General features: G+C 60.8%; 108 protein-coding genes, 3 tRNA genes, 3 rRNA genes and 6 pseudogenes (2 of these 120 only partly in view). 68 read left to right on the top strand and 52 right to left on the bottom strand.

Translation table 11 applies throughout. The annotated features are described in order from the left end of the window. A protein-coding gene (locus IPP03_10285; protein MBL0353017.1) for a tRNA (cytidine(34)-2'-O)-methyltransferase crosses the window boundary here: on the bottom strand, positions 1–383 show its 5' portion. Its footprint begins 82 nt before the window's first position; 383 of the gene's 465 nt are visible here — the first part of the coding sequence; it begins with the start codon at positions 381–383; the stop codon falls past the left edge of the window. Positions 384–413: 30 nt separating this feature from the next. Beyond that, positions 414–1,124: a ComF family protein gene (locus IPP03_10280; GenBank protein MBL0353016.1), complete on the bottom strand. Its 711-nt coding sequence runs from the start codon at positions 1,122–1,124 to the stop codon at positions 414–416. A gap of 73 nt (positions 1,125–1,197) precedes the next feature. On the opposite strand from IPP03_10280, the gene bioB reads away from it, so the two are divergent. After that, positions 1,198–2,181 (top strand): biotin synthase BioB, encoded by a 984-nt coding sequence (gene bioB / locus IPP03_10275; GenBank protein MBL0353015.1) that lies wholly within the window; start codon positions 1,198–1,200, stop codon positions 2,179–2,181. Then, on the top strand, positions 2,178–3,056 hold the full coding sequence (locus tag IPP03_10270; protein ID MBL0353014.1) for a methyltransferase domain-containing protein: 879 nt from the start codon (positions 2,178–2,180) through the stop codon (positions 3,054–3,056). The genes bioB and IPP03_10270 overlap by 4 nt, the downstream gene beginning before the upstream one ends. 2 nt (positions 3,057–3,058) lie before the next feature. Here IPP03_10270 and IPP03_10265 read toward each other — a convergent pair whose 3' ends face one another. The 4 genes from IPP03_10265 to IPP03_10250 all read right to left on the bottom strand — a co-directional run bounded on the left by IPP03_10265 (position 3,059) and on the right by IPP03_10250 (position 5,908). Next, positions 3,059–3,724 (bottom strand): sulfoxide reductase heme-binding subunit YedZ, encoded by a 666-nt coding sequence (locus IPP03_10265; protein MBL0353013.1) that lies wholly within the window; start codon positions 3,722–3,724, stop codon positions 3,059–3,061. Positions 3,725–3,727: 3 nt separating this feature from the next. Continuing rightward, positions 3,728–4,588, bottom strand: a complete 861-nt coding sequence (msrP, locus tag IPP03_10260) for a protein-methionine-sulfoxide reductase catalytic subunit MsrP (GenBank protein ID MBL0353012.1) — start codon at positions 4,586–4,588, stop codon at positions 3,728–3,730. A gap of 122 nt (positions 4,589–4,710) precedes the next feature. Then, positions 4,711–5,127 carry a CBS domain-containing protein gene (locus IPP03_10255; protein MBL0353011.1) on the bottom strand — a complete coding sequence of 139 codons (417 nt, stop codon included), beginning with the start codon at positions 5,125–5,127 and terminating at the stop codon, positions 4,711–4,713. Between the two features lie 145 nt (positions 5,128–5,272). Next, complete coding sequence (locus IPP03_10250; protein ID MBL0353010.1) at positions 5,273–5,908, bottom strand: cytochrome c4; 636 nt, start codon at positions 5,906–5,908, stop codon at positions 5,273–5,275. Between the two features lie 108 nt (positions 5,909–6,016). On the opposite strand from IPP03_10250, the gene IPP03_10245 reads away from it, so the two are divergent. Together IPP03_10245 and hemB are read left to right on the top strand one after the other, a co-directional pair. After that, on the top strand, positions 6,017–6,679 hold the full coding sequence (locus IPP03_10245) for a YihA family ribosome biogenesis GTP-binding protein (GenBank protein MBL0353009.1): 663 nt from the start codon (positions 6,017–6,019) through the stop codon (positions 6,677–6,679). 132 nt (positions 6,680–6,811) lie between these two features. Further along, entirely contained in the window at positions 6,812–7,813 is a 1,002-nt protein-coding gene (gene hemB / locus IPP03_10240) for a porphobilinogen synthase (protein ID MBL0353008.1), read from the top strand. 12 nt (positions 7,814–7,825) lie between these two features. Here the strand turns inward: hemB and slmA are convergent, their stop codons facing one another. The 15 genes from slmA to ccsA all read right to left on the bottom strand — a co-directional run bounded on the left by slmA (position 7,826) and on the right by ccsA (position 19,499). Continuing rightward, positions 7,826–8,437 (bottom strand): nucleoid occlusion factor SlmA, encoded by a 612-nt coding sequence (slmA, locus tag IPP03_10235; protein ID MBL0353007.1) that lies wholly within the window; start codon positions 8,435–8,437, stop codon positions 7,826–7,828. 44 nt (positions 8,438–8,481) lie between these two features. Further along, positions 8,482–9,126, bottom strand: coding sequence for a pyrimidine 5'-nucleotidase (locus IPP03_10230; protein ID MBL0353006.1), 645 nt, complete (start codon positions 9,124–9,126; stop codon positions 8,482–8,484). Next, positions 9,126–10,013, bottom strand: a complete 888-nt coding sequence (gene argB, locus IPP03_10225; protein MBL0353005.1) for an acetylglutamate kinase — start codon at positions 10,011–10,013, stop codon at positions 9,126–9,128. Before argB ends, IPP03_10230 begins: the two co-directional genes overlap by 1 nt. 85 nt (positions 10,014–10,098) lie before the next feature. After that, complete coding sequence (locus IPP03_10220; protein ID MBL0353004.1) at positions 10,099–10,515, bottom strand: Hsp20/alpha crystallin family protein; 417 nt, start codon at positions 10,513–10,515, stop codon at positions 10,099–10,101. A gap of 61 nt (positions 10,516–10,576) precedes the next feature. Continuing rightward, positions 10,577–11,029, bottom strand: coding sequence for a dihydroneopterin triphosphate diphosphatase (gene nudB / locus IPP03_10215; GenBank protein MBL0353003.1), 453 nt, complete (start codon positions 11,027–11,029; stop codon positions 10,577–10,579). Next, on the bottom strand, positions 11,026–11,454 hold the full coding sequence (locus tag IPP03_10210; GenBank protein MBL0353002.1) for a barstar family protein: 429 nt from the start codon (positions 11,452–11,454) through the stop codon (positions 11,026–11,028). Before IPP03_10210 ends, nudB begins: the two co-directional genes overlap by 4 nt. A gap of 3 nt (positions 11,455–11,457) precedes the next feature. Continuing rightward, on the bottom strand, positions 11,458–11,814 hold the full coding sequence (locus IPP03_10205) for a ribonuclease (GenBank protein MBL0353001.1): 357 nt from the start codon (positions 11,812–11,814) through the stop codon (positions 11,458–11,460). A 5-nt stretch (positions 11,815–11,819) separates the two neighbouring features. After that, positions 11,820–13,622 carry an aspartate--tRNA ligase gene (aspS, locus tag IPP03_10200; protein ID MBL0353000.1) on the bottom strand — a complete coding sequence of 601 codons (1,803 nt, stop codon included), beginning with the start codon at positions 13,620–13,622 and terminating at the stop codon, positions 11,820–11,822. A 17-nt stretch (positions 13,623–13,639) separates the two neighbouring features. Beyond that, positions 13,640–14,254, bottom strand: a complete 615-nt coding sequence (locus IPP03_10195) for a DUF502 domain-containing protein (GenBank protein MBL0352999.1) — start codon at positions 14,252–14,254, stop codon at positions 13,640–13,642. Continuing rightward, positions 14,254–14,517 carry a zinc ribbon domain-containing protein gene (locus tag IPP03_10190; protein MBL0352998.1) on the bottom strand — a complete coding sequence of 88 codons (264 nt, stop codon included), beginning with the start codon at positions 14,515–14,517 and terminating at the stop codon, positions 14,254–14,256. Before IPP03_10190 ends, IPP03_10195 begins: the two co-directional genes overlap by 1 nt. Positions 14,518–14,589: 72 nt before the next feature. Then, positions 14,590–15,438: a prepilin peptidase gene (locus IPP03_10185; GenBank protein MBL0352997.1), complete on the bottom strand. Its 849-nt coding sequence runs from the start codon at positions 15,436–15,438 to the stop codon at positions 14,590–14,592. Continuing rightward, positions 15,438–16,664, bottom strand: a complete 1,227-nt coding sequence (locus tag IPP03_10180; protein ID MBL0352996.1) for a type II secretion system F family protein — start codon at positions 16,662–16,664, stop codon at positions 15,438–15,440. The genes IPP03_10185 and IPP03_10180 overlap by 1 nt, the downstream gene beginning before the upstream one ends. A gap of 16 nt (positions 16,665–16,680) precedes the next feature. Next, a complete protein-coding gene (gene pilB / locus IPP03_10175) occupies positions 16,681–18,396 on the bottom strand; it encodes a type IV-A pilus assembly ATPase PilB (protein ID MBL0352995.1) in 1,716 nt (571 codons plus the stop codon). A 69-nt stretch (positions 18,397–18,465) separates the two neighbouring features. Continuing rightward, the gene (locus IPP03_10170; GenBank protein MBL0352994.1) at positions 18,466–18,627 is read right to left on the bottom strand and encodes a hypothetical protein; all 162 of its coding nucleotides are present in this window, start codon (positions 18,625–18,627) and stop codon (positions 18,466–18,468) included. A 32-nt stretch (positions 18,628–18,659) separates the two neighbouring features. Then, positions 18,660–19,499 carry a cytochrome c biogenesis protein CcsA gene (ccsA, locus tag IPP03_10165; GenBank protein ID MBL0352993.1) on the bottom strand — a complete coding sequence of 280 codons (840 nt, stop codon included), beginning with the start codon at positions 19,497–19,499 and terminating at the stop codon, positions 18,660–18,662. A 29-nt stretch (positions 19,500–19,528) separates the two neighbouring features. Between ccsA and ffh the strand changes: the two genes are divergently transcribed. Next, on the top strand, positions 19,529–20,887 hold the full coding sequence (gene ffh / locus IPP03_10160; protein ID MBL0352992.1) for a signal recognition particle protein: 1,359 nt from the start codon (positions 19,529–19,531) through the stop codon (positions 20,885–20,887). Here ffh and IPP03_10155 read toward each other — a convergent pair whose 3' ends face one another. Further along, positions 20,888–21,499: a lytic transglycosylase domain-containing protein gene (locus IPP03_10155; protein MBL0352991.1), complete on the bottom strand. Its 612-nt coding sequence runs from the start codon at positions 21,497–21,499 to the stop codon at positions 20,888–20,890. Next, complete coding sequence (locus tag IPP03_10150) at positions 21,487–23,217, bottom strand: proline--tRNA ligase (protein MBL0352990.1); 1,731 nt, start codon at positions 23,215–23,217, stop codon at positions 21,487–21,489. The genes IPP03_10155 and IPP03_10150 overlap by 13 nt, the downstream gene beginning before the upstream one ends. A 111-nt stretch (positions 23,218–23,328) precedes the next feature. On the opposite strand from IPP03_10150, the gene IPP03_10145 reads away from it, so the two are divergent. The 3 genes from IPP03_10145 to coq7 are packed head-to-tail and all read left to right on the top strand — an operon-like array spanning position 23,329 to position 25,048. Further along, positions 23,329–23,868: an RNA pyrophosphohydrolase gene (locus IPP03_10145; GenBank protein MBL0352989.1), complete on the top strand. Its 540-nt coding sequence runs from the start codon at positions 23,329–23,331 to the stop codon at positions 23,866–23,868. A gap of 38 nt (positions 23,869–23,906) precedes the next feature. Next, the gene (locus tag IPP03_10140; GenBank protein ID MBL0352988.1) at positions 23,907–24,422 is read left to right on the top strand and encodes a CNP1-like family protein; all 516 of its coding nucleotides are present in this window, start codon (positions 23,907–23,909) and stop codon (positions 24,420–24,422) included. A 2-nt stretch (positions 24,423–24,424) separates the two neighbouring features. Continuing rightward, a complete protein-coding gene (coq7, locus tag IPP03_10135) occupies positions 24,425–25,048 on the top strand; it encodes a 2-polyprenyl-3-methyl-6-methoxy-1,4-benzoquinone monooxygenase (protein MBL0352987.1) in 624 nt (207 codons plus the stop codon). Between the two features lie 25 nt (positions 25,049–25,073). On the opposite strand, the gene IPP03_10130 is transcribed toward coq7, so the two are convergent. Continuing rightward, positions 25,074–25,502, bottom strand: a complete 429-nt coding sequence (locus IPP03_10130; GenBank protein MBL0352986.1) for an OsmC family protein — start codon at positions 25,500–25,502, stop codon at positions 25,074–25,076. Between the two features lie 495 nt (positions 25,503–25,997). Here IPP03_10130 and rplM point away from each other — a divergent pair, with 495 nt between their 5' ends. The 12 genes from rplM to msrA all read left to right on the top strand — a co-directional run bounded on the left by rplM (position 25,998) and on the right by msrA (position 36,118). Next, the gene (gene rplM, locus IPP03_10125; GenBank protein ID MBL0352985.1) at positions 25,998–26,426 is read left to right on the top strand and encodes a 50S ribosomal protein L13; all 429 of its coding nucleotides are present in this window, start codon (positions 25,998–26,000) and stop codon (positions 26,424–26,426) included. 9 nt (positions 26,427–26,435) lie between these two features. Then, entirely contained in the window at positions 26,436–26,828 is a 393-nt protein-coding gene (gene rpsI / locus IPP03_10120; protein ID MBL0352984.1) for a 30S ribosomal protein S9, read from the top strand. Between the two features lie 381 nt (positions 26,829–27,209). Beyond that, the gene (locus tag IPP03_10115; GenBank protein MBL0352983.1) at positions 27,210–27,803 is read left to right on the top strand and encodes a hypothetical protein; all 594 of its coding nucleotides are present in this window, start codon (positions 27,210–27,212) and stop codon (positions 27,801–27,803) included. A gap of 9 nt (positions 27,804–27,812) precedes the next feature. Beyond that, positions 27,813–28,214 (top strand): polymer-forming cytoskeletal protein, encoded by a 402-nt coding sequence (locus IPP03_10110; GenBank protein ID MBL0352982.1) that lies wholly within the window; start codon positions 27,813–27,815, stop codon positions 28,212–28,214. Positions 28,215–28,276: 62 nt separating this feature from the next. Continuing rightward, positions 28,277–28,627, top strand: a complete 351-nt coding sequence (erpA, locus tag IPP03_10105; protein MBL0352981.1) for an iron-sulfur cluster insertion protein ErpA — start codon at positions 28,277–28,279, stop codon at positions 28,625–28,627. A gap of 118 nt (positions 28,628–28,745) precedes the next feature. Further along, positions 28,746–29,945, top strand: coding sequence for a tyrosine--tRNA ligase (locus tag IPP03_10100; protein ID MBL0352980.1), 1,200 nt, complete (start codon positions 28,746–28,748; stop codon positions 29,943–29,945). A 367-nt stretch (positions 29,946–30,312) separates the two neighbouring features. After that, a 16S ribosomal RNA gene (locus IPP03_10095) occupies positions 30,313–31,847 on the top strand. 59 nt (positions 31,848–31,906) lie between these two features. After that, a tRNA-Ile gene (locus IPP03_10090) sits at positions 31,907–31,983 on the top strand. A 97-nt stretch (positions 31,984–32,080) separates the two neighbouring features. After that, positions 32,081–32,156: transfer RNA gene (locus tag IPP03_10085), tRNA-Ala, on the top strand. Positions 32,157–32,371: 215 nt separating this feature from the next. Continuing rightward, a 23S ribosomal RNA gene (locus IPP03_10080) occupies positions 32,372–35,251 on the top strand. Positions 35,252–35,352: 101 nt separating this feature from the next. Beyond that, positions 35,353–35,465 (top strand): 5S ribosomal RNA (gene rrf, locus IPP03_10075). Together the 16S, 23S and 5S rRNA genes with 2 tRNA genes alongside form the textbook arrangement of a ribosomal RNA operon. A gap of 116 nt (positions 35,466–35,581) precedes the next feature. Further along, positions 35,582–36,118, top strand: coding sequence for a peptide-methionine (S)-S-oxide reductase MsrA (gene msrA / locus IPP03_10070; protein MBL0352979.1), 537 nt, complete (start codon positions 35,582–35,584; stop codon positions 36,116–36,118). Positions 36,119–36,179: 61 nt separating this feature from the next. Here the strand turns inward: msrA and IPP03_10065 are convergent. Next, a tRNA-Met gene (locus IPP03_10065) sits at positions 36,180–36,256 on the bottom strand. Positions 36,257–36,397: 141 nt separating this feature from the next. On the opposite strand from IPP03_10065, the gene miaB reads away from it, so the two are divergent. The 4 genes from miaB to lnt all read left to right on the top strand — a co-directional run bounded on the left by miaB (position 36,398) and on the right by lnt (position 40,677). Continuing rightward, positions 36,398–37,744, top strand: coding sequence for a tRNA (N6-isopentenyl adenosine(37)-C2)-methylthiotransferase MiaB (miaB, locus tag IPP03_10060; protein MBL0352978.1), 1,347 nt, complete (start codon positions 36,398–36,400; stop codon positions 37,742–37,744). Beyond that, positions 37,737–38,723: a PhoH family protein gene (locus tag IPP03_10055; GenBank protein ID MBL0352977.1), complete on the top strand. Its 987-nt coding sequence runs from the start codon at positions 37,737–37,739 to the stop codon at positions 38,721–38,723. Before miaB ends, IPP03_10055 begins: the two co-directional genes overlap by 8 nt. Then, positions 38,695–39,144 (top strand): rRNA maturation RNase YbeY, encoded by a 450-nt coding sequence (ybeY, locus tag IPP03_10050; GenBank protein MBL0352976.1) that lies wholly within the window; start codon positions 38,695–38,697, stop codon positions 39,142–39,144. The genes IPP03_10055 and ybeY overlap by 29 nt, the downstream gene beginning before the upstream one ends. A gap of 66 nt (positions 39,145–39,210) precedes the next feature. After that, positions 39,211–40,677, top strand: a complete 1,467-nt coding sequence (gene lnt, locus IPP03_10045) for an apolipoprotein N-acyltransferase (protein ID MBL0352975.1) — start codon at positions 39,211–39,213, stop codon at positions 40,675–40,677. A gap of 9 nt (positions 40,678–40,686) precedes the next feature. Here lnt and IPP03_10040 read toward each other — a convergent pair whose 3' ends face one another. Beyond that, a complete protein-coding gene (locus IPP03_10040) occupies positions 40,687–41,382 on the bottom strand; it encodes a lytic transglycosylase domain-containing protein (GenBank protein MBL0352974.1) in 696 nt (231 codons plus the stop codon). 370 nt (positions 41,383–41,752) lie between these two features. On the opposite strand from IPP03_10040, the gene glyQ reads away from it, so the two are divergent. The 10 genes from glyQ to ampD all read left to right on the top strand — a co-directional run bounded on the left by glyQ (position 41,753) and on the right by ampD (position 51,405). Next, positions 41,753–42,685, top strand: coding sequence for a glycine--tRNA ligase subunit alpha (glyQ, locus tag IPP03_10035; protein MBL0352973.1), 933 nt, complete (start codon positions 41,753–41,755; stop codon positions 42,683–42,685). Positions 42,686–42,687: 2 nt separating this feature from the next. Continuing rightward, positions 42,688–44,892 carry a glycine--tRNA ligase subunit beta gene (locus IPP03_10030; protein ID MBL0352972.1) on the top strand — a complete coding sequence of 735 codons (2,205 nt, stop codon included), beginning with the start codon at positions 42,688–42,690 and terminating at the stop codon, positions 44,890–44,892. Positions 44,893–44,909: 17 nt separating this feature from the next. Then, positions 44,910–45,455: a D-glycero-beta-D-manno-heptose 1,7-bisphosphate 7-phosphatase gene (gene gmhB / locus IPP03_10025; protein ID MBL0352971.1), complete on the top strand. Its 546-nt coding sequence runs from the start codon at positions 44,910–44,912 to the stop codon at positions 45,453–45,455. Continuing rightward, positions 45,452–46,204 (top strand): 1-acyl-sn-glycerol-3-phosphate acyltransferase, encoded by a 753-nt coding sequence (locus IPP03_10020; GenBank protein MBL0352970.1) that lies wholly within the window; start codon positions 45,452–45,454, stop codon positions 46,202–46,204. Before gmhB ends, IPP03_10020 begins: the two co-directional genes overlap by 4 nt. Next, positions 46,182–46,901, top strand: coding sequence for a M48 family metallopeptidase (locus tag IPP03_10015; GenBank protein ID MBL0352969.1), 720 nt, complete (start codon positions 46,182–46,184; stop codon positions 46,899–46,901). Before IPP03_10020 ends, IPP03_10015 begins: the two co-directional genes overlap by 23 nt. A 5-nt stretch (positions 46,902–46,906) precedes the next feature. Continuing rightward, positions 46,907–47,314, top strand: coding sequence for a lactoylglutathione lyase (gene gloA / locus IPP03_10010; GenBank protein MBL0352968.1), 408 nt, complete (start codon positions 46,907–46,909; stop codon positions 47,312–47,314). 384 nt (positions 47,315–47,698) lie between these two features. Continuing rightward, the gene (locus IPP03_10005) at positions 47,699–47,935 is read left to right on the top strand and encodes a hypothetical protein (GenBank protein ID MBL0352967.1); all 237 of its coding nucleotides are present in this window, start codon (positions 47,699–47,701) and stop codon (positions 47,933–47,935) included. Beyond that, entirely contained in the window at positions 47,928–49,532 is a 1,605-nt protein-coding gene (locus IPP03_10000; protein ID MBL0352966.1) for a histidine kinase, read from the top strand. The genes IPP03_10005 and IPP03_10000 overlap by 8 nt, the downstream gene beginning before the upstream one ends. Further along, positions 49,490–50,839: a sigma-54-dependent Fis family transcriptional regulator gene (locus IPP03_09995; GenBank protein ID MBL0352965.1), complete on the top strand. Its 1,350-nt coding sequence runs from the start codon at positions 49,490–49,492 to the stop codon at positions 50,837–50,839. The genes IPP03_10000 and IPP03_09995 overlap by 43 nt, the downstream gene beginning before the upstream one ends. Then, positions 50,836–51,405, top strand: coding sequence for a 1,6-anhydro-N-acetylmuramyl-L-alanine amidase AmpD (ampD, locus tag IPP03_09990; protein MBL0352964.1), 570 nt, complete (start codon positions 50,836–50,838; stop codon positions 51,403–51,405). Before IPP03_09995 ends, ampD begins: the two co-directional genes overlap by 4 nt. Here ampD and IPP03_09985 read toward each other — a convergent pair. Both IPP03_09985 and IPP03_09980 read right to left on the bottom strand, forming a co-directional pair. Further along, positions 51,382–52,542: a pyridoxal phosphate-dependent aminotransferase gene (locus IPP03_09985; GenBank protein MBL0352963.1), complete on the bottom strand. Its 1,161-nt coding sequence runs from the start codon at positions 52,540–52,542 to the stop codon at positions 51,382–51,384. The two genes, ampD and IPP03_09985, sit on opposite strands and share 24 nt — an antisense overlap. A gap of 63 nt (positions 52,543–52,605) precedes the next feature. Next, complete coding sequence (locus tag IPP03_09980; GenBank protein ID MBL0352962.1) at positions 52,606–54,450, bottom strand: phosphoenolpyruvate carboxykinase (GTP); 1,845 nt, start codon at positions 54,448–54,450, stop codon at positions 52,606–52,608. Between the two features lie 242 nt (positions 54,451–54,692). Between IPP03_09980 and IPP03_09975 the strand changes: the two genes are divergently transcribed. Next, positions 54,693–56,972 carry an NADP-dependent malic enzyme gene (locus IPP03_09975; GenBank protein ID MBL0352961.1) on the top strand — a complete coding sequence of 760 codons (2,280 nt, stop codon included), beginning with the start codon at positions 54,693–54,695 and terminating at the stop codon, positions 56,970–56,972. A 104-nt stretch (positions 56,973–57,076) separates the two neighbouring features. Beyond that, the gene (gene pbpG / locus IPP03_09970) at positions 57,077–58,231 is read left to right on the top strand and encodes a D-alanyl-D-alanine endopeptidase (GenBank protein MBL0352960.1); all 1,155 of its coding nucleotides are present in this window, start codon (positions 57,077–57,079) and stop codon (positions 58,229–58,231) included. A gap of 41 nt (positions 58,232–58,272) precedes the next feature. Here pbpG and IPP03_09965 read toward each other — a convergent pair whose 3' ends face one another. Continuing rightward, positions 58,273–59,001, bottom strand: a complete 729-nt coding sequence (locus IPP03_09965) for an IclR family transcriptional regulator (protein MBL0352959.1) — start codon at positions 58,999–59,001, stop codon at positions 58,273–58,275. Positions 59,002–59,286: 285 nt separating this feature from the next. On the opposite strand from IPP03_09965, the gene IPP03_09960 reads away from it, so the two are divergent. From IPP03_09960 to IPP03_09925, 8 genes are read left to right on the top strand one after another with little or no spacing between them, the layout of a single operon-like run. Continuing rightward, positions 59,287–59,985, top strand: coding sequence for an aldehyde dehydrogenase family protein (locus IPP03_09960; protein ID MBL0352958.1), 699 nt, complete (start codon positions 59,287–59,289; stop codon positions 59,983–59,985). Further along, the gene (locus IPP03_09955; protein ID MBL0352957.1) at positions 59,985–60,941 is read left to right on the top strand and encodes a D-2-hydroxyacid dehydrogenase; all 957 of its coding nucleotides are present in this window, start codon (positions 59,985–59,987) and stop codon (positions 60,939–60,941) included. Before IPP03_09960 ends, IPP03_09955 begins: the two co-directional genes overlap by 1 nt. Next, complete coding sequence (locus IPP03_09950; protein MBL0352956.1) at positions 60,938–61,612, top strand: lactate utilization protein C; 675 nt, start codon at positions 60,938–60,940, stop codon at positions 61,610–61,612. The genes IPP03_09955 and IPP03_09950 overlap by 4 nt, the downstream gene beginning before the upstream one ends. Before the next feature lie 23 nt (positions 61,613–61,635). Next, on the top strand, positions 61,636–63,090 hold the full coding sequence (locus IPP03_09945) for an N-6 DNA methylase (GenBank protein ID MBL0352955.1): 1,455 nt from the start codon (positions 61,636–61,638) through the stop codon (positions 63,088–63,090). Further along, on the top strand, positions 63,087–64,292 hold the full coding sequence (locus tag IPP03_09940) for a restriction endonuclease subunit S (protein MBL0352954.1): 1,206 nt from the start codon (positions 63,087–63,089) through the stop codon (positions 64,290–64,292). The genes IPP03_09945 and IPP03_09940 overlap by 4 nt, the downstream gene beginning before the upstream one ends. Before the next feature lie 53 nt (positions 64,293–64,345). Further along, a complete protein-coding gene (locus IPP03_09935; protein MBL0352953.1) occupies positions 64,346–65,353 on the top strand; it encodes a Fic family protein in 1,008 nt (335 codons plus the stop codon). Beyond that, on the top strand, positions 65,350–67,761 hold the full coding sequence (locus IPP03_09930; protein MBL0352952.1) for a DEAD/DEAH box helicase family protein: 2,412 nt from the start codon (positions 65,350–65,352) through the stop codon (positions 67,759–67,761). Before IPP03_09935 ends, IPP03_09930 begins: the two co-directional genes overlap by 4 nt. A gap of 34 nt (positions 67,762–67,795) precedes the next feature. Continuing rightward, positions 67,796–68,035, top strand: coding sequence for an RNA-binding S4 domain-containing protein (locus tag IPP03_09925; protein MBL0352951.1), 240 nt, complete (start codon positions 67,796–67,798; stop codon positions 68,033–68,035). Positions 68,036–68,041: 6 nt separating this feature from the next. Here IPP03_09925 and IPP03_09920 read toward each other — a convergent pair whose 3' ends face one another. The 3 genes and pseudogenes from IPP03_09920 to IPP03_09910 form a co-directional block, all read right to left on the bottom strand. Beyond that, on the bottom strand, positions 68,042–68,695 hold the full coding sequence (locus IPP03_09920; protein MBL0352950.1) for a DUF47 family protein: 654 nt from the start codon (positions 68,693–68,695) through the stop codon (positions 68,042–68,044). An 11-nt stretch (positions 68,696–68,706) separates the two neighbouring features. Further along, a pseudogene (locus tag IPP03_09915) lies at positions 68,707–69,300 on the bottom strand (inorganic phosphate transporter). Between the two features lie 255 nt (positions 69,301–69,555). Then, a complete protein-coding gene (locus IPP03_09910; protein ID MBL0352949.1) occupies positions 69,556–70,398 on the bottom strand; it encodes a hypothetical protein in 843 nt (280 codons plus the stop codon). Between the two features lie 314 nt (positions 70,399–70,712). On the opposite strand from IPP03_09910, the gene IPP03_09905 reads away from it, so the two are divergent. Genes IPP03_09905 through sigZ form a run of 4 tightly spaced genes read left to right on the top strand, consistent with a single transcriptional unit; the run spans position 70,713 to position 73,238 of the window. Further along, positions 70,713–71,213, top strand: coding sequence for an arsenate reductase ArsC (locus tag IPP03_09905; GenBank protein MBL0352948.1), 501 nt, complete (start codon positions 70,713–70,715; stop codon positions 71,211–71,213). Then, positions 71,210–72,265, top strand: a complete 1,056-nt coding sequence (arsB, locus tag IPP03_09900; protein MBL0352947.1) for an ACR3 family arsenite efflux transporter — start codon at positions 71,210–71,212, stop codon at positions 72,263–72,265. Before IPP03_09905 ends, arsB begins: the two co-directional genes overlap by 4 nt. 14 nt (positions 72,266–72,279) lie before the next feature. Beyond that, positions 72,280–72,696 carry an OsmC family protein gene (locus tag IPP03_09895; protein MBL0352946.1) on the top strand — a complete coding sequence of 139 codons (417 nt, stop codon included), beginning with the start codon at positions 72,280–72,282 and terminating at the stop codon, positions 72,694–72,696. Beyond that, positions 72,693–73,238 (top strand): RNA polymerase sigma factor SigZ, encoded by a 546-nt coding sequence (gene sigZ, locus IPP03_09890; GenBank protein MBL0352945.1) that lies wholly within the window; start codon positions 72,693–72,695, stop codon positions 73,236–73,238. Before IPP03_09895 ends, sigZ begins: the two co-directional genes overlap by 4 nt. Positions 73,239–73,249: 11 nt before the next feature. Here the strand turns inward: sigZ and IPP03_09885 are convergent, their stop codons facing one another. Further along, entirely contained in the window at positions 73,250–73,423 is a 174-nt protein-coding gene (locus IPP03_09885; GenBank protein ID MBL0352944.1) for a hypothetical protein, read from the bottom strand. Between IPP03_09885 and IPP03_09880 the strand changes: the two genes are divergently transcribed. The 11 genes from IPP03_09880 to IPP03_09830 all read left to right on the top strand — a co-directional run bounded on the left by IPP03_09880 (position 73,422) and on the right by IPP03_09830 (position 81,482). Next, positions 73,422–74,162, top strand: coding sequence for a sulfite exporter TauE/SafE family protein (locus tag IPP03_09880; protein MBL0352943.1), 741 nt, complete (start codon positions 73,422–73,424; stop codon positions 74,160–74,162). The genes IPP03_09885 and IPP03_09880 overlap by 2 nt on opposite strands. Positions 74,163–74,199: 37 nt before the next feature. Further along, positions 74,200–75,132, top strand: coding sequence for a cation transporter (locus IPP03_09875; protein ID MBL0352942.1), 933 nt, complete (start codon positions 74,200–74,202; stop codon positions 75,130–75,132). A 67-nt stretch (positions 75,133–75,199) separates the two neighbouring features. Then, on the top strand, positions 75,200–75,796 hold the full coding sequence (locus IPP03_09870) for a formylmethanofuran dehydrogenase (protein ID MBL0352941.1): 597 nt from the start codon (positions 75,200–75,202) through the stop codon (positions 75,794–75,796). 42 nt (positions 75,797–75,838) lie between these two features. Continuing rightward, a complete protein-coding gene (locus IPP03_09865; protein ID MBL0352940.1) occupies positions 75,839–76,237 on the top strand; it encodes a hypothetical protein in 399 nt (132 codons plus the stop codon). Between the two features lie 377 nt (positions 76,238–76,614). Further along, a complete protein-coding gene (locus IPP03_09860; GenBank protein MBL0352939.1) occupies positions 76,615–77,670 on the top strand; it encodes a permease in 1,056 nt (351 codons plus the stop codon). A gap of 12 nt (positions 77,671–77,682) precedes the next feature. Next, on the top strand, positions 77,683–78,093 hold the full coding sequence (locus tag IPP03_09855; protein ID MBL0352938.1) for a thioredoxin family protein: 411 nt from the start codon (positions 77,683–77,685) through the stop codon (positions 78,091–78,093). A gap of 1 nt (position 78,094) precedes the next feature. Next, positions 78,095–78,787 (top strand): cytochrome c biogenesis protein CcdA, encoded by a 693-nt coding sequence (locus IPP03_09850; protein ID MBL0352937.1) that lies wholly within the window; start codon positions 78,095–78,097, stop codon positions 78,785–78,787. A gap of 11 nt (positions 78,788–78,798) precedes the next feature. After that, positions 78,799–79,314: a disulfide bond formation protein B gene (locus tag IPP03_09845; GenBank protein MBL0352936.1), complete on the top strand. Its 516-nt coding sequence runs from the start codon at positions 78,799–78,801 to the stop codon at positions 79,312–79,314. After that, positions 79,311–79,541, top strand: coding sequence for a thioredoxin family protein (locus IPP03_09840; protein ID MBL0352935.1), 231 nt, complete (start codon positions 79,311–79,313; stop codon positions 79,539–79,541). Before IPP03_09845 ends, IPP03_09840 begins: the two co-directional genes overlap by 4 nt. Positions 79,542–79,674: 133 nt before the next feature. Further along, a complete protein-coding gene (locus tag IPP03_09835; protein MBL0352934.1) occupies positions 79,675–80,619 on the top strand; it encodes a C4-dicarboxylate ABC transporter in 945 nt (314 codons plus the stop codon). Next, positions 80,619–81,482, top strand: coding sequence for an alpha/beta fold hydrolase (locus IPP03_09830; GenBank protein ID MBL0352933.1), 864 nt, complete (start codon positions 80,619–80,621; stop codon positions 81,480–81,482). The genes IPP03_09835 and IPP03_09830 overlap by 1 nt, the downstream gene beginning before the upstream one ends. Here IPP03_09830 and ccoG read toward each other — a convergent pair. Continuing rightward, positions 81,447–82,969 (bottom strand): annotated as a pseudogene (gene ccoG, locus IPP03_09825) (cytochrome c oxidase accessory protein CcoG). The gene IPP03_09830 and the pseudogene ccoG sit on opposite strands and share 36 nt — an antisense overlap. Here ccoG and IPP03_09820 point away from each other — a divergent pair. Then, positions 82,968–84,054, top strand: a pseudogene (locus IPP03_09820) (sigma 54-interacting transcriptional regulator). The pseudogenes ccoG and IPP03_09820 overlap by 2 nt on opposite strands. A 61-nt stretch (positions 84,055–84,115) precedes the next feature. Here the strand turns inward: IPP03_09820 and IPP03_09815 are convergent. From IPP03_09815 to IPP03_09805, 3 genes are all read right to left on the bottom strand, one after another. Next, a complete protein-coding gene (locus IPP03_09815; protein MBL0352932.1) occupies positions 84,116–84,529 on the bottom strand; it encodes a hypothetical protein in 414 nt (137 codons plus the stop codon). A gap of 89 nt (positions 84,530–84,618) precedes the next feature. Beyond that, on the bottom strand, positions 84,619–86,151 hold the full coding sequence (locus IPP03_09810; protein ID MBL0352931.1) for a MarR family transcriptional regulator: 1,533 nt from the start codon (positions 86,149–86,151) through the stop codon (positions 84,619–84,621). Positions 86,152–86,218: 67 nt separating this feature from the next. After that, positions 86,219–86,695: a PaaI family thioesterase gene (locus IPP03_09805; protein ID MBL0352930.1), complete on the bottom strand. Its 477-nt coding sequence runs from the start codon at positions 86,693–86,695 to the stop codon at positions 86,219–86,221. A 173-nt stretch (positions 86,696–86,868) separates the two neighbouring features. On the opposite strand from IPP03_09805, the gene IPP03_09800 reads away from it, so the two are divergent. Further along, positions 86,869–87,195 carry a hypothetical protein gene (locus IPP03_09800; GenBank protein ID MBL0352929.1) on the top strand — a complete coding sequence of 109 codons (327 nt, stop codon included), beginning with the start codon at positions 86,869–86,871 and terminating at the stop codon, positions 87,193–87,195. Positions 87,196–87,213: 18 nt separating this feature from the next. Here IPP03_09800 and IPP03_09795 read toward each other — a convergent pair whose 3' ends face one another. Further along, positions 87,214–88,068 (bottom strand): NAD(P)-dependent oxidoreductase, encoded by an 855-nt coding sequence (locus tag IPP03_09795; GenBank protein ID MBL0352928.1) that lies wholly within the window; start codon positions 88,066–88,068, stop codon positions 87,214–87,216. Next, a complete protein-coding gene (locus IPP03_09790) occupies positions 88,065–88,931 on the bottom strand; it encodes an NAD-binding protein (GenBank protein ID MBL0352927.1) in 867 nt (288 codons plus the stop codon). The genes IPP03_09795 and IPP03_09790 overlap by 4 nt, the downstream gene beginning before the upstream one ends. A 230-nt stretch (positions 88,932–89,161) precedes the next feature. Here IPP03_09790 and IPP03_09785 point away from each other — a divergent pair, with 230 nt between their 5' ends. Beyond that, positions 89,162–89,503 (top strand): hypothetical protein, encoded by a 342-nt coding sequence (locus IPP03_09785; protein MBL0352926.1) that lies wholly within the window; start codon positions 89,162–89,164, stop codon positions 89,501–89,503. Between the two features lie 65 nt (positions 89,504–89,568). Beyond that, a complete protein-coding gene (locus tag IPP03_09780) occupies positions 89,569–91,143 on the top strand; it encodes a transposase (protein MBL0352925.1) in 1,575 nt (524 codons plus the stop codon). Between the two features lie 31 nt (positions 91,144–91,174). Here the strand turns inward: IPP03_09780 and IPP03_09775 are convergent, their stop codons facing one another. Further along, on the bottom strand, positions 91,175–91,768 hold the full coding sequence (locus tag IPP03_09775; GenBank protein ID MBL0352924.1) for a HupE/UreJ family protein: 594 nt from the start codon (positions 91,766–91,768) through the stop codon (positions 91,175–91,177). Between the two features lie 219 nt (positions 91,769–91,987). Between IPP03_09775 and IPP03_09770 the strand changes: the two are divergent. The 3 genes and pseudogenes from IPP03_09770 to IPP03_09760 all read left to right on the top strand — a co-directional run bounded on the left by IPP03_09770 (position 91,988) and on the right by IPP03_09760 (position 95,578). Beyond that, positions 91,988–92,596 (top strand): annotated as a pseudogene (locus IPP03_09770) (transposase). A gap of 68 nt (positions 92,597–92,664) precedes the next feature. Then, entirely contained in the window at positions 92,665–93,039 is a 375-nt protein-coding gene (locus tag IPP03_09765) for a hypothetical protein (GenBank protein ID MBL0352923.1), read from the top strand. Between the two features lie 274 nt (positions 93,040–93,313). Beyond that, positions 93,314–95,578 (top strand): ankyrin repeat domain-containing protein, encoded by a 2,265-nt coding sequence (locus IPP03_09760; GenBank protein MBL0352922.1) that lies wholly within the window; start codon positions 93,314–93,316, stop codon positions 95,576–95,578. An 87-nt stretch (positions 95,579–95,665) separates the two neighbouring features. Here IPP03_09760 and IPP03_09755 read toward each other — a convergent pair whose 3' ends face one another. From IPP03_09755 to IPP03_09740, 4 genes are all read right to left on the bottom strand, one after another. Beyond that, positions 95,666–95,893, bottom strand: coding sequence for a DUF2892 domain-containing protein (locus tag IPP03_09755; GenBank protein ID MBL0352921.1), 228 nt, complete (start codon positions 95,891–95,893; stop codon positions 95,666–95,668). Next, complete coding sequence (locus tag IPP03_09750; GenBank protein MBL0352920.1) at positions 95,890–99,099, bottom strand: efflux RND transporter permease subunit; 3,210 nt, start codon at positions 99,097–99,099, stop codon at positions 95,890–95,892. Before IPP03_09750 ends, IPP03_09755 begins: the two co-directional genes overlap by 4 nt. 7 nt (positions 99,100–99,106) lie before the next feature. Then, positions 99,107–100,381 carry an NAD(P)/FAD-dependent oxidoreductase gene (locus tag IPP03_09745; GenBank protein ID MBL0352919.1) on the bottom strand — a complete coding sequence of 425 codons (1,275 nt, stop codon included), beginning with the start codon at positions 100,379–100,381 and terminating at the stop codon, positions 99,107–99,109. A gap of 71 nt (positions 100,382–100,452) precedes the next feature. Then, positions 100,453–101,451, bottom strand: a complete 999-nt coding sequence (locus IPP03_09740; GenBank protein ID MBL0352918.1) for an efflux RND transporter periplasmic adaptor subunit — start codon at positions 101,449–101,451, stop codon at positions 100,453–100,455. A 250-nt stretch (positions 101,452–101,701) separates the two neighbouring features. Between IPP03_09740 and IPP03_09735 the strand changes: the two genes are divergently transcribed. Continuing rightward, positions 101,702–102,481, top strand: coding sequence for a ferredoxin--NADP reductase (locus tag IPP03_09735; protein MBL0352917.1), 780 nt, complete (start codon positions 101,702–101,704; stop codon positions 102,479–102,481). Between the two features lie 13 nt (positions 102,482–102,494). Here the strand turns inward: IPP03_09735 and IPP03_09730 are convergent, their stop codons facing one another. From IPP03_09730 to IPP03_09720, 3 genes and pseudogenes are all read right to left on the bottom strand, one after another. Continuing rightward, positions 102,495–103,772, bottom strand: a complete 1,278-nt coding sequence (locus tag IPP03_09730) for an MFS transporter (GenBank protein ID MBL0352916.1) — start codon at positions 103,770–103,772, stop codon at positions 102,495–102,497. A gap of 4 nt (positions 103,773–103,776) precedes the next feature. Further along, a complete protein-coding gene (locus IPP03_09725) occupies positions 103,777–105,135 on the bottom strand; it encodes a cation:proton antiporter (GenBank protein ID MBL0352915.1) in 1,359 nt (452 codons plus the stop codon). Between the two features lie 78 nt (positions 105,136–105,213). Then, positions 105,214–106,449, bottom strand: a pseudogene (locus IPP03_09720) (citrate transporter). A gap of 234 nt (positions 106,450–106,683) precedes the next feature. Here IPP03_09720 and IPP03_09715 point away from each other — a divergent pair. Beyond that, complete coding sequence (locus tag IPP03_09715) at positions 106,684–107,106, top strand: universal stress protein (GenBank protein ID MBL0352914.1); 423 nt, start codon at positions 106,684–106,686, stop codon at positions 107,104–107,106. A gap of 65 nt (positions 107,107–107,171) precedes the next feature. Here IPP03_09715 and IPP03_09710 read toward each other — a convergent pair whose 3' ends face one another. The 5 genes and pseudogenes from IPP03_09710 to IPP03_09690 all read right to left on the bottom strand — a co-directional run. Then, positions 107,172–108,203 carry an NAD-binding protein gene (locus IPP03_09710; protein MBL0352913.1) on the bottom strand — a complete coding sequence of 344 codons (1,032 nt, stop codon included), beginning with the start codon at positions 108,201–108,203 and terminating at the stop codon, positions 107,172–107,174. Continuing rightward, positions 108,200–108,718, bottom strand: a complete 519-nt coding sequence (locus IPP03_09705; protein MBL0352912.1) for a DUF3124 domain-containing protein — start codon at positions 108,716–108,718, stop codon at positions 108,200–108,202. The genes IPP03_09710 and IPP03_09705 overlap by 4 nt, the downstream gene beginning before the upstream one ends. A gap of 136 nt (positions 108,719–108,854) precedes the next feature. Continuing rightward, positions 108,855–109,484, bottom strand: coding sequence for a class II aldolase/adducin family protein (locus IPP03_09700; protein MBL0352911.1), 630 nt, complete (start codon positions 109,482–109,484; stop codon positions 108,855–108,857). Beyond that, a complete protein-coding gene (gene mtnA / locus IPP03_09695; protein MBL0352910.1) occupies positions 109,477–110,565 on the bottom strand; it encodes an S-methyl-5-thioribose-1-phosphate isomerase in 1,089 nt (362 codons plus the stop codon). Before mtnA ends, IPP03_09700 begins: the two co-directional genes overlap by 8 nt. 180 nt (positions 110,566–110,745) lie before the next feature. Further along, positions 110,746–112,370 (bottom strand): annotated as a pseudogene (locus IPP03_09690) (Na/Pi cotransporter family protein) (it continues 174 nt past the right edge of the window).

The following is a 112,370-nucleotide window of genomic DNA, read 5'->3' as shown; positions in this document are numbered from 1 at the left end:
TGGCCGGGGCGCATCGGCAGGCGCAGGCGGCGGTCGGGTGGGAATTCGTCGACGATGGCGGCGGGGAGGCCGGCGGTTTCGGAGCCGAAGACGAAGGCGTCGTCATCTGCAAGCTCGCTGGCGAAGGGGCTGGCGCTTCCCCGCGTGGTCATCGCCCACAGCCGGCGCGCGCCGAGTGCAGCCCGGCAGGCCTGCCAGTCGGCGTGGCGGACGACGCGGGCGCATTCGTGATAGTCGAGGCCGGCGCGGCGCAGGGCCTTGTCTGTGAACTCGAAGCCGAGCGGTTCGACGAGGTGCAGTTCGGCGCCGGTGTTGGCGCACAGGCGGATGATGTTGCCGGTGTTGGGCGGGATTTCGGGCTGGTGGAGGACGACGGCGATCATTTACTCGGTTCCTGGCGGGTTGGCCGGGGATCAGCGGCGCAGGGCACGGGCGGCGATGGCCACGGTGATGTCGCCGGCGCCGTGGAGCTTGAGTGTGCGGGCTGCTTCGCGCAGTGTCGCCCCGGTGGTCATCACGTCGTCAACAAGAAGGATGCGCTGGCTGGCAAGGTCGCCGGCGCAGGCGAAGGCGCCGCGCACGTTCCTGGCGCGCTCCTTGAGCGGCAGATCGGCCTGCGGCGGCGTCGCGCGGGTGCGGGAAAGGAGGGTGGGGTCGAGCGGAACGCCGAGCGCCCTGGCGATGATGCGGGCAATTTCGAGCGACTGGGTGAAGCCGCGCGTCCGCAGCCGTGACGGGTGGAGCGGGAGCGGCAGGATGAGATCGTGGCCGGCGGCGCTCAACTCTTGCGCGAGACCGGCTCCGAACCAGCCCGCCAGCGGCAACTGGTGGCCATACTTGAACGCCTGGATCAGACGGTCGACCGGGAATTCGTAGCGAAAAAGCGCGACCGTCCGCACGAAGGCCGGCGGATCCTTGAGGCAGGCGCCGCAACGCTCGCCGAGCGCCGTTTCGTCGCCGCACTGCGGACACAGCGCGGCAGGCACTCGCGGCAGGTCGGCCACGCACGCCGGGCACAACAGGCCGGCGGCGCTGTTGGCGGCGCACAGCAGGCAACTGCCGGGCAGCAGGTGGGCGGTAACGCGGTTCAGGGCAGGTCGCACCGGCTGAGGTAAAATTGACATGTTTACAGGCGTCCCCGACAATTCAGCAACATCGCCACCGGCTTCTTCCGATCTTTCTCAAGCAAGGCCTCTCATGCAAGCAAGCGCACACGCCACCGTTTCCTCCGTTGCCCTGTCGGTTCCCGCCCATCGCTGGGCGGTTGATGAAGTGCTCGCCCTTTACGAACTGCCGCTGATGGATCTGATCTGGCGCGCGCAGGGCGTGCATCGCGAACATTTCGACCCCAACGCCATTCAACGCTCGACGCTGCTGTCGGTCAAGACCGGTGGCTGTTCGGAAGATTGTAGCTACTGTTCGCAATCGGCGCGCTACGAGACTGACACCGGGCGCGAACGCCTGATGCCGCTCGATGAAGTCATTGCCGCCGCCAAGCTGGCCAAGGACAAGGGCGCCTCGCGCTTTTGCATGGGCGCCGCGTGGAAGGGCCCGAAGGACAACGATCTCGACCGCGTGCTTGACATGGTGCGTGAAGTCAAGGCGCTCGGCATGCAGACCTGTGTGACGCTCGGCATGTTGAAAGAAGGGCAGGCCGGGAAGCTCAAGGAGGCCGGGCTCGATTATTACAACCACAATCTGGATACCGACAAGGAATTTTACGGTCAGGTCATCAAGACCCACACGCACGACGACCGTCTCGATACGCTGGAACAGGTGCGCGAGGCGGGAATCAATGTCTGCTCGGGCGGCATCATCGGCATGGGCGAGTCGCGCAAGAACCGCGCCGGGCTGATCGTGCAGCTGGCGAACCTGCCAGCGCCGCCGGAATCGGTGCCGATCAACAATCTGGTGCCGATTCCCGGCACGCCGCTGGCCGACAACCCGCGCCTCGACCCGTTCGAGTTCGTGCGCACCATCGCCGCCGCGCGCATCACCATGCCGAAGTCGTGGGTGCGCCTGTCGGCCGGACGTCAGGAAATGAGCGACGAACTGCAGGCGCTGTGCTTCCTCGCCGGCGCCAATTCGATGTTCTATGGTGACCGCCTGCTAACCACCGGCAATCCGGATGTCGACCGCGATGACCGCTTGTTCGCGCGTCTGGGCGTGAAGGCGGTTTGAGCGCTTCGTTCGTCGACCGCTTGCAGGTCGGGCGGCGTTTTTCGCGGGCGGCTGCGAACTACGACCAGGCGGATTTCCTGGTTCGTGAAATCGACCGCCGCATGCAGGAGCGACTTGATTACGTAAACATCCAGCCGGCGCGCATCGTCGATCTCGGCTGCAGCCGCGGCGGCAGCTTTGCCGGGCTCGCGGCGCGTTACCCGCAGGCGCAACTGGTCGGCCTCGATATTTCGCCCGCCATGTTGCAGGCTGGCCAGGTGCCGCGCCCCGGCTGGCAGCGCTGGCTCGGTCGCGGGCGGCAGAACGAGGCGCAGCGGCTGGCGGCCGATGCCGTGAAGTTGCCCCTGAAATCGCAGTCGACCGCAATCGTCTGGTCCAACCTGCTGCTGCACTGGCTCGACGACCCGCTGCCGGCGCTGGCCGAGGCGCACCGTGTCCTCGAAGTTGGTGGCCTGATCATGTTCTCGACCCTGGGGCCGGATTCGCTGAAGGAACTGCGGTCGGCATTTGCTGACGGCTATGCGCACACCCAGCGTTTCATCGACATGCACGATTTCGGCGACATGCTGGTTGGCTGCGGCTTTGCCGACCCGGTGATGGACATGGAGGTGCTGACGCTGACCTACGACAAGTTCGACGACCTGCTTGGCGACCTGCGCGCCGCCGGGTCGGGCTGCGCGATGAAGGCACGCCGTCATGGCCTGACCGGGCGCCAGTCCTGGGCGCGGGCGCGCGCCGCCTACGAGCGCCTGCGCCGCGCCGGAAAGCTGCCGGCGACCTTCGAGGTCGTCTATGGCCATGCCTGGAAAGTAGCGCCGAAGCAGGCCGCCGATGGCCGCGCCATCATTCGCTTCGAGGCGTCGCGCGGGAAATAGCTTTATTCCGGCTTCTGTCTGAAGAACTTGAGCGGCTTGGTGTTCTCGAACTGCGGTACCGGAATTGCCTTGCGCCGCCGTTCGCGCACCCGCCAGCCAAGCAGGAAGGCCAGCGCTACCGAATAGGCCAGCGGCCACAACAGCGCCGTCACCTTGGCCAGCCAGAAATAGTGCACACAGGCGAGAATGCCGATCAGGTAGACGTTGCGATGCAGTTCCTGCCACTTGCGCCCGCCCAGCTTGCGGATCGCCCACTGGTTCGAGGTCGCGGCGAGCGGAATCAGCAGCACGAAGGCGGCGAAGCCGACGGTGACGAAGGGGCGCTTGAAAATGTCCCGGGCAATGGCGTCAAGCTGGAAAGAATGGTCGAAGCCGATGAAGGACAGGAAGTGCAGCGTCGCGTAGAAGAAGGTGAACAGCCCGAGCATGCGCCGCAGGCGGAGTAGCCAGTGCCACTGCGTCCACACACGCAGCGGCGTGATGCACAGTGTCAGCAGCAGGAAATTGAAGGTCCAGGTGCCGGTCCAGCGCTGGACGAATTCGACCGGGTTGGGGCCGAAATCCCCGGTCCACGCGGCCCATAGCAGACGCCCAAGCGGCAGCAGCGCCAAGAGGAAGAGGGCAGCCTTGAATTGGGTGATCGGCGGCGAGGCGTCTTGTATGGTCATCGTTCAGAAGTTCCTGCGCAGATCCATGCCAGCGTAGAGCCCGGCGACCTGTTCGGCGTAGCCGTTGAAGGGCAGGGTCTTGCGCTTGAAGAATTCGCCCAGCCGGCGTTCGTGGCTCTGGCTCCAGCGCTTGTGCGGCACGTCGGGGTTGACGTTGGAATAGAAGCCATATTCGTCGGGTGCCGCCTTGGTCCACACGGTGGGCGGCTGTTTTTCGACAAAGCGCAGCTTGACGATTGACTTGGCGCCCTTGAAGCCGTATTTCCACGGAACGACGACGCGTAGCGGCGCGCCGTTCTGTTTGGGCATGTGCTCGCCGTACATGCCGAGGCCGAGCAGGGCGAGCGGATGCATCGCCTCGTCGAGCCGGAGCGCCTCGACATAGGGCCAGTCGAGAAAGGGGAGGCGGACGTAGGGCATCTGTTCGGGGTCGGCCAGCGACCAGAATTCGACAAACTTCGCGTTACCGGTGACGTCGCAGCGCCTGATCAGTTCATTGAGCGGAAAGCCGACCCAGGAAATGACGGCGCTCCAGCCTTCGACGCTGACCGTCCATGGCCGGGTGCGCAGGCGGTAAGCATTGCGGCCCGGGCTGTCCTTGTCGGGACCGAACTCGTAGAAGTTGCCGTATTCGGTGACCGAGGCATAGGCCGTCGGTTTCTCGTCAGTCACCGAGAAGGAGCCGGGAATGACCGACTCGAAGCACGTGCGCTCGCCGGTTGCGGCATGGCTCGCTCCGAACAGTCCGCAACCGGCAGCGCCGGCGCCAAGAGCTACGGCGCGCAAGAAGCCGCGGCGCCCGCCATAGACATCGGGCGGAGTGATTGCGGAGGGGGGAATTTCCGGGCGCTGCCCGATCAGCATGGTGCAACCTCACTCTGTACGTTCGTCGAGTAGTCGTGTTGGACCCTCGAAAACCTACAGTGTCCCGCCGATTTCACCCGTGGACCGAAGAAAGAGCCTGCCTGCACAAGCGCAGGCGGCCATCAGCCGCGGATGTAGTGCTCCAGTGCGGAGATGAGAAACTGCTGGTTGCTGATGGTTGCCTTGACCAGGTCGCCGATCGAGACGATCCCAATCACCTTGCCGTCCGCGTCGGAGAGAACGGGCAGGTGGCGGAAATGCTTCTCCGTCATCAACGCCATGCATTCGTCGACGGTTGCGCTCAGGGTGACATAGGCGACCTTGTCGCTCATGATTTCGCTGACCAGCGTTTCCTTCGAGCTCTTGCCGTGAAGGATGAGCTTGCGCGCGTAATCGCGCTCGGTAAAGATGCCGACGAGATCTTCGCCATCGAGAACGAGAAGCCCGCCGACGTCGTGCATGGCCATCAGGCTCAGCGCATGGAAGATGGAATCGGTTGGCGTCACGACGGCGAGCGGCCGGTTCTTGCCAGCCAGCATTTGCTTGAGTGTTATCACGTTGGGTCTCCTCGACGGATTGATCGGTCTTGTCAGCGCAGTCTATCCGTGAGCGGAACGAATGCCAAGATCACGGGACTGCCAAGAAAAGGAGAGGCAGCTCGGGCTGCCTCTCCCGGTTGCCAGCCTAGCGCAGGCCGGCGGCGTATTCAGCGACGGCCTTGATCTCGGGATCGGACATCTTGGCCGCGACCATACGCATCATCTTTTCCGGATCGTTGTTGCGCTCTTCCGTGCGGAAAGTCTTCAGTTGTGCCTCGGTGTACTCGGCGTACTGGCCAGCCAGGCGCGGATACTGGGCAGGCAGGCCGGCGCCAGCCGGGCCGTGGCAACCGGCACAGGCCGGAATACCCTTCTTGAAATCACCCTGACGCCAGATTTTCTGGCCAAGGGCAATCTTCGATTCATCGCTGGCGACGGCTGGCGTCAACTTCTGGCTGGCAAACCAGGCGGCGAGATTCCTCATGTCTTCGTCGGAGAGCGCCGCGACCATGCCGCCCATGATGGCGTTGTTGCGAACGGCAGGCTTGCCGTCTACCGCCTTGAAGTTGTTCATCTGCTTGTACAGGTATTCGGCACCCTGACCGGCGAGATTCGGGTTGGCGGCGGCGGGGCTATTGCCGTCGACGCCATGACAGGCGACACAGACGGTCTCGGCGATGGCCTTGCCCTTGGCAGGATCGGCCTTGCCTTTGGCTTCCTCAGCCGCGTGGGACGTAAAAGTGGTAGCAAGAAGGATTGCCATTGCCGCTGAACGGATCATTTTCGAACTCCTAGTACGCGTCTTGGGGTGCTTTGGCCAGAACGGAAGTTACAAACCTGCTATTCTATAGCACTTCCACACCGCCTTGGCGGCTCCCGAGAGTTTTTTATGCCCTTGTTCCAGCAGGCGGTTTTTTTCACTACCGTCGCCCATCTTCGCGATCTGCCGCAGGATGCGGTCCGCGAGGTTGCCTTTGCCGGCCGCTCCAACGCCGGCAAGTCATCGGCAATCAATACACTGGCGGGACGGACGCGACTGGCCTATGTCAGCAAGACGCCGGGCCGCACGCAGCACCTCAATTATTTCACGCTCGCCGAGGGCCGGTATTTTGTCGATCTGCCCGGCTATGGCTATGCCAAGGCGCCCGAGGGGATCCGTTCGCAATGGGAGGGACTGGTCGGACCCTATCTCGCCAAGCGCGAGCAACTGGTCGGACTGGTTGTCATCATGGATATCCGGCGCCCGCTGACCGATCTCGATCTGCGCCTGATCGACTGGTTCCGGCCGACCGGGCGGCCGATCCACATCCTGCTCTCTAAGGCGGACAAGCTGAGCCGGCAGGAGCAGATCACGGTACTGCGCGCGGTGAAGGCCGATCTGGCGACCTGGGGCGATGCCGGCCTGTACTCGGTGCAACTCTTCTCCAGTCTGAAGCGGACGGGTGTCGACGAGGCCGAAGCCCTGCTTGGCGCCTGGCTGGGCATCGAGGGAAAGGTGCAGGAAAACAAAAGGCCTCCGGAAAAGGGGAATCCGGAGGCCGAAACGCCTTGAACTGGTCAAGACACCCGCTCAGGGAGGGGGAGCGAGAGACAGCGCGTGCCATCTGTTCCATCGGACGCCGGTCGATGCGAAAAGTTCCGCCACAAACGAAAATCCGCGATTTGAATGGCTTGAGGTTCTGACATGACTGCTACCGGGCGTTATCCCGAAACCCGCATGCGCCGGATGCGGCGCGATGATTTCTCGCGCCGCCTGATGCGCGAGACGACCCTTGCGGTCGACGACCTTATTTACCCGGTTTTCGTTCTCGATGGTGATGGGCGCGTCGAGCCTGTGGCCTCGATGCCCGGTGTCGAGCGCCAGTCACTCGATCTCCTGCTGAAAACTGCCGAGCGTGCCGTCAATCTGGGCGTTCCGGCGCTGGCGCTGTTTCCGGTGATCGATGTCTCGCTGAAGTCGCTGGGCGCCGAAGAGGCATTCAACGAAAATGGCTTGGTTCCGCGCACGGTCAAGGCGCTGAAGCGTGAATTCCCGGATCTCGGGGTAATCACCGACGTCGCGCTCGATCCGTACACCAGTCACGGTCAGGATGGCCTGATCGACGAAACAGGCTACGTGCTGAACGACGAGACGCTGGAAGTGCTGGCGAAGCAGGCGCTCTGCCATGCCGAGGCCGGCGCCGACGTGGTGGCGCCATCGGACATGATGGATGGGCGCATCGGTCGCATCCGCGCTGAACTCAACGCGGCTGGGCAGATTCATACGCGGATTCTGGCCTACTCGGCCAAGTACGCATCCAGCTTCTACGGTCCGTTCCGCGATGCGGTCGGTTCGGCCGGCAATCTCGGCAAGGGCAACAAGTACCCCTATCAGATGGACCCGGCGAATTCCGACGAGGCCTTGAGGGAAGTCGCGCTCGACCTCGAGGAGGGCGCCGACATGGTCATGGTCAAGCCGGGGATGCCGTATCTGGACATCGTTCGCCGCGTCAAGGATCGCTTCGGGGTGCCGACCTTCGCCTACCAGGTCAGCGGCGAGTACGCAATGCTGAAGGCGGCGGGGCAGAACGGCTGGCTCGACGAGGAGGCGTGTGTCCTCGAGAGCCTGCTGGCGTTCAGGCGGGCCGGGGCCGATGGCATCCTCACCTACTTCGCACTCGATGCGGCGGAGCATCTGGAGCGTTGACCCGGGCGCCAGTCAGGCGACAACCGGCGCGCCGGACTGCGACAGGCAGGCGAAGTACAGCATTGGCCACTGTTGCGGCCACTGGGCAAGCGGCTCGCGGTTGAAGCCGTTGCGCGCATACTGTTCCCAGCGGCCGACGACATAACAGCGCAGCAGGTTGGCCAGTGAACCGAAGTCGGCATCCGTCTTCAGGGTTTCCTGAGTTGCTGCGATACGCAGAGCCTGTTTCAGGGCCACTTCGATCTTGTCGAGCAGGGCGTTGATGCGTCCCTGCAGGCGCTCGTTTTCATTGACCAGGGCGTCGCCGATCAGGACACGCGTCATCCCGCGGTTCTTCTGGGCGAAGCTCAGCAGCAGTCCGATGATGGACTCGACCTGCTTCAGGCCGTGGGCTTCTTCGGACGTGATCTGGTTGATCACTCCGAACAGGCTCTGTTCGATGAATTCGATCAGGCCCTCGAACATCTGTGCCTTGCTCGCGAAATGCCGATAAAGCGCGGCTTCCGAGCATTCCAGCCGGGCGGCGAGAGCGGCGGTGGTGATCTTTTCCCCCTTCGGGGTTTCCAGCATCCGGGCCAGGGCTTGCAGGATCTGCAGGCGGCGCTCGCCGGGCTTGATGGCCATGGTCATCCTTTTGTCGGTTCCGGTATTTGAATTTTGGCCGGGAATTAAAGTCGACCGCAACGATCCGGGAGATCGCGGACCGAGGTGATTTTTGCATCGACACTGGGTGAGCGGTGGGAGCCAGCGCTGACCCACACGGTCTTCATGCCGAGTTTCTTGGCGGCGACGAGGTTGGCCAGGCTGTCCTCGACCATGATGCAGCGGCGCGGGTCGAGGCGCTCCGCCTGGAGCAGGGCGCGGAAGCCGGAAAGCATTGGCTTCGGCCGGTAGCGGACGCTTTCGACCGAGTAGACCGCATCGAAACAGCAACCAAGCCCAGTGATGGCGAGGATGGCTGCGGCATAGTGACGTGGCGCGTTGGAAAAGATGATCTTGCGTCCCGGCAGGCGACGCAGCGCGTGGATGACCGGGCGCTCGAAGACGACCATGCGCTTGAGGTCGGGAAACTCGTGCGTGGCGCGGAGAAAGTGATCGGGGTCGGTGCCGTGGTGTCGGATCAGTCCGAGCAGCGTTGCTCCGTAGCGAATCCAGTAATCCTGACGGATGGCGGTTGCCTGGTGATGGTCGACACCGAGATGGCGCTCGATGTATTCGGTCATCAAGCGGTTGATGTGGGGAAAGATGTGCGGCGTTGCCTGGTGCAGAGTGTTGTCGAGGTCGAACAACCAGGTTTTCCGCGGGCAGCGCATCAGTGCGACTTGATCATCGTGCCGACGCCGTGGTCGGTCAGGATTTCCAGCAGCAGCGCGTGTTCGACGCGACCGTCAATGATGTGCACGCCCTTGACCCCGTTGCGCGCCGCATCGAGTGCCGCGCCAATTTTCGGCAGCATGCCGCCGGACAGGGTGCCGTCCTCGACCATTTCGTCGATCTGTTTCGGTGTGATGCCGCTGACCAGGTTGCCGGCCTTGTCGAGGACCCCCGGCGTGTTGGTCAGCAGCACCAGCTTTTCGGCCTTGAGCACTTCGGCAATCTTGCCGGCGACGACATCGGCGTTGATGTTGTAGGTTTCGCCGGCCTTGCCGACGCCGATCGGCGCAATGACCGGAATGAAGGCGCCGGTATCGAGCAGGGCGATCAGCGACGGGTCGATCTGCGAGATGTCGCCGACCTGGCCAATGTCGATCAGGTCGCCCGGGATCGCCTTGCTTGCCAGCATCAGCTTCTTGGCGCGGATGAAATTGCCGTCCTTGCCGGTCAGGCCGACGGCCTTGCCGCCGTGCTGGTTGATCATGTTGACGATTTCCTTGTTTACCTGGCCACCGAGCACCATTTCAACCAGGTCCATGGTTTCCGCGTCGGTGACGCGCATGCCCTGGATAAATTCGCCCTTCTTGCCGACGCGGGCGAGCAGGGTTTCGATCTGCGGACCGCCGCCATGGACGACGACGATGTTGAAGCCGACCAGCTTGAGCAATACGACATCGCGCGCGAAGCATTGCTTGAGATGCTCGTCGGTCATCGCGTTGCCGCCGTACTTGACGACGATGGTCTTGCCGTGGAAGCGCTTGATATAGGGCAGTGCTTCGGTGAGAACGGCGGCCTTGATGCCGGGGGCGAGATTGTCGAGACTCATTGTGGGCTCCCTGTGAACTGGCGCGGATTTTACAAAGAAAAAGGCCGGAACGGGGTCCGGCCTTTACCTGGCGCTGACGGGCGGATTACTCGACGGTCAGGCGCTTGTTCTGGCTGGCCGCACGTTTCGGCAGCGTCAACTCGAGCACGCCGTCATTGAACCTGGCAGCGGCCTTGGCATCGTCGATTTCCTGACCCAACTGGAACGATCGGGTCACCTTGCCGAAGTAGCGCTCGGAGCGCAGGACGCGTTCGCCTTCCTTGACTTCCTTTTCCTGCTTGACCTCGGCGCTGACCGATACCTGGTTGCCGTCGACGACGACGTGGATATCCTCCTTCTTGACACCTGGCAACTCGGCGTGCACCAGGTAGTCGTCACCCTGCTCCTTGACGTCCATCCTGATCGTTGGGGGTTGCTGCGTGTTTGTGTTCAAATCGACCGGGCGCACGAAAAAGCCGCGGAAGAGATCCTCGAGCGGATCGAGGCGAGTGATGTTTGCCATGATGTATCTCCTTTACGAATCAAGTTGTCCTGATTTCAATATAGGGGTTCTTTCCGGCGTTTCAAGGCATCCGCTCGATCATGTCGGGCAGCATCAGGATGGCGTCGCGGTTGCTCCACGAAAAGCAGCGTTCTGCCGCCTCCTGCCAGGGCATCCAGGCCCAGTCGCGATGTTCGGCAGGCGTTATCGTTATGGGCTGCGGTTCGGGTAGCAGCAACCCGAAAACATGCTCGACGTTACGGGTAACGCCGGGCGCGTAGCGATGGCGCCACTCGGGGAAAATCTCGAAGGTATTGGTGATCTGCCAGTCCCGCAGCCGGTGGCGCGTACTCTCGATACCGGTTTCCTCGACCACCTCTCGCCTGGCCGTATCGGCGAGTCCTTCGTTCCCCTCGCGGCTACCGGTGACCGACTGCCAGTAGCCCGGATGCGCGCTGCGTTCGAGTAGCAGCACGTCGAGCGCCGGGGTGTGGATGACGACCAGAACCGAGACGGGCTGCTTGAAGCCGGTCATTTCTCGGGCAGTGAGTGAATTCCCGGCGCGTGCGTGTCAAGCAGTATCCACAACGGCGCGCCTGCTGCCCGACGCTCGCCGGCCGCCGCCCGAAGGACCTCCAGCAGGGTCGCGAAAGCCCTGGGGTCGCCCTGGCGAAGGGTTGCGGCGCCATCGACAAAGAGCACATGGCCTTTGCCGGGGAGGCATTCGGGATCGGTAAGGCAATCGACAAGTGCATCGAAATTCACCCCGTACCAGTCCGGGAAGTTCAAGGCTTCACCAAGGCGCCGAAGTGCTTCACCGGCGCTGGCTGCCCGGGAGAGATCCACGGGGATCGAGCGGAGATCAAGCTTTCCGGCAGTTGCATCGATTGCGTTGCGGCGGCTGGCCGGCAGGTAGTAGACAGCGGCCTGGTCGGCCTTGCCGAGGAATTTCTCGCTCATGCCCTATTCCCGAATGCGTCTGAAGGTATGGTAGTGGTCGTCGGTGTAGTAATACTCGTAACCTTGACCGGTGATGATGCGCCGTGCTCCGCGGTCGTGCCGACCCGGAGTTTTCACGGTGTACTCGTGATAATAGCCGCGTTGCCGAAGTGGCAGACGCTTTTCATAATTGCCGAAAACGATGCCGTCGCGCGCGTAGGGGAAAGGCCCGCTATCCTTGATAAGTTCCAGGGTCTGCTGCGCTTCGCGCGGCAAATCCGCGACAAAAACCCAGTTGACCGCGCGGTCTTCGCGAGCGGTGCCCAGCGTTGACCCGATCGCCAGCCAGGCGACGATCAGCAGGCGCAGCCAGTGTTGCATCGGAATCAGGTCGTGCCGACTTCAACCTGCGTCTCAAACTTCTGGCGCAGGCGAATGTGCAACTCACGCAACTGCTTCTCGTCGACGCTGCTTGGGGCATCGGTCAACAGGCACTGGGCGCGCTGGGTCTTGGGGAAGGCGATGACGTCGCGGATCGATTCGGCGCCGGTCATCATCGTGACGATGCGGTCGAGGCCGAAGGCCAGGCCGCCGTGCGGTGGTGCGCCATACTTTAGCGCATCGAGCAGGAAGCCGAATTTAGACTGCTGTTCCTCGGGGCCGATATTGAGCGCCTTGAATACCGTTTCCTGGATTTCGGCGCGGTGAATACGCACCGAACCGCCGCCGATTTCCCAGCCGTTCAGCGCCAGATCGTAGGCTTTGGCCAGGCACTTGCCCGGATCGCTCTTGAGCAGCGCGACGTGTTCGTCCTTGGGGCTAGTGAAGGGATGATGGCAGGCAGTCCACCGCTTGTCTTCCTCGTCGTATTCGAACATCGGGAAGTCGATAACCCACAGCGGTTCCCAAGCGTTGCCGTTGACGAAGCCCTTCTCGTGGCCAATTCGGGTGCGCAGGGCGCCAAGTGCGTCGTTGACCACCTTGGCCTTGTCGGCGCCGAAGAAGATCAGGTCGCCGGACTGGGCACCGGTGCGGTCGACGATGATTTTCAGCGCATTTTCGTGCAGGTTCTTGACGATCGGACTTTGCAGGCCGGTTTCGTTCAATTGCGTGACGTCATTGACCTTGATGTAGGCCAGGCCGCGCGCACCGTAAATGGCAACGAACTTGGTGTATTCGTCGATTTCGCCGCGCGTCAGGCTGGCGCCACCGGGTATGCGCAGGGCGGCGACGCGACCGTTTTCGCTGTTGGCCGTGCCGGAAAACACCTTGAAGGCAACGTCCTTGACGGCGTCGGTGACTTCGGTGAGTTCGAGCGTCACGCGCAGGTCGGGCTTGTCCGAGCCGAAGCGGTTCATCGCCTCGGCGCAGGTTATCCGGGGAAATGGGTTCGGCAGGTCAACGTCGATCGCATCCTTGAAAACGTAGCGGATCAGTTTTTCGATCAGGTCAATGATTTCGTTCTCGGTCATGAACGAGGTTTCGATATCGACCTGGGTAAATTCGGGTTGGCGATCGGCGCGCAGATCCTCGTCGCGGAAACATTTGACGATCTGGTAATAGCGGTCGTAACCGGCGACCATCAGCAGCTGCTTGAACAATTGCGGCGACTGCGGCAGGGCGAAGAACTGGCCGGGGTGCACGCGCGACGGCACGAGGTAGTCACGGGCGCCTTCCGGGGTGGATTTGGTCAACATCGGCGTTTCGATGTCGATAAAACCATTATCGTCCAAGAAGCGGCGGAAGGCGCGCGCCGTCTTGTAGCGCAGCATCATGTTGTTCTGCATCTGCGGGCGGCGCAGGTCGATGACGCGATGCAGCAGGCGAACGTTTTCGGAGAGGTTGTCCTCGTCGAGCTGGAATGGCGGCGTCACCGCCGGATTCAGGACTTCGATCTCGTGGCAGAGGATTTCAATCGCGCCGGAGGCGAGGTTGGTATTGGTCGTGCCGGCAGGCCGCGGACGTACCTTGCCGGTAATCTTCAGGCAGAACTCGTTGCGTACCGATTCGGCAATGGCGAACATGTCGGCTCGGTCCGGGTCGCAAACGATTTGCGCCAGACCTTCGCGATCGCGCAGGTCGATGAAGATGACACCACCGTGGTCGCGGCGCCGGTGGGCCCAGCCGCAGAGGGTGACAATCTGCCCGTCGAGGGCCGCGCTTAGCTGTCCGCAGTAATGGGTACGCATGAAACTTTCCGGTTGAATCAGGTTTTTTTGATGGCAGGAGTGTGCAGTGGTGGCGCCACGACGCCCATCGAGATGATGTACTTGAGGGCTTCGTCGACGGTCATGTCGAGTTCGATGACATCCTGGCGGGGCATCATGAGGAAGAAGCCGGAAGTCGGGTTCGGGGTGGTCGGCACGTAGACGCTCAAATACTCGCCCTGCAGATGATTGACGACATCGCCGCCGGGCCTACCGGTCAGGAAGGCGATCGTCCAGCAGCCTGCACGCGGATACTGGACGAGCAAGGCCTTGCGGAACGCGTTGCCGCTTGACGAGAAGAGCGTGTCGGAAACCTGCTTGACGCTGTGATAGACCGAATTGACAAAGGGTATGCGCGCGAGAAGCATCTCCCACCAGACGACCAGCTTCTGGCCGATGAAATTGGTGGCCAGCAGGCCGGTCAGCAGGATCATCGCGAGCGTAAGAAGCGATCCGACACCCGGGATCGGAAAGCCGATGAGTGTTTGCGGATGAATCGCCTGGGGAAGCAGGAGTAGCGACTGGTCCAGCGTGCTGACGATGAAAGACAGTACCCAGCCGGTGATCACCAGGGGCACCCAGATCAGGAGTCCGGTAAGGAAGTAGCGTTTGATCAACTGGCGGCGCACGGAGCGCACGCTCCGGTCCCTCCCTGGCAGGGCGGGGCGCTTTCGCCCTTGGCCGCGGGTTTGCCGCCGCCCTTGAAATCCGTGGCATACCAGCCGTTGCCCTTGAGCTGGAATCCGGCAGCCGATAGCAGCTTGTTGTAGCTTTCCGTTCCGCATTCCGGGCATGTTGTGAGCCGCGGATCGTTCATCTTCTGCAAATGCTCTTTCTGGAAGCCGCAGGAGTCACAGCGATATTCGTAGATCGGCACGGGGATCCTCCAAAATCCAAGATTATAAACGAGAAGACGTCCCCGCCTAATTGGTGATACAGCCCGGAATTTTCAAGTCATCAGGCCGAGATAGCTGCGGGTCAGCAACGGCCCCCAGAACAGGGCAATGATGCCGGCAGCGGCGAGATAGGGGCCGAAGGGGATGGGGGTGTTGCGTCCGTGGCGATTGAAGGCGATCAGGCTGATGCCGACCACTGCGCCGACGACCGACGATAGCAAGATGATGACTGGCAGCATCTGCCAGCCGAGCCAGGCTCCCAGCGCGGCCAGGAGCTTGAAGTCGCCATAGCCCATGCCCTCCTTGCCCGTGGTCAGCTTGAACAGCCAGAACACCGACCACAGGGCCAGATAGCCGACCATGGCGCCAATGACCGCCGAGGAAATGTCGACATAGACTCCGGCAAGGTTGAGCGCCAGGCCGATCCAGAGCAGCGGCAGGGTGATCGAGTCCGGCAGCAACTGGGTGTCGTAATCAATGGCGGTCAGGGCGATCAGCGCCCAAAGCATAATCATGGCCCCCGCCGCTTGAGGCGTTGATCCGAAGTGCCAGGCGGCGTAAGCCGAAAGCAGGCCCGTTACCGCTTCGACGACCGGGTAGCGCGGTGAGATCGGTGCTGCGCACTTCGAGCATTTCCCGCGCAGCAGCAGGTAGCTGACGATCGGAATGTTCTCGAGGGCGGTGATCTGGTGGCCACAGGATGGGCAGCGGGACCGTGGGCGCGCCAGCGACAAGGCTTCCGCGGTCGACGGCGGTTCACCGCGCAAATCCGCGCACTGCGCCTGCCATTCCCGCTCCATTATCTTGGGCAGGCGATGAATCACGACGTTGAGAAAGCTGCCGAAACACAGTCCGAGCAGCCCGGCTATGGCAGCCAGGCCGCCCAGTGACTCGACAGGCATCAGACCACGGCACCCAGCTTGAAGATCGGCAGGTACATCGCGACCACCATACCGCCGATCAATGTGCCGAGCACCACCATGATGATCGGTTCCATCAAACTGGACATCCCCTCGACGGCATCATCGACTTCCTGTTCGAAAAAGTCGGCGACCTTCGAAAGCATCGAGTCGAGCGCGCCAGATTCCTCGCCGATCGCCACCATCTGCGTGACCATGTTGGGGAAGAGATTGACGTTGGTCATCGCATTCGTGAGGCTGGTGCCGGTGGCGACGTCACCCTGGATCTGCTTGGTGGCCGCCTTATAGACGTAGTTTCCAGCGGCGCCGCCAACCGAATCCAGCGACTCGACCAGCGGGACGCCGGCGGCGAACATGGTGGACAGCGTGCGCGCCCAGCGCGCGATGACCGCCTTGCGGATGATGTCACCGAAAATGGGTAGGCGAAGAAGCAAGCGGTCCATCGCCATTTGCACCTTCTCCGAGCGTTTCCATGACTCGAAAAAGAAGTACAGCCCGCCGAAAATGATGCCGAAGATTGCCCACCAGTAGGCGACAAAGAAGTCCGAGATGGCTATCACCAGCAGGGTCGGCGCCGGCAGGTCGGCACCGAAGCTCTTGAACACGTCCTTGAAGGCCGGGATGACGAATATCATGATCACGGCGGTGATGACGAAGGCGACGACGATGACGGAAATCGGGTAGAAGAGGGCGGACTTGATCTTGCTCTTGATCGCGAGAATTTTTTCCTTGTAGGTTGCGAGTCGTTCGAGCAGGGTATCCAGAATGCCGGCCTGTTCGCCGGCGGCAACCAGGTTGCAGTAGAGCGCATCGAAATACAGGGGGTATTTGCGGAACGCCTGCGACAGCGAACTGCCGGTTTCGACGTCAGCTTTGATGTCGAGCAGGAGCTTGGCAACCGCGCCGTTGGAGTGGCCGCGACCGACGATGTCGAAAGCCTGCAACAAGGGCACTCCAGATTTCATCATCGTGGCGAGTTGGCGCGTGAATAGGGAGATTTCCTTGTCCGTGACCTTGCCGCCTACCTTGAAGCGCGCCTTCTTGACTCGCACGTTCATGATCCCCTGGCGGCGTAGGCTGGCCTGAACCACGGCCTCGGTCGCCGCGCGTATCTCGCCGCGAACCGGCTTGCCGTCCCGGTTCTTTCCTTCCCAGACGAAAGTGTATTCCCTGATTGTGAGGGTTCTAGCCCTTGCGGCGGTAGCCATCCGTTATCCTTCCCCGTTATACATTTGTTGTGCTCAGAACCTCGTCGAGCGAGGTCAGGCCCTGTTTTACCTTGAGCAGGCCGGATTCTCGCAGGTTCCTTACTCCCTCGCGGGCTGCCTGTTCCGCCAGATCCAGTTCACCTGCCCCACTCATGATCAGTCGCTGGATTGCCTCGGAAACTGGCATGACCTGATAGATGCCGACGCGCCCCTTGTAACCGGTATCCTTGCAACGCTCGCAACCGCCGGGGCCGAATAGCGTCCATGAGCCGTCGAGGTCTGCTTCGGTAAAACCCGCCTCGAGGAGGGTATTGACCGGCACGTCAATCGGCTTCTTGCAGCTACACAGGCGGCGTGCCAGGCGCTGCGCGGTGATGAGCAGGACGCTCGAGGCGATGTTGAACGTTGGCACGCCCATGTTCATCAGGCGGGTCAGCGTGGCCGGGGCATCGTTGGTGTGTAGCGTCGACATGACCATGTGACCGGTCTGGGCGGCCTTGATGGCAATTTCCGCCGTTTCCAGGTCACGAATTTCGCCCACCATGATGATGTCCGGGTCCTGGCGCAGAAAGGCACGCAGGGCAACCGCGAAGGTCAATCCGGCCTTGTCGTCGACATTGACCTGATTGATGCCAGCCAGGTTGATTTCGGCGGGATCTTCCGCCGTCGAGATGTTGACGCCATCCTTGTTCAGGATGTTCAGGCAGGTATATAGCGACACCGTCTTGCCGGAGCCGGTCGGGCCGGTCACCAGCACCATGCCATAGGGGCGGCTGATGGCATGGAGCAGTATCGCCTTTTGATCGGGTTCATAACCCAGGGCTTCGATTCCGAGCGTCGCCGAGGTCGGGTCCAGAATCCGCATGACGATCTTCTCACCCTGCAGGGTTGGCAAGGTGCTCACCCGGAAGTCTATGGCGCGGTTCTTCGAAAGAACCAGTTTCATCCGGCCATCCTGAGGGACCCGCTTTTCAGCGATGTTCAGACGTGAAATGACCTTGATCCGTGATGCGATCTTGTCCTTGATCGCCAGCGGCGGTGTCGCAACTTCGCGCAGAACACCGTCCACGCGGACGCGAATGCGATAGTACTTCTCGTAAGGTTCGAAATGGATGTCGGATGCGCCATCGTTGATCGCGTCAAGCAACATCTTCTGGAGGAACCGGACAACCGGGGCATCGTCGATTTCCTGCGATGTCGCATCATCCGCCTTGCCTGACGAATCCTCGTCAAGAAAGTCGAGGTTGATGTCGTCGGTCGCGAGGCTCCTCAGTGTGTCTTCCACGGATTCAGCATACTTGGCGACCAGTGGAACCAGCTTCGGGTGTTCGACGACCACGGGGTCGACGCCCAGGCCGGTTTGAAAACGGATTTCGTCCAGCGCCCGCAGATTGGTCGGATCGGCGATGGCCACGGAGAGCCGATTTCCCCGCTTGTTGAGCGGGATGACCCGGTGAGCGGCAATCAACTTGCGGTCGATGGCGTTTGCAGGAATGTGCGCTTCATCGAAAAAAGCCAGATCGAGCAGTGGATAGCCAAAGGTGTCAGCCACGAAACGGGCAAGATCGAGCGACGAAATCTTCTTGCTGGCAATGATCTGTTCGATCAGCGAGTGCCTTTCGTGATGAGCCTGGCTGATCAACTGTTCGGCTTCTGGTTCCTTGAGCCGTCCCGCCTGTACCAGGGCGCGGGCGAGACCGCTGAGGGGGCTTGCTTGGAGTATGGCGGACATTGGTTGCGCGTCAGATGCCGTTTAGATTGAGCGATGATGCTACGGACCCCCTCTTTTGTAAAGACTGCGCTAGGCAGCCTCGGCGCCGGGTGGACTGCGAGAAAACCTGGATGCCAAAGGTGGTGACCAGAGTTCCCGCCGCCGGCCCCCGCTTTTTTCACCGACCAGTTCAATGGCGATGACGCTGACGAGGGTCGCCGCCTTGGCATTGACCAGGTTGTTGCCGAGCACGATGCCGCCGGCCAGGCAAGTTCAGCCACGGCTCACGCGCGGCCGAGTATGACCTCGACGACAAAGCGGCTGCCGACATAGGCCAGGATCAGCAGGGAGAATCCGGCAAGCGTCCAGCGCAGGGCGCGCTTGCCGCGCCAGCCCCAGGCGTGGCGGCCAACCAGCAGGGTTGCGAAAATGCCCCACGAAGCGAAGGCGAACAAGGTCTTGTGATCGAAGGACAGCGGCTTGCCGAAAAGGGCTTCTGAGAAGAACACGCCGCTGCCGACCGTCAAGGTCAGCAAAATGAAGCCCAGAAGGAGCATGCGGAAGAGCAGCGATTCCATGGCCAGGAGGGGTGGCAGGCTGGCCAGGCTGCGCCTCATCAGGCGCTTGTGCAGGGCGTTTTCGGTAAAGCCCATGAAAATCGCGTGCAGCGCGGAGAGCGTGAGCAGGCTGTAGGCCAGCATGGCCGCCAGAAAATGCAGCCTGAAGCCAGTGGCGCCGGCATTGGCGACCAAATGCACCTGGGGAAAGATGACTGGTAATACGGCGCAGATGGCAGCCAGCGGAAGGACCATCGGCTGCATGCCTTCCATGCGCGCCATGAAGCTTTCCAGCCAGTAAATCAGGACGGCAAGCCACATCATCAACGACAGGGCGAAGCTGAACGAGAAGTGCATGCCTGCTTCGCCAAAAAGGGCACCGTAGAGACCGACGGCGTGGATCAGCAGGACTGCCGCAATGGCCAGTCGTTCCCACGGCCGCATGGGACTGGCGATACTTTGCCCCTCGTGTTCGCGCCATCTCGTGTTCCAGAAATGGATGCCTAGCGCACCGTAGAGAAGGGCGGCGAGGATGTGGGGCAGAAGCTGAATTACAATGTCGGCCATTCCCAGATTCTACTAGAAGCCCATCCACCATGCTCGATAACCTGACCAACCGGCTTGCCCTCGTCATGAAGACGCTCAAGGGCGAAGCGCGCCTGAGTGAATCCAACATCAACGACGCCCTGCGCGAGGTGCGCATGGCGCTGCTCGAAGCCGATGTCGCGCTGCCGGTGGTCAAGGATTTCATCGCGGCGGTCAGGGATAAGGCGGTCGGCGAGGAGGTCATGGGCTCGCTGAGCCCCGGCCAGGCGCTGGTCGGTGTCGTTCATCGCGAACTCGCCCGGGTCATGGGCGACGCGCACGAAGGCCTCAGCTTCAGTACCCGGCCACCAGCCATCATGCTGATGGCAGGCCTGCAGGGCGCCGGCAAGACGACCACCGTCGGCAAGCTCGGCAAGTTCCTCAAGGAAAACCACAAGAAGAAGGTGCTGGTGGTGTCCTGCGACGTCTATCGTCCGGCGGCCATTGAGCAGTTGAAGTCGGTTGCAGGCCAGGCCGGGGTCGATTTTTTCCCGTCGACCATCAGCGAGAAGCCGGAGGCGATTGCGCTGGCGGCGGTCGACTGGGCCAAACGTCATTACCATGACGTCCTGCTCGTCGATACCGCCGGCCGTCTTGCGGTCGACGGGGAAATGATGGCCGAAATCAAGCGCCTGCATGCGGCGCTTAATCCGATCGAAACACTGTTCGTCGTCGATGCGATGCTCGGTCAGGATGCAGTCAATACCGCCAAGGCCTTTAGCGAAGCCTTGCCGCTGACCGGCGTCGTGCTGACCAAACTAGATGGTGATGCGCGTGGCGGTGCGGCGCTGTCGGTGCGTCACGTCACGGGCAAGCCGATCAAGTTTGCCGGTGTCGGCGAGAAACTGACGGGGCTGGAGGCGTTCCATCCGGAGCGGATGGCGTCGCGGATCCTCGGCATGGGCGATGTGCTGTCGCTGATCGAGGAGGCCAAGAAGGGGCTCGACGAGGAGAAGGCCATTGCCTTTGCCAGGAAACTGAAATCCGGCAAGGGCTTCGACCTCAACGACTTCAAGGAACAGATCGCCCAGATGCGCGCCATGGGCGGGCTGTCGGCGCTGATGGACAAGATGCCGGCGCAGATCGCCCAAGCGGCGGGACAGTTACCGGCCGGCGCCGAGAACAAGATGGTCGGACGGGTCGAGGGCATCATCAACTCGATGACGCCGGCCGAGCGCGCCAGGCCGGAAATCCTCAAGGCCAGCCGCAAGCGGCGTATTGCGCTGGGCGCCGGGGTTCAGGTGCAGGAGGTGAACCGGCTGCTCAATCAGTTCGAGCAGTCGCAGAAGATGATGAAGATGGTTTCCCGGGGCGGCATGGGTAAACTGATGCGCGGGATGAAGGGCATGCTCCCCGGCATGGGGCGTTGATCAGCGATCGGCTTGGGCCAGCCTGACCGGCTTCTGGTAACTCCACTGCTTCTGCCAGGCGGCGCGCACCATGTTCGGGTATTCCGGCTTGCCGAGGCTGCCGTTGTAGCGCCCGAGGGCGCGGAAGAGGTCACCCTTTTCGATGTCCAGATAGTGTCTCAGGATGGTGCAGCCATAGCGGAGGTTGGTGCGCAGGTCGAACAGGCTGTCATCGGACCGGCCGATCAGTTTGACCCAGAATGGCATGACCTGCATGTAGCCGCGGGCGCCGGCCGTCGAAACTGCATATTTCCGGAATCCGGACTCGACCTGCAGCAGGCCGAGCACTAGTTGCGGGTCCAGCCCGGCGCGCGTGGCTTCGTAATGGATGCTGCGCAGCAGGTCGAGGCGATATTCCCGGTTGGGAATCCGCTTTTCCAGTCGTGGCGACATCTCGGTCAGCCATTCGACCGCATCCAGCGGATTGCTGAACGAGGTGGAGGGCGGTCGGGCGTCGGAAACAGCCTTGTGCAGCGCTGCCTGCACGCTTGCCGACAGCGGCTCATAGATCTGCGCGCCGGCAAATGCAGCGGAAGCATTCAGAAACAGCAGGATAGCGATCAGGCGGCGCACAGCTTCCCCAAAATCATGTCAATGATGCCTCCTTGATCAACCAGCGTCGGTTCGGCATCGCGACGACCTTTATATTCTAGCTTGCCTTCGTTCAGTCCGCGCTCGCCGATAACGATCCGGTGTGGAATGCCGATCAGTTCCATGTCCGCGAACATGACGCCGGGTCGCTCATTGCGGTCGTCGAGCAGCACATCAACGCCGACCTTCCTGAGATCGGCATACAGTCCGTCGGCGGTCGCTTTGACCGTATCGCTCTTGTGGTAACCCATCGGCACGATGCAGATAGCGAAGGGGGCGATGGCGGCAGGAAGCACGATGCCCTTGGCGTCATTGTCCTGTTCGATGGCGGCGCCGACGATGCGCGAGACGCCGATGCCGTAGCAGCCCATTTCCATGATCTGGCTCTTGCCGCCCTCGTCGAGATAGGTACAGTTCAGCGCCGCGGCATATTTCTGGCGCAACTGGAAGATATGGCCGACTTCGATGCCGCGCAGGATATCCAGCACGCCTTTGCCGTCCGGCGACGGGTCACCCGAAACTACATTGCGGATATCGGCGACTTGCGGTTCCGGCAGGTCGCGGCCGAAATTGACGCCGGTCAGGTGGAATCCTGCCTCGTTGGCGCCGCAGACGAAATCGCTCATGGCGACGGCGCTGCGGTCAGCAAAAATTGCCACTTTTTCGCCGTCGACCGCAACAGGCCCGATATAGCCGGGTTTGCAGCCAAGATGTTCCTCGACTTCGTCTTCCGTGGCGAAACGGAAGGGGGCCAGGCCGGGAATCTTGCTGGCCTTGATTTCATTGAGTTCGTGGTCGCCGCGCAACAGCAGCAGGGTGAAGGTCTTGCCGCCATAGGCCTTCTCGCTGACGACCGCGATGGCCTTGACGATCCTGTCGAGAGTGAGCGTGAGGAATTCCGCAACGTCGGCGCAGGCCGTTTTGCCTGGTGTGGCGATTTTGGTCAAGGCTTGTGTCGCTTCGGAAGGTGGCGCAGTCGGGGCCAGTGCTTCGGCCAGTTCGACATTGGCAGCGTAATCCGAATCCGGGCAGTAGGCGATGTCATCCTCTCCGGAATCGGCAAGGACATGGAATTCATGCGAGCCGGTGCCGCCGATCGAGCCGGTATCGGCGGCGACAGCGCGGAATTTCAGTCCCAGACGCGTGAAAATGCGGCTGTAGGTATCGTACATATTCCGGTATTCGCGCTGCAGATCCGGGAACGAAGAATGAAACGAGTAACCGTCCTTCATCAGGAATTCGCGTCCGCGCATGACGCCGAAGCGGGGACGGATCTCGTCGCGAAACTTGGTCTGAATCTGGTAAAGGTGAATTGGCAACTGACGGTAGCTCTTTACATCGCGGCGCACGGCATCGGTGATGACCTCCTCGTGCGTCGGCCCAATGACAAATTCACGCTGATGGCGATCCTTGAAACGCAGTAACTCCGGACCGTATTGTTCCCAACGCCCCGATTCCTGCCACAGTTCAGCAGGTTGCACCGCAGGCATCAGGAGTTCCAGCGCGCCGGCCTTGTCCATCTCGTCGCGAACGATGTTTTCGACCTTGCGCAGGACGCGCAAGCCAAGCGGCATCCACGTGTAGATGCCCGCAGCAGCGCGTTTGATGTAGCCCGCGCGCAGCATCAGTTTATGGCTGACGACCTCGGCGTCGGCGGGGGCTTCTTTCAGGGTGGTGAAAAAGAACTGCGAAGTGCGCATGGGGTGCTCGCGAATTCGGTACAAGCCGAGGATTTTACACGTTGGACCGGCTTTGCATGCGGGCTGGCTTTGTGGAAGAATACTAGCAACTTTCAATTTAGCAGGATTATCATGCTCGACCGTGAAGGCTATCGCCCGAACGTCGGCATTGTCCTTTGTAACGCGAAGAACGAGGTCTTCTGGGGCAAGCGCATACGCGAACACTCCTGGCAGTTTCCGCAAGGTGGCATCAAGCGTGGCGAAACGCCTGAGCAGGCCATGTACCGTGAACTGCAAGAGGAAATCGGGCTGCAGCCCGATCATGTGCGTATCCTCGGGAGAACCAGAGGCTGGTTGCGTTACGAAGTGCCGACACACTGGATCAAGCGCGAATGGCGCGGCTCCTACAAGGGGCAGAAACAGATATGGTTTCTGTTGCGTCTCGTCGGTCGCGACAACGATGTCAGCTTGCGCGCGAACAGCAGGCCGGAGTTTGACGCCTGGCGCTGGAATGATTACTGGGTTCCGCTTGATGTTGTCATCGAATTCAAACGCGCTGTCTATCAACAGGCGCTCAGCGAATTGATCCGTTTTATTGATCACGATCACCGGGTTCGTTACCCGCGCCCGGGCGGCGCCTTGGTTGCGAGCGCCGAACGGGGTGGGAGTTGATCGTGCTCCGGACCAGATCCCTTCGCCGCGGATTTCTCGTGGTCTCCGTTTTTCTGGGCATTTTCGGGTCGCAGCCGGTAGCGGCGGATTCCGACGAAGATGATGAGGTTCGGCCCTGGCAGGAGGTCGCCGTGCAGTTTCCGGCGGCCCCGTTGCAGGAGAATCTGCTGCCGTTTTATGTTGGCGAGGCGACCAACAACGAGTTCTATGTAGATGGTGCGAGTTTGAGCGTTGGCACGGATGGCGTCGTTCGCTATGTATTGGTGGTTCAGGCAGCAGGCGGCGCAAGGAACGTTACCTACGAAGGGTTGCGCTGTGAAACGAGGGAGCGTCGGGTGTACGCATCAGGCCGGCCCGACGGAACCTGGGTCAAGTCACGCAATGACGAGTGGCGACGGATCCAGAACTTGGCCGCCAATCGCCATCACGCCGCGCTGGTTTTTGATTACTTTTGCCCATCGGGCGTCATTGTCGGCGATGGTGCCGAGGCACGCGATGCGCTTCTGCGCGGCGGCCATCCTAATCGGCGCAAGAGTGGTCTCGACCGCGATTGATGATGTCTCCTGAACAAATGATCGTTGAATTTGACCGGGCCTTGCGTACCGTATTTTCCACCGCGCGGAGTCAACGCCAGGTCCCCGGGGCGGGGCATCCCGAAGCCGAGCTTGACGCGGAGGAACGGGCGCATGTCTGTGCGCTCATGCGGGTCAACCATGTTGGGGAGATTTGCGCACAGGCACTGTATCAGGGGCAGGCGCTGACTTCGCGCGAACCGTCTGTGCGTGAATCGTTGCGCAGCGCGGCGGACGAAGAGACTGAACATCTGGCGTGGACCGAACAGCGTCTGGCGGAACTGGGTGGGCGCAAGAGCCTGCTGAATCCGCTGTGGTATGCAGGGGCCCTGTCGCTTGGTCTGCTTGCTGGGCGATTTGGCGACAAGTGGAACCTTGGCTTTCTTGCCGAAACGGAGCGTCAGGTCGAGGCGCACCTTGATAGCCACCTCTCTTTACTACCGGAACAGGATGTGCGCTCACGGGAGATCGTCGATCAGATGCGTATTGACGAAATACGGCATGCTGAAACCGCGGTCCGCCTTGGCGCTGTCGAGTTGCCAGCGCCGTTCAAGGTCGCGATGAAGTTGGCGGCAAGGCTGATGACAAAGACCGCCTATCGGGTCTGATTGGGGGCTGCTGCCGAGAGCGGCCTCACAACTCTTCAAGTATCTCGAAATCGCTGGTTATCCGAGCCGTCTTGCCGAGCATGATAGAAGCCGAGCAGTACTTGTCCTTCGAGAGATCGATGGCGCGCGCAACGGCTTCAGGCTTGAGTTGACGGCCCTTCACCTTGTAATGGAAGTGAATTCCGGTAAAGACCTTGGGGTCGGCTTCCGCCCGTTCGGCGTTCAGGCTGACTTCACAACCGCTGACTGCGTGTCGACCTTTCTTCAAGATGAGGACGATGTCGAAAGCAGTACACCCGCCAGTTCCAGCGAGCACCATTTCCATCGGCCGCAAACCCATATTGCGGCCACCGGCGTCTAGGGCGCCGTCCATCACCACCGCATGCCCGCTGCCAGTCTCTGCCACGAATGACATGCCTGCATCGTTTCCCATCCAACGCACAGTGCATTCCATGCCGCCCCCTGTGAAAGAGATTTCATTGTAATGGATATTGATCCAGTGCTATCTGCAGATATTTTATGTTGCAACGCCACAAAAAATGCGATGTAGATTTCATTTTGAGGTTATTTTCTTAGGTTTATCATTGTGCAATTTGTTGAATTCTAATTTATAAGTGTATTTGCATCAATAATATACTATCGATATATAAAATATATGCATTAATAAATAATAGTATGTTGCATAGCAAGAAAAGCTTGCCTGCCCCCTCTTTTTCAGGCATAATGAACCTTGTGTTGATCGATGTCTTTCCTATGGTTGGGAATTACAGAGGCAAAGGTTGTCTCCTCCACCCTCCTCCTTTGGAGTGGATTTAGCGCGGCTCATCGAGCCGCGTTTTTTTGCCCAGATGGCTATCTTGCTCCGTTTTTCAATTGACAGTTTCCGCTACGGTGGAATAGAATTTGCGGCTTTCTTCAATCTGCGCCCAATTTTCAGGACGGCACACACATGAAAACGTTTTCCGCCAAGCCACATGAGGTGAAGCGCGAGTGGTTTGTGGTAGACGCCACAGACAAGGTGCTCGGCCGCCTCGCTACCGAAATTGCCCGCCGCCTGCGAGGCAAGCACAAGACTATCTATACGCCCCACGTTGACACCGGTGATTTCATTGTCGTCACCAACGTCGAGCGGATCGTTGTCACGGGTAACAAGGCCGAGGACAAGAAGTACTACCGCCATTCTGGTTATCCGGGTGGCGTTTACGAAACCAATTTCAAGAAGATCCAGCAACGTTTTCCTGGCCGCGCCCTCGAAGCTGCGGTTAAGGGCATGTTGCCAAAGGGTCCGCTGGGCTACGCGATGCTGAAGAAGCTTAAGTGCTATGCCGGCGCACAACATCCTCACACCGCCCAGCAGCCAAAGGCGCTGGTAATTTAAGGGGTCGTCATGGCTGAAAGTTATTTTTACGGTACGGGTCGCCGCAAGAGCGCTGTTGCCCGTGTTTTCATGAAGCGTGGCTCAGGTGTCTTTGTGGTCAATGGCAAGCCCATCGACGAGTTTTTTTCTCGTGAAACCGGCCGGATGATCGTGCGCCAGCCGCTCCATTTGACCGATCAGATGACGGGCTTCGATATCAAGGTCAATGTCACCGGTGGTGGCGAGTCGGGCCAGGCCGGTGCTGTCCGACACGGTATCACCCGCGCACTGATCGAATACGACGCAAGCTTGAAGCCCGCGCTCTCGAGGGCGGGCTTCGTCACCCGTGATGCCCGCGAGGTCGAGCGCAAGAAGGTGGGCTTTCACAAGGCTCGTCGCCGCAAGCAGTTTTCGAAGCGCTGATTCGCATCGCGATTGCAAGGGGCCGCCTGTTTGGCGGCTTTTTTGTTTATTTGGCGCGGCGTATCATGCAGCATCATTCGACGGAGGTCGCACGGTCAGCGCATGTATTGTTGGTGATGCGGGTTATGCTATCTATATGTGTACCGCGTTCGGATGCCGGCGCAACATCCGCAGCCAGCTTGCATGACAGGAAATGCGGCAAGTCAACCGGAGGATTGTCCTCAATGTGATGAATGGTCTATGCCAACACCCGCGGTTTCTCTGAAGTTCAGAAAGCTCCGGCGGCGCTTCGGCATTACGGCGCCACGGGTCGTGGTACGGACGCATGTTTCGTGGCATTGGTATGCTGCTGGCGGCGCCTTGGTCGCATTGGTTGTTCTGATGATCCTCGGGTTGGCCTTGCAACGTGGCAATGTGGGGGCGATGGAAACGGAACTTGAGTCTTTGCGGCTTCATGTGCGCAGTCTTGACGAAGAGTTGTTGCGCTTTCGGTCGACAGCAGGCACCGAACAAAACGCGGTTCAGATGGAGCGCTCGACACAACAGCGACTACTCGACCAGGTACGAGCGCTTGAACTCGAGAACTCTGCCCTCAAGGAAGATATGCTACTCTTCGAGCGCCTGATTCCGGCGGCTGGAGAGGAGGGAGCGATACGCCTGGAGAATTTCCGGGTCGTTTCCGACGGGGCGCAGAGTTTTCGCTACCGCGTGCTAATGTCATTTCATTCCGGCAGGCTGGCCCCCGAGTTTCGCGGTCGACTGGAATTTCTGATCACTTTTGTCCAGCGAGAAAAGCCGCAGGAGATGGTCGTTCCATCCAGGCGTGAGCGGGCAGGAGAATTCCAGGTGGAGGTCAGGAATGTCCTGCGCAAGGAGGGAAGTTTCGAGTTGCCGGCAGGAGCGCGCCTGAAGTCGGTGGAAGCGCGAGTTCTTCAGGGTGATACACTCAAGGCAAGGCGCGTGGCCCAACTTTAGGAGACGGCGGTGTTCGGAAAGAAAGACGAGAGCAAAGTGCAGGGACGCATCGACAGCCTGATTGGTGCCGGGACCCGGGTCGAGGGCAATATCCGTTTTTCGGGCGGGTTGAGAATTGACGGTGAAGTCAAGGGCAATGTCGAGGCGTCCGAGGGCGCGAGTTCGTCTACGCTGGTGTTGAGCGAGCATGCACGGGTCGAGGGGATCGTAAGTGTGGCGCAGATGGTGAGCAATGGCTCGGTAGTCGGCCAGGTTACGGTGACGGAGTTTCTCGAGATGCAATCGCACACGAAGATCGTTGGCGATGTCGATTATGCCCTTATCGAAATCCATCAGGGCGCGGTCATCGAAGGCCGGCTGGTTCATCGCGGTGACAAGTCTGTGGAACTTAAGCTCGCTGCAGCAAACTAACCGATTGACCAGGGCCCTGCTGGCCCGCATAATCGATGACGATTTTCTCAGGAGTGCCGAAAATGAATGCTGTTACGGAAATGGTATCGCCCCTCGTGTTTACCGATAATGCCGCGATCAAGGTGAGAGAGTTGATCGAGGAAGAGGGGAATCCGGGCCTCAAGTTGCGAGTGTTCGTAACCGGTGGTGGTTGCTCGGGTTTCCAGTACGGATTCACCTTTGACGAAGAGGTCAATGAAGACGATACGACATTGGACAAGAATGGTGTTACGTTGTTGATCGACCCGATGAGCTATCAGTACCTTGTCGGTGCGGAGATCGACTACTCGGAAGGTCTGGAGGGTTCTCAATTCGTGATTCGTAATCCAAATGCCACGTCGACCTGCGGTTGCGGGTCGTCTTTCGCGGCATAACGCGAATCAGGTCCGGAAGGGCGGCTCGGGCCGCCCTTTTCCATTTGATTGACAGCTTGGCGAAAGTCGGATCTGGCAATCTTCCCGGTTGGCAACAGCAAGATTCAGGGGGGTATTGATGGTCGACGTCGAACGGAGTTTGCGAGTCATCAAGCGGGGATGTGATGAACTCCTTGTCGATGCCGAGCTGATAGCGCGCTTGAAGAGCGGCAGGCCGTTGCGGATCAAGGCGGGCTTTGATCCGACGGCGCCGGACCTTCACCTTGGCCATACTGTATTGATCAACAAGCTCCGGCACTTCCAGGACCTGGGCCATCACATCATGTTCCTGATCGGTGATTTCACCGGGCTGATTGGGGATCCCACGGGGAAGAATGTCACACGTCCGCCCTTGGCACGGGAACAGATTCTGGAAAATGCCAAGACCTACAAGGAGCAGGTGTTCAAGATTCTCGATCCGGAAAGGACCGAAATCTTCTTCAATTCCGCGTGGTTCGATGATCTGGGCGCGGCCGGGATGATCAGGCTCGCAGCGCAGCATACCGTCGCGCGCATGCTGGAACGTGACGATTTTGCCAAGAGATATGCCGGCGGATTGCCGATAGCCATCCACGAATTTCTGTACCCGCTTTGCCAGGGATATGATTCGGTTGCCATGCGCGCCGACGTCGAACTCGGCGGTACCGACCAGAAGTTCAACCTGCTGGTAGGGCGCGAATTGCAGAAGCACTACGGTCAGGTGCCGCAATGCGTGTTGACGATGCCATTGCTCGAAGGGCTCGATGGCGTGAACAAGATGTCCAAGTCCATGGGTAACTACATCGGAATCAACGAAGCACCACGCGAGATATTCGGCAAGGTCATGTCGATTTCGGACGAGTTGATGTGGCGCTATTTCGATCTGCTCTCGTTTCGCGACAGTCTGGAAATCGAGATCCTGAAAGCAGAAGTGGTCGCTGGCCGCAACCCCAGGGATGTCAAGGTAATGCTGGCTCAAGAACTTGTGGCGCGCTTCCATACCGAACAGGCGGCAGAGGATGCCCTGATGGAATTCGAGGCCCGCTTTCGTCAGGGTGTACTTCCTGACGACATGCCTGAAATGCTGCTGCGTGGTGAGGGCAAGTCGCTCGCACTGGTCCACGTCCTTAAGCAGGCCGGGCTGACGTCCAGCACGTCGGACGCCTTGCGGATGATCGAGCAGGGAGCGGTACGCGCGAACGGCGACAAGGTTTCTGACAAGGCGCGCACCATCGCGGCAGGTGAAACGATCGTCCTCCAGGTAGGAAAGCGCCGGTTTGCGAAGGTCACAGTCGCTTGAAGATCGGAAACCTCGGGCGTGCCGGAGAATTTCTTGATGGCATCTTGACCGCCTGCGTCTGATCGATATAATGCGCTCCTCTCTCGCAGTGGCCAAGCTTGGTTCCGGCTACGTGAGAAGGTAAGTCTGCCGTAATTAATTTTGTCTTGACGTTTTGTTGTGGGTATTGGATAATTCCGCTTCTTTGCTGCTGACGTCTTTTTTAGGCGGTGCGGTGTTGATCTTTAAAAATTTGGACAACCGATAGGTGTGGGTGTCTTGGTGCGAAGCAACGCGAGTTGCGAAACGTATTAAGGCAATCACACGGATGGAGAGATCCATCGAGGTAGAGAAATCTATCGTCAGTGAATTGCGAGTTTGATGGATTGAACTGAAGAGTTTGATCCTGGCTCAGATTGAACGCTGGCGGCATGCCTTACACATGCAAGTCGAACGGCAGCACGGGGCAACCTGGTGGCGAGTGGCGAACGGGTGAGTAATGCATCGGAACGTGCCATTGAGTGGGGGATAACGTAGCGAAAGTTGCGCTAATACCGCATATTCTGTGAGCAGGAAAGCAGGGGACCGCAAGGCCTTGCGCTCTTTGAGCGGCCGATGTCAGATTAGCTAGTTGGTGAGGTAACGGCTTACCAAGGCGACGATCTGTAGCGGGTCTGAGAGGATGATCCGCCACACTGGAACTGAGACACGGTCCAGACTCCTACGGGAGGCAGCAGTGGGGAATTTTGGACAATGGGGGCAACCCTGATCCAGCCATGCCGCGTGAGTGAAGAAGGCCTTCGGGTTGTAAAGCTCTTTCGGCCGGGAAGAAATCGCATGGGCCAATACCCTGTGTGGATGACGGTACCGGAATAAGAAGCACCGGCTAACTACGTGCCAGCAGCCGCGGTAATACGTAGGGTGCGAGCGTTAATCGGAATTACTGGGCGTAAAGCGTGCGCAGGCGGTTTTGTAAGACAGGCGTGAAATCCCCGGGCTCAACCTGGGAACTGCGTTTGTGACTGCAAGGCTAGAGTACGGCAGAGGGGGGTGGAATTCCACGTGTAGCAGTGAAATGCGTAGAGATGTGGAGGAACACCAATGGCGAAGGCAGCCCCTGGGTCGATACTGACGCTCATGCACGAAAGCGTGGGTAGCAAACAGGATTAGATACCCTGGTAGTCCACGCCCTAAACTATGTCAACTAGGTGTTGGGTGGGTAAAACCATTTAGTACCGTAGCTAACGCGTGAAGTTGACCGCCTGGGGAGTACGGCCGCAAGGTTAAAACTCAAAGGAATTGACGGGGACCCGCACAAGCGGTGGATGATGTGGATTAATTCGATGCAACGCGAAAAACCTTACCTACCCTTGACATGCCAGGAACTTGCCAGAGATGGCTTGGTGCCCGAAAGGGAGCCTGGACACAGGTGCTGCATGGCTGTCGTCAGCTCGTGTCGTGAGATGTTGGGTTAAGTCCCGCAACGAGCGCAACCCTTGTCGTTAATTGCCATCATTTAGTTGGGCACTTTAGCGAGACTGCCGGTGACAAACCGGAGGAAGGTGGGGATGACGTCAAGTCCTCATGGCCCTTATGGGTAGGGCTTCACACGTCATACAATGGTCGGTACAGAGGGTCGCCAAGCCGCGAGGTGGAGCCAATCCCAGAAAGCCGATCGTAGTCCGGATTGCAGGCTGCAACTCGCCTGCATGAAGTCGGAATCGCTAGTAATCGTGGATCAGCATGTCACGGTGAATACGTTCCCGGGTCTTGTACACACCGCCCGTCACACCATGGGAGCGGGTTCCGCCAGAAGTAGGTAGCCTAACCGCAAGGAGGGCGCTTACCACGGCGGGGTTCGTGACTGGGGTGAAGTCGTAACAAGGTAGCCGTAGGGGAACCTGCGGCTGGATCACCTCCTTTCTAGAGAAGCATCCTGGCACCCACAACCTATCGGTTGTTCATGAGTAGCAAGCAGGCGAGGGTCTGTAGCTCAGTCGGTTAGAGCATCGTCTTGATAAGGCGGGGGTCGTTGGTTCGATTCCAACCAGACCCACCAAAGTCTTATCAGTTAAACGAGTCAGGCAAGGCGTGAAATGTCGCCGCATAGCAGCCGCTATGCAAGGCATTGAACAGCGCAGCATGGCGCGTTTAGAGGGGGATTAGCTCAGCTGGGAGAGCACCTGCTTTGCAAGCAGGGGGTCGTCGGTTCGATCCCGTCATCCTCCACCAGAATCCAAAGATAAGCGGTGACCGTTTATCTATGGCTTTTGAGGAATCAATTGCTGCGCTCTTTAACAAAACGGAAGAAGGTTGTGTCACTCTTGCCGAAGAGGCAAGAGTGATGCGTTGTGATTGCATCGATCTTTGTACAGCAGTCAGCGGTATGAAGATCGCATAAATGAGTTGCCTGTAGCCTGGCTTCGCGAGAGGCCGCAAGGTTATAGGATCAAGCGACTAAGTGCATGTGGTGGATGCCTTGGCGATCACAGGCGATGAAGGACGTGCAAGCCTGCGAAAAGCGGGGGGGAGCTGGCAATGAAGCTTTGATCCCCCGATATCCGAATGGGGAAACCCACTCCGCAAGGAGTATCTTTATCTGAATACATAGGATATTGAGGCGAACCCGGCGAACTGAAACATCTAAGTAGCCGGAGGAAAAGAAATCAACCGAGATTCCCCAAGTAGTGGCGAGCGAACGGGGATCAGCCTGCTAGTAATAGCGGAGACGTTAATAGAACGGAATGGAAAGTCCGGCCGTAGTGGGTGATAGCCCCGTATATGAAAACGACTCCGTGGTACTAAGTTAGCGAAAAGTAGGGCGGGGCACGTGAAACCTTGTCTGAACATGGGGGACCATCCTCCAAGGCTAAATACTCGTGATCGACCGATAGTGAACTAGTACCGTGAGGGAAAGGCGAAAAGAACCCCGGGAGGGGAGTGAAATAGATCCTGAAACCGCATGCATACAAACAGTGGGAGCCTCCTTGTGGGGTGACTGCGTACCTTTTGTATAATGGGTCAGCGACTTACGTTGTGTTGCGAGCTTAACCGAATAGGGGAGGCGTAGCGAAAGCGAGTCCGAATAGGGCGTTTAGTAGCACGGCGTAGACCCGAAACCGGATGATCTATCCATGGCCAGGATGAAGGTGCCGTAACAGGTACTGGAGGTCCGAACCCACTAATGTTGAAAAATTAGGGGATGAGCTGTGGATAGGGGTGAAAGGCTAAACAAATCCGGAAATAGCTGGTTCTCCCCGAAAACTATTTAGGTAGTGCGTCATGTATCACTTGCGGGGGTAAAGCACTGTTATGGCTAGGGGGTCATCGCGACTTACCAAACCATGGCAAACTCTGAATACCGCAAAGTGCGAGCATGGCAGACAGACAGTGGGTGCTAACGTCCATTGTCAAGAGGGAAACAACCCAGACCGCCAGCTAAGGTCCCCAAGACACAGTTAAGTGGGAAACGAAGTGGGAAGGCATAGACAGCTAGGAGGTTGGCTTAGAAGCAGCCATCCTTTAAAGAAAGCGTAATAGCTCACTAGTCGAGTCGTCCTGCGCGGAAGATGTAACGGGGCTCAAACTGTGCACCGAAGCTGCGGATATCGAAAGATATGGTAGGGGAGCGTTCTGTAGGTCTGTGAAGGTGTCTTGTAAAGGATGCTGGAGATATCAGAAGTGCGAATGCTGACATGAGTAGCGATAAAGGGCGTGAAAAGCGCCCTCGCCGAAAGCCCAAGGTTTCCTACGCAACGTTCATCGGCGTAGGGTGAGTCGGCTCCTAAGGCGAGGCAGAAATGCGTAGTCGATGGGAAACAGGTCAATATTCCTGTACCGATTCTAGATGCGATGTGGGGACGGAGAAGGTTAGGTCAGCCGGGTGTTGGACGTCCCGGTTTAAGCGTGTAGGCGTGCCCCTTAGGCAAATCCGGGGGGCTGAGCTGAGGCGTGATGACGAGGAACCACGGTTCCGAAGTGATTGATACCAAGCTTCCAGGAAAAGCCACTAAGCTTCAGTCTAGAGTTGACCGTACCGCAAACCGACACAGGTGGGCAGGATGAAAATTCTAAGGCGCTTGAGAGAACTCAGGAGAAGGAACTCGGCAAATTAACACCGTAACTTCGGGAGAAGGTGTGCCCCGGTAGCGTGTAGAGACTTGCTCTCGAAGCGCGATGGGGTTGCAGTGAAATGGTGGCTGCGACTGTTTAATAAAAACACAGCACTCTGCAAACACGAAAGTGGACGTATAGGGTGTGACGCCTGCCCGGTGCCGGAAGGTTAAGTGATGGGGTGCAAGCTCTTGATCGAAGCCCCGGTAAACGGCGGCCGTAACTATAACGGTCCTAAGGTAGCGAAATTCCTTGTCGGGTAAGTTCCGACCTGCACGAATGGCGTAACGATGGCCACACTGTCTCCTCCTGGGACTCAGCGAAGTTGAAATGTTTGTGAAGATGCAATCTACCCGCGGCTAGACGGAAAGACCCCATGAACCTTTACTGTAGCTTTGCATTGGACTTTGAACCGGTTTGTGTAGGATAGGTGGGAGACTGTGAAGCCGGGACGCTAGTTTCGGTGGAGTCAACCTTGAAATACCACCCTGATTTGTTTGAGGTTCTAACCTTGGTCCGTGAATCCGGATCGGGGACCGTGCATGGTAGGCAGTTTGACTGGGGCGGTCTCCTCCCAAAAGGTAACGGAGGAGTACGAAGGTACGCTTAGGGCGGTCGGACATCGCCCACAAAGTGCAATGGCAAAAGCGTGCTTGACTGCGAGACCCACAAGTCGAGCAGGTACGAAAGTAGGTCATAGTGATCCGGTGGTTCTGTATGGAAGGGCCATCGCTCAACGGATAAAAGGTACTCTGGGGATAACAGGCTAATTCCTCCCAAGAGTTCATATCGACGGGGGAGTTTGGCACCTCGATGTCGGCTCATCACATCCTGGGGCTGTAGTCGGTCCCAAGGGTATGGCTGTTCGCCATTTAAAGTGGTACGCGAGCTGGGTTTAAAACGTCGTGAGACAGTTTGGTCCCTATCTGCCGTGGGCGCTGGAAATTTGAAGGGGGCTGCTCCTAGTACGAGAGGACCGGAGTGGACGAACCTCTGGTGTACCGGTTATGACGCCAGTCGTATCGCCGGGTAGCTAAGTTCGGAAGAGATAAACGCTGAAAGCATCTAAGCGTGAAACTCGCCTTAAGATAAGATTTCCCGGAGTCTTGAACTCCCTGAAGGGTCGTCGAAGACCACGACGTTGATAGGTCAGGTGTGGAAGCGCAGCAATGCGTTAAGCTAACTGATACTAATTGCCCGTGCGGCTTGATCCTATAACCTTGTAGCACCGCAGGAACTCATAAGCACTCACAACAACAACCCTCTCCCAATTTCGCGTTTGCCGCGCCAACCCGCGTCAAACCAACCAGTTACGCTTGGCGACCATGGCGTTTCGGACCCACCCCTTCCCTTCCCGAACAGGACCGTGAAACGAAACCGCGCCGATGATATTGCACTTTCGTGTGAGAAAGTAGGTCATCGCCAGGCTACCCCATCCTAAACCCCCTCCCAATTACAACAGCCGGCGAGGGGGTTTCTGCTTTGTAAAAGAAAATCGATTGACTATACTGAACCCCTGAGGGGTTCTGAGTGGAGCGAAGAATATGGCGTTGGCAACATTCGCTGGCGGTTGCTTTTGGTGCCTCGATGCGGTTTTTTCGCAAGTGAAAGGGGTTTACCGTGTTACCTCTGGCTATTGCGGCGGTTACAACGCGAACCCGACGTATGAGGAGGTCTGTTCGGGGTCAACGGGCCACGCAGAGGTGGTCAGGATCAGCTTCGATTCCGAGCGCATTTCATACCGCCAGCTACTAGAGGTGTTCTTTGCCATTCATGACCCGACTACCTTGAATCGGCAGGAGGCAGACGTCGGAACGCAATACCGGTCGGCGATCTTCGTCCACTCTCCGGAGCAGCGGTGCGAGGTGTTGGAGGTGATTGCAAGCTTGGCAGCGGTCTTCGCACCGCCCGCTGTCATCGTTACCGAGATTGCCGACGCATCGGAGTTCTATCCGGCCGAGCCGTATCATCAGGGTTATTTTGCGGCCAATCCCGACCAAGGTTACTGTGCCGTAGTCATCAATCCGAAGGTTGCAGCTTTCCGAAGGAAATTCGCGGCGCTACTTAGCGACCCCGAATAGCCGGATGGGGCCTACAGGTAAAAAAGCCGTTGCGCCATGGGCGCAACGGCTGGTCGAATTATGGTGGTGATGGGTGGAATTGAACCACCGACCTATGGGTTATGAATCCATCGCTCTAACCGACTGAGCTACATCACCGCACTCCTAAGGGCGCGGATTATAGAGGGGACGGCATTCATCGGTCAACGGATTTTGCGGTCGGCTATAATGTTTCCCTGTTTTCAAGCCCCCGCCGTCAGCCATTCCGGCAAAACCCTAAATCATAAATAGCTTCTGTTCATGCCCAAGAAATTGTTCATCCGCACCTTCGGGTGCCAGATGAATGAGTACGATTCGGACAAGATGGCCGACGTGCTCAACGCCGCCGAAGGAGTTGTCAGGACCGACAACCCGGAAGACGCCGATATCATCCTGTTCAACACCTGCTCGGTGCGCGAGAAGGCGCAGGAAAAGGTGTTCCACGATCTCGGTCGGGTCCGTCACCTGAAAAAGCTCAATCCCGGTCTGGTCATCGGCGTCGGCGGTTGCGTGGCGAGCCAGGAGGGCGATGCCATCGTTGCCCGCGCCCCTTACGTCGATATTGTGTTTGGTCCGCAGACCCTGCATCGTTTGCCGCAGTTGATTGCCGAGCACAAAAGAAAGGGCCGGGCGGCGGTCGATATTTCCTTCCCGGAAATTGAAAAGTTCGATGCCATGCCTCCCGCGGAGGTGAAGGGCGCATCGGCTTTCGTGTCGATCATGGAAGGATGCTCCAAGTTCTGCACCTTCTGCATTGTTCCCTACACCCGCGGCGGAGAGGTGTCGCGGCCGTTCGAGGACGTCCTGACCGAAGTAGCCGGACTGGCGGCCAACGGCGTCAGCGAAGTGACTCTTCTTGGCCAGAACGTCAATGCCTACCGCGGCACCTTGGCCGGGAGCGAGGAACTGGCCGATCTGGCGCTGCTGATTGAGTACATCGCAGAGATTCCTGGAATCGAGCGCATTCGCTACACGACTTCGCACCCGCGCGAAATGTCGCAGCGTCTGATCGACACCTATGCCAAAGTGCCGAAGCTGGTCTCGCATCTGCACCTGCCTGTGCAGGCTGGGTCCGACCGCGTGCTGGCGGCGATGAAGCGCGGCTATACGGCGCTTGAATACAAGTCGGTCATCCGCAAGCTGCGGGCGGTACGGCCCGACATTTCGCTGTCGTCGGACTTCATCGTCGGCTTTCCCGGCGAAACCCACGAGGATTTCGAAAAGACCATGAAGCTGATCGATGACATCGGGTTCGACACGTCCTTCTCGTTTATCTACAGCCCGCGTCCGGGCACCCCAGCCGTCGAAATGGATGATTCGACACCGCCAGAAGTCAAGTCGACCCGTCTCACGCGGCTGCAGAAGCGGATCGAGGAACAGGCGCAGGTGATTAGCCAGGCGATGGTCGGCAGCGTGCAGCGCGTTCTGGTCGAAGGCAGGTCGAGGAAGGACGCCAATGAGTTGGCCGGGCGAACCGACAACAACCGCGTCGTCAATTTCGTCGGCGGGTCAGCCGGAAGCGCGCGCCTGATCGATAGCTTCGTCGATGTGCGCATCACCAAGGCATTGCCTCATAGTCTGAGAGGCGAGATTGTCATCCTTGAATAGCCGGCCCCCGCCGAAGAGCAAGCCGGTGGACGTCGTGCTGGCGCCGGTCGACAATGTTTTGCTGGCCAATCTGTGCGGTCCTCTCGACGAGAACATCCGCCAGATCGAAACCGGCTTTGACGTGACCATCCGGCGCCGCAACGAGCGTTTTTCGATAATCGGCGAAAAATCCGCGTTGACCGCGGATGCCATCCGCCATTTCTATGCGAGGGCACGCGAAACGCTGTCGGTCGATGAAATCCAGCTTGGGCTGATCGAACTGATCAACGCGCCGGTGCGACGCATCGCGCGCGCCGCGGAAGGCCCAGTCGATGGTCCGCAACTGCTTACACGAAAAACCGATCTGCATGGGCGTACACCGCGTCAGGTCGCCTACCTCAAGGCTATCCAGGAGCATGACATCACCTTCGGCATCGGCCCGGCGGGGACCGGCAAGACCTATCTGGCGGTCGCCAGCGCCGTCGATGCCTTCGAGCGTGACCTGGTCGAGCGGATCATCCTGACCCGCCCCGCCGTCGAAGCTGGCGAGCGCCTCGGCTTCCTGCCCGGTGACCTCACCCAGAAGATCGACCCCTATCTGCGGCCGCTGTACGACGCCCTCTACGATCTGATGGGCCACGACCGCGTCAGCAAGCTGCACGAGAAGCAGGCGATCGAGATCGCGCCGCTGGCCTTCATGCGCGGGCGTACGCTGAATCATGCCTTCATCATTCTCGACGAGGCGCAGAACACGACGCCCGAGCAGATGAAGATGTTCCTGACCCGCATTGGTATTGGCGCCAAGGCGGTGGTCACCGGTGATCTGACCCAGATCGACTTGCCGAAGGGACAGAAAAGCGGCCTGCGCGAAGCGCACGACATCCTCAGGGGCGTGCGCGGGCTGGCATTCACCGAATTCATGAAGGAAGACGTTGTCCGCCACCCGTTGGTCGCCCGTATCGTCGCCGCCTATGAGTCCCAGAGCAAGCAAACGGCTTGACCTTGCGCTGCAATACGCCTGCAAGCGTGACGACTTGCCATTGCGCGCGGATTTTGCGCGCTGGGCGCGGGCGGCGCTGACGGGCGACGCCCAAATCGCTATCCGCCTGGTCGACGAGCAAGAGGGAAGGGCGCTCAACCGCGAATATCGCGGCAAGGACTACGCGACGAACATCCTCTCCTTTCCCTACGAAACCGAGCCCCTACTGATGGGCGACCTGGTCATCTGCCCGACCGTCGTGGCGCGCGAAGCGGCGGAGCAGGCCAAGCCGCCGACGGCGCACTACGCGCACCTGACAGTGCATGGCATGCTGCATCTGCGCGGCTGGGATCACGAGAACGAAGGCGATGCCCAGGCCATGGAAGCCAAAGAAAAGGAGATTCTCGGCGCGCTAGGCTATCCCGACCCCTACGCAGCCTAGACCGCCATGGACAGTGACAGCAAGCCGGGCCTGATCGAGCGGCGGGCAGCCCTTCCGTTAGACCCGGTGTTGATGCCACGACTGCCGGAGCGGGCGCGATTCCGCTTCGGTCTGGCGGCACTGATCGGCGCCACGGGTGTTCTCTGCTTTGCCCCGTTTGGCCTGTTCTGGCTCGCTCCCGCGGTCTGGCTCGGATTGTTCGCTCTTTTGCGGCACGCCGATTCGGAGCGCGAGGCGGCATTGACCGGGCTGTCCTTCGGCATTGGCTTCTTCCTGACCGGGGTTTCCTGGGTCTACGTCAGCCTCTCGGTCTTCGGCGGCATGGCATGGTGGCTGGCCGGGATCGCCGCCTTCCTGTTCTGTTCGGTGATGGCCATTTTCCCGATGCTGGCAGGCTGGCTTTTCAAGCACTGGCAACCGGCGGAACCGGGGCGGCAGGCGCTGTTGTTCGCCGCACTGATCGCTGCGGTCGACTGGCTCAGAAGCTGGATTTTTACCGGCTTTCCCTGGCTGCTCGTCGGCTACACGCAGGCGCCGCCCAGTCCCGTGAGCGGGTTCGCGCCCGTTATCGGCGCGCATGGCCTGTCGTTGCTCGTGGCATTGTCCGGAGCCCTGCTGTTACGCTGGAAATTGGGAGTCGCCTCTCTCGCGGCGCTTGCTGCGGCCGGGTTCGGGTTGCAGCAGGTGCAATGGACGGAGCCCGTCGGGGAACCGATCAGCGTGGCGCTGATCCAGGGCAACATCCCGCAGGAGGTGAAGTTCCAGCCGGAGGCCTTCCTCCGTACCTTAAATCTATACCAGCGCCTTGTCGCGGAAAACCCGGCGCAACTGACATTGCTCCCGGAAACGGCGGTTCCCGCCTTTTTCGACCAACTTCCTCCGGATTATGCCGAATCTTTCAAGTCGACCGCGCTACGACACGACGGCGATATCGTCTTCGGCACCATCACCGGTCAGGGCGAACACTACTGGAACAGCGCAGTCAGCCTCGGCATTTCGCCGACCCAGAGTTACAGCAAGACCCACCTGGTGCCTTTCGGTGAGTTCATTCCACCCGGCTTCTCGTGGTTCATGCGTCTCGCCAGCATTCCCATGTCGTCGTTCTCACGCGGGCCAGGAATGCAGCCGCCACTCGCAGTCGCCGGCCAGCAGCTTGCGGTCAACATCTGCTATGAGGACGTTTTCGGCGAGGAGATCATCCGCTCCCTGCCACAGGCCGGAATTCTTGCCAACCTGTCGAACACTGCCTGGTTCGGACGCTCGCTGGCTCAGCCGCAGCACCTCCAGATTGCCCGCATGCGCGCTGCCGAAACCGGGCGCCCGATGCTGCGCGCAACCAATACCGGCATGACTGCGGTGATTGCCGCCGATGGGTCGCTGCAGGCGATTCTTCCGCCATTCACGCAGGATGTGCTTCGCGCCGAGGTCCGTGCGTATCAGGGAATGACGCCCTATGCGCGCTACGGCAATTCCGCCTTCCTGTTGCTGGCCGGCCTGTTCCTGCTGTTCAGCCAGTGGCCGCGCCGCCGCTAGCGGGGCGCTTCAGGACCGCTTGCTCTGCTGGGCCGCCTTGTCGAGACGCTGCTTCTCGGCGAGCACCTTGCTCGCATAGCGGCGATCCGGGTCGTTTAGGGCACCGCCGAACTGCTGCAAACCAGTCTCGATGCCGCCAAAACGACTGATCGATTCGCGCAGTACCCTGGCGCCGACCTGAACGTTGGTCACCGGATCGAGGAAGGCTGATGCGTCGGCTTCCCCGGGCAGTTTGTCCATGTGGAAATTCGGCATCACCTGCATCAGGCCCTTGGCGCCGACCACGCTCTGCGAAAAGGGATTGAAGCCGGATTCGACGCCGATCACGGCAATGATCAACAGCGGATCGATCCGCAGTTCCTTGCCCTCTACCTGCGCCGTGGCAAAAATCGGTTCGAGCGCCTCGGTCGACACGCGATAGCGCTTTGAAACATAGTCAAGAGCGCCGCGCATCTTTGGGCTCAGCACAGGCGCCAATTGCTCGGTGGGCGCCGCGAACTCGCTGACGTCCTCTACCGCATCGGTGGCCTCGGGGGAGGAAACAAGGGTCTTCAGCCCGTCGATCAGGCCCGAGTGGCCGGCTTGCAGACCGACAAGAGCAGTAAGAAAAACCAGCCCGACAACCATCAGGAACTTCTGAAGCAGGGCAAAAAAGGCAAACGAAGCCCGCAGAACGGCAGGCGGAAAAGCGGTCGAAGTGAACATGCGACCTCCTAGACTGTTGCCACTGGCGCGAGGTATCCACGACAGCGAACGGTTACAGGGGGAACGACACCGGGACGGAAGCCAGTCTGAGTTAGAAAGCGCCATGCTTGGCGCAGACTGCACCCGGTGCTGCAAATTTGTGAAGAGCGCAGGATACCTATTGAACTGCATCCGGTCAAACAAAAAGCTAGAGTGTCGCGCTTGATTTGTTGTCTTGCAACAACACGTTTCGGCAATTTCGCCATGCCAAACGTAGCTTAGACAGTCGACGAAGCGCCTCCGACAAGGCACGGGCAAGGTCGGCGGGCCCTGCCGGAAAGGGCCAAAAGCTAGTAAAATTCAACGTCTCCAGTCTTTCCGAGTATGTCCGATGACCACCAGCAATAAACCGACATTCCAGGAAGTCATCCTGCACCTGCAGGAATACTGGGGAAAGCATGGCTGCGCGCTGCTGCAACCTTATGACATGGAAGTCGGCGCCGGAACCAGCCACACGGCGACCTTCCTGCGCTCCATTGGCCCCGAACCGTGGAACGCCGCCTACGTGCAGCCCTCGCGCCGGCCCAAGGACGGCCGCTACGGCGAGAACCCCAACCGCATGCAGCACTACTACCAGTACCAGGTGGTGCTCAAGCCGGCGCCGGAAAACATCCTCGAACTCTATCTCGGCTCGCTCGAAGTTCTCGGTTTCGACCTCCGGAAGAACGACGTGCGCTTCGTCGAGGACGACTGGGAGAACCCGACGCTCGGCGCCTGGGGGCTCGGCTGGGAAGTCTGGATGAACGGCATGGAAGTGACTCAGTTTACCTACTTTCAGCAGGTCGGCGGCATTGACTGCAAGCCGATCACGGGCGAAATCACCTACGGCATCGAACGCCTCGCCATGTACCTGCAGGGCGTCGAGAACGTCTTCGACCTGACGTGGACGCAAGGCCTGACCTACGGCGATGTCTATCACCAGAACGAATTCGAGCAGTCGGCCTACAATTTCGAGCACAGCGACGTGGAATTCCTGTTCCACGCCTTCGGCGCCCACGAGAAGCAAGCGCAGCGCCTGATGGGCGCCCAACTGGCGCTACCGGCTTACGAGCAGGTGCTGAAGGCCGCGCACACCTTCAACCTACTTGATGCCCGCGGCGCCATTTCGGTGACCGAACGCGCCGCCTATATCGGCCGCATCCGCAACCTGGCCCGCGCCGTCGCCCAGAGTTACCTGGAGAGCCGCGCCCGCCTCGGCTTCCCGATGGCGCCCAGGGAATGGGCCGCCGAAGTCCTCGCCCAGATCGAAAAGAAGGCTGCCTGATCATGTCGTCCAAGAACCTGCTCGTTGAACTGTTCGTCGAGGAACTGCCGCCCAAGGCGCTGAAGAAGCTGGGTGAAGTGTTCGCCCAGACACTCGCCCAACATTTGAAAAATGCCGGTTTATCGGCGTCGACCGCAACAATTACTGCCTACGCCTCGCCGCGCCGTCTTGCCGTCCACCTTACCGATGTTGCCGATGTCGCCACCGACAAGCCGGTGGCGCACAAGCTGATGCCGGTCGCTGTCGGACTCGACGCCAACGGCAACGCGACGCCGGCGCTGCTCAAGAAACTGGGGGTGCTGGGTTCTGACGGCGCTGCTGTCGCCGGTCTGCGCCGCGAACATGATGGCAAGACCGAGGTGCTGTTCCTTGACAGTTTGGCCAGAGGCGCCACGCTGGCCGAGGGGCTGCAGAAGGCTCTCGAAGCTACGCTCGCCGCGCTGCCCATCCCCAAGGTGATGAGCTACCAGTTGCAGGACGGCTGGAGCAGCGTCAATTTCGTTCGTCCGGCGCACAAGCTGGTGGCGCTGCACGGTGCCGATGTCGTGCCGGTTTCAGTCCTTGGCCTGAGCTCGGGCCGCGAAACGCGAGGTCACCGCTTCGAAGCCGCCGTCGATCCGGTCGTCTTTGCCGATGCCGACAGCTACGCCGAGACGTTGAAACGTGATGGCGCGGTGATCGCCAGCTTCGCTGAGCGCCGCGCCGAGATTGCCCTCCAGGTCTCCGCAGCTGCCGCCAAGGCCGGTCCCAACCTGACGCCGGTCGATGATGACGCGCTGCTCGATGAAGTGACCGCCCTGGTCGAGCGCCCGAACGTCCTGGTTGGCCAGTTCGAGGCAGAATTCCTCGCCGTGCCGCAGGAATGCCTGATTCTGACCATGAAGGCAAACCAGAAATACTTTCCACTGCTCGACGCGGCCGGCAAGCTGACCAACAAGTTCCTCGTCGTCAGCAACATCAGCCCGGAGGATGCATCGGCGGTGATCAGCGGCAACGAGCGCGTCGTCCGCCCGCGTCTGGCTGATGCCAAGTTCTTTTTCGACCAGGATCGCAAGAAGACGCTGGAATCGCGCGTCCTCGGCTTGGCCAAGGTCGTCTATCACAACCGGTTGGGCACCCAGGGCGAGCGCGTCGAGCGCGTCTGCGTCATCGCCAAGGCGATCGGCGAGAAACTCGGCGGCGAAAGCCTCGCACTGCAGGCCGAGCAGGCCGCCCTGCTGGCCAAGGCCGACCTGCTGACCGACATGGTCGGCGAGTTCCCCGAACTACAGGGCATCATGGGCCGCTACTACGCCCTGCACGACGGTCTCTCGGCGGATATTGCCGACGCCATCGAAGACCATTACCGGCCGCGTTTTGCCGGCGACTCGCTGCCGAGGGGCATGGTCGGCACGGTCGTGGCGCTCGCCGACAAGCTGGAAACGCTGGTTGGCATGTTCGGCATCGGCCAGATCCCGACCGGCGACCGCGATCCCTTTGCGCTACGCCGCCATGCGCTCGGCGTCATCCGCATGCTGGCCGAGGGCGATCTCAAACTGGCACTAGGAGAACTTATTGGTATTGGTGCAGCACAGTTTGGCACGGCTGTCTTTGGCTCGGCACCTACACCCTCAGCTCCCGCTCAGCCTCCGACTGGTGGCATGATATTTGCCAGAGCATCTGTCTCGGTCGGCGTACCAATTGATCCCAACGCACCAGACTTAATCGCCGACTTCATCTACGAGCGCCTCGCCGGCAACCTGCGCGAGCAGGGCTACACGGCGCAGGAAGTCGATGCCGTGGTGTCGCAACGGCCGCAACGCCTCGGCGACATCCCCAAACGACTGGCCGCCGTGCGCGCCTTTGCCGCGCTGCCCGAATCAGCCGCGCTGGCTGCCGCCAACAAGCGGGTCGGCAACATCCTGAAGAAAGTCGAGAACGCTGTCGAAGCCGTGGTTGATACCGGATTACTCAAGGAAGCAGCCGAGATCGCACTGCACGATGTCCTGGTCGACGTCGTTCCCCGTGCCGATGCCGCCTTCGAGACAGGCGACTATGCCGAATCGCTGGAAGCGCTGGCCGCGCTGCGCGCCCCGGTCGACGCCTTCTTCGATGGCGTCATGGTCAATGCCGACGACCCGGCCCTGCGCGCCAACCGCCTTGGCCTGCTCGCCAAGCTGCACGGCGCGATGAATCGGGTGGCCGATATTTCCAGGCTATCAGCCTGACCCCGGAAAGGCCAACCATGAAACTCGTCATTCTCGATCGCGATGGTGTCATCAATTTCGATTCCGCCCAGTTCATCAAGTCCCCGGCGGAATGGAAGCCCATTCCTGGCAGCCTGGAGGCCATCGCGCGGCTGAACCAGAATGGCTACCACGTCGTCATCGCGACCAACCAGTCCGGTATCGGGCGCAGCCTGTTGGACATGGATGCACTGAACGCCATCCACGAAAAGATGCACAAGGCGCTGTTTGCTGCAGGCGGCCGCATTGACGCCATCTTCTATTGTCCGCATACGGCCGATTCAGCCTGTGAATGCCGCAAACCCAAGCCCGGGATGTTCAAGCGCATTTCCGAAACCATGAATGTCGCTCTCAAGGGCGTCCCGTCGGTCGGCGATTCGAAGCGCGATCTCCAGGCCTGCGCCGCGGCCGGCTGCCTGCCGATGCTGGTGCGCACCGGCAAGGGTTTGTTGACGCTGTCCGAAGGCAATCTTCCCGAGGGCACCGAGGTCTTCGACGACCTCTCGGCGGCGGTCGACAGGATTCTGGTGGCGAAAAGGAAATGAACATCCTCCGTTCCGCCCTGTTCGTGATCTGGGGCGGGTTGTGGACCCTGCTGGTCGCACCCATGGTCGTCATTGCCGCCATTGTCCTGCGCGGGCTCTGGGGATATCACTTCGGCAAGCTGTGGCGCCTCGGCATCCAGTGGGGCGTCGAGAACCTGCTCGGCATCCGGCCGCGGGTCGTCGGTCTCGAGAACATGCCGCACGAACCCTGCGTCATCCTTTCCAAGCACCAGTCGGCGTGGGAGACGATGACTATCCAGGACTATGTGCCGCGCGGCGCCTACTGCGTTTTCGTGCTTAAGAAGGAACTGTTGCGCGTGCCGCTGATCGGCTGGGGGCTCGGGGCGATGAAGATGATCTCGATCGACCGCGCGGCCGGCAAGATGGCGCTCGACCTGGTTGTCGAACAGGGGCGCGAGCGGCTGAAGAAGGGCTTTTACGTGATCATCTTCCCCGAAGGAACGCGCGTGGCGCCCGGCGAGACGCGGCGCTACAAGGCCGGCGGCGCCTATCTGGCGACCCAGGTCGGCTGCAAGGTTGTTCCTGTCGCCCATAATTCGGGCGAACTCTGGGCACGCCAGGCATTCATCAAGAAGCCCGGCATCGTCACCATCAGCATCGGCCCGGCCTTCGACGCGACGGGGATGACCGAAGCGGAAGTCAATCAGCGTGTCGAAAGCTGGATAGAAGGCGAGATGCGCCGGATTTCCCCGCACCGCTACCCCGATGCCAAGACCAGCGCCACCTGAAGCGACACGCCGCATCGCGATTGCCGGGCAGGCCGTCGACTACCACCTGCGGCGCAGCCGGCGGCGTACCATCGGCCTGGCCATCGACCAGCGCGGCCTGCGAGTCGGCGCGCCGCTGCAGGCGCGGCTCGGGGACATCGAGACCCTGATTCGCGAGCATGGGCAATGGGTCCTTGACAAACTCGCCGACTGGCGGAGCCGTCCCACGCCGGAAAGACTGGCCGTTACCGAGGGCGTGGTCATTTTTGCCCTGGGCGAGGCGTTGACCGTAACCGTCTCCCCCGCCAGCCGCCAGCGCTGGCTGTTCAGCGACCCGAAGCTGCACCTGTTCGTGCCGCCGGCGGTCGAGGCCCGGGTGGTACTCGAAAGGGCGCTGCGCGAGAAGGCCCGGCGCGTGTTCGTCGGGCGGCTTGCCCATTACGCTCCGCAACTTGATGTTCCACCGCCGCCGCTGCGCCTCTCGGCTGCGCGCACGCGCTGGGGTAGTTGCAGCCATCATGGGGGCATTTCGCTGAACTGGCGCCTGATCCTGATGCCGCTGGCGGTCGTCGATTACGTCGTCTGCCATGAACTGGCGCACCTCAGGGAAATGAACCACAGCCCGCGCTTCTGGTCTGTGGTGGAGCAACTCTGCCCCGACTGGCGGGCGCGCCGGCTCGAACTGCGCCAGCTCGCCCGCCAGATTCCGCAACTCTGAAACCTATGGAAAACACCATGCGCATCCTGCACACGATGATTCGCGTCGGCGACCTCGATCGCTCCATCGCCTTCTATACTGAAATTCTCGGCATGAAACTGCTGCGCCGCACCGATTACCCAGAAGGCCGCTTCACTCTGGCCTTCGTCGGCTACGGACCGGAAAGCGAAGCCGCGGCCCTTGAGCTGACCCACAACTGGGATACCGCGGCCTATGATCTCGGCAATGGCTACGGGCATGTCGCCCTCGCCGTGCCGGACGCCGCTGCTGCCTGCGCCGCCATCCGCCAGCGCGGCGGCAAGGTGGTGCGCGAAGCCGGACCGATGAAGCACGGCACGACCATCATTGCCTTCGTCGAAGATCCGGACGGCTACAAGATCGAGCTGATAGAAAGAGGCACCCCGAATACATGATCTGTCTGTTGGGAGGCTCATGGTTTGGTGGCGGCCTTCTTGTTGAGGGGCTCGCCGTGAGCGTTAATCAACCTCAATGGGGACGAACTGGCGCACGGAAGAACTTCTCGATCTTCCCCGCTCGCCCATTCCAAGGCTACCGATAATGCCATAGCCATGCTCATTCACGCTCCGATCTTGTGCTCGAGTGACGCGGGAATGTTGCTTCTTCTTGCGTGTGCTCTTGGTTTGCTGCACAATAACCCGATGATTTATTGGTATTCTTTTATCTGGCGCCGGTAGGCGATAGGCGCCAGATGACGTTCGGGGCGCTGGCGTCGGGGGGCGGCTCCACTCGGACCATGCCATTTTCTGAAGTTCGCGTCGGTAGTTTCAGGGCCATCCATGATGAAATTCCTCCTGCTCATTGCTTTGGTCGCCGTGATCTGGTGGGTCTGGAACAAGCGCGCGCAACGTCCTGGGCCAAGGCCGCCAAGACAAGCTCCCGATCCTGAACTGATGGTCGTCTGTGCGCAATGCGGCGTGCATCTGCCGCAAAGCGACAGCATCACGGCAAACGGTGCTCATTTCTGTTGTGAGGCGCATCGGCTGGCCGCAAATCCGCCAGCGACCAATGACTGACTGGCTGGCGACAACCTGGGAGGCCAGTTGGCGTCCCTTCCAATACTTCAACCTCTATCGCCTCGTTCTCGCCTGCCTCGCGCTGCTGGCCGCGCTGTGGCCGCAGGGCTGGATTTCCGCACTCCGCATTGCCGACACGCCGCTGTTCCTGCCAGCCACGGGAATCTATCTGCTGGTCGTTGCCGCTGGCTTTTTCGCTTCGATCCACTGGCGGCATCGTTTCAACTTCCAGCTTTCATCCCAGGTGCTGGCCGACGTTCTGGCGCTGGGCCTGCTGATGTTCGCCGGCGGCGGGGTTGGCAGCGGCATCGGCACGCTGCTGCTGGTCTCGCTGGCGACCGCCAGCTTGGTCGGGCAGGGCCGCCTGGTGCTTTTCTACGCCGCGCTGGCCACGCTGGTTACGCTGGGAGGCCAGGTTGTTGTCGTGCTGATGCGGGGGGTCGAAGCGGCAACGATCGTCCAGGCCGGCCTCCTGTCCGCAGGCTTTTTTGCCACGGCGATTCTCGCGCGACTGCTGGGGCAGCGTCTGATGGTCAACGAGGAACTCGCCCGCCAGCGCGGCATCAGTCTGGAAAACCAGAGCAGAATCAGCCAGCGCGTCATCGAACGCATGCAGGATGGGGTTCTGGTCGTTGGCAGTGCCGGACAGATCGAGCAGCACAATCCCATGGCGGTGGAAATGCTCGGCGCGGCCCCGGGGCCGGGCACGCAACTCTCGAGCTTTTGCCCGCCGCTGGCCATCGCGTTGGCGAACTGGAAAATATCGCCGGCGGCGGCGACGACGGAATTCAAGTCGCCGACGGGCGGCGAGCTGCTCGCCCGCTTCGAGCAGACGAGCAGCAGCGCGGGCGAAGTCCTTGTTTTTCTTGAGGATCTGCGGCGTATCCAGGAGCATGCCCAGCAGTTGAAACTGGCTGCACTCGGACGGTTGACCGCAAGCATCGCTCATGAAATCCGCAACCCCTTGTCGGCCATCGGCCACGCCAGCGAGTTGCTGCGCGAGGAAAGACGTGGCGCGATGCAGGAGCGTCTGCTCAAGATCGTGGCCGACAACGTGGCGCGCCTCGACCGGATTGTTGCGGATGTCCTTGAACTCGGCAGGCGTGACCGCATTCAGGCCGAAAAGCTGCCGCTGCGACATTTCTGTGCCCAGTTCGTCGAGGGCTTCGCAGGCGTTAAGGGTGTCGCGCCGGATATCATTGCGTTCGAAACCGAGGGTGAGGCCGCGCTCTGCTTCGACAGAACCCACCTGCACCAAGTATTGTGGAACCTGCTCGCCAATGCTGTCCGCCATGCCAGCGGCGCTCCCGGCAGCGTGCGCCTGCGGACAAACGCCGGTGCCGGGATGGTCGAACTGCATGTGATCGACGACGGGGGCGGGGTGCCGGATGAGGCAAGGGCACAGATTTTCGAGCCATTCTTCACGACTCACCATCTCGGGACAGGGCTCGGTCTTTTCATTGCCCGCGAGTTGTGCGCTGCGAACGGGGCCACGCTTGACCTGGCTTCCGATCCCGGTCATGGCCATTTCATCATTGTTGGGAGAAGCGACACATGTCTGTTGCCCGAAGCGAACGGCGCCCCCGGGGGGCGTTGAACCGGGTTCTCGTCATCGATGACGAGCCTGATATCCGCGAACTGATCGACCTCACCCTGTCGCGGATGGGCTTGGCGGCCGCCTGCGTCGGTACGGTCGGCGAGGCTCGGGCCTGTCTTGCCGACGGAGATTTCCAGTTGTGCCTGACCGACATGCGACTGCCCGACGGCAACGGACTCGATGTCGTCCGCTATATCACCGAACATCATGCGCAGATGCCGGTGGCGGTGATCACCGCTTTCGGTAGTACCGAGAACGCGGTCGCGGCTCTCAAGGCCGGCGCCTTCGATTATCTGGCCAAACCGGTCGGTCTTGAACAGTTGCGCGCCCTGGTCAAGTCGGCGCTGCGCGTGTCGGATGGTGAAGGCCGGGAAAGTCCGCTGCAATCGCTGACCGGCGAATCGTCGGCGATGCTGCAGGTGCGGGCGTTGATCGAGAAACTGGCGCGCAGTCAGGCGCCCATCTATGTCACCGGGGAATCGGGTAGCGGCAAGGAACTCGCTGCTCGCCTGATCCACACCCGCAGTGCGCGCAGTGGTGGCCCCTTCGTTCCGGTCAACTGCGGCGCCATCCCCGAAAACCTGATGGAGAGTGAATTCTTCGGTCACCGCAAGGGTGCCTTTACCGGTGCCGACAGCGATCGTGATGGCTTTTTCCAGGCGGCCAGCGGCGGGACGCTGTTTCTCGACGAGGTCGCCGATCTGCCGCTGGCCATGCAGGTCAAGCTGCTGCGGGCGATTCAGGAAAAGCGGGTGCGCAAGGTCGGCGTGGCGACCGAGGAAGCGGTCGATGTGCGCATCATCTGCGCCACACACCGGAGCCTGCGCGAGGGGGTTGAGAGGGGCAGCTTCAGGCAGGATCTTTACTACCGCTTGAATGTCATCGAACTGCGCATGCCTTCGTTGCGCGAACGGGTCGAAGACATACCGGTGCTCGTCGATTCCCTGCTGAAGAAACTTTGCGGCGGTACGGTTCCCCGGATTTCCGCCGCCGCCCTGCGGGCGCTGGCCGATTATCCGTTTCCGGGCAATGTGCGCGAACTGGAGAATGTGCTGGAGCGGGCGATGGCACTTTGCTCGGGCGAGACGATCGAAACCGGCGACCTGCATCTGGCGCCCGACGATATGGGGGGCGAGGCCTCAGGGCGGGGCAGCGAGACGCTCGATGACTATCTCAACCGGCTGGAGCGCCAGGCAATTCTCGAAGCCTTGCAGAAGACCGAGGGTAACCGCACGGCGGCCGCGCGGCTCCTTGGCGTCACCTTCCGTTCGCTGCGCTACCGGCTGGAACGCCTGGGTATCGAATGAGCCGCTGGCGGGCCGGGGGCTGGCTGGAAGGGGTCGATTGGCTGCCGTCGCCAAACTTCGGCGAGCGCCCGCGCGATGAAGCGGTTTCGCTAATCGTGGTGCACAACATCAGCCTGCCGCCGGACGAATTCGCTGGCGACTGGGTCGAAAGGTTCTTCCTCAACCGTCTCGACCCGCATGCCCACCCGTATTTCGCGACCATTGTCGAGGCGCGGGTTTCGGCGCATTTCTATGTCCGGCGCGCCGGGCGGGTCATCCAGTTCGTCGGCTGCGACCGGCGCGCCTGGCATGCCGGGCATTCGCGGTGGTGCGGGCGCGAGAGCTGCAATGACTACTCCGTGGGCATCGAACTCGAAGGCTGCGATACCCGGTCCTTCACCCCGGCTCAATATGCCAGCTTGTGGAGTCTGGTCGATGTCCTGCGCGAGCGCTATCCGATTGCCGCCATTGCCGGTCACTGCCATGTCGCCCCCGGGCGCAAGACCGACCCCGGCCCCTGCTTCGACTGGGCTGTGCTCCGGGAACGCTACCCGATGCTCGATTTACCGGCCGAAGTAGCCGCATAGCCGGTCGACGGCCTCGGCCAGGCGGTCAATACCGGTTGTGTAGGCAAAGCGGATGTGCTTCTCAGGCGCATTGCTGCCGAAATCGAGTCCTGGTGTGACCGCGACGCCGACTTTTTCCAGGAGGTCGCCGGCCAGCGCGAAACTGTCGGCGGCCAGTGCCGAACAATCGCAATAGAGGTAGAAGGCGCCTTCCGGGCGGGCGGTGATACGAAAGCCGATGGCTTCCAGCGCCGGGGCCAGAAAATCGCGGCGACGACGGAATTCGTCACGCCGGCTTTCCAGGATGGCGATGGTTTCGGGCAGGAATGCCGCGAGCGCGCCATGCTGGGCCGGGGTTGACGGACAGAGCGTCAGGTTCTGCGCCAGTTTTTCGACATCACGCACGTAGGCTGCGGGGATGACCATCCAGCCAAGGCGCCAGCCGGTCATCTGGAAATATTTCGAGAAGCTGTTGATGACCCAGATGTCGTCGCCGGTAGCACAGGCCGACGGCGCGTCGCCCTCGTACGTCAGCCCATGATAAATCTCGTCGACCAGAAAATGGCCGCTCCTTTCGCGGCAGAACTCGGCAAGCGCGCCGATTTCGGGCTGCGTGAGTAAGGTGCCGGTCGGATTGGCCGGCGAGGCGACGAGCAGGCCGGCGGTCCTGACGCTCCAGTACTTGTGCAGTAGCGCCGGCGTCGGCTGGAAGTTGGTTTCGGGGCCGACCGGGATGTGTTGCGGTCGACCGCCAAAAGTACGCAAAATGTGCCGGTTGCACGGGTAGCCGGGGTCGGCCAGCAGCCATTCGCTGTCCGGCTCGGCAAGGCAGGCGAAAGCCAGGTTGAGCGCACCGGACGCGCCGTTGGTGACGGCGATGCGGCTGGCCGGCACGTCGATCCCGTACCGCTTGCCGTAGAAGGCGCTGATCTCCGCCCGTAGTTCGGGCAGACCGAGCGCCTGCGTGTACAGTGTTTTTCCCGCTTTTATCGCGTCGACCGCAGCATGCGCTATCGGCTCCGGCGTCTGAAAGTCCGGCTCGCCGACTTCCATGTGGATGATGTCGCGTCCTTCCGCCTCAAGTTGGCGGGCCCGCATCAGCAGCTCGACGACGTGGAAGGGCGCGATGTCGGCAAGGCGCTGGGCGGGACGGTACATGGTGGTCTCCAAGGCAAACGGCCACCCGCAGGTGGCCGTTTCTTCATGGTCGGTTGGCGAAGGTCAGGCCGCTTGCTTGAAGATATCCATTTCGAACAGTTCGCGCTTGAGTACGAGTTCGCGCGGCATCTTGGCGCCCATCTTGTCGAACCACTCCTTGTGGCCGGCCAGTTCGGACTTCCAGGCGTCGGCATCGATGGTGGTCAGCGCCTCGAATTCGGCCTTGGTGATGTTGAGGCCGGTCCAGTCGACATCCTCGAAATTCGGCATCCAGCCGAGCACGGTCTCGTTGGCGGTGACCGTGCCCTTGCAGCGCTGGACGATCCACTTCAGGACACGCATGTTGTCGCCGAAACCAGGCCACATGAATTCGCCCTTTTCGTTCATGCGGAACCAGTTCACGCAGAAAATCTTTGGCGTGGCATCGACCGTGTGGCCCATTTTTAGCCAGTGGTTGAAGTAGTCGCCCATATGGTAGCCGCAGAAGGGCAGCATGGCGAACGGGTCGCGACGGACGACACCCTGCTGGCCGAAGGCGGCGGCGGTGGTTTCGGAGCCGAGGGTAGCCGCCATGTAGACGCCGTAGTTCCAGTTGAACGCCTCGTACACCAGCGGCACCGTGGTGGCACGGCGGCCGCCGAAGATGAAGGCGGAAATCGGCACGCCGGCGGGGTCTTCCCAGGCCTCATCGACCGACGGGCACTGGCTGGCTGGCGCAGTGAAGCGGGAGTTGGCATGGGCGGCCTTCTTGCCGGCCTTGCCGTCTTCCGGCGTCCAGTCGTGGCCCTGCCAGTCGATCAGGTGCGCCGGAGCTTCCTTGGTCAGGCCTTCCCACCAGACGTCGCCGTCGTCAGTCAGCGCGACATTGGTGAAGATGATGTTTTCCTTGAGCGTGGCCAGCGCGTTGAAGTTGGTTTTTTCGGAGGTCCCGGGTGCGACGCCGAAGAAGCCGGCTTCCGGATTGATCGCATAGAAGCGGGTGATGCCATCCTGGTCGACGCGCGGCTTGATCCAGGCGATGTCGTCGCCGATGGTGGTGATGTTCCAGCCGCCGAGGGTCTTGGGCGGAATCAGCATGGCGAAGTTGGTCTTGCCACAGGCCGACGGGAAGGCGGCGGCGACGTAGGATTTTTCGCCTTCCGGGGATTCGACGCCGAGGATCAGCATGTGTTCGGCAAGCCAGCCCTGGTCACGGGCCATGGTCGAGGCGATGCGCAGGGCGAAGCACTTCTTGCCGAGCAGGGCATTGCCGCCGTAGCCGGAGCCGTAGGACCAGATCTCGCGGGTTTCCGGATAATGAACGATGTACTTGACGGTCGGGTTGCACGGCCACTTGACGTCCTGCTGGCCCGGTTCGAGGGGGGCGCCGACGGTATGCACGCAGGGAACGAATTCGCCATCTGTCCCGAGGACGTCATGAACCGCCCTGCCCATGCGGGTCATCGTACGCATGTTGACCACGACGTAGGCGGAATCGGAAATCTCGACGCCGATGTGGGCGATCGGCGATCCGAGCGGCCCCATGCTGAACGGGATGACATACATGGTGCGGCCCCTCATGCAGCCCCTGAACAGGCCGTTGAGGGTTTCGCGCATCTTCGCGGGCTCTTCCCAGTTGTTGGTCGGGCCGGCATCTTCCCTCTTTTCGGAGCAGATGTAGGTGCGGTCTTCGACGCGTGCCACGTCGGACGGGTCGGAGAAGGCCAAGTAGGAGTTCGGGCGCTTGGTCTCGTTGAGCTTGATGAAAGTTCCGGCTTCCACCATTTCGCCGCACAAGCAGTCATACTCCGCCTGTGATCCGTCGGCCCAGTGGATATGCTCGGGCTCCACCAGGGCGGCGATTTCGGCGACCCATTTCTTCAGGCCTTCGTGTTTGACGTAGTCAGGTGCATTCAACGGTGCGGTCATGAAAGTATCTCTCTCTAAGTTACTGAAATAGCAAGGTTTCACGCAAGTCGCCGGGAATTGCCACCAAGACTTGAAGCGGCGAGGGGCCGTCGGCTGGGAAGCACGGTATTATGCCAGAGCGCGGGCCGGTTATCCACTTGCGTTTGGGCACTAAGTGATGTTCGCCGGTTGGCGGCGACCCGGTGCATGCTACAATCTATCATTAAATAAAATATCGTTTCACGATACGAAACGGAGGCGACATGGATTCCAATCAGTTGCGCAAGGCGGCGCTCCACTATCATCGTCATCCCAAGCCGGGCAAGATCGCCGTCACGCCGATCAAGCAACTGACCAATCAATACGATCTGTCGATGGCCTATTCGCCCGGGGTCGCGTTTGCCTGCGAGGAGATCGTCGCCGATCCGGCTGAAGTCAGCAATCTGACCGCGCGCGCCAATCTGGTCGGTGTCGTCACCAACGGCACGGCGGTGCTCGGCCTCGGGGCGATCGGCCCGCTCGCCGCCAAGCCGGTCATGGAAGGCAAGGGCGTGCTGTTCAAGAAGTTCGCCGACATCGACGTCTTCGATCTCGAAATCGAGGAGCGCGACCCGGACAAACTGATCGACATCATCGCTTCGCTGGAGCCGACCTTCGGCGGCATCAATCTCGAAGACATCAAGGCGCCAGAGTGCTTCTACATCGAGAAGAAGTTGCGCGAGCGGATGAAGATACCTGTCTTCCATGATGATCAGCACGGCACCGCCATCGTCGTCGGTGCCGCCATTCTGAACGGCCTGCATTTGATCGGAAAAGACCTGTCGACCGTAAAGGTCGTCACTTCCGGCGCCGGCGCCGCCGCGCTCGCCTGCATCGATCTGCTGGTGATGCTCGGGGTGCCGGTCGAGAACATCTGGGTGACCGACATCAAGGGTCTGGTCCATGAAGGACGACTGGAGGAGATGGACGAAATCAAGGCGCGCTACGCGAAGAAGACCGATGCGCGGACCCTGGGCGAAGTGATCGCCGGTGCTGATGTCTTCCTCGGCCTGTCGGCGGGCGGCGTGCTGAAGCCGGAAATGGTCGCCAGGATGGCTACCCGGCCGCTGATCATGGCCCTTGCCAATCCGACGCCGGAGATCCTGCCGGAGCTGGTCAGGAGTGTGCGCGACGACGCCGTCATGTGCACCGGCCGCTCGGATTACCCGAACCAGGTCAATAACGTACTGTGCTTCCCGTTCATCTTCCGCGGGGCGCTCGACGTCGGCGCGACGACAATCACGGAGCAGATGAAGATGGCCGCCGTCAAGGCCATCGCCGAACTGGCGCGCGCCGAGCAATCGGACGTGGTCGCGTCGGCCTACGGCGAGAAAGTTTCCGGTTTCGGCCCGGAATACCTGATCCCGAAGCCGTTCGATCCGCGCCTCATCGTCAAGATCGCGCCGGCGGTGGCCCGGGCGGGCATGGATTCGGGCGTTGCCACGCGGCCGATCAGGGACTGGGATGCCTATGTTCAGGGCCTCAACGAATTCGTCTATCACTCCGGGATGATCATGAAGCCGGTGTTCTCGCAGGCGAAGGCCGCCCCGAGACGCATCGTCTTTGCCGAGGGTGAAGACAGCCGCGTGCTGCGCGCGGTGCAGGTCGTCTGCGACGAAGGCATCTGCCGTCCGGTGCTGATTGGCCGCCCGGCCGAAATCCGGAACAGCATCGAGACCGCCGGGCTGCGGATACGGGAAAATGTCGATTACGACGTGGTCTATGTCGACGATTGCCTCTTCTTTGACGAGCATTTCGAGGAATTCTGGACGACCTACCACCGGCTCATGGAGCGCCAGGGCGTCGCGCCGGAGTACGCGCGCCGCGAAATACGCCGGCGTGCGACGCTCTACGGTGCACTAATGGTCCACCTGGGCCACGCCGACGGCCTGATCTGCGGTACCTTCGGGCGCCATGAAACGCATCGTCAATACGTTCAGAACGTGATCGGCACCCAACCGGGGCTCGATCGCTACTACGCGATGAACCTGCTGATGCTGCCTGGCCGCACCGTGTTCATCGCCGATACCTATGTCAACTACGATCCGAGTGCCGAGCAACTGGCCGACATGACGCTGCTTGCCGCTGCCGAGATCCGCAACTTTGGCATGCGGCCGAAAGTCGCATTGCTCTCGCATTCGACCTTCGGTACGGAGGACACACCGACGGCGATCAAGATGCGCGAGGTGCTGGCGGTGCTCAACCGGCGGGCGCCCGAACTTGAGGTCGAAGGCGAAATGCACGGCGACGCCGCGCTTGACGAGCGTATCCGTCTTGCCGCCTTCCCCAATTCCCGACTCAAGGGGCAGGCCAACCTGCTGATTATGCCGACGCTCGACGCCGCCAATATCTCGTTCAACTTGCTCAAGATAGCAGCTGGCGACAACCTGACCATCGGGCCTGTCCTGCTCGGCGCGGCACGCCCGGTGAATATCCTGACGCCGACGGCGACGGTGCGCCGCATCGTCAACATGACAGCACTGACCGTCGTTGAGTCGGCGTGATAATCCGGCTCAAGTTGTCGCGCTATCTACCTATTTCTGTTGATTTTTGTATCTCGTTTGCTAAACTGGGATAGAATCCATCCGGTGCAGGCAGGAGAGAGTCGATGAAACAGGGATTGAAGGTAGCGGTGCTGGTCGGAGCCTTGCTCGGTCTCGGCTTGGGCGGCCAGACCAATGCGGCAACCGATACGAAAAAGACGCAGCCGGTATCCAGGAAGGCTGTTTCAAGCGCAAGTGCCGGAGCCACGAAAAAGACGCAACCGGTATCCAAGAAGACTGTTTCAAGCACAAGTGCCGGGGCCACGAAGACATCCCGGGCGGCGGCGCAGCCGGCCAGAAAGTCGGGCGCGACCAGCAGCAAGTCGGCCGCGACCAAGGTGCCCAAAAAGTCCGCCAGCGTTGGCGCCCGGAAATCTTCGACGAAGCATGCCGGGACCGGATATGCAGGATCGAACAAGTCGGTGCGCAAGGTCGGCGTGGCTAACTTCGATCCGGCCGGCCTCGCCCTTTACTCGGCCTCGGCTCTGGTCATCAATCAGGAAACCGGACAGGCGCTCATCGAGAAGCAATCGGGCACCGTGGTGCCGATCGCCTCGATTTCCAAGCTGATGACGGCGATGGTGGTTCTTGACGCCAAACCCGATATGAACGAGGTCATCGAGATTGGCGACGACGATGTTGACGGTCTCAAGGGAACCCGTTCCCGTCTGCCGGTCGGCACCACGATGACCCGTCACACGGCGATGCTGCTGGCCCTGATGTCGTCGGAAAACCGCGCTGCGCATTCGCTGGGCCGTCACTATCCGGGCGGCATGCCAGCCTTCGTCAGGGCGATGAACGCCAAGGCGCGCGCTCTGGACATGAAGCAATCAAGTTTCGAGGAGCCGACCGGATTGTCGAGCAACAATGTGTCGACGGCGCGTGATCTGGCACGAATGGTGGCAGCGGCAGCACGCTACCCGGAGATTCGCCAGTTCTCGACCACCGAGGAAGCGAAGGTCGATCTGAACGGCCACATCCGCGAGTTCCACAACACCAATGCGCTGGTCCGCAGCGACAACTGGGAAATCGGCGTTTCCAAGACTGGCTACATTTCCGAAGCCGGGCGCTGTCTGGTCATGCAGGCCCGCCTGGCCGACAAGCCGGTCGTCATCGTCCTGCTCGATTCGACGGGCAAGATGACGCGGGTCGGCGACGCCAACCGGATCAAGCGCTGGATGGAGAGCGCGGGCCTTGCCGCAGACCGCCACCCGGCCTGATTGCGGGGCGCTTCAGACGGAAGGGCTGCCGCGAGGCAGCCCTATTTTTTTGTGCCCGTGTAGCCGAGGGCGCGCGAGACCGCCACGGCGGCCTTTCTGACCTGCGCCGCCCAGTCCGGATCGTGACGGTCGGCCGGGGCGGAGACCGAGAGCGCGGCGACGGTTTGGCCTTCCTCGTCGTGAATCGGTGCTGCGACACATTTGAGGCCGAGCTCGGCTTCCTCGTCGTCGTAGGCGATGCCGTGACGACGCACCTTGTCGAGTTCCCTTTCCAGTGCCGCCAGCGTTGTCAGCGAGTGCGGCGTCTTGCCGGGCAGGCCGGAGCGTCGCGCGTAATCGCGCACCTGTTGCGGCGAATCGGCGGCCAGGAACAGCTTGCCGAGTGAAGTCAGGTGCAGCGGCGCGCGGCCGCCGACCAGATAGACGACGCGCACCAGCGCCCGTCCCGACGAGGTGCGTTCGATATAGACGATTTCGTCGTCGTGGCGGACGCCGAGATTGATCGCTTCGCCGATGGTTTCGTGCAGCGTCTGCATGAAGGGCCGCGCGACTTCGCGCACGCTGATCCGCGATTTGACGATGTTGCCAAGCTCGAGCAAGCGGATGCCGAGGCGATAGGTGCCGGCGTCCTGGCGCTCGACAAAGCGCGCCGCGTTCATTGCCGCGAGAATCCGATGGGCGGTCGACGGGTGCAGTCCGGTGACACTGGCCAGGTACTTGAGGCTGGCGGCGTCCGGCGATTCGGCAAGGGCATCGAGGAGCGCCATCATGCGTTCGATGACCTGGATCGAGCCGGGTGCTTTGGCGGGCCCGCGAGCAGCTTCGGACAACTGGATTCCTTTATTGGCGTGGTTTGAGTAGCATTAGCTACTTTCCCTCTTGTGCGCTGCAATATTAGCATGCGCTTGGCTTTATTCGTCGCCCACCTGGTTGATCGGAGGCGCCCCCGGTTCGTCGGCAACGATCTTGACGGGGTGTTTGCCAGGTGTCGCGGATGGCGGCGCGGCCGAGTGGGACACTTCATGAATTCACGCAGCGAGAAAGAGAATCTAAACATGGAATTTGCACCCGAGGGTCCCAAGGCCATCCCGTTGTGGGTCAACGGTCACGCCTTTCTTACCGTCACCGACCGCTTCCACGATGTCGTCAATCCGCTGACCGGTGAAGCGCCGTACCGTGTGCCGCTGTGCGGCGCGGGTGAGGCGGCCGAGGCGGTGGCGTCCGCGCGTGATGCGTGGCCCGGCTGGGCGGCGCTGACGGCGGACGCACGTCAAGCGGCGCTCGAGGCGCTGGCCACGGCGCTGGATCGCTACGCCAGCCACTTCGCCAAGCTGCTTGGCGCCGAGACCGGATTTACCGAGGCACGGGCGCTGGCCGAGGTAGCTGAGGCGTTGGTGGCGCTACGTGGTGACGATGTCGGCGAGTCCGGCGTCGTCGCCATCGTGGTTGACGCCTCCCGACCGTTAGCCGGATTCGCCGAAGCCGCGGCGCCGGTGTTACGGGCGGGGGCGACGATAGTCGTCAAGCCGAGCCCGAAGGCGCCATCGACTGCCTATGCCCTATGCGAACTGTCGGCGCGGGCGGAATGGCCGGCCGGTGTCCTCAACCTGATTCAGGGCGACAGGGAGGCGATCGACGGACTCTGCGCGGCTGGGATCGACTGCCTCATCTATCGCGGCAATGCCGCGTTGGGCGCCGACGTCGGGGCCATTGCCGATGCCGCGGGCATGCCGTACCGGATGGAGGCGATCTGATGGAGCGCATCGTCTACCTCGAAAGGGAATCGATGATCGCCGATGTCCGCCAGCCGTCATTCGTCCATGACTGGGTCGAATACGCCAGGACCAAGCCCGCGCAGGTGGCTGAACGGCTGGCCGGGGCGACCATCGCCATCATCAACAAGGTGCCCTTGCCGGGCGTTGCGGTCGACGCGTTGCCGGACCTGAAAATGGTCGCCGTGGCAGCGACCGGCACCAACATCGTCGATCTTGATGCCTGCCGGCGGCGCGGCATCGTTGTCTCCAACATTCGCGGTTACGCCGAACACACGGTCCCGGAACACGTTTTTGCGTTGCTGCTGGCGCTGTCGCGCAACCTGATCGCCTGGCGCGCCTCGGTGCAGGCCGGGCGCTGGCAGCAATCCGACCAGTTCTGCCTGTTCGACCATCCGATCCGCGATCTGCACGGCGCGACGCTCGGCCTGGTCGGCAGCGGCAGCCTCGGAAATGGTGTCGCCCGTCTGGCCGAGGCCTTCGGCATGCGCGTGCTGCGCGCCGAACACAAGGACGCCACCGCAGTGCGGACCGGCTACACGGAGTTCGCGCGGGTCTTGCGCGAAGCCGACGCAATCACCCTGCATTGCCCGCTGACCCCGCAGACGCAGAACCTGATCGGTGAGGCCGAACTGCAAGCGATGAAACCAACGGCGTTGCTGATCAACACGGCGCGCGGTGGTCTGGTTGACGAGGCGGCGCTGATCCGCGCCCTGCGCGAAGACTGGATCGGCGGCGCCGGTTTCGACGTCATCACCGCAGAACCGCCGCCGGAAGGGCATCCGATGGTCGATCCCGCGTTGCTGGCATTGCCCAATTTTCTGCTCACGCCACACGTCGCCTGGGCCAGCCGCCCGGCGATGCAGGTGCTGGCCGATCAACTCATCGACAACATCGAAGCCTTCGTCGCCGGCAATCCCCGGAACAGGGTGGCATGAGCGCCCGCGAGGAAATTCTGCAGCGCGTCCGGGCCGGCCTCGGCAAGGGCGATGCAGTCGCGCGCCGGGCCGCTACCGAAGCTACCATGCAAGCCCGGGAACGCGGGCCACAGCCCGTTATGGCGAAAGATCTGGCGGAGCGTTTTGCGCGCAAGGCACTGGCGCTGGCCAGCAGTGTCGAGCGGGTCGCCAGCACTGCGGAGGTGCCGGCTGCTGTCGCGCGTTATCTGGCGGAACACGGCCTGCCGCCCCAGGCCGTGGCGACCGGCGACGTTGCCGGCTTCGACTGGGCGAATGCGGGTATCGATATTTCGCAGAGTGTTGCACCCCAAGGGCACTTCCTGCGGGGCGCGGTCGACGCCGATAAAGTGGGCATTTCCGGCTGTTTCTGCGCCATCGCCGAAACCGGAACCTTGTTGCTGTTTTCCGGCCCGCTGACGCCGGCCAGCGTCAGCTTGTTGCCGGAAACGCATATCGCGATCGTGCCGGTCGCCCGCATCGTTGCCACGATGGAAGACGCCTTCGCGCTGCTGCGTGCCGAAGGTGGCGACCTTCCACGCGCCGTCAATTTCATCTCCGGGCCATCGCGCACCGGCGATATCGAGCAAACCATCGTCCTCGGCGCCCATGGGCCGTGTCGGGTGCATCTGCTTATCATCGAAACGCCCTGACTCAAGAATCCAGAAAAATTCCCATGTTTGAACAAGCCTTCAAGAACATCGACGCCGACCTGCGCAACGAGGCCGGCTGCACCACCGAACTCGACTACACCGAACAGACTTCCTGGCTGCTGTTCCTCAAGTATCTCGACGGGCTGGAGCAGGACAAGGCGCTGGAGGCCGAACTGGAGGGCAAGCAGTACGCCTTCATCCTCGACGAAGACTACCGCTGGTCATCGTGGGCCGCGCCCAAGGATACAAACGGCAAGTTAGACCACAACAAGGCCCAGACCGGCGACGACCTGCGCGAGTTTGTCGACCGCCAGCTATTCCCTTACCTGCACGGCTTCAAGCTCAAGGCCACTGGCCCGAACACCATCGAATACAAGATCGGCGAGATCTTCGGCGAGATCAAGAACAAGATTCAGAGCGGTTACACCCTGCGCGAGATCATCGACCACATCGACGAACTGCGCTTTCGCTCGCAGGCCGAGAAGCACGAACTCTCGCACCTCTACGAAGCCAAGATCAAGAACATGGGCAACGCCGGGCGCAACGGCGGCGAGTATTACACCCCGCGCCCGCTGATTCGCGCCATGGTACAGGTGGTACAACCCAGGGTCGGCGAGCGCATCTACGACGGTGCCTGCGGTTCGGCCGGCTTTCTCTGCGAAGCCTTCGACCACTTGCGCGGTCAACCCGGATTAACGGCCGATAATCTCAAGACGCTCCAGGAGCGCAGCTTCTACGGCAAGGAAAAGAAGCCGCTGGCCTACGTGATTGCGATCATGAACATGATCCTGCACGGCATCGAAGCGCCCAACATCATCCACACCAACACCCTGGCCGAGAACCTCGCCGACATTCAGGACAAGGATCGCATGGACGTGATCCTCGCCAATCCGCCCTTCGGCGGCGGTGAACGCAAGGAGGTGCAGCAGAACTTCCCGATCCGTACCGGCGAAACTGCCTTCCTGTTCCTGCAACACTTCATCAAGATGCTCAAGGCCGGCGGCCGGGCTGGCGTGGTCATCAAGAACACCTTTCTGTCGAACACCGACAATGCCTCGGTGAGCCTGCGCAAGCTGCTGCTGGAATCCTGCAACCTGCACACCGTACTGGACTGCCCCGGTGGCACCTTCCAGGGCGCGGGTGTCAAAACCGTCGTGCTGTTCTTCGAGAAGGGTTCGCCGACACGCAAGGTCTGGTACTACCAGCTCGATCCAGGCCGCAACATGGGCAAGACCAACCCGCTCAACGATGCTGATCTCGCCGAGTTTGTCGAACTGCAAAAGACAGAGGCCGACAGCGCGAAAAGCTGGAGCGTCGATGCTGCGACGATTGCCACGGCGACCTACGACTTGTCGGTGAAGAACCCGAACGGCGGCGAAGAAATAATCCATCGCAGCCCACAGGCCATCATGGATGAGATTGCCATGCTGGATGCCGAGAGCGCGGCGGTGCTGGCGACTATTCGGGCGTTGCTATGAAGGCAGGGTGGCAAAAGAAAAGCTTAGGCGACCTTTGTGAAGTCGTTGGTGGTGGTACGCCGCCAAAAGACAATCCTGCGTACTACTCTGGTGACATTCCTTGGGCCACTGTCCGAGATATGCGCCAAGAAGTGATTACTGAAACTGAGTGCCGGATTACAAGAGCGGCGGTTCAAAGCAGTGCAACCAACGTTATCCCGACTGGCAATGTCGTCATCGCAACTCGCGTCGGCTTAGGCAAGGCGTGCTTGCTTGGTCAAGATACCGCCATCAATCAAGACCTGCGCGGGATCATTCCTCGGGATCCTAATTCATTGTCGGTTGGTTTCTTGTTTAGGTGGCTCAAGAGCATTGCAGACATCATCATCGCTGAGGGAACTGGTGCGACGGTTCAAGGTGTAAAACTCTCGTTCGTAAAGTCACTGCAAGTTCCAACCCCCTCGCTCCCCGAACAGCACCGCATCGTCGCCATCCTCGACGAAGTCTTCGACGGCATCGCCACTGCCAAAGCCAACGCCGAAAAGAACCTCCAGAACGCCCGCGCCTTGTTCGAGAGCCATCTGCAATCGGTTTTCACGGAGCAGGGTGAGGGTTGGGACCAAAAGCCACTTGCTGAACTCTGCGACATCAAACATGGCTATGCCTTCGAGGGCGCGTTTTTCAGCAACGAAGGTGACTTTGTACTGCTCACACCGGGCAACTTCTATGAAACTGGCGGCTATCGTGATCGGGGTGAGAAGCAGAAATACTACACAGGCGAAATTCCACGCGACTACGTACTCAATGAAGGCGACTTGCTCGTAGCCATGACAGAGCAAGCCGCTGGTTTGCTTGGCAGCCCCATTCTCGTACCAGAGTCCGACAGATTCCTGCACAACCAGCGTCTAGGCCTCGTCACCCCGAAACCATGTGCAGCATGGACGAATGAATTTTTCTTCCATGTCTTCAATACTCGGAACGTTCGGAAGGCAATTCACAGCAGTGCTTCCGGCGTAAAAGTTCGGCATACATCTCCAACCAAGATTGGCCAAGTTGTCGTCTCATTTCCGACATCGACCACTAAGCAAAATCGCATCGTCATTCTACTTGCAGCTTTGACCGTCGAAACCAAACGCCTCGAATCCCTCTACCAGCAAAAACTCACCGCCCTCGGCGCCCTGAAAAAATCCTTGCTGCACCAGGCCTTCAGCGGAGCGCTGTGAATCGGCTTGACACAAAACTTGACTCATACTTGACTCTTGATTAGTCTTTTCGCATGGCCTACGCTCCGCAATTCACCATCACCCCGGCCCTGCTGGCCGAAGTCGAGCAGGTGGCGGCGTTGCGCGAGCGCATCCAGAGCGCGGTGGTGGATCTGGCCTGGATTCCCGCCCTGCAAAAAGACACCCGCACCCGCAACGTCCATGCTTCGACGGCGATCGAGGGCAACCCGCTGACACTCGAACAGGTGCGCGCGCTGGAAGAGGGACGTGAGCTTTCCACGCCCGGCGCTCGCCCCAAGCGCGAGGTGATCAATTATTTCGCTGGCTTGCGCTACGTGGAAAAGCATGCCGACAAAAGCAAGATCGGCCATGCGGACATTCTGGAGCTGCACCGCATTCTCGCCGGTGAGGTAATGGATCAGGGCGAAGCCGGGAAATACCGGATGATTGCCGTTCGCGTCGGGCATTACCTTCCGCAGCCGCCTGATGCGGTCTCCGGCCTGATGTTCGAACTGCTGGAGTGGTGGAACGGCTTGGCCAGAAAGCTTTCTCCCGTGCTCAGTTCAGCCATTTTGCATTACCGCTTCGAGGCCATTCACCCCTTCGCCGACGGCAACGGCCGTACCGGGCGCGCGCTGGCACTGTGGGAACTCTACCGGCGCGGCTTCGATACTCATCACATCTTTGCCGTGGACGAGTACTACTGGGAGGATCGGCCCGCTTACTACGCCGCACTGCAAGGGGTGCGCGAGGCCGGCGAGGACCTGAGCGCATGGCTGGAATATTGTGCGGCGGGATTGCGTCAAACGCTGGAACGGGTGTGGTTGCGAATTCAAGCCTTGCAGGTCGGCTCTTCCGAAAAGTTGATTTTGCGTCCACGCCAGGAACATTTGCTGCACTTGTTGCGCGATCACGGCGGCATGGCGCCGGCCGAGATATGGGCGGCGCTCGGCGTATCGCGGCAGGGGGCGATGGATTTACTGCGCCCGCTGCTGGATGCAGGCGTGGTGGAGAAGGTCGGTGGCAACAAGACCGGTCGCTATGTCTTGAAGAACGCATGAACGAAGCCGAAACCCGCGCCGAACATATCGATCCCGCCCTCGCTGCGGCCGGTTGGGGTGTGGTCGAAGGCAGCCGCATCCGGCGCGAGTATCCGATCACGCTCGGACGTCTGGAAGGCGCGGGAAAGCGCGGCAAGCCGCTGAGGGCGGATTACGTTCTGGAATTCCGCAACACCAAGCTGGCGGTGGTGGAGGCCAAGGCTTGGGACAAGGCACTGACCGAAGGCGTGGCTCAGGCCAAGGACAACGCCGGCAAGCTGGCGGTACGTTTCACCTATGCCAGCAACGGACAGGGCATCTACGGCATCGACATGAAAACCGCCGTGGAAGGCGAGATCGCCAGTTACCCATCGCCCGATGAGTTGTGGAACCTGACGTTCACTGTCAAGAATGCCTGGCGCGATCGCTTTGCGGCGGTGCCGTTCGAGGACAAGGGCGGCTACTTTCAGGGGCGCTATTACCAGGACATCGCTATCGAGCGCGTGTTGGCAGCCATCGCCGCCGGACAGCAGCGCATCCTGCTGACGCTGGCGACTGGCACAGGCAAAACCTTCATCGCATTTCAATTGGCGTGGAAGCTGTTTCACAGTCGCTGGAATCTGACTGACTGGAAAGCCGAAAGCGCGCCAACACGGCGCCCACGCATCCTGTTTCTGGCCGACCGCAACATTCTGGCCAACCAGGCCTATAACGCTTTTTCAGCCTTCGACGACAAGGCTCTGGTGCGCATCGCGCCCGAGGATATCCGCAAGAAGGGCAAGGTGCCGAAGAACGGCAGCATCTTCTTCACCATCTTCCAGACCTTCATGAGCGGGCCACCCGCAGTGGGTAACGGCGACGGCCATCCTTCTCCCTACTTCGGCGAGTATCCGCCCGACTTCTTCGACTTCATCGTGATTGATGAGTGTCACCGTGGCGGCGCCAACGACGAGAGCAACTGGCGCGGCATCCTCGACTACTTTGCTCCGGCCGTGCAACTCGGCCTGACCGCGACGCCGAAGCGCAAAGGCAACGTGGATACCTATGCCTACTTTGGTGATCCAGTTTTCATCTACTCACTCAAGGAAGGCATCAACGATGGATTCCTGACCCCGTTTCGCGTCAAGCAGATCACCACCAGTCTCGACGAGTATGTCTATACGCCCGACGACAAGGTGGTGGAAGGCGAGGTCGAGGCCGGCAAGCGTTACGAAGAGTCGGACTTCAACAAGATCATCGAGATCAGGGAGCGCGAGAAGAAGCGTGTCGAGATCTTCATGTCGCTGATCGACCAGCGCGAGAAGTCGCTGGTGTTCTGCGCGACGCAGGATCATGCCCTGGCGATCCGCGATCTGATCAACCAGATCAAGACCGGCAGCGACCCGAACTACTGCCATCGGGTGACAGCCAACGACGGTGCGCTGGGAGAGCAATGGCTGCGGGATTTTCAGGATAACGAAAAGTCGATTCCGACCATCCTGACCACCTCGCAAAAACTCTCGACGGGAGTGGATGCGCGGAACGTGCGCAATATCGTCCTGCTGCGCCCGGTGAATTCGATGATCGAGTTCAAGCAGATCATCGGCCGCGGCACCCGCCTCTTCGACGGCAAGGATTACTTCACGATCTACGATTTCGTGAAGGCGCACCATCATTTCAGCGACCCGGAGTGGGATGGCGAGCCGGTTGAACCGGAGGTTTGTGCGAAGTGCAATCACGTTCCCTGTGTCTGTATCAAGGAACCGCCCGCGGTCTGTTACCTGTGTGGCAAGTCGCCGTGCGAATGCGCGAAAGACCCTTGCCCGAGGTGCCACCAGCAACCTTGTATTTGTAAGAAGAAGGCGAAGGTACAACTGGCCGATGGCAAGTCACGAACGATTCAGCACATGACGGTCACCAGTTTCTGGCACCTGGACGGCACGCCAATGTCGGCGCAGCAGTTCATGGAGGCGTTGTTCGGCAAGTTGCCCGATTTCTTCAGGGACGAAGACGAACTGCGGACGCTATGGAGCGCACCGGACACGCGCCGGAAGTTGCTCGAAGGGTTGGCGGAGAAAGGCTTCGGCAGGGATCAACTGAGCGAAATGCAGAAAATCATCGACGCTGAGAAAAGTGACCTGTTCGACGTGCTGGCGCATGTCGCCTATGCACTGGAACCGCTGACCCGCGAGGAACGTGTAGGCCGGGCGATGGCGGTGATCAGCGAGAACTTCAATTCCCGGCAAAAGGTGTTTCTCGATTTTGTGCTGTCGCACTACGTTGCTATCGGCGTGGAAGAACTCGACCAGGCCAAGCTGACACCGCTGCTAAAGTTGAAGTACCACGACTCGATTGCCGATGCGGTGGCTGATCTTGGGAAGCCGGATGAGATCGGGAAGGTGTTCAGCGGCTTCCAGAAGTACCTGTATCAGTTACAACCGGCTACCTGACTTGAGCACGCCGATTCACTAGCGGAGAATCATCATGAGCATCACCCTGGCCGTGCGCGGCGACTACATTCAACTCGATCAGTTGCTCAAGGCGACGGGCCTCTGCGATTCGGGCGGGGCAGCGCATGCCGCGATCGCCGAGGGGCGGGTCAGGGTGGATGCTGCGGTCGACACCAGAAAACGGGCAAAATTGCGGCCCGGCCAGACGGTGAGTTTCGGCGGCGCAGAGGTGAACCTGGTTGCGGCGCAGGCGGAAGGCCCGGCCGCAAGCTGACCGGGGTCAGGCGATCTTGACGACGATGTCTTCCAGCGTATTGGCGGCGGCGGCGACGCGGTCGGCGGCGTTCGACAGGTGGCGGTAGATTTCGCGGCGCTTGAACATGTTGACATGGTCGTCGCCCTGGAACAGTTCGGCAATCGCCCGGCGGTAGGCCTTTTCAACCTTGTGCTCTGCCTTGCGCGCGACGTCGGCGTCCTCGGCAGCGCCTGCCGATTCCTTGCCGAGGCGAGAGAAGCCACGCGCCAGCGCGTCGGTGCCGATCGTGATGTGCATCGCCATTTCGAGGCAGTGCTTGTCGGTCCCGATGCCGAGAACGTTCATCTCGCTGACCGTAGTCTCGCAGTAGTTGGTGATCTCGTCGAGGTAGATGATCGTGCGGTGCCGATCCTCGCGGTCTATCGGCGTCGAGAAGGCTTCGTTGCGTTCGTGCAGGTTGTGGGCCTTGATCATGGCTGCGGCATGCTCGTCGGCACTGATGCGATCGCCGATCGCCGGGTCGCCAGTCTCCATGAATTCGACCAGGAGTCCGGTGGTTTGCGCGACCTTGTTGCACTGATTGCTGAGCGCACCAAAAAAGTCACCCATCTTCGGGAAGACCCGGTTGAACAGCTTGCGAAAGACGGAATGATCGGCGGGAGCAACTTGGTCATTCATGGCGGAAGCGTTCATGGCTTGTAATTTCCGAGATAGAGGTTGAGCAGGGCGTAGCAGATGATGCAGCCGAGCAGCAGCACCAGGCTCAGGATGCCCATGCTCTTCTGCGCATCGTTGGCGCCGTGCGCGAAGGCGAGGCCGGCGGCGGTGAAGAAATGGGCGCCGCGCAACCTCCTGTTGGCGGCTGGTTTGGCCCGATTGAGCATGGCGCCCGAGATGCGTTTGATCAGGAAACCGACCCCGAAGCCGGCGATCGGCGACAGGAGCAGCGCGGCGAGCACCTTGACGATGCCGGTGATGTGGCCGTGCATCCCGTTCGCTGGAGCCCCGGACCACGTGATCGGCGCCCACCGAAACGACGACTACCCGGCAAAGCCGCCAACGAGGGCGTACGATGATGACGGTGGGATGCCAAAGTGCCAGGTGGTGAGGTTCCAGACGATGGCGCCGAGCAGCCCACAGATCAGGATCACCAGCGACAGGACAGCCTAGACCTCGCCAAGCGTGACGAAACGGCCGATGGTGTTGGCGACGGCGGTGCCGCCGAGCAGTGGGCCGAGAAACTCAAAGACGCCGACGATGATTACTGCCTGCGCCGGGGACATGGAGCGCGACGCGACGATGTTGGCGGCATCGTGGAAGCCGTTGATGTAATCGAAGAACAGGGCGATTACGACGGCGATGACGGCTAGTCAGAAATGGACATTCGGATCAACCATCGTTCCACCACTGTTGCATTGCTGGCACTTGTGATTCGGGGGCGGGCGGGAGATTGCCGCCATGGCATTTGTCGTCCCCCTCGTCCAAGTGGCGCGAATATAGCGCAAGTTTTTCGGGGCGCGCCATTCGCCACGGCCCGCTCAGCATCCCCTGCCGTCGGGAAGGCGCGAAAAACCGAAGCCGCCACTCCCTGACTGGCTTGGCTGAATGCAGATGGTCATGTTCAGCGACTTCGCCGAACGGCGCAGGTCGGAGGGGAAGGGAGCGAAGGGCACCGACTGCTCGACGACCGATCTGATGAAGGCGATCTGGTCCTGCTGATCGCCGGCGTTGAGAATCTTGAAACTTTGCAACGAGCCGTCGGGGTTGAGGCGCACCCGTACCGCCGCGTTCTTCAGGCCTCGCGTCCGTGGGTCATTGCGCACGAAGCCGGCGCTGCGATTAAGTTTCTTGACCAGCGCATCGAGATACATTTCCAGGCTGAACGGATCGGGCGGTTCGCTGTTCGGCAGGCGCTCGAGAATCTCGCTGCCTTCCTGTTCCTGGCGCGCCTGCTGGCGGCCGTATTCGCGGGCCATCGCCAGCGAGCGTTGGGCGAGGCTGGGGCGCGGGCTGGCCTGAGGCTGGCGTTCCAGTTCACGCAGGAAGCTGCTCATTTCCTCCTTCTGCGCGATCGTCCATTTCCGGGTCGTGCCGGATGCGGCAGGCGCCCTCGACTTGTCGATGGCGATCACCGGCCGCCGTGCCGGCCGCCTGGCGGGTGTGGCCGGCTTGATCGCGGCCGGCGTGGGGGGCGGTTCGAATGCCGGCAGTTGCGGGGGCGGCACTGCTAACGACGCTTCGAGGCGGGTGGCGGCGCGTTCTGCCTTGGGTTCCTGGCGCGGAATCAGCAAGACCAGGCCATGCAGGAGCAGTGAAGCGGCAATCGCCAGGAGCAGGGAGCGCTGCGTACGGGAAGTTTCGTCTGCCAGTTGACGCTTCAACTCGGCAATCTCGAGGAGCAGGGCGTTTTGCGAGCGGGGTGTTTCCTGGAGGGACATTGCCCCGATTTTAAACGGTCCCGCTACGTGCGGTCGATAATGGTAGCACGCTCTCGGTCGCTGACGGCAGCGATGCTGTGGCGGTTGCCGCAGGGGACGGGGCAGAGTTCTTGAAGTCATGCTATATTTCGATTATTATGAAAATGTCGAATTTGAACTCTCCGCGACAGGTGTCCCGTTGTTTGTCCGGGGCTGGCTCGACCACTGACCGGCAAGTTCGGCGACTTTCTTGAATCCTGTGCCACGCAAGGCGGACCATGAAGACATTCAACGTTCTGGTGCTGTGTACCCACAATTCGGCTCGCTCGATTCTTGGCGAGGCCTTGTTCAATCATCTCGGCCATGGGCGGATTCATGCCTTTTCCGCCGGTAGCCAGCCGAGCGGCGAGGTCGATCTGCTGGCGCTCGAGACCCTGGCGGCGCACGGTGTGTCATGGTCGGGCACGGGAATTCCTCGCAGCAAGTCGTGGGTTGAGTTCGCCGGGCCGGGCGCGCCGCAGTTCGATTTCATCTTTACCGTCTGCGCCGCCGCCGGCGAGGCTTGCCCGGTGTGGCCCGGTCATCCGGCGACCGCGCACTGGGGGATTGCCGATCTGACGCAGATCGAGCCGCCGGAAGCGCAGCGTGCCGCCTTCGAGGCGGCATACAGCCAGCTCGCAAGGCGTATCGCGGCCTTCGTAAAATTGCCCCTCGAAACGATGTCGACCGCGGCAATCGTCGCTGCGGCGCGGGAAATCCATGAACAGGTCGGGCAATGAGCGCGGTAACCCAAAAACTCTCGTTTCTCGATCGCTATCTCACTGTCTGGATTTTCGCGGCGATGGGGCTGGGCATCGGGCTGGGCTATTTCCTGCCCGGGGTCGAGGATTTCATCAATTCCTTCCAGGTCGGGACGACCAATATTCCGATTGCGCTGGGGCTGATCCTGATGATGTATCCGCCGTTCGCCAAGGTGCGTTACGAGGAGCTGCCCGATGTCTTTGCCGACAAGAAGGTGCTCGGCCTGTCACTGATCCAGAACTGGATCGTCGGGCCGCTCCTGATGTTTGCGTTGGCGGTCATCTTCCTGCCTGACAAGCCGGAGTACATGGTCGGCCTGATCATGATCGGCCTCGCCCGCTGCATCGCCATGGTGATTGTCTGGAACGAGATCGCCAAAGGCTCGACTGAGTACGCGGCCGGTCTGGTTGCCTTCAACTCGATCTTCCAGGTGCTGTTTTTCAGCGTCTACGCCTGGCTGTTCGTCACCGTTTTGCCGCCTTTTTTCGGGTTGACCGGAGCAATCGTCGATATCTCGATTGGCCAGATCGCCGAAAGCGTCTTCATCTACCTTGGCATCCCCTGTATCGCCGGCATCCTGACTCGCGTCATCATGCTGCGCTTCGTGACCAAGGACTGGTATCACACCCATTTCGTCCCGAAGATCGGGCCGATCACCCTGGTGTCGCTGCTGTTCACCATCGTCGTCATGTTCAGCCTGAAGGGCAAGCTGATCGTCACCATCCCGATGGATGTGGTGCGCATTGCCATTCCACTGCTGATCTATTTCGTGGTGATGTTCCTCATCTCCTTCTATATGAGTAAAAAGATCGGCGCCGGTTACAAGAAATGTGCAACCCTGTCCTTCACCGCAGCCAGCAACAACTTCGAACTGGCCATTGCTGTGGCCGTCGCGGTGTATGGCATCAACTCCGGCGCCGCCTTTGCGGCCGTTATCGGGCCACTGGTTGAGGTGCCGGTGATGATCGGGCTGGTGACAGTATCGCTATGGCTCAAGAAACGGTTTTTTGCTGGAGAAGCCGAGGCATAGCTTGAGGAGCCGTCATGCTCGAATATGAAGTATTTTCCCAACGCCTTTCGGCTCACGGTAGCGTGGCCATGGCAAAGTGCGCCGAAATTCCCCTCGACACCAATCTCGACGGCCGGGAAGATGCCTTCAATCCCGCCGAACTTTTGCTGACGTCGCTTTCCGCCTGCATGCTGAAGAGCATCGAGCGGGTTGCGCCCATCCTCAAGTTTGACTTTCGTGGCGTGGCGGTTCGGATTCGTGGCTGGCGGCAGGATGCGCCACCGAAAATGGTGCGTATCGAATACACAGTCTGGGTCGATAGCGATGAACCGGATCGCCGGCTGGAACTGCTGCACGAAAACCTGAAAAAGTACGGCACGGTCTTCAATACCCTCGCCCAGGGATGCGAAATGGCGGGTACCCTGCGACGGGGTTTGCCGGATCAGCCATGACCGTTCCTTGCCTGCTCACCGCCTGGTCGAACCACATGGCCGAATTGCGGGGCTATCTGCGCCATCGATCCGGCTGTCAGGACGAGGCCGATGACCTCCTGCAGGAGGTCTTTATGAAGGCGATGCGTCAGGGTGCCCTGTTCTGTTCGATTGAAAATCCGCGTGCCTGGTTTTTTCAGGTAGCCCGCAATGCCTTGGCGGATCGCTTGCGCTGTGCCCGGGAACACATCCCGCTACCGGCAGATGTGCCAGCCCCCAATCCAGACGAACATCCTGTCGTGGACGACCTCAGTCAATGCCTGCCCCGGGTACTCTCCGAATTATCTGCCGAGGACCGCTTGGCAATCACGCTGTGCGATATCGAAGGGCATTCGCAACAGGTGCTGGCCGAGCGCCTGGGTATTTCCCTGCCTGGTGCCAAGTCACGGATTCAGCGGGCGCGTCTGCGCTTGCGTGAGCAACTGGTGACCGCCTGCAAAGTCAGCTTTGATGACAACGGTGAAGTCTGCTGCTTCGTTCCCAGACCGGCGATTGGGGAGTGATTTTTTCAAACTTAAAGTGCTGAAAGCGCCGGGTCTATATTGCTGACAGCTGTTGCCGAAATTTTGGGCTGCCAGCCGAAGTTTCTGAGCCATGCACTATCCGCAGCGATAAATGAATTTTCCGCATGCATCTTTTGAGCGATAGTGTCGTCTCCCAAGGTAGCTTCATTCTGGTAACAATCCATGTTGACCATTGCTGCCCTAATTACCTTCGCGCTAACCACAGTCCTCTCCATGGCCGGCGTTGGGGCTGCCTTCGTACTGATTCCGGTCTTTCTGGCCTTTGGCGTGGAACTGCATGCCGCGATGGCCACGGCACTTTTGCTCAACGCCATTGGCATGAGCATCGCCTCGTTCACATTCGTTCGCAAGGGGCTGGTTGCCTGGCGGTTGGTGTTGCCGATGCTGCTGGTCGCCGTCCTTGCTTCGCCTGTCGGTGTCCATGTTGGACAAGGGTTGGAACGTGCCCTGTTGCTCTGGTTGTTTGTGGGATTTCTGCTCTTCGCCAGCTGCATGATGCTTTTTTACCGGCCGCAGCCCCGGCCGGCACCAAGCTCCACCCGGGCCGGCATGCTGATTGGCGTGCCGGTTGGCGGTGTCGCCGGTTTTGTCGGTGGATTGCTCGGCGTCGGCGGTGGGAACATTATCGTTCCTGCGCTGGTGGCGACCGGCCTGGAGCCGAAACGGGCATCGGCGAGCGCATCGTTTGTCGTGATTTTTGCGTCGCTCTCAGGGTTTCTCGCCCATGTTCAGGTTGCCGAACTCAGTACCGCGCTACTCTTGGCCACCGGGTTGGCGACAGCCGCCGGTGCCGCGCTGGGTGCCTGGCTGGCGAGTGAGAAGCTGCGCGCCGATCAATTGAAACGAATCATTGCCCTGGTGCTGATCGCCGTTGCGATCAAGACCGCTTGGGGCTTGTTGTAAGTCCGCTTTCTGTGAAGGGTTCATGAGCACAATCAATATGGAGCGCGATGACCACCCGGCTGAACACGACCACAGCCACGACCACGGCCACAGTCATCAACACAGCGCAACAGGACGAACTTTGGGCATCGCGCTGATCCTGACGCTTGGCTTTTCCGTCGTCGAACTGATTGCCGGCTGGCGCGCCGGCTCGCTTGCCCTGATTGCCGATGCCGGGCACATGGTCACCGATGGCGCCGCACTGGGGCTTTCCGCGCTGGCGGCCTGGCTGGCATCCTTGCCACCGAGCCGTCGTCACACCTACGGTCTGGGCAAGAGTGAACTGCTAGCTGCACTGATCAACGCGATCTCGATGTTGGTCGTAGTCTTTTTCATTGGCTGGGAAGCCTGGCAACGTCTGCAATCCCCGGCGCTGATTGATGGTGCCACCGTGGGCGTGGTGGCGCTGATCGGGCTGGGGATCAATCTGCTGGTGGCCTGGATACTCTCCCGCGGTGAGCAGAACCTCAATGTTCGTGCCGCACTGTTGCACGTCATGGGCGATGCGCTGGGTTCGGTGGCGGCGATTGTCGCGGGTGGCGTCATCTACTTTACCGGCTGGACACCGATTGATCCGCTGCTCTCGCTGCTGATTGGCGGCTTGATCCTTTCATCGAGCGTCAGGCTGCTCAAGGAAGCGTTGCACGGCACGCTGGATGGCGTCCCGGCGCACATCGACCTAGGGGATCTGGGGCGCCGGCTGGCCGGTGTTCCGGGGGTACGGGAAGTCCATGATCTGCATGTCTGGCCGATTGGCGCCGAGCGGCTGGCCTTGTCGGCCCATGTGCGCCTCGAAGACCTTGCGAGTTGGCCGCAAATACTGCATGCGCTGAGCGAGATTGCCGAACACCTGAGCATTGAGCATGTGACCTTTCAACCGGAGTCGATCCGCCGCATTCAGGCCGAGCCGGTGAACTTCATTCGGCGCTGATCGAACCTGCATCCTTTCGCGCGGCGCTACGTCTACAGAGTCAGGAACACCTTTTAAGGAGAAGATCATGACCACCACATTCATTCCTCCCGCCTGGGCATTCGAATTTCATGGTCACCAATGTCCGTTCATGCCCTTGGGCTACCGCATGGGCCGCTTGGCCATGGAGAAGCTGGGCGTTGAACGCGAGCCGGACCATGGTTTCTTTGTCTTCCCGGAACTCGGCGAAGGTCACCCGCAAACCTGCCTGATGGATGGTCTGCAGGTTGCCACTGGCGCCACTTACGGCAAGGTGATGATCGCCAAAACCTTCTACGGAAAATTGGCGGCAACCTTCTACAAGCCGGGCAAGGGTGCGGTGCGTTACGCCCTCAAACCGGATTTCGTCGACGCCATGGGCAAATTCCCGTTTTTCGCCTTCCGCAAGCAGGGCATGGAGCCTTCGCAAATCCCGGTCGAGGCGCGCGAAGAAGTGCTCAACTGGGTTTACGGTATGGACGATGATTTCATCTTCGCCATCGAAGAGCGGCCTGATTTCAAGTTCACCCCGGTCAAGGGGTCGTTCAACAAGACCAAATGCAGCGCCTGTGGCGAGTACGTTTTCGAACGCTATGTCCGGACCAAGGATGGGCAACCGGTTTGTATTCCCTGCTCAGGTTATTGAGCGCAATATTTATCCTGCTAAATTCATAACAAGGAGACTGACATGGATCTGATCAAGCAAATACTGGCGTCGTTTGAAGGCACGCTGCCCAACGACAGCAAGACCGCCGCCGCCATCGCCCGGGGCGCCGGCCCCGAAGAGATTTCGGCCTGTGCTACCGAGGAAGGTTTGCATGCCTTGGCCGGTGCATTGTTTGAGGCCTGTGAGGAAGGGGGCGACCAGGACGGTTCGCCCTTGGAAAGTACCGCACGTGTTACCGGTGCGGTGACCGAGCGTCTGAAAGCCTTCCGTCAGGAACTGCCGCCGGCATGCGAGACGGCGCGTCTGATCGACAGCGGGGCAAGCCTGGAGGAAATTTCCGAGGCGGCCCAGAAAGAGGGGCTGACTTCGCTGGCGACGATGCTCTTTGAAGCGGAACAGGAGCAGGATAGAGCCTCCTGAACACACGTTACTGAGCGCAAAATGCTTTATGGGAGTTGTTGGCAAGGCCATTGATCATGAATGACTGCGCATCCCCGTCTGTTTTCAAGAGTTTGTTCCCGGTTGGCCGGTTGCCCGGTGCCCGATGGGCCACCGCTGGGTGATCAACGAATTGATCAGATTGTTGGCCAGATATCGCAAGCGATGCTGGATGATGATTTAGCCCCGGAAAAATAGCCCGCTTTCGACATCCTGGTTAAGAGACTGCAGGTCTTGATGGAGAGGCGCCGCCTTGAGTTTGGTGGGGCTAGCTAACTATTTTTTCCAATTATCTGCATCTTTTCGTGATCACTTGCGTCCCCTTGTCACCAACGTTACAAAACGAACCGAGTTCGCCGATGACCACCCCGACCCTGATTGAAAAAAAGCCGCCTGGCGTGCCCCTGTGGCTTATTGGCATAGCTTTCTTTAGCACCCTCTGGCTAGCGGTCTACAGCCACTTGACCGAGTTTGCCGATGCCGTAATTGCTGCCCTCGGGCTCGCCCACGGCACCCATCTCGGTGAGGCAGTGCATTTTTTCTTCTTCGACACGCCCAAGGTGCTGCTGCTCCTGACTGGCATTGTTTTCGTGATGGGTATCATCCAGACTTTTTTCTCGCCCGAGCGCACCCGGGCGATGCTTTCCGGCAAGCGAGTCGGGGTCGGCAATGTGCTGGCCGCGAGCCTCGGTATCGTCACCCCTTTCTGCTCCTGCTCGGCGGTGCCGCTGTTCATCGGCTTTCTCTCGGCCGGCGTGCCGCTCGGCGTGACCTTTTCCTTCCTTATTTCGGCGCCGATGGTCAATGAAGTGGCGCTGGTGCTGCTCTTCGGCATGTTCGGCTGGAAGGTGGCGGCGCTCTACCTTGGACTGGGTCTGATCGTGGCCATCGTCGCCGGCCTGGTGATCGGCAAGCTGAAGATGGAGCGTTACCTTGAAGACTGGGTACAGGGCATCCTGGCTGGTACGGCGCCGGAGTTCCAGGGCGAGAGCATGAGCTGGGTAGGTCGCTTTGAGGCTGGCTGGCACCACGTCAAGGAAATTGTCGGCAAGGTCTGGCCTTACATCATGGTCGGCATTGCGCTTGGTGCCGCCATTCATGGCTATGTGCCCGAGGACTTCATGGCTTCGATCATGGGCAAGGATGCACCTTGGTGGTCGCTGCCGGCCGCCGTTCTGATCGGCGTGCCGATGTACACCAATGCGGCCGGGATCATTCCGATTGTAGAGGCGCTGATCGGCAAGGGCGCCGCTCTCGGCACTGTGCTCGCCTTCATGATGAGCGTCATTGCGCTGTCGTTACCCGAGGTGATTATCCTGCGCAAGGTGCTGAAAATTCCGCTGATCGCCGCCTTCGCCGGTGTGGTGGCCTGCGGCATCCTGCTCGTCGGTTACGTGTTCAATCTGGTGCTGTAAGCGGTGAATCCAATGGCGGTCATTTCTTATCGTCGCCTGCTGTTGTTGGGCGCTTTGCTGGAGGCTTGTCTGAGCATGGCCGCCTGTGCAGAAAAACTGAGCCCTTCGCCGGGTCTCCAATTGATTGAGAACGCCCGACAGACGGGGCTGCCGACCATCGTGGAATTCGGTGCGACCTCCTGTACGACCTGCCGCAACATGAAGCCCATCCTGGAAGCGACGGCGCTCGAACTGCAAGGCCGGGCCCATGTCATCGTGATTGATCTGAACCAGGACTACGCGGCAGCCGGCCCGTTCAATATCCGCATGATGCCAACACAGATCTTTTTCGCGGCGGATGGCCGGGAAATCGAGCGCCATCCGGGCGGTATGGCGCAACCCGAGATCGTTCGGCAATTGGGGTTCACAGAAGATTGCGATTAAGATGGTATTCGGCGAACTTGACCTTCTTCTGGCCAGCCATCCTGCGCTAGCCCTTTCATCAGCCTTGTTGGCCGGAATTGCGTCCTCGGCTTCGCCCTGTGCCATTGCTGCGGTTCCCCTGGTTGTTGGCTATGTCGGCGGCTACGCGGACGCTAACCGCTGGCGGGCCTTTGGCTATACCCTGGCTTTTGTTTTGGGCATGGCGCTGACGTTCACCGCAGCAGCGGTGGTAATGGTGACGGCTGGTGCCATCTTCGGGCCGTCCGGGCCGACCTGGCAGATCGCCATGGCACTGCTGGCTATCGTGTTCGGGGCACATCTGTTGGGAATCTGGCGCTTGCCGGGACTGGGCCAACTCAGTTGCGCCATGCCGCCGTTGCGCTGGCGTGGCGCGCTGGGCGCAGCCATTGCCGGCGGTTTGTCAGGGGTCGTGTTTGTACCGTGCGCGACGCCGGTGCTGCTGGGCATCCTGAGCGTCATCGGCAGCCAGAGCGAACCGACGTTCGGTGTCTTGCTGATGTTCGCCTACGCAGTCGGCCATGGTGCCTTGTTGCTGGCGGCGGGTTCCTCCATTGGGTTTGCCCAGTGGCTGGCGCGCTCCCGACTGGCGGCTGGTGTCGGCAAGACCTTTGTTCGGCTTGCCGGTGGACTGCTGCTGGCCTATGGCGCCTATCTGCTGTGGGAAGTGCTGTAGTGCTCGCCGGGTTGCTTCGCCTTGCGCATCGTTACCCAAGGCGGGGCCTGTGGCTGCTGAGCCTTGCCGCCGTGGCCCTGGTCGCGACGGCCATTGTGCTCACCGAGTGGTTGCACCTGAATCCCTGCCATCTTTGCATCTTCCAGCGTCTCCAGCAGTTATTCCTGGCCGTTTGCTTTGCGCTGGGCGGTTGGTTTGTCTGGCGGCCCGCCGGCCGGCTCTGGGTCGCTGCGGGCGGCTTGATGGCGCTGAGCGGCATGGCGGTGGCCGGTTTTCAAAGCTGGGAGCAGTGGTTTCCCGAACTTGTCGGGGGCTGCTCCGGTGCTGAGCCAAATCTGATCGAACGTCTGGTCGAATGGCTGGGCGTACGCTGGCCCACGCCGTTCATGGCAACCGGTTTCTGCGAGAGCAAGGAACTGGTCATCTTTGGCCTGTCGCTGGCTAATTGGTCGTTTGTCGCCTTCACGGGTTTCGCCGTAGCGGCATTTATTTACTTAATTTCCCTCTGGAAAGGAAAAGCATCATGAAAGACATCAAGGTGCTAGGCACCGGCTGTGCCAACTGCAAGACCACTGTCAAGCTGATCGAGGAAGTCGCGAAGGAACAAGGCGCAAGCATTGCGCTGTCCAAAGTTGAAGACCTGCCGGAAATTATGAAATATGGCGTGATGTCCACGCCGGGCGTGGTAGTCGATGGCAAGGTGGTGCACGCCGGTGGAATTCCCGACCGTGCCAAAATTGCCGGCTGGTTGTAGATCGCTCGTGCCGGAAAAAGAAGGACATTCAACAGGCACCGCTCCGGTGCGATGTCAGGCGGGCTCTTTCCCGCCTTGAGTGTGTCACGGTCGACCATGTAAAATAAGCAAATTCTGATTTATCGGGATACCCATGGCCTACCCTTCATTTTCCGAGATTGCCAAGAGCTTCGCCCCCGGCTGGTTTGCGGCGGTCATGGGCACCGGTGTTCTCGCGCTTCCGTGGCTGACGCGCTGGCTGCGTTTTCCGGATGCCGCGTTGCAGACGCTCAAACATCCGGTTCAGGCCAATTTCTACCCGACCTTTTCGATCGCCCTGCTGGTCCTGGCCGCGCAATGGCTGGTCTTCACGCCTTTCGTCGCGGTCGCGCTGACGCTGTGGTGGCTCGGCGTCCTGATGACTTTCATATTCAGCTTCGCCATTCTTTTCTTCATGTTCCGCGGGGAGCATGTGCTCGTCGAGCATGTGACGCCGGCGCAGTTTATTCCGGCGGTGGGTCTTGTCGTGGTGCCGCTAGCCGGCGCGCCGCTCCTGCCGCAAATGCCGGAGGCACTGCGCGAACTCACCCTGACAGTGAACGCCATCAGCTTAGGCGCCGGCAGCATGATGTACGTTGGCCTGCTCGGCATCACGCTATCCCGCAAATACCTGCACAAGCCGGCCCAGGGCATCCTGACGCCTACCGTGTGGATTCATCTGGCGCCGATCGGTGTCATCCCCGTCAGCTTGATGAACCTGCTCGAGCAGCTACCATTCCCGGTGGCTCGCGAGGCGGCGACGGTGATGATGCTGATGTTCTGGGGTTATGGTGTCTGGTGGCTGGTCATGGCCAGCCTGCTGACCCTGGCGGCGCGCACGGCGGGCCAGTTGCCGTTCGCGCTTTCGTGGTGGGGTTTCACCTTCCCGCTCGGCGCTTTTGTCACCGAGAGCCTGCGCCTGACCAAGATTCTCGGCTGGGGAACGACCTTTGCGGTCGGCGTTGCCGCCTGGTTGCTGCTCTGCGCGTTGTGGGCCATCACGGCGCTGCGCACAGCGCGCGGCGTGGCGAGCGGCGCCATCTTCCAGCCGCACCTCTGATGGCTTGGTGGTGGCTGCTGGCCGTTATCGCGGCGAACTGGCTGGCGCTGAATTTTGCCATCCGGCGCGGCTTGAGCGCGGTGCGCGTCGCCGAAACTGCCGATCCCGGTGATTTGCCGTGGCGCGAAGTGCGCCTGCCGACTGCTAATGGCAAGCAACTGTTCGCCTGGTTCATTCCGGCCGCTCAGGGCGCGCCGGCGCTGGTCGTCATGCATGGCTGGGGCGGCAATGCCGGAATGATGCTGCCGCTGGTGGCGCCTCTGCATGCGGCGGGCTACACATTGTTGCTGGTCGCTGCACGATGTCACGGGAGCAGCGACGGCGACACCTTCGCCTCGCTGCCTCGCTTTGCCGAGGATATCGAGGCCGGACTGGCCTGGCTGCGCCGGCAAGCCGAGGTCGATCCCGCACAACTCGGGGTGATCGGCCATTCGGTCGGCGCCGGCGCGGCGCTGCTGGCTGCGATACGGCAGCCGGCACTGCGGGCAGTGGTAAGCCTGGCAGCCTTCGCGCATCCGGCGACGATGATGCGGCGCTGGGTGGCTGCCCTGCACATCCCCTATTGGCCGCTCGGCGCCTACATTCTGGTTTATGTTCAGCACGTGATCGGTTACCGTTTCGCGGCAATTGCCCCATGCAATACCATTGCCCGGGTCGGCTGCCCTGTACTTATCGTGCATGGTCTGGAAGACGCTACCGTGCCGGTTTCCGAGGCACGCGAGATTTACGCCGCGCGCGCCAGCGATGCGGTCGAACTGCTGCTGATTCCCGGCAGCCACGACGATTACGGCGATGCCGGCCGGCAGATGCCTTCGTTGCTGCGCTTCCTAAAGCAGGCCTTCAAGATGCCGGCGACTGGGTGACTCATCCTCCCCGGCATTGGCCGAAAAATAGGGCGGGATCGAAATCCTGCCCCAAGAGGGTTGCCCTGATTGGCGTCGGGGCAGGAGGAAAGAGGCTTTCTCGCGGACCTTGATGTCGGGGTTGTCGAGGGCCGTGATTTCGAGGTGGACCTGGTTGGCGCCCGGCTTGCCGGCATCGGGCGACACGCTGAGAATGGTGTTGAAGGATTGCAGCGTGGCGGGCGGAACATCGACTTCGTTGGAGCCAGAAATTTTCACCTCAGGCAGGCCGTCGACCGTAAGCTTGTAGCGGTGCGCTTGCTCTTCGGTATTCATGATCTGCAGCATGAAGATGCTTTCGATCCGGCCATCGTTGGTCTCGCGAGCCAGCATCGAGCGGTCGCGGATGATGTCCGCCTTGAGCGGAATGCGCTGCGCCAGGAACCATACTGAAAGGCCGGTAATGAGCAGCAGAATGGCGGTGTAGAGCAGGATGCGCGGACGGATGATGTGACCGAGGATTTCCTGCTTGCCGAGCTGCTGGGCCATGGCGCTTTCGGTCGAATAGCGGATCAGGCCGCGCGACAGGCCGACCTTGTCCATAACCTGATCGCAGTCATCGATGCAGGCAGCGCAACCGATGCATTAGTATTGCAACCTCTTGCGGATGTCGATCCCGGTCGGGCAGACGACGACACATTGTCCGCAGTCGATGCAATCGCCGAGTCCGGCGGCCTTGGCATCGAACCCTTCTTGCGCATGCCGCGAGTCTCGCAGCGCTCGGGGTCTTATGTGATGACCAGCGTGTCGGGGTCGAACATCACGCTCTGGAAGCATACGTAGGAGCACATGTACCCGCACACCTGCTCGTAAATAAGGCCGGCGAACAGGTAGGTGAAGCCACCGTAGAAAAAGATCCAGAAGACTTCCCAAGCGTCGAGGTTGCCGGCAGGCACCGATTCCATCAGTTCCTTGCCCAGCGTAAAACAGGCGACCAGGGTGAACCCGGTCCACAACGAAAAAATGGCCCGGAGCAGGAACTTGGTCCCTTTGATGCGCAGCTTGCGGGCGTTGAGCGGCGCCTTGTCGAGTTTCATGCGCGCGTTGCGGTCGCCTTTGATCCGGTTTTCGATCCACATGAAAATCTCGGTATAGACCGTCTGCGGAAAGGCGTAACCGCAGAACAGGCGTCCGGCGACGGCAGTAACCAGGAACAGTGCATAGGCCGATACGATCAGTAGTGCAGCCAGATAGATGACATCCTGCGGCCAGAAAACCAGGCTGAAGATGTAAAACTTGCGCTCGATCAGATGCAACAGAATCGCCTGGCGATCGTTTCACACCAGCCACGGGCTGACGTAGAACAAAATCTGCGTGAAGATGACCAGCGTGATCCGCCAGTTGTCGAAGAATACGCGGACACCCTTAGCATAGATTTTCTTACGCTTTTCGTAGAATGATACGGGGGCGGGTGTTCCTGGCAGGGCACTGGCTTCGGGCTGACTCATCGGTCTTCCGGACAATTTGAAAAACTTGGAAGCCGGCGTGCCGCAGCGTGTCCTGCATCTACACCATACGCCGCGTGGCGAAGAGCATGTCGATGTCAAAACGAGGCCGGTTCACAACGATCAGGGGCAGATCGTCTATTTCGTCGAAACCATGCGTGTCGTTCGCCAGGGCCAGCAGCCGGGCGGCGCAGGGGCTGGTGGGAAGTTCGCCGGCCTTCGTGGCGATGCTGGAAAAGGTACTGCACGTCGCGCCCTCCGATGCTTCGGTATTACTGCTCGGCGAGACGGGAACCGGCAAGGAACTGCTCCCCCACGCCATTCATGAGGCCAGCGCCCGCGTGGAGGGGCCATTTGTTGCGGTCGACTGCGCTGGAATGACCGAAACACTGTTCGACTGCGAACTTTTCGGCTATGAAATTGGCGCCTTCACCGGCGCCACCCACCGTAAGCAGGGGCTGGTCGAAGCAGCCAGCGGCGGCACGTTGTTTCTCGATGAGATTGGTGGACTACCGCTTGCGCTACAGGTTAAGCTGCTGCGCCTGCTCGAAACCGGCACCTATCGCCGGGTCGGTGGACTCGAGTGGCTGCCCGCCGATTTCCGGCTGATTACGGTGACCCACCGCGACCTGCGCCCCATGGTCCAGGACGGAAGTTTCCGCCGCGACCTTTGCTTCCGGATCAACATCTTTCCGGTCCGCACGCCAGCCCTGCACGAGCGCGCCGACGACATCCCGTTGCTGGCCACCTCGTTGCTGGAACGGGTTGATCGCAAGTCCGACCGCAAGTCCACCCCGTCAGCCCTCGCATGGCTTGCCGGCCGCCGTTATAGCGGCAATATCCGGGAATTGCGCAACTTGATCGAGCGCGCCACACTGCTTGCAGATGGCGATTCCATCGACCGGTTGCACCTTATGGAAATGCCCGAGGACATTCCGCCCGCGCCGCTGGATGCCAGCGGCACCTTTCAACTGGCCGAGCTGGTTGCTCTGGGAACGCTGGAAAAGCGCTACCTCGACTGGGCAATGGCGCCCAGCCAAGAAACGACCTGCCGATGCTGGCCGAGCGCCTTGGCATCAGTCAGCTGACGCTCTATCGCAAGCTGCGGGTGAAGGGCTGAGTGGCTGCGCCGGATGGACCGGCCAGGAGTCACGGAATATCGATGTGGTGTGCGCTCAGCCAGTCGCGGTCAAGTTCCCAGCGCACTTCCCTGATGCCGGGTTGGGCTTTCACGATGGCGCCGGCTTCCGATTGAACCTCGCCGAGCAACTGCTCGACGGCGATGAATGCGGGATCGTTGGGGTTCCTGGTGTTGATATCCGGATAGAGCACCGCCAGCGCCTTGAACGCGGGGACCGCAAAGCTGCGCGGCGTGCTGACATAGGCTGTGCCCTGGCTGAATTTCAGCACGTGGAACTTGTATGGATAGTTCTTCAGTTTTTCGCTAGCTTGGGTCTCAATCGCGCTGGTCAACTGGCGCGCCGTGGCGTCCGGCGCGCGGATATACCAGTCCAGCCAGACCAGAAAGATCAGGACGAGGATGACCCAGTATTTCTTTTTCACTTGCGGGTTCCGGCTTTGAATCTTGTTTGGAAGTGACGGATTGGCATTAGTCACTAACCAGTTCAATCATCACAAATCATGAGAAGAATTCAGGATGCGCAAGCCATGGTTGGCACTATGTTGAAGCGGGTCAATGAGCAGGCCGCAGCGACGACTGAACGTCCCAATCGAGTGAGGTAGTAGCGATAGGTATGAGTGACTTTCTTGATCAAGCCGAGCGTACGCAGTCGGGCAAGTTGGCGCGACATGGCGGACGGAGTGAGCTTCAGATAGCTGAGAAGATCGGCACGACGCCAACCGTGAATGTTGAACTCGCCGCGTTGCATGGTTTTCAGCAAGGCTTTCTCGGCAGGATCAAAGAAGTTCACCCCTTTGACACCGGGAGCCGCCCCCAACCGTGGCATGCTCAATCGCTCCAAGTCACGCTCGCCGGCACTGGGGTCATCGAGGCTGGAGAGGAACGCCAGGTAACGTTGGTTGCAGCCGAGCAGGATGTCGCGCAGGTCGATCAGGCTATAGATTGTCTTCTTCAGGGGCGCCAATTCTCGGGTGGCGTGCCTGTCCTTGTGTTCCACCTTGCGGTGGTGTTTGAAGAAACTCACGTCATTGACGGTCGTTTCGACCCGCAGTACGCGGGAGAATTTGTCATACACCTTGACGCCAGCGGCGCCCATGGTGTGCTTGATGCAGCGCCCCTCGATACGGGTGGACAACCGGGAACCGATCTCCTGGGCCAGTTGTGGCGTGACCTTCTTGCCCAGAAAGCTGGAGACGCGTTCTGCGTTGGCGGCCAAGACCGCTTGGCGCGAAATGGCGTCATACAGTGGAACCAATATCTGCTCACTGCGAAACATCAGGTCGGTGGAGTATTCGACTTGGCGCAAGCTCCAGTGATACGAGGATCCAAAGACGTCAAGCACTGGGCACAACCACTGCGCATAGCGATCCAGTCGCGGGTGAAGTACGTCGGGACTGAACGCATCCGCCAGCGCCTGCGCCTGCGCGATGTCGGCGACACGCAGGAAGGCGTTGTCCTGCTGGAGGAAGTCGATCCTTTCTCGCGTCAGAGTTCTTGCCAGAGCGCTGTGACCATTACAGTAGAACTGCAACCCGAACGGTGCCCACGTCGGCACACGCAGGTAGCACAACCCCAGTTCCTCGTCGATGAAATAGAAGTAGTAGTGCAGGCACTTGCCTTGATCGGGGCGCAGGTAAGTCTTGCCACTGCCTTTGTCATGCCACGGTTTGTAGCTCGGACAGGCTTCCATGGCCGAGAGCACATGCACCAAACCCGGTGCGTCGCCGCGACCGGCGAGCACTCGCGCGACCAACTCTTCCTTGCGAATATGGCTTTTGCTGACGTGCTCGATTTCAATACCCGCCGCCAGACACACCTCCTGCGCACGCTCACGAATGCGATCTCGCAGCGGCTCGGCAAATCGCGGGTAGTCGAATACCCGAATTCCGTGCGTGTACAAATAACTCGTCATTCCTGCCGCGTAGCACGCACCAGGCAGCGTGCCGGTGATAATGATCCGGTCAAAGCACGAAAGCACGCCATGCATGTTCGTCGCGTATCGTTCCGCCAGAGCCATCGCCAACATGATCGCCTCCTCGGTCATTCGTCAGGCTTCTATCGTAATACCTGTTTGGTTCCGGCTCGTCCGGCTTAGGAACGAACGGGCAGGGTCAAGGGGATTTCCCCTGGTCGGCGAAGCTGTCCGGCATCTGCAGGGCGACGACTTCGCCGCGCGCGGTGGCAACACCCTCGGCATAAACGGTCGCTTCGACCACGACCTTGCGCCCCTTGACCTCCTTGACCCTGCCGCGAATTTCCAGCACCGGGCCGAGTGGTGTCGGCTTCAGGTAGCTGACCTGCAGTGAGCCGGTGACGAAACGGAATGCCGGCAGGCTGTCCAGCGGCCGGTTCTCGAAGCGGTACATTGCCGCTGCCGCCGTACCGGTGCAATGGCAGTCGATCAGCGAGGCGAGCAGACCGCCATAGACGAACCCGGGAATCGCCGTGTGCTCTGGCCTGGGCTGAAAGCGGGTGACGCTTTCATCACCCTCCCAGCAGGTCTTGATTTGATGCCCCGCGTCATTAAGCCGGCCGCACCCGTAGCAATGGGCGACACTCTCCGGGTAGAAATCCTGAAAGGCTTGCATGCTGTTTCCTCCGTTGCTCATGTGTCGATCGAGCGCTGTGTTGGGCGGTCGGCATCGCCGGAGATGCCCCGTGGACGCTACCTTTGACACTTGTTGAAAGCATTCCATAAGGGTCTGGGTTTGACAAGTGGAATATCGATGCTGGCCGAAAAGGCGCCATAATCATCAACGTCATGCCGTCCTCCCCGTCCTTCTCGATTCCCAATCGCGCCTACACGCTCAGGGTGTTGCGGGCGATCAGTGGCCAGCAGCCGGTCCTCATGCTTACCGGCTGCGAGGACGGTTATGGCACACGGTGGACACTGGGTGGTGAGCAGGTGCAGCCGGCGATTGCACGCTATCTGATGGAAGCAGGCTTCATCACCGAGAACGGCAAGACGGAGTTGGGGGCCAGAAAGCTGGTTCTGACTGCCGATGGCGTGCGGTATCGCGAGCGCGGCGTGGCATGGTGGGCCAGTCTGAGCATTTTCGAAAAACTGAAGGTCACGGTCCTCGGCTGAGTCACCACGCCGGCTGGCTTATGGAAGTTCGAGAACGCGCAACAGCGAGGCGGTGTCGTCGCGGCCCCAGCCCTGCGCCATCAAGGCATTGAGTTGCTGGCCGACGGCTGCGGTCAGCGGCAGCGGAACTCCCGATTCGCGGGCCGCTTCAAGGACAATCCCAAAATCCTTGTGATGCAGGCGGGCTTCGATACCGGCGGCGAAATCGCGGTTGACCATGCGCTCGCCCATCACGTCGAGGACGCGCGACGCGGCCGAGCCGCCAGCCAACGCCTGCTTCACTTTCTCGCAATCGACGCCGGAGGCGGCGGCTAGGTGCATGGCTTCGGCGACGGCCGCGATGGCGGTGACCATGATCATCTGGTTGCATGCCTTGGCGACCTGCCCGGCGCCGTTGGGGCCAACGTGGACAATGCGCTGGCCGAGGCATGCGAGCAATGGACGCACGCGCTCGAGCACCGCGGCGTCGCCCCCTGCCATGATCGCCAGCGTGGCGTCGGTCGCACCCTGGGCGCCTCCGGAAACCGGGGCGTCGAGCATGTGGATGCCTCTTTCACCCAGTCGGGCGGCGATTTGGCGGGCGGCCTCGGGAGCGATGGTCGAGCAATCGACCAGCAGCGAATCCGCCGCCATGCCCTCGGCCAGGCCATCACTGCCGAGTACGACACTTTCGACATCGGCGCTCGAGGTGATGATCGTAAACACCACCTCGCAGGCACGGCCCAATTCCGCCGGTGTGGTGCAGACCACCGCCGGCAGGCCGACGACGCTTTCCGGGCGGCGCGCCCAGACGTGCAACTCGTGCCCCGCGTGGTGCAGATGCAACGCCATCGGGCGCCCCATGGCGCCCAGCCCGATGAAGCCGACTCTCATTCCTGGCCGGAGAGCTTTTCGAGCAGCTTCAGCAGTGCGACGGAGTCTTCGTCGCCCATGCCGGAGCCGACCATGGCATTGAACATCTGCGCCGTCGCTGCCGACCCCGGCAGGCAGAGGCCGAGTTCATGCGCCGTCTGCATCACGATGTTGAGATCCTTCCCATGCATCCAGCTCTTGAAGCCCGGCTTGAAATTGCGGTCGAGCATGCGCTGGCCATGATTTTCGAGGATTTTGGAGTAGGCGAAGCCGCCGAGCAGCGCTTCGCGCACCTTGCCACGGTCGACGCCGTTTTTTGCCGCAAAAGCAAAGGCCTCGGCGACCGCCAGTACGCCCATGGCGGTGACGATCTGGTTGGCCGCCTTGGCCACCTGACCGGCGCCGGATGCGCCGACGTGCACGATGTTTCCGCCCATGCACTCGAAGGCCGGTCCCGCCCTGACGAAAGCAGCCTCCGAACCGCCGGCCATGATCGACAACGTGCCGGCGATGGCGCCGACCTCGCCGCCGGAAACAGGAGCATCCATGAAATCGATGCCGGCCGCGGCCAGTTCCTTACTGATGCGGCGAGCAGCGGCGGGAGCGATGGTGCTCATATCGACCGCGATCAGGCCGGGTGCCGCGCCTTGCGCAACGCCGCGCATGACTTCGGCGACATCAGGCGCATCGGCGACCATCGAGATTACCAGCTCGCTGCCTCTGGCGGTATCGGCCGGGTTGGTGGCGCTGGTGGCACCGGCGGCGAGCAAGGGCTGCATCGATTCGGTGCGACGCGCCCAGACGGTGACGGCGTGGCCACCCTTGACGAGGTTGAGCGCCATCGGGCGCCCCATGATGCCGAGGCCGATGAATCCGATCTTCATGCTGCTCTCCGTGAGGTTGAAGCGGCGATTCTAGCCGAAGCGGCCGGCGCCGGATATTCATCCGGGCAGGGAAGGAGTCATGCAATTTTTCGGCGCTGCGTTTGTCGCTACTTCCTGGCGGCGTGCTTGAAACCGCATGACTGACGATGAGATAACCATGAAGTGCAAGCTGCGAAATTGTCCGGCGCTTCATCTGCTGGCTGCGGGGCTGGTCCTGCCTGGTATCCGGTATGACTTTTGCCGCCGGTGGTGGCACCGTGGTGAGCGACCCCGGGGCTGTGGAGAGCAAGCATTTCCATTCCAAAGGCAAGCAGCCTCCAAAATATACGATCGAATCGCAGAATGAGGTCCGGGCAACGCCGCCGTTCGCCGACAGGCGGGAGTTCGAGGAAGTCGCGCGCGGCTTAATTGCCGCCCCCATGCCGACAGATCATGGCCGACGCCGACAACGTCGCCTGGGACATGGCGAACTACGCTTCGCGTTCTTATCGCCGCACGCATCGCCAAGCAACTTCGCCGATGCCCGTGCTGCGGAGCAGTCAGGCGTGATTTATCCTAAAAACCTCATTTGAGGATGTGCATTTGGCGTAGGAATCAGGCAGGCTGCGGTTTCTGAGACATTGAGGAGAGTCACCCGATGGGTGAGTGGAAGCGGAAGGTAGCAAAGTCGCGTGAAATGCGTCTGTCCTGCGCTGGAGTGCAGACGGCGGGAGGCCGGGTGCAGGTGCGCTGGGAGTCTGAAAGCGCGGCGACGCCGATGGGGCAACTGGCGTACTTCATTGAATTTCTTACGCTCACTAGACTGTGGTCGGGCTGGCAGGAAGACTATCCGCTGCCATACGTCAGTCCGAACGCACCGAGCAAAGCTGAAGTGTTGGGTACCTGGATGCTGTCGATCCTTTCGGGTCACAGACGCTACTCGCACGTCACCGCGATCCGCTGCGACGGCGTCAATCCAGGGCTCCTGGGCATGAGGAAAGTGATCAGCGAAGATGCGCTGCGTCGGGCATTGGCGGCAACCCCAGAAGCCGAAGGCGTCGCCTGGCTGGACGGACACCTGAACGAGAGCACGGCGCCATTGCTCGATGCACCCTGGATTTTCGATGTCGACACCACCGTGAAGCCCCTCTACGGCAAGCAGGAAGGGGCGGTCGTCTCCTACAACCCGAAGAAACCAGGGCGTCCCTCGCACACCGATCACACCTACCTCATGGCCGGCCTGCGGTTGGTCGTTGGCGCCGAGGTCAAGGCGGGTGACGAACACTCGGGCAGTCACAGTCTGCCGGGTCTGCTGAGAATTCTGGATGCCCTGCCACCCAAGCGGCGCCCCAAGATGGTTCGCGGCGATTGCGGCTTCGGCTCCGATCCCTTCATCGCGCCGCTGGAAGAGCGGGGGCAGCCTTACCTCTTCAAGCTGCGCCTGTCGAAGAACGTCAAGCGCCACATTGAGCGTGTCTTCTGGGAAACCGGCTGGACCGATGCAGGTCAGGGATGGGAAGGCAAGGACGGCCGTCTGAGCCTGTCCGGGTGGAAGGCGTCTCGACGGGTGGTGATTCTGCGCCGTCCCCTCAAGGGCGCAATGATGATTGCTCAGGAGGACGATGGTCAAGGACTGCTCGGCTTTGTCGAGACCGACCGCAAGACCGGCAAACAAGCGACAGGCTACGAGTATGCCGTCCTGGTCACCAACCTCGATCACGAGATTCTTTCGCTGGGGCAACTCTATCGAGATCGGGCCGATGCGGAGAACGCCTTCGACGAACTGAAGAATCAGTGGGGATGGGGTGGATTCACGACGCACGACCTGCATCGTTGCCAGCTCTCGGCAAGAGCGGTGGCGCTCATCTACGACCAAAGGAAGTCCCCGTGGGACAACTGCTGGAGTCTCTTCGTCCGACTGGCCAACCCGGAGGTCCGCCGCGAGGCCATCACCAGCAGGCCGTGGTTGATGTCCGCGGTCGGCCGCAAAACCGAGCATGCCGGACAGACGACGATCACCCTCACTGGTTTGCACGCGCATTTCGGCAAGGCCCGTGAGGTTCTGCAACGTGTCTCAGCGCAACTTCAGGCTTGGGCAGCATGCGCTGCGGAGCAGTTGAACTTGACCACCGTCTGGAACCTCGTCTGCGATCATTTCAAGCGCACCCTGGCCGGCGTCGGACCGCCTCAATCTCGCCGATTACTCGCAAATCATGCGAATGGAATCGGCTAACTGCGGTTTTTAGGTCTATGACATAGTTAAACTAGCGTTGGCTCAACAAATAGATGCCGGCGCCTCCGAAAAGCACGCCAAGAGTGGCGTTGATCGAAGACTCCTTGCTTGGGACATACCGCTTGATACTCAACCCTGCAAGTACACCGCCAAAATGAAGCGCGGCAGTAGTCATCAAGAACCCAGATGCATACATTGCGAAGCCAGTTTCTGGTGTTTCAGCACCATGCGCCAATCCATGCAACGAACCAGCAAGAGCAATCAGCGCCAGTCCAGATACGGTTGCCAATTTCAGGCGAGCAACAATTAGCATCACGCCGAACAAGACGACGCTTAACGAAATCAGGTTTTCGAGGAGCGGAACGGTTATTCCCATTGCGCCTATCGCGGCACTTGCGATCAGCGAGAGCATGAACGTAGCTGGCCCTTGCCAAACCTTGTTGCTCGGTAACGCAGAAACCGACCAGATGCCCACCGCGACCATCGCCAGCAGGTGATCCAGTCCAAACGGATGGGTAATCCCTTCGTAGAACCCCGAAGTTCCGTGTCCGGTATGCGCATGAGATACGCTTGCAGCAAGACCGAGTAAAAGTGCTACGGTGAGCCGAATCCAGAGAGTTGCCATTTCTGATACTCCTACGACGGACAAGGGTGAGTAGGAAGATTAGATGATATTTCTTACAAGAACAATATCCGGAAAGAAATTCACTGAGGTGGCGATGGGCTGTTTGTGGCCGGGCGCAATAATCCGACTGAATTAGTCGGGTGCCTCTTATAGCTTCACACCGGCCATCCACCATCAAAATTCTGCTCCGGGCTGTAGGCTGGCTACTGGCCGAACCTGGAACAAGCACGGGCTTCGATTACCGACGCCGAGGCCACGGTGATGAAGATGGGCGACGGGGGTTTCCGTCCGGCGTACAACTCGCAGTTGGCGTCTGATTCCAACAGCCTGGTGATCGTTGGTATTGATGTAGCCACCGTCGGCAGCGACCAGGGGCAGATGGCGCCGATTCTGGAGCAGGTGACCGAACGCTGTGGTCGGACACCGGCGCCCTGGTGGGTCGATGGTGGCTACGTCGGCCACGACCAGATCGACCGGGTCAGCGAAACGATGGTGGTTTATGGGCCCGTGCCCGAACCCAGGGACAAGACGGTCAACCCGCACCAAGCCAAGGCGAGCGACAGCCAAGCGGTGGCGGCCTGGCGGGAGCGGATGGGCACGGATGAAGCGAAGGGCCTCTACAAGAAACGGGCGGCCACGGCCGAATGCGTCAATGCCCAGAGCCACAATCGGGGCTTGCAGCAGTTTCGGGTGCGGGGACTGGTGAAGGTCAAGTGCGTGATGCTGATATTTGCGCTGGCGCACAACCTGATGCGCATGGCTACGCTGGCGCCGGAGTGGCTCGGGATGGGGACAGGCACGCCCAGCGTTCCCGGGTGGCTGGCATGAGGTCAGGAAATAAGCGGAAACTCGCCGAATGAATGGTCGATAGTGGGAGAGGTGATGCGAGAAACATATTGAGCCAAACAGCACGGTGCCAGCGCAGCTTGTACGGCTATCCTGCCGCGCGGGCTAATAAATCACAGGCTCTGAGGCCGGACAGCGGCGAAAAATGCGCCATCGAACTGAACAACTCGGCGCTGATCAGCATCAAGGACTTCCAGATCCCGAACCCTGAACTCACTGTTACGGCGAACCGCTCGGATATCGAAAAAATGCTCCTCGGCGCGGCAAGCCTCGATCAACTGGCACCCGCCGGCAAGGTCGGGCTCGAAGGCAACGCAAGACCGCTCGAGCAACTCAAGGGGATGGTCGTGGAGTTCGACATAGGCTTTGAAATTCTGGCGGGAACCATGCCGGCAAAGGCAGCCGTGAAGCCGGACAAGGAATAGGCCGGGGTCCGGCATCGCGGTCGGCGCATTTGACTCCGACTTCACCGGCAAAATTGTTAACTGCTCCGAGATGGTATTATTCAGGGCGATAGCGGCCATCCGCCTGTTCCGCAAGGAGCGTGATGCTCCGTCGATCTGATTCCTCCCGGTATGAGGATTGAAAGGATTTCGGTCATGCAGGATCTGGCTGATCCACGCTCCGGGTAGTCTTGTCACGCCTTGTTGTCGCGACAATTTCCCCTGTTGTCCGGCGGCGGCTCATGTCACGGGAAAAATGAGCAAGTATTACATCCGGTCAGGGTCGGAAATCGAGGAGATTGCCCTCGGCGAGAACCTGGGAAGCGGTACGGTCGCGAATGCATTCACCGTTGTCGCGCCGCCACGGCTCGTCGACAGCGCGGCGAGGATCTATCTCGACCCCAAGACGTTTGATGCTGAAAAGATAGGCGCCCTCGTCGAAAAAGCACCAGCACATTTGTGGACTGTCCTGGCTTCTGGCGCCCGCTACCCCCAATACGCCTGGCCACAACAGATCGTCTACGGGAAGTCGGCGTTCGGAAGGGGTCTGCAGCCGGTGGGGCTCCTCATGCCGAAGGTCGATCCGCTGGAGACCGTTACCCTCGACGCCTACCTTGATCCCTTGTTAGGCAGGATGATGGGACTTGACGGGCACAGGCTCGCCCTTCCAAGAAAGGTGGCGATTGCCATCAATCTCTGCAGATTGTTGGGCGAGTTGCACGCCAGCCATGTTTACTGCGTGGATTTCAAGCCGAGGAACGTGCTGGCCAACAGGAGCAGCGGCATTGTTACCCTTCTCGACTGCGATAGCTATTCCGTCGTGTCAGGCAACGGAAATTACCACCCGGCGGAGCATCCCGCTGGGGGCCATGTTGCGCCTGAGGTGCTGAAGAACAAGGTTGTCAGCGCCGGCCTGGCCGAGGCCCAGGATTGCTTTGTGCTGGCGTTCGTCCTGTTTCAGATATTCAATTACGGCCTTTCTCCGTTTTCGGGAAGGATAAACAAGGGTTGGCTGGAGGCCGTTGACGATGATGCCCGCGTCGCGGCGGGCTACTATCCCTACGGGCTCCAATCCAATCCGGCAATTGATCCGCTCACCCGGTCGGTGCACGATTGTTTGCCGGTTTCGTTGCGGCGGATGTTTGACAGGGCATTTCGCGAAGAGGAAGGAAGGCCGACAGCCCGGGAATGGGAAGTTGTCCTGCGCGGGCTGCGCGAGGAGGCGAAGTATGTGACCTGCAAGGAATATCCGACTGATCCCGAACACATCCATTTCGCCGGCCTGCCCTGTTGCCGGTGCGAACACGACAAGCGCATCGGGACACCGGAAGAAAGCAGCGCAAGTCCTCGGCCGCCGGAGACCTTGACCGGCATCCCTGGCCCGAAAGGCGAGCCCGCAACGCCAATTGCCCCCCAAGCGCAGCTGCTCAAGGCAGCGTCCGGGCCGCGGAGCTGGAATGTCTGGATCGTCTGGATTGTTGCGGTGGCGCTGGGAATCGTACTGCTGACGTTTCTTGGTACTCGGGATGGCGGCAGCCCGTCAACCCATGTTCGCATGCCGCCGCAGTCGCCCCCGGTGAGTCAGGTACCCGGTGACTCCAAAGACGGCGGGACGAGTGCGTCGATCAACCCGGCAATGCAAGCAGCCGGTGGTGCGGAGCGCAAGCCGTTCACCAGGGACCAGATTTATTATTGTCTGGCCAAGGAATACAGGAAGGACGCCATCAGCGACATTCTTTCCAGAACCAATACGCCAGCGCCCGTTTCGTTCTTCGCGGATATCGCCGATTACAACGCGCGTTGCACGAACTTCACATTCGCGAATCCTGATTTCGAAGCTGCCAGATCGATCTTCGAGAACAATAAGGCGAGCATTCTCGATGAGGCCACTGCGGAGGCCGAATCGTTCAGGCGAAATGCTCTGGCCTTGTCGTCGACTGGCGCTGAAGAGCTCCCTGATCAGGGAGCGCGCCCGGACAGGGCCGTGGAAGCGGCTGGACAGAAGCCAGAGACGGCGCGGTCCCGGCAGTCCGAGCAGCCGAAAACCCAGGGGGCGCCTGTCGCATCGGTACAACGGGAAAAGCCTCAGGCGCCAACCGTATTGCCCGCCGTACCGGGCGCGGACACATCCACCAGGAGTGATTCACCGGATCGTGGCAAGGCCGAGGTTCAACCGAAGGAGCCTGATCCGGCCAGGGCAGACCGCGCGCCGGTCGTTGCGCCACGACAGGAGAAACCGCTGAACTCGCCCCTGTTGACCGCCATTCAGCGTGGCGACAGATCGACGGTAAATGAGTACCTGAATCGCGGCACGAATCCCAATGAAATCCTGTCCAACGGAGCCTCGGCTTTGAAGAGCGCGGTTGTCAGTTCCAATACTTCCGTGGCCGAGTTGCTCCTGAGTCGAGGTGCTGACGCAAATGCCACAGACGCCACCGGGAAAACAGTGCTGTTCTGGGCGCGACGAATGAATAACCAGGCAATGGTTCAGATGCTGCTTAGTCATGGGGCGCGGGATTGACGGAGCGCAAGCGGCCTGGGCCCTTTCCACGGTTGGCCCGCACCTCCCGGTGGCGGAGTCCGTGGTCTAGGGCCTCGTGCAGGATCGTCAGCTGCCGCAACTGACGCCGTCGCCGCGCTTGAATCCCATTTTCGCCAGCAGCTTTTCCGGCGGGCAGAATCCGGTGAACCCGCTCTGAAGCAGGTTGAGGCCGACGAAGGCGGTGAAGGCGAGGAACCACTTCGAGACAAAGATCGGGCTGCCGTCAAAGCCGAGGGCGAGGGAAAGCAACACAAAGAAGCCGGCCATGAGGCGGATGATGCGTTCGATGGTCATGATTGATGCTCCTTGCGGAAGGCCGAGTAATAAAGGACGGGAATCACCACCAGCGTGAGCAGGGTGGAGACGAGGATGCCGAAGATCAGGCTGATCGCCAGCCCGTTGAAGATCGGGTCGTCGAGGATGAACAGGGCGCCGAGTATGGCGGCCAGCGCAGTCAGGGCGATCGGCTTGGCGCGCACCGCCGCCGATTGAATCACCGCATCGTGGAAGGGCATGCCTCCAGCCACCTGTTGCCTGATGAAATCGACGAGCAAGATCGAGTTGCGGACGATGATGCCGGCTAGCGCGATCATGCCGATCATCGAGGTCGCGGTGAATTGCGCGCCGAACAAGGCATGGCCGGGCATGACGCCGATGATGGTAAGCGGAATCGGCGCCATGATGATCAGTGGCACCAGGTAGCTGCCGAAATGGGCGACGACGAGCAGGTAGATCAGGATCAGCCCGACCGCGTAGGCGATGCCCATGTCGCGGAATGTTTCATAGGTGATCTGCCATTCGCCGTCCCATTTGACGCTGTAGCCGGCGTAGGGGTCGGATGGCTGTCGGATGAACCATTCGCCCAGAGTCCCGCCTTCCTTGAGTGGCATGTCCTTGATCTGCGAGCGGATGTCGAACATGCCATAGAGCGGCGAGTCGAGCTTGCCGCCCATGTCGCCGACGACATAGACCACCGGTAGCAGATCCTTGTGATAGATGGCTTTTTCACGGGCCACGTCGCGCACCTCGACCAGTTCGGAAACAGGCACCAGATTGCCGTCGCGCGAACGCACCCGGAGCTTGAGCAGGGCATCGAGATTCGATTGTTTTTCCGCCGGCAGCGTGACACGCACTGGAATTTCGAATTTGGACTCGGTATTGCGCGCCGGCGTCACGTCCTGTCCGGCAAGGCCCATGCTGACCACCTCGACGATGTCGCTCTGCGCCACGCCGAGCAACGCCGCCTTGCTCTGCAACACGTGCAGCACGGCTTTTCTGGAATCGGCCTCGATATAGTCGTCGACCGCAACAATGTCTGCGGTTTTTTCAAACACGCCGCGCACCTGCTTGCCAACCGCCATCTGGCCCTTCATGTCCGGCCCGTAGATTTCGGCGACGATCGCCGACAACACCGGCGGCCCCGGCGGCACCTCGACGACCATGGCGACGCCGCCATTTTTCTTGCCGATGGCCTCGATGCGGTCACGTAACGAGATGGCGATGTCGTGACTCTTGCGCGAACGATGATGCTTGTCGGCCAGATTTACCTGGATATCACCTTTTTCCGGCGCGGCGCGCAGGTAATACTGGCGGACCAGACCGTTAAAGTTGATCGGGCTAGCGGTGCCGGCGTAGGCCTGGTAATTCACCACGTCCTCGACTTGTGCCAGTTCGCTGCCGATTTCGCGCAGGACGCGAGCGGTTTCCTCAAGCGGCGTGCCGACCGGCATATCAACGATGATCTGGAATTCGCTCTTGTTGTCGAAAGGCAGCATCTTGAGCACGACGAGCTGGAAGTACGCCAGCGACAGCGAGCCGAGAATAAGCAGCATAACGGCGATGCCGAGCTTGAGGCGCATCGCCGCACCTTTCACTGGATCAAGGAAAGGCGTCAGCAGTTTGCGGAAGGTAATGTCGAGTTTGGCATCGAGCCTTGACGGTTGATGGGCATGAGCACCACCATGCGGTTTCATCAGTTTCAGCGCCAGCCACGGCGTGACGACGAAGGCCACTACCAGCGAAATCGCCATGCCCATCGACGAATTGATCGGGATCGGACTCATGTACGGTCCCATCAGGCCGGAGACGAAGGCCATCGGCAGAAGGGCGGCGATGACGGTCATGGTCGCCAGAATGGTCGGGCCACCGACTTCGTCGACAGCCAGCGGAATGATTTCAGCCAGGCCCTTCCCGGGATGGAGCCCTTGCCAGCGGTGGATGTTCTCGACGACAACGATGGCGTCGTCGACCAGAATGCCGATCGAGAAGATCAGCGCGAACAGCGAGACGCGGTTCAGCGTAAAGCCCCAGGCCCAGGAGGCAAACAAGGTTGCCGCCAGCGTCAAGGTGACGGCGACGCCGACGATCACCGCTTCGCGCTTGCCGAGGGCGAAGAAGACTAGCAGCACGACGAAAGCGGTCGCAAAAATCAACTTGCCGATCAGCTTCTGCGCTTTCTCGGTCGCGGTTGCGCCGTAGTTGCGCGTCACGGTAACCGCGACACCTTCCGGGATCACCGTGTTTTTCAGACTTTCGATACGGTCGACCACAGCAGTCGCCACATCGGCCGCATTGACCCCCGGCTGCTTGGAAATCTGCATCGTGACGGCCGGGAATTCACCCTCCTTGCTGCCAAACCAGGCATAGGCTCTCGGCTGGTCGGGGCCATCCTGCACCGTCGCCACATCGCTCAGAAAGACTGGCGTTCGCTTGCCGGCCTCGCCGCGTACGGCGACGACCAATTGCTTTACGTCGGCCGCCGATTCGAGGTAAGTGCCAGTCTGCACCAGTATTTCGCGGTTGCCCGCAGTCAGGCTGCCGGAGGATTGCAGCGCATTCGATACCTTGAGTGCGCCGGCGATTTCCTGGGGCGTGACGCCGTAGGCGTTCATCCGCTCGGCGTCCATCAGCACACGGATGGCGTGGTCGGGGCCACCGAGCGTGGACACGTCGCGCGTTCCCTTGATCCGTTTCAGCTCGATTTCGACGGCACGCGCCACCTGTTGCAGATCGAAGGCAGAACGGTCCGGGTCTTTCGTCCAGAAGGTCAGCGCAACAATCGGCACATCATCGATGCCGCGCGGCTTGATAACAGGCTCCATGACGCCGAGATTGGGTGGCAGCCAGTCACGGTGCGAATTCACCGTATCGTAAAGGCGGACAACGGCGTCGTTGTACTTGACGCCGACCTCGAATTGCACGGTGATGACCGCCATGCCGGGGCGCGACATCGAATAGACATGCTCGACGCCGTGCATGCGCGACAGCACCTGCTCGGCCGGGCGGGCAACGAGATTCTCGACGTCCTTGGCCGAGGCGCCGGGGAAGGCGACCAGCACATCGGCCATCGTCACGTCAATCTGCGGCTCCTCCTCACGCGGCGTCACCAGCGTGGCGAACACGCCAAGCAGGAAGGCGACCAGCGCCAGCAGCGGCGTCATCCGCGAATCCTGAAAGGTCCGCGCAATCCGTCCGGAAATACCGAGATCCTTGCTGCTCATAAACGGCTTACTTGCCTTTCAATTTCATGATGCCGAGCGCTTGCATGACGATCTTTTCATACACCGGTTCGGTTGTCCCTCTTTTCATCTTGTGCATGAAGTATTTCTCGAAGGCGATCTTGGCCAGATGCACCCACCTGCCGTGCGCGAACCAGTTGACGTTGCGCGGCGGGATTTGCGGCAGGGCCACAAAGGCTGCCCCGTTGTCACCAAAGTCGGCCAGACAGACGGCATTCCAGGTTGCCTTTTCGTTCGGCTCCCGGCCATCGAGCACGGCGCGAATGTTCTTGGCGGTAGCCGTCACCATCGACTCGATCATGTAGCCGGTCTTCGGCGTCCCGGTCGGCACCGGCGTCACCTCCACCGGCGGGATGGCAACACAGACGCCAACCGCGTAGATTTTGGCATATTTCGGATTGCGCTGATGCGGATCGATCAGGATGAAGCCACGCGGATTGGTTAGGCCTTCGATACCGAAAACCGCATCGACGCCCGTGAATGCCGGCAGCATCATCGAATACTTGAAGGGCAGTTCGTGCTCCTTCTTTGGCTTGCCATCCTCGTCGTGCTCGGTGACGAACATCTTGCCGGCCTCGACGCGGGTGACCTTGGAGTTGCAGATCCACTTGATGTGCTTGTCGCGGAAAATCGACTCCATCAAGCCCTTGGAATCGCCGACCCCGCCCAAGCCGAGATGGCCGATGTAAGGCTCGGAAGTCACGAACGTTATTGGCACCTGGTCGCGAATCTTGCGCCGACGCAGGTCGGTTTCCATGATCATTGTGAACTCGTAAGCCGGCCCGAAGCAGGAGGCGCCCTGAACCGCACCGACGACAATCGCCCCCGGCTTGGCGACGAATTTCTCCCATTCGTCACGGGCATGCGTCGCATGATCGACGTGGCAGATGGATTGCGTATGCCCCTGCGGCCCAAGGCCTTCGACTTCCTCGAAAGCCAGCCGAGGGCCGGTCGCCAGCACCAGAAAGTCGTAATCGATGCGGCGGCCGTCATCCAGTTCCAGCTGATTCTCGTCCGGATGCAGGCGCTTGACGCCGACCGGGATGAAATCGATATTGTGCTTCTTGAGCAGCGGCGCTATCTCCAGTTCGATTTCCTTGCGTTTGCGCCAGTTTACCGCCACCCAGGGATTGGATGGCACGAAATGGAATTTCGCGGTGTTGGCGATCATGGTGATGCGGTCGTCGGGGCGAGCCGCTTCCCGCATTTCATAAGCCATCGGCATGCCGCCGAGACCTGCTCCGACAATCACGATATGGGCCATGTTATCCCCTCCAGTTGGTTAGCCCCGGTCGGGGCGGATCGAATCACTGCTCTCCGGCTGTTATCCCGGTTTTATTTTTGGTCTTGCTGATTCTTGATCGCTATGCCGGCCTTGAACGGGTCGGTAACTACCTTGTCGCCCGCGCTCAACCCGGCCAGTACCTCAATTTCGCCTTGGCTGACTGCCTCACCGAGACGCAACTGGCGCAGGCTGAGGCGATCGTCGATGGTCATCACGTAAACTGCGGCGACCTCACCGCGGCGCAGCACCGCTGCTGCAGGCACGGTCAACTTATCGGCCTGGCCGACGACAAAATGGACGCGGGCGAACATCCCGGGCGTCGCTTCCGGCACCGGCGGCAGGGTGACGCGAACCTGCGAGACATGGGTGGAGGAATCGGCGGTCGGCAGCAGGTTGACGGCAGTCGCATCGACCCATTTGCCCAGTTCCGGGAATTCGACGCGCGCGGCCTTCACGTCGCGCATCTCCTTGAGACGATATTGCGGGACGCTAGCAGTAACGCGCAGGCCCTCTGGTTCGTAGATGGTGAACAACGGCTTGCCCGGCGTCGCCATGTCGCCCAGTTCGGCGTAGCGCCGGGCGACGATGCCGGTGAGCGGCGAAACAATGGTGGCATGGCTCTGGCTGGCCCCGGCCGCAGCGCGGTTGGCGGCTGCGGCATCGTAATCGCTTTTAGCCTTGTCGACGGCGGCCTGGCTGAGGAATTTCTGATCGCGCAGGCTCTTGCTGCGTTCGTAATTGAGCTTGGCGTTGGCATACTGCGCGTCGGCCGCGCGCGCTGCTTCCTCTGCTTCACGCGCGTCGATGCGCATCAGCACCTCGCCTTTCCTGACCGCCTGGCCGGCATCCGCCTTCACTTCGAGAATGCGACCAGCGATCTGGGCGCCGACGACGGCCTGCTGCACGGCCTCGACCAGCGCTTCCGCCGGGAAAGTCAGGTCGACCGTGTGCTGCTTGACGATGATCGTTGGCAGGGTCTCGGCGTGGGCTGTTGCGGTCAACGCCCAAAAAAGTGCAAAAAACAGCTTCGTCTTCATAACTATAAGCATACGCTAATTTGTTACTCCCGCGCAAGCCCTGTCCGTCAGCGGCAGGGTAATCGCATGAATGCCACTGTTGTACACCCTCAAAAATAGACTCTGACGATCAATGGCTTACTTTCAATGTGTTCACGACATTGGCATTCATGCGATTGCCCCGTCCGTCAGCGGGCAAAACGCTGGCAAGTCGTGAATTTTATGCGTGTAATGTGCAACTCACGCCGCCTGATCTGGTCCGATTCAAAACCGGAGCCCGCATATGACCACCCTCGCCACTGAAACCGTCCTTTCCGTCCATCACTGGAACGATACGCTGTTCTCGTTCAAGACGACGCGCGATCGTGGTTTGCGCTTCACCAACGGGCAGTTCGTGATGCTCGGGCTTGAGGTCGCCGGCCGTCCGCTGACCCGCGCCTACAGCATTGCCAGCGCGAATCACGAGGATTACCTGGAGTTCTTCAGCATCAAGGTCACCAATGGTCCGCTCACCTCGCGCCTGCAGCACCTGCAGCCGGGCGACCCGGTGATCGTCAGCCGCAAGCCGACCGGCACGCTGGTCCTGCGCGACCTCAAGCCCGGCAGGAGGCTTTTCATGTTCGCGACCGGCACCGGGCTGGCGCCGTTCATGAGCCTGATCCACGATCCGGAAACCTACGAGCGCTTCGCCAAGGTCATACTCGTGCATGGCGTGCGGTGGACCAACGAGTTGGCCTACCGCGACTACATCGAGCACGAGATCACCAAGCACGAGTTCTTCGGCGAATGGGCGCGCGAGAAGCTGATCTACTACCCGACCGTGACGCGCGAACCCTTCGAGAACGAAGGACGCCTCACCGACCTTGTCGAATCTGGCAAGCTGTTCGCCGACATTGGTGAGACGCCGCTCGATCCGGCCAGCGATCGCGTGATGATCTGCGGTGGCCCGCACATGCTGGCCGATACCGCGGCCCTGCTCGACGCCCGTGGCTTCAAGGTAGCCCGCCACTATACAGGCGAGTTGGGCGATTACGTGATCGAGCGCGCCTTCGTCGAGAAGTGAGCCGAAACCCCGGTCAGGCCCGCTTCCAGACGTTGCGGCAGCGGGTCTCGTGGATCCACCAGCTGCCGATGGCGCCCATCAGCGCGCACAGCGCGACGACGAGCACGCCGTCGCGCCAGGTATCGAGGCCATAGAAGCGGCTGCCGTTGAGTATCTCTCCCTTCCAGCCAAGATCCATCACCCAGCCGACCAGCGGTTGCAGCAACGCCCCGGCGAGGAAGCCGCCGATATTGGCGATACTTGTCGACATGCCGGACAGAAGCGGCGGATTGACTTCTTTCGCGCAGGCCCAGGTCAGACTGAAGCCCGCGGTGACCAGCCCCATCAGCACGAACAGCGAATATGAAAGCCAGGGTGGCATGGTGATCCCGGATAGCCAGACCAGCCAGATTGCCGCGTAGACGTGCGAGGTGGCGATGAGCACCGGCTTGCGCCGGCAGATGCGGTCGGACAGCGTGCCGATGAAGAAGCAGCCGATGGCGAAGCCGCCGAACCATAGCGAAAGGTGCGCCGACGCAGCCGGGCGCGCCATGCCGTGCACCTGCACCAGATAGGGTGTCGCCCACAGCCCGCCGAAGGTGAAGAAGGCGCCGGCCATTCCCGTATTGACGATGATCGTCGGCCACGTGGCACGATTCTTCAAAACCGCGAGCAGCCCGGAGAGGACCACGGTGCGATCGAAGCGTGACGTGGCCGCGGCGCTGCTGGCATCCGGCCGGTCGCGTACGATGGCCCAGCAGGCCACCGCCAGCACCAGCGAAACGACGCCGATGCCGATAAACACGCCACGCCACCCGGTCGCCTGGGCCAGCCCGGATAGCGGTGCGCCGGCAAGCACTGAGCCCATGTTGCCGACTAGCATGCAGATGCCGACCATGGTCGCGAAGCGGCTTTCCTCGAACCAGACGGCGATCAGCTTGAGCATGGCGATGAAGGTCACCGAAACCCCGAGGCCGATCAGCGTGCGCCCGGCCAGCGCCCAGTCGAGCGACGGGGCGAACCCGAACATGAAGCTGCCGAGACCGCCAATGATGCCGCCGAGCGCCAGAATCCGGCGCGGCCCGAGCGTGTCGGCGAGGATCCCCGTGGGGATCTGCATCAGCGTGTAGACGTAGAAATAGGTCGCCGCCAGAGCACCGAGTGATGCCGCCGAGGTCGAGAAGGCTGCCGCCAGATCCTGGGCGATGCCCGCCGGCGCGAAGCGCTGGAAGAAGGAGAGCACGTAGGTCAAGGCGACGATGCCGAGCGCCAGCCAGCGCCGGCGCTTCTGTTCGGTGGTCAGGTTGAGCATCGGCTCAGGTTTCCTGCCGGCGCAGCAGCACGATGAGGATGGGCGGCGTCAGCAGCGTGGTGAGGATGACCATGATGACGATCACCGAGAACATCGCCTCGCTCATGACGCCGAGGTTTTTTCCGGCCATCGCGAAGATCAGCCCGACCTCGCCGCGTGGCACCATGCCCCAGCCGACCAGCCACGGATTCTTGCCCTTTCCTGCGGCGAAACCGGCGACCAGCTTGCCGACAACCGCCGCGACCGTGATGCCGAGCGCGATCATGACAACCTCGGGATCGGCCAGCACGGTCAGGTCGACCTGCATGCCGGTCAACACGAAAAATACCGGAACGAAGAAATAGCCGATCGGCTCGATCATGTGCTCGTGCTGGTGGCTGGTGTGGCGCGCGAGCACGGCGCGGATCTTGCTGATCTGCTCGGCGTCGACCCCGGCAGGCAGCAGCGGCTCGATTTCCTGGACGACTTTCGGTGTCTCGAAATGCTTGAGGAAGACTGGCTCGAACAGCAGGCCGGCGGCGAAGCCACCGATGATCGGGGCAAGGCCGACGGCATGGGCGAGCCATGCGAGGAACAGGCCGGCAACGAGAACCAGGGAAAACAGCATCGACTGGCTGCTGTCCAGTCGTGAAGCCCAGTTCAGCAAGCGCGGCGCGATAGCCCGACCAATCGCGATCGAACCGCCGAGAAAGAGCACCGCCTTGGCAATGATCAGCAGAACCTCGGCGAGGCTGACGGTGCCGGCTTCAACGAGGCTGGAGACGACCGCGAGGATAACCAGTCCGAGGACATCGTCGATGACGGCGGCGCCCAGAACGATTTGCGCTTCTGGCATCTTCAGCTTGCCGAGATCACGGAAGACGCGGCCGGTGATGCCGACCGAGGTGGCCGCCAGCGTCGCGCCGAGGAACAGGTAGGCCTTGAAGTCCATGCCTTTGAGCAATAGCGGACCGGCGACGAAAGCACCGAGGACGAACGGGACCGTGATGCCGACGATACCGACTAGCGAGGCGCGGCCGCCGACTCTGACCAGGTCACCGAGGCGGGTTTCGAGGCCGATCTGCAGCAGCAGGACGATGACGCCGAGTTCGGCCAGGAACATGATGATCGGATCTCTGGCGATGGTCGCGAAGTATTGAAAACCGAGCAATCCGAGATTGCCGAGGACGACGCCAAGCAGCAGTTCACCGAGAACCGCCGGAAAGCCCACGCGCTCGGCTAGCGGCGCGAAGAGGCGGGCGGCGAGAATGATGATGGCCAGCCACAGAAGGTTCTCGCCGATCACGCCGGAGCCGGCGGCGAAGACCGGCCAGGCGGCGGCGAGCAGGGCGAGGGGGATGAGGCGGCGGATATGGAGGGGCATGGCCTGGGCTTTCGGTTAGTGGGCGTCGCCCGGGGAAGACAAGGGTTGCGAACTGGCCGGGGCGGGCAGATTGTCCTTGTGTCTCTCATGCGGATGCCAGCCCAGCACGGCCAGCATGACCAAGAAGCCGACCACGTAGCCGATGGGTATCATCCAGCCGTGGCGTAGCCACTGGCCGACCGACCTCGCCTGCGGGAACAGATTCGCCACCGCGACGCCGGATGAGGATCCGAACCACAGCATTGAACCACCGAAGCCGACGGCGTAGGCAAGGAAACCCCAGTCGTAGCCACCCTGCCTGAGGGCCAGCGCGGTCAGCGGAATGTTGTCGAAGACGGCAGAGAGGAAGCCCAGGGCCAGTGTTGACGGCCACGAAGCGGGCGGCAGCTTTTCCACCGGCATCATCGAGGCGCAGGTGACCAGCGCCAGCAGGAAGACAGAGCCCTTGATGGCGCCCGGCATCAGGCTCCATTCGGGCTTGCGCAGCGGCGCCGCGAGCAGCAGCGCAACCCAGACCGCACTGCCAAGAAAAGGAAAGCTGTCGGCCAGCGCGGCGAACTTCAGATTCACGGTGACGTTGGTGGCGATTGCCGCAACGAGGATGAACGCGACGATGCCGACGCGTGCCCAGTCGATGTGATGAACTGCCTGCAGGTTGCGGGTGATCGCCATGTGCCTGTGCTGCATCCGCGCCGCCGGGATGCCGAAGACAATCATCGCCACTGCGGCAGGCAGGAAGGCACTGACCATGGCAAGCGGGCTGATCCCGTCGATCCACATCATCGTCGTCGTCGTGTCACCGAGCACGGAGCCGGCACCGCCGGCATTCGAGGCGGCGACGATGGCGGCAAGATAGCCGATATGGACCTTGCGCCTGAAAACGCTGGCCGCCACCGTGGCGCCGATCAATGCCGCGGCGATGTTATCGAGAAAGCCCGAGAGCAGGAAGATGATGACAAGAAGCACGAAAGGCCCCATCCAGCCTGCTGGCAGCAGCTTCGGCAGGATTTCCGGCACGCCGCTGTCCTCGAAATGGCGGGCCAGAAGCGCAAAGCCGACCAGCAGGCAGAGCAGATTGATCAGCAGCACCCACTCATGCGCCATGTGCAGGCCGAATCCAGCCAGGCCTTCAGCGGTCTCGAAGCCGGTGAACAGGATCTTGTAGGTGGCAATTGCCACCACGCCAGTGAGGGCCACTGGCAGGGCATGATGGTGAAACAAGGCGACGCCGAGAAGTGTCGCGGCGAAGAGAATGAAATCGACGGGAATGCCGGAGACGGTCGCCTCCTCAGCACCCGGTGTCGCGAGCGCCAGCGGTACGGCGAACAGGGCCGGCAAGGCTGCCAGGAGATGTAGTCGGCGTCCGCCAAGCAGCGATCTCATCAATTTCCAAAGAGTCTAGAATGGCGGAAATTCTAGCATCGATGCAGATTCAGTGCTTCCCGTGGTTTCCCCGCAGTGGTCCCCGCTGCCAGGGGAGCGTCGTAGACCGCATGTGGCAAGGGATTCGGCTAAACTCTGGCCAACGAAACGTCCAAGGTAATTGCCATGAAGATACTGCTCCCGGTTGATGGCTCCAGTCATTCCGATCGCGCCGTGCGCCACGTCATTTCCGAGGTGAATGGTGGCGCCGGGACCGAGATCGCCCTGATCAACGTTCAGTTGCCGATCGACTCCCACGAGTTGCGTGGCCATATGCCGGCAAGCGAAATCGAGGACATGCAGGAAGCATGTGGTGGCGATGTCCTCGAATCGGCACGTGCGCTCCTTGATAACGCGGGTATGCCCTACACGGCCGCCGTTCTGATCGGGCCGGTTGCCGAGACCATTGTTCGCTACGCCGTCGAGAACTCCTGCGGAAAGATCGTCATGGGTACGCGCGGCCTGGGTGTCATTGGCAGTTTCCTGATGGGTTCGGTGGCAACGCGCGTGTTTGGCATGACCAAATTGCCGGTGACGCTGGTCAAATAGTTCCTTCTCCTATTGTCGCCAACCGGGGCCAGCAGCCTGCCGCACCGTCCAGCGCGGCATCAGCGTCAGGCGCGCATGTCGATCAGCAGGGTTTCAAGTTCCCGGCGTCCCTCCGGAGTGACCATCGCGACCAGCGTGAATCCGGGCTTGAGCAGGTATTCGGCGTCCGGGTTGAACTGCCAGTTGCCGTTGCGCTCGCGGGCGGCGAGGAGGATGTAATTGTCGCCGCGCGGTTGCAGCGCACCCATCGGCTTGGGAATGAAGCCAGCCGGAATCGGGATATCCTCGACCCGCAGGTTCGACACCGATCTGCGCATTTCTTCGAGGAAGGAAGCGACGTGCGGGCGGATCATCGCCGACGCGATGCGCATGCCGCCGGTCAGGTCAGGCGAGACGATGGCATCGGCGCCAGCCTTGCGCATCTTCTCGATGTTGCGCTCTTCCGAGCAGCGGGCGACGACGCGCAGCGTCGGTTTGATTTGTTTGGCGGTGATGACGATCATCAGGTTGCGCGAGTCGTCGCCGGTGACGGCGAACAGGCCCTTGGCATCTTCGAGGTCGGCAACCAGCAGTACATCGTCGTCGCTGGCGTCGCCATTCAGGTAGAGAAACCCGGGGTTCTTCTCCTTGTATTCATCAAGGCGCTCGATTTCCTCGTCAATGGCGACATAGCGGTGTTTGGTGGCTTCGAGTTCGCGCGCGATGTTGCGGCCGACGCGCCCGAAGCCGCAAAGGACGTAATGGCCCTTCAGTTTCCTGATCATTTTTTCCATGCGTTTCCTCTGGAGGGTTCCGTTGAGATCTGATTCAAGGATAAACACCGTGACGATTGAGAACAGGATCGACAAATCGCCGGCGCCTAGAATGCCGATGGCGACCGTCAGCATGCGCGCCGGCTGGTTGCCGGTCATGTCGATGATCTCGGCGAAGCCAATGGTGGCGATGGTGATGAAAGTCATGTAGAAACAGTCGAACCAGGAATAATTGCCATCGGTAAGCTCCATGTAGCCGATGGTGCCGAAGGCGAGAACGGCAACCAGCCCACCCAGCGCGGCATAGAGCAGGCGAAGGATGTAGCCGGTATGCGAGGGATTCATTGCCGGGCTGGCTGGGCGGCGGGATCTTCGATCGGCTGCGACTGGGTCATGAAGACGACCGCCTTGCCGCCATCCATGTTGACGTGCAGGGCTTCGACCAGCGGCGGATTGATCGGCGAGCTGGCATCCCACTTGATGATGAAGTTGGCACCGGACCCACCCGAGAGATCATTGCGCTCGATGAACAGTTCGAGCGTGCCCAGCGGTGGCACGACCACGGGTTTTGGCACGCGCTCGCCGATGAGTTTGCCGTCGGTGTCGAAATAGCGCGCCGTGAGAACGCGCAGCGGGCGCCGTGGATCAGTGTTGCGAATGCTGGCCAGCGTCGAGAGCGAGACCTGTGACGGCGTGCCGCTCCGACCAAGGTTGCCGAAGACTACGTGCGAATAGATCGGCAGATAGAGCAAGCCCCCGTTGCTCAGCATGCGTATTTCCTGGGCGCTGACCACGGTCGACGCCAGGAAAAGGCCAAATACGACTGCCCGCAGAAATCCGCGTGATTCTGATCTTTTCATCGTCTCCTCCTTGTGTGCGTTAGTTTGCCAAGTCTAGCGGCATCGTGGGGCGTCAGCGCAAGCCATTTTGCAGAAAAAACGCGAGGATTTGCGTTCCTGCCGCGGTTGTTCCGGCGCGCGTTGGGCGGCGGCAGGTCTACTGTTGTCCGTAGGCACGGAATTGTTCGAGGACCGCCCGCATTTCATCGGACGTCAACAGGACAGGGTGGCCGAGCTGGCAGGCGCGCCAGTACTGCCCGCAGAGTTCCTCGAGTTCAACGGCGAGTGTCAATGCCTCATCGAGGTTGCGGCCGGCGACCAGCAAGCCGTGGTTGGCGAGCAGGCAACCCGTGCGCCCGCGCATGGCGGCCATTGCCGCGGTCGACAGTTCAGCGGAGCCGAAAATCGCATAGTCGGCGCAACGGATGGTGTCGCCGCCGAAGCGCGCGATCATGTAGTGGAAGGGCGGAATGTCGCGGCGCAGGCAGGCGAGGCTGACGGCGAAGGGCGAATGGGCGTGCAGCACGGCGCCGAGTTCGGGCCGGGCGGCGTAGAGGTCGCGGTGAAAGCGCCATTCGGAAGAGGGCTTGCGCGGGCCGACATGCGAGCCGTCGCGCGCCATGCGCGGGATATCGTCCGCGGTAAGGGTATCGTAGGGCAGGCCGGTCGGCGTGATCAGGAAACCGTCGCCGTCGCGCACGCTGACGTTGCCTGCGGTGCCCTTGTTCAGCCCGGCCAGTTGCATGGCGCGGGCGGTGGCGATCAGGTCGTCGCGCGGGTCAGCCACCGGCTTCCTCCGGGTAGAGCGAAAGCAAGCCCTCGCGGCTGGCGGCGCAGGCGCCGCGCTCGCTGACGATGGCCTTGACCAGCCAGCCCGGCGTCACGTCGAAGGCCGGATTGGCGACATCCTCGCTGGCCGGCAACTGGCGCAGCGCCGAGAGTTGGGCGTGCTGGTCGAGGCCGCAAACCAGACGAAGTTCGTCGCCGTCACGCTCCTCGATGGGGATATGTGCACCGTCGGCGCAGGCGAAGTCGATGGTCGAGCGCGGCGCCGCGACGTAAAACGGAATGCCGTTGTCGGCGCAGGCCAGCGCCTTGAGGTAGGTACCGATCTTGTTGGCGACATCGCCGTTGGCGGCAATGCGGTCGGCGCCGACGATCACCGTATCGACCTTGCCGTTGCGCATGAGGAGGCCGGCGGCGTTGTCGGCGATCAGCGTGTGCGGCACGCCGTGCTGTTCCAGTTCCCAGGCGGTGAGCAGGCCCTGGTTGCGTGGCCGCGTTTCGGAAACCCAGACATGCACCGGAATGCCGGCGTCGTGCGCGGCATAGACCGGCGACAGTGCCGTGCCGCGGTCGACGGTGGCCAGCCAGCCGGCGTTGCAGTGGGTCATCACGTTGAGGGTCCCGCGTTCGGCGACGATCAGATCGCGCCACAGCGCAAGGCAATGCTGGCCGATGGCGATGTTCCGGGCGATGTCCTCGTCGGCGATCTTGGCAGCCTCGGTCCACGCGGCGGCGCGGCGCCGGTCAGGCGGCAGCGGCGCGACGACGGCTTCCATGCGGGCCAGCGCCCAATGCAGATTCACGGCCGTCGGCCGGGTCGACCGCAGCATTGTCGCGGCCTTGGCCAGCCGGGCGTCGGAGGCATCGAAGTCGAGAGCGAGCGCCAGCCCGTAGGCGGCGGTGGCACCGATCAGCGGCGCGCCCCGCACCTGCATTGAAGCGATGGCGTGGGCGGCCTCTTCGAGCGTGGCGACGCGCACCCAGTGCAGCGCATGCGGCAGACGGGTCTGATCGATGATGTCGATGACGCGGCGCTCAGGATTTGCGCGCAGGCTGCGGGTGGGGATACCGTCGATGTTCATGAATTGGACAGGTAGTACAAAATCCAGTTACAGGCTCGTATCCGGCCTGACGAGTCAGGCGCGGCTTTCGGTGAGCGCGGTGACAGGACGGAAATCCCCGCCGACCGCTTTCAATATCCAAAGCACCGACGACGGGGCAGGGCGGGTGCGGAACCCGCCATTGCCACGCGCCGCCATGCGCTACTGGTCCTGCACGGCCGCCGGCAAGACGGTTTTGGCCATGTGTTTGGCGAAGTAGTAGATGCGTTTCTGCATTTCGATGATCTTGATTTTCAGGGTATACGCCGGCAACCGGTTGTGTTCCCCGGCAACCAGACGGCGGGCCTGGTGTGCGGCCGCCGACTCGGCGATCCGCCTGATCTCGCTCTTCATCGAAGTCACCACCTGCGCCGCGCGCTCGTTGCCCTCGCCGACCGCCTGAATGGCAGCGGCAACCGCCTTGCCTACAGCTTCCTGGAAGCCGTTGAGCACCTGCTGCGTGGCCGCGCTGACCTCGACCTTGTCCCTGATCCGGTCGTGGCCGAGCGCCACCAGATTGGTTCCGACGATGTCGCCGATGTTCTCGAGATTGCCCACCGCCTCCATCAATTTCACCAACTCCCTGCTCTGCTCCTCGGATAACTGCTGCTTGCTGATCTTGGCCAGGTAATCGATGATTTCGACATGCAGGATATTGACCGTGTCGTCCATCTGCCGGATGTCCTCGAGCGCCTTCCGGTCGCCCTTGATGATCGCCGGCATGATGTCCCGCAGCATGGCATTGACCGTCTCGCCCATGTGCATCATCTCCATGCGCGCCTCTCCGATCGCCAACGACGGCGTGGTCAGGAACTCCTTCTGCATGAACCTGGTGCGCACGATGACCGCTTCGTCTTCGAGCGGCTTGTCGGGCACCAGCCATTCGGCGATGCGGGCGATGTAGGTCGTGAACCAGATGAAGATACAGCCGTTGGCGATGTTAAAGAAGGTGTGCGCGTTGGCGATCTGGCGCGGCGTCTCGGCCGCCAGCAGTTCGATGCCGGTGAGATCGGGGTAGGTCGGCGAGATTGCCGTGACAAAATTGGCGATGAAGCTGACGAAAGGCAGCCAGATCAAGACGCCGGTTACCGCCAGCCCGGTATGCACCACGGCGCAACGGACGGCCTCGCGTGGTTTGCCGATGGCCGCCAGCAATGCCGTCACGCAGGTGCCGATGTTGGCACCCATGGCCAGAGGGGGATACCCGCGTCGAGGCTGATGAAGCCTTGCGAGGCCATGACGATGACGATGGCCGTGGTCGCCGACGACGACTGGATCAGCCCGGTAAACAGGGCGGAGACGATTACCGCGATGACCGGGTTGGTCATTGTCTGCATCATGTCGAGGAAGGGCTGGCAGCTGCGTAGCGGCAGCATCGCCTCACCCATCACGTGCATGCCAAAGAAGACCAGACCGAGGCCCATCAGCATGCCGCCGTAACTCTTGATCTTCTCGTTCCTGGATAGGAAGAGCATGGCGAAGCCAGCGGCGATCATCGCCAGCGCCGCCTTGGTGATCTTGAAGGCGACGATCTGGCCGGTGATGGTCGTACCGATCTTGGCGCCGATGATGACGCCGACCGATTGCGGCAGCGACATCAGCCCGGCCGAGATGAAGCCGACCAGCAGGACCGTGGTCACCGATGACGACTGGATCACCGCGGTCACCACGGCACCCGTTCCCAAACCGGCAAAACGGTTGACGGTCAGCGTGGCGAGGATGTTTTTCATGCGCTCGCCGGCCACGGCCTTGAGCGCCACTTCCATCTGCACCATGCCGTAGAGGAA

Source organism: Candidatus Dechloromonas phosphoritropha, from assembly GCA_016722705.1.
In the GTDB taxonomy this organism is placed as follows: Bacteria; Pseudomonadota; Gammaproteobacteria; order Burkholderiales; family Rhodocyclaceae; genus Azonexus; species Azonexus phosphoritrophus.
The sequence above is the reverse complement of the archived record's forward strand: the minus strand, read 5'-3'. Positions and strand labels throughout refer to the sequence as shown.

What these genes read in the sequence shown, in the direction of transcription:
- IPP03_09955 (MBL0352957.1), top strand. Translation starts at nt 59,985, where the DNA reads ATGGAGCGCATCGTCTACCTCGAAAGGGAATCGATGATCGCCGATGTC.
- IPP03_09950 (MBL0352956.1), top strand. Translation starts at nt 60,938, where the DNA reads ATGAGCGCCCGCGAGGAAATTCTGCAGCGCGTCCGGGCCGGCCTCGGC.
- IPP03_09995 (MBL0352965.1), top strand. Translation starts at nt 49,490, where the DNA reads ATGTCTGTTGCCCGAAGCGAACGGCGCCCCCGGGGGGCGTTGAACCGG.
- ampD (MBL0352964.1), top strand. Translation starts at nt 50,836, where the DNA reads ATGAGCCGCTGGCGGGCCGGGGGCTGGCTGGAAGGGGTCGATTGGCTG.
- IPP03_10030 (MBL0352972.1), top strand. Translation starts at nt 42,688, where the DNA reads ATGTCGTCCAAGAACCTGCTCGTTGAACTGTTCGTCGAGGAACTGCCG.
- IPP03_09860 (MBL0352939.1), top strand. Translation starts at nt 76,615, where the DNA reads ATGACCACCCCGACCCTGATTGAAAAAAAGCCGCCTGGCGTGCCCCTG.
- IPP03_09920 (MBL0352950.1), bottom strand. Translation starts at nt 68,695, where the DNA reads ATGAATGACCAAGTTGCTCCCGCCGATCATTCCGTCTTTCGCAAGCTG.
- IPP03_10210 (MBL0353002.1), bottom strand. Translation starts at nt 11,454, where the DNA reads ATGAGCGAGAAATTCCTCGGCAAGGCCGACCAGGCCGCTGTCTACTAC.
- IPP03_09850 (MBL0352937.1), top strand. Translation starts at nt 78,095, where the DNA reads ATGGTATTCGGCGAACTTGACCTTCTTCTGGCCAGCCATCCTGCGCTA.
- ccsA (MBL0352993.1), bottom strand. Translation starts at nt 19,499, where the DNA reads ATGGCCGACATTGTAATTCAGCTTCTGCCCCACATCCTCGCCGCCCTT.
- aspS (MBL0353000.1), bottom strand. Translation starts at nt 13,622, where the DNA reads ATGCGTACCCATTACTGCGGACAGCTAAGCGCGGCCCTCGACGGGCAG.
- IPP03_10015 (MBL0352969.1), top strand. Translation starts at nt 46,182, where the DNA reads ATGCCAAGACCAGCGCCACCTGAAGCGACACGCCGCATCGCGATTGCC.
- IPP03_10185 (MBL0352997.1), bottom strand. Translation starts at nt 15,438, where the DNA reads ATGCCTGTCGAGTCACTGGGCGGCCTGGCTGCCATAGCCGGGCTGCTC.
- arsB (MBL0352947.1), top strand. Translation starts at nt 71,210, where the DNA reads ATGAGCGCGGTAACCCAAAAACTCTCGTTTCTCGATCGCTATCTCACT.
- IPP03_09960 (MBL0352958.1), top strand. Translation starts at nt 59,287, where the DNA reads ATGGAATTTGCACCCGAGGGTCCCAAGGCCATCCCGTTGTGGGTCAAC.
- IPP03_10180 (MBL0352996.1), bottom strand. Translation starts at nt 16,664, where the DNA reads ATGGCTACCGCCGCAAGGGCTAGAACCCTCACAATCAGGGAATACACT.
- IPP03_09885 (MBL0352944.1), bottom strand. Translation starts at nt 73,423, where the DNA reads ATGGATTGTTACCAGAATGAAGCTACCTTGGGAGACGACACTATCGCT.
- rplM (MBL0352985.1), top strand. Translation starts at nt 25,998, where the DNA reads ATGAAAACGTTTTCCGCCAAGCCACATGAGGTGAAGCGCGAGTGGTTT.
- ybeY (MBL0352976.1), top strand. Translation starts at nt 38,695, where the DNA reads ATGAGTCCCAGAGCAAGCAAACGGCTTGACCTTGCGCTGCAATACGCC.
- nudB (MBL0353003.1), bottom strand. Translation starts at nt 11,029, where the DNA reads ATGACCGGCTTCAAGCAGCCCGTCTCGGTTCTGGTCGTCATCCACACC.
- IPP03_09985 (MBL0352963.1), bottom strand. Translation starts at nt 52,542, where the DNA reads ATGTACCGTCCCGCCCAGCGCCTTGCCGACATCGCGCCCTTCCACGTC.
- IPP03_09760 (MBL0352922.1), top strand. Translation starts at nt 93,314, where the DNA reads ATGAGCAAGTATTACATCCGGTCAGGGTCGGAAATCGAGGAGATTGCC.
- slmA (MBL0353007.1), bottom strand. Translation starts at nt 8,437, where the DNA reads ATGGCCATCAAGCCCGGCGAGCGCCGCCTGCAGATCCTGCAAGCCCTG.
- IPP03_09715 (MBL0352914.1), top strand. Translation starts at nt 106,684, where the DNA reads ATGAAGATACTGCTCCCGGTTGATGGCTCCAGTCATTCCGATCGCGCC.
- coq7 (MBL0352987.1), top strand. Translation starts at nt 24,425, where the DNA reads ATGTCTCCTGAACAAATGATCGTTGAATTTGACCGGGCCTTGCGTACC.
- IPP03_09730 (MBL0352916.1), bottom strand. Translation starts at nt 103,772, where the DNA reads ATGCTCAACCTGACCACCGAACAGAAGCGCCGGCGCTGGCTGGCGCTC.
- IPP03_10000 (MBL0352966.1), top strand. Translation starts at nt 47,928, where the DNA reads ATGACTGACTGGCTGGCGACAACCTGGGAGGCCAGTTGGCGTCCCTTC.
- IPP03_09740 (MBL0352918.1), bottom strand. Translation starts at nt 101,451, where the DNA reads ATGCTTATAGTTATGAAGACGAAGCTGTTTTTTGCACTTTTTTGGGCG.
- IPP03_10255 (MBL0353011.1), bottom strand. Translation starts at nt 5,127, where the DNA reads ATGCTGGCTGGCAAGAACCGGCCGCTCGCCGTCGTGACGCCAACCGAT.
- IPP03_09780 (MBL0352925.1), top strand. Translation starts at nt 89,569, where the DNA reads ATGGGTGAGTGGAAGCGGAAGGTAGCAAAGTCGCGTGAAATGCGTCTG.
- IPP03_09925 (MBL0352951.1), top strand. Translation starts at nt 67,796, where the DNA reads ATGAGCATCACCCTGGCCGTGCGCGGCGACTACATTCAACTCGATCAG.
- IPP03_10265 (MBL0353013.1), bottom strand. Translation starts at nt 3,724, where the DNA reads ATGACCATACAAGACGCCTCGCCGCCGATCACCCAATTCAAGGCTGCC.
- IPP03_10020 (MBL0352970.1), top strand. Translation starts at nt 45,452, where the DNA reads ATGAACATCCTCCGTTCCGCCCTGTTCGTGATCTGGGGCGGGTTGTGG.
- IPP03_09905 (MBL0352948.1), top strand. Translation starts at nt 70,713, where the DNA reads ATGAAGACATTCAACGTTCTGGTGCTGTGTACCCACAATTCGGCTCGC.
- IPP03_10250 (MBL0353010.1), bottom strand. Translation starts at nt 5,908, where the DNA reads ATGATCCGTTCAGCGGCAATGGCAATCCTTCTTGCTACCACTTTTACG.
- IPP03_10005 (MBL0352967.1), top strand. Translation starts at nt 47,699, where the DNA reads ATGATGAAATTCCTCCTGCTCATTGCTTTGGTCGCCGTGATCTGGTGG.
- IPP03_10220 (MBL0353004.1), bottom strand. Translation starts at nt 10,515, where the DNA reads ATGGCAAACATCACTCGCCTCGATCCGCTCGAGGATCTCTTCCGCGGC.
- IPP03_10150 (MBL0352990.1), bottom strand. Translation starts at nt 23,217, where the DNA reads ATGCGCACTTCGCAGTTCTTTTTCACCACCCTGAAAGAAGCCCCCGCC.
- IPP03_09975 (MBL0352961.1), top strand. Translation starts at nt 54,693, where the DNA reads ATGGATTCCAATCAGTTGCGCAAGGCGGCGCTCCACTATCATCGTCAT.
- gmhB (MBL0352971.1), top strand. Translation starts at nt 44,910, where the DNA reads ATGAAACTCGTCATTCTCGATCGCGATGGTGTCATCAATTTCGATTCC.
- pilB (MBL0352995.1), bottom strand. Translation starts at nt 18,396, where the DNA reads ATGTCCGCCATACTCCAAGCAAGCCCCCTCAGCGGTCTCGCCCGCGCC.
- IPP03_09945 (MBL0352955.1), top strand. Translation starts at nt 61,636, where the DNA reads ATGTTTGAACAAGCCTTCAAGAACATCGACGCCGACCTGCGCAACGAG.
- IPP03_09830 (MBL0352933.1), top strand. Translation starts at nt 80,619, where the DNA reads ATGGCTTGGTGGTGGCTGCTGGCCGTTATCGCGGCGAACTGGCTGGCG.
- IPP03_09810 (MBL0352931.1), bottom strand. Translation starts at nt 86,151, where the DNA reads ATGACCGAGGAGGCGATCATGTTGGCGATGGCTCTGGCGGAACGATAC.
- IPP03_09865 (MBL0352940.1), top strand. Translation starts at nt 75,839, where the DNA reads ATGGATCTGATCAAGCAAATACTGGCGTCGTTTGAAGGCACGCTGCCC.
- IPP03_10205 (MBL0353001.1), bottom strand. Translation starts at nt 11,814, where the DNA reads ATGCAACACTGGCTGCGCCTGCTGATCGTCGCCTGGCTGGCGATCGGG.
- erpA (MBL0352981.1), top strand. Translation starts at nt 28,277, where the DNA reads ATGAATGCTGTTACGGAAATGGTATCGCCCCTCGTGTTTACCGATAAT.
- IPP03_09870 (MBL0352941.1), top strand. Translation starts at nt 75,200, where the DNA reads ATGACCACCACATTCATTCCTCCCGCCTGGGCATTCGAATTTCATGGT.
- IPP03_10145 (MBL0352989.1), top strand. Translation starts at nt 23,329, where the DNA reads ATGCTCGACCGTGAAGGCTATCGCCCGAACGTCGGCATTGTCCTTTGT.
- IPP03_09840 (MBL0352935.1), top strand. Translation starts at nt 79,311, where the DNA reads ATGAAAGACATCAAGGTGCTAGGCACCGGCTGTGCCAACTGCAAGACC.
- IPP03_09755 (MBL0352921.1), bottom strand. Translation starts at nt 95,893, where the DNA reads ATGACCATCGAACGCATCATCCGCCTCATGGCCGGCTTCTTTGTGTTG.
- IPP03_09980 (MBL0352962.1), bottom strand. Translation starts at nt 54,450, where the DNA reads ATGACCGCACCGTTGAATGCACCTGACTACGTCAAACACGAAGGCCTG.
- msrP (MBL0353012.1), bottom strand. Translation starts at nt 4,588, where the DNA reads ATGCTGATCGGGCAGCGCCCGGAAATTCCCCCCTCCGCAATCACTCCG.
- ffh (MBL0352992.1), top strand. Translation starts at nt 19,529, where the DNA reads ATGCTCGATAACCTGACCAACCGGCTTGCCCTCGTCATGAAGACGCTC.
- IPP03_09940 (MBL0352954.1), top strand. Translation starts at nt 63,087, where the DNA reads ATGAAGGCAGGGTGGCAAAAGAAAAGCTTAGGCGACCTTTGTGAAGTC.
- IPP03_10040 (MBL0352974.1), bottom strand. Translation starts at nt 41,382, where the DNA reads ATGTTCACTTCGACCGCTTTTCCGCCTGCCGTTCTGCGGGCTTCGTTT.
- IPP03_09835 (MBL0352934.1), top strand. Translation starts at nt 79,675, where the DNA reads ATGGCCTACCCTTCATTTTCCGAGATTGCCAAGAGCTTCGCCCCCGGC.
- IPP03_10100 (MBL0352980.1), top strand. Translation starts at nt 28,746, where the DNA reads ATGGTCGACGTCGAACGGAGTTTGCGAGTCATCAAGCGGGGATGTGAT.
- IPP03_09795 (MBL0352928.1), bottom strand. Translation starts at nt 88,068, where the DNA reads ATGAGAGTCGGCTTCATCGGGCTGGGCGCCATGGGGCGCCCGATGGCG.
- IPP03_09790 (MBL0352927.1), bottom strand. Translation starts at nt 88,931, where the DNA reads ATGAAGATCGGATTCATCGGCCTCGGCATCATGGGGCGCCCGATGGCG.
- gloA (MBL0352968.1), top strand. Translation starts at nt 46,907, where the DNA reads ATGGAAAACACCATGCGCATCCTGCACACGATGATTCGCGTCGGCGAC.
- IPP03_09710 (MBL0352913.1), bottom strand. Translation starts at nt 108,203, where the DNA reads ATGAATCCCTCGCATACCGGCTACATCCTTCGCCTGCTCTATGCCGCG.
- glyQ (MBL0352973.1), top strand. Translation starts at nt 41,753, where the DNA reads ATGACCACCAGCAATAAACCGACATTCCAGGAAGTCATCCTGCACCTG.
- IPP03_10280 (MBL0353016.1), bottom strand. Translation starts at nt 1,124, where the DNA reads ATGTCAATTTTACCTCAGCCGGTGCGACCTGCCCTGAACCGCGTTACC.
- IPP03_09875 (MBL0352942.1), top strand. Translation starts at nt 74,200, where the DNA reads ATGGAGCGCGATGACCACCCGGCTGAACACGACCACAGCCACGACCAC.
- rpsI (MBL0352984.1), top strand. Translation starts at nt 26,436, where the DNA reads ATGGCTGAAAGTTATTTTTACGGTACGGGTCGCCGCAAGAGCGCTGTT.
- IPP03_09935 (MBL0352953.1), top strand. Translation starts at nt 64,346, where the DNA reads ATGGCCTACGCTCCGCAATTCACCATCACCCCGGCCCTGCTGGCCGAA.
- bioB (MBL0353015.1), top strand. Translation starts at nt 1,198, where the DNA reads ATGCAAGCAAGCGCACACGCCACCGTTTCCTCCGTTGCCCTGTCGGTT.
- IPP03_10115 (MBL0352983.1), top strand. Translation starts at nt 27,210, where the DNA reads ATGATCCTCGGGTTGGCCTTGCAACGTGGCAATGTGGGGGCGATGGAA.
- IPP03_09800 (MBL0352929.1), top strand. Translation starts at nt 86,869, where the DNA reads ATGCCGTCCTCCCCGTCCTTCTCGATTCCCAATCGCGCCTACACGCTC.
- IPP03_09735 (MBL0352917.1), top strand. Translation starts at nt 101,702, where the DNA reads ATGACCACCCTCGCCACTGAAACCGTCCTTTCCGTCCATCACTGGAAC.
- IPP03_09785 (MBL0352926.1), top strand. Translation starts at nt 89,162, where the DNA reads ATGACTTTTGCCGCCGGTGGTGGCACCGTGGTGAGCGACCCCGGGGCT.
- IPP03_09725 (MBL0352915.1), bottom strand. Translation starts at nt 105,135, where the DNA reads ATGCCCCTCCATATCCGCCGCCTCATCCCCCTCGCCCTGCTCGCCGCC.
- IPP03_09965 (MBL0352959.1), bottom strand. Translation starts at nt 59,001, where the DNA reads ATGATGGCGCTCCTCGATGCCCTTGCCGAATCGCCGGACGCCGCCAGC.
- IPP03_10230 (MBL0353006.1), bottom strand. Translation starts at nt 9,126, where the DNA reads ATGCGCTGCCCGCGGAAAACCTGGTTGTTCGACCTCGACAACACTCTG.
- IPP03_09930 (MBL0352952.1), top strand. Translation starts at nt 65,350, where the DNA reads ATGAACGAAGCCGAAACCCGCGCCGAACATATCGATCCCGCCCTCGCT.
- miaB (MBL0352978.1), top strand. Translation starts at nt 36,398, where the DNA reads ATGCCCAAGAAATTGTTCATCCGCACCTTCGGGTGCCAGATGAATGAG.
- msrA (MBL0352979.1), top strand. Translation starts at nt 35,582, where the DNA reads ATGGCGTTGGCAACATTCGCTGGCGGTTGCTTTTGGTGCCTCGATGCG.
- IPP03_10245 (MBL0353009.1), top strand. Translation starts at nt 6,017, where the DNA reads ATGCCCTTGTTCCAGCAGGCGGTTTTTTTCACTACCGTCGCCCATCTT.
- argB (MBL0353005.1), bottom strand. Translation starts at nt 10,013, where the DNA reads ATGAGTCTCGACAATCTCGCCCCCGGCATCAAGGCCGCCGTTCTCACC.
- IPP03_10130 (MBL0352986.1), bottom strand. Translation starts at nt 25,502, where the DNA reads ATGGAATGCACTGTGCGTTGGATGGGAAACGATGCAGGCATGTCATTC.
- IPP03_09775 (MBL0352924.1), bottom strand. Translation starts at nt 91,768, where the DNA reads ATGGCAACTCTCTGGATTCGGCTCACCGTAGCACTTTTACTCGGTCTT.
- IPP03_09855 (MBL0352938.1), top strand. Translation starts at nt 77,683, where the DNA reads ATGGCGGTCATTTCTTATCGTCGCCTGCTGTTGTTGGGCGCTTTGCTG.
- IPP03_09880 (MBL0352943.1), top strand. Translation starts at nt 73,422, where the DNA reads ATGTTGACCATTGCTGCCCTAATTACCTTCGCGCTAACCACAGTCCTC.
- mtnA (MBL0352910.1), bottom strand. Translation starts at nt 110,565, where the DNA reads ATGAACATCGACGGTATCCCCACCCGCAGCCTGCGCGCAAATCCTGAG.
- IPP03_09745 (MBL0352919.1), bottom strand. Translation starts at nt 100,381, where the DNA reads ATGGCCCATATCGTGATTGTCGGAGCAGGTCTCGGCGGCATGCCGATG.
- IPP03_09895 (MBL0352946.1), top strand. Translation starts at nt 72,280, where the DNA reads ATGCTCGAATATGAAGTATTTTCCCAACGCCTTTCGGCTCACGGTAGC.
- sigZ (MBL0352945.1), top strand. Translation starts at nt 72,693, where the DNA reads ATGACCGTTCCTTGCCTGCTCACCGCCTGGTCGAACCACATGGCCGAA.
- IPP03_09805 (MBL0352930.1), bottom strand. Translation starts at nt 86,695, where the DNA reads ATGCAAGCCTTTCAGGATTTCTACCCGGAGAGTGTCGCCCATTGCTAC.
- hemB (MBL0353008.1), top strand. Translation starts at nt 6,812, where the DNA reads ATGACTGCTACCGGGCGTTATCCCGAAACCCGCATGCGCCGGATGCGG.
- pbpG (MBL0352960.1), top strand. Translation starts at nt 57,077, where the DNA reads ATGAAACAGGGATTGAAGGTAGCGGTGCTGGTCGGAGCCTTGCTCGGT.
- IPP03_09750 (MBL0352920.1), bottom strand. Translation starts at nt 99,099, where the DNA reads ATGAGCAGCAAGGATCTCGGTATTTCCGGACGGATTGCGCGGACCTTT.
- IPP03_09705 (MBL0352912.1), bottom strand. Translation starts at nt 108,718, where the DNA reads ATGAAAAGATCAGAATCACGCGGATTTCTGCGGGCAGTCGTATTTGGC.